At 60.0% G+C, this 115343-nt stretch carries 95 protein-coding genes, 7 tRNA genes, 1 pseudogene and 1 riboswitch (1 of these 104 running past the window's edge); of the genes and pseudogenes, 81 read left to right on the top strand and 22 right to left on the bottom strand.

What is annotated here, in order from left to right:
* Positions 1 to 42 precede the first annotated feature (42 nt).
* The 7 genes from DW112_RS02015 to DW112_RS01990 all read left to right on the top strand — a co-directional run bounded on the left by DW112_RS02015 (position 43) and on the right by DW112_RS01990 (position 10447).
* On the top strand, positions 43 to 1305 hold the full coding sequence (locus tag DW112_RS02015; protein ID WP_118328226.1) for an MFS transporter: 1263 nt from the start codon (positions 43 to 45) through the stop codon (positions 1303 to 1305).
* Positions 1306 to 1420: 115 nt separating this feature from the next.
* A complete protein-coding gene (locus tag DW112_RS02010) occupies positions 1421 to 2278 on the top strand; it encodes an HAD hydrolase family protein (protein ID WP_118328303.1) in 858 nt (285 codons plus the stop codon).
* A 156-nt stretch (positions 2279 to 2434) separates the two neighbouring features.
* Positions 2435 to 2560, top strand: coding sequence for a hypothetical protein (locus DW112_RS10120; protein WP_255413645.1), 126 nt, complete (start codon positions 2435 to 2437; stop codon positions 2558 to 2560).
* Between the two features lie 266 nt (positions 2561 to 2826).
* Positions 2827 to 3537, top strand: coding sequence for a TetR/AcrR family transcriptional regulator (locus DW112_RS02005; RefSeq protein ID WP_117637647.1), 711 nt, complete (start codon positions 2827 to 2829; stop codon positions 3535 to 3537).
* 12 nt (positions 3538 to 3549) lie between these two features.
* Entirely contained in the window at positions 3550 to 8352 is a 4803-nt protein-coding gene (locus DW112_RS02000) for a 2-hydroxyacyl-CoA dehydratase (protein WP_118328225.1), read from the top strand.
* Positions 8353 to 8767: 415 nt separating this feature from the next.
* Positions 8768 to 9727, top strand: a complete 960-nt coding sequence (locus tag DW112_RS01995) for a 3-hydroxyacyl-CoA dehydrogenase (RefSeq protein WP_117756876.1) — start codon at positions 8768 to 8770, stop codon at positions 9725 to 9727.
* Between the two features lie 369 nt (positions 9728 to 10096).
* The gene (locus DW112_RS01990) at positions 10097 to 10447 is read left to right on the top strand and encodes a hypothetical protein (protein WP_118094718.1); all 351 of its coding nucleotides are present in this window, start codon (positions 10097 to 10099) and stop codon (positions 10445 to 10447) included.
* A 125-nt stretch (positions 10448 to 10572) separates the two neighbouring features.
* On the opposite strand, the gene DW112_RS01985 is transcribed toward DW112_RS01990, so the two are convergent.
* Positions 10573 to 11712, bottom strand: coding sequence for a DUF389 domain-containing protein (locus DW112_RS01985; RefSeq protein WP_118094717.1), 1140 nt, complete (start codon positions 11710 to 11712; stop codon positions 10573 to 10575).
* Positions 11713 to 11927: 215 nt separating this feature from the next.
* Positions 11928 to 13631 carry an OPT/YSL family transporter gene (locus DW112_RS01980; RefSeq protein WP_118094716.1) on the bottom strand — a complete coding sequence of 568 codons (1704 nt, stop codon included), beginning with the start codon at positions 13629 to 13631 and terminating at the stop codon, positions 11928 to 11930.
* A 192-nt stretch (positions 13632 to 13823) separates the two neighbouring features.
* On the opposite strand from DW112_RS01980, the gene DW112_RS01975 reads away from it, so the two are divergent.
* The 11 genes from DW112_RS01975 (at position 13824) to DW112_RS01930 (ending at position 24260) form a co-directional block, all read left to right on the top strand.
* Positions 13824 to 14675: a type III pantothenate kinase gene (locus tag DW112_RS01975; protein WP_117637653.1), complete on the top strand. Its 852-nt coding sequence runs from the start codon at positions 13824 to 13826 to the stop codon at positions 14673 to 14675.
* Between the two features lie 85 nt (positions 14676 to 14760).
* On the top strand, positions 14761 to 15285 hold the full coding sequence (locus DW112_RS01970; protein ID WP_099432128.1) for a dCMP deaminase family protein: 525 nt from the start codon (positions 14761 to 14763) through the stop codon (positions 15283 to 15285).
* Positions 15286 to 15457: 172 nt separating this feature from the next.
* A complete protein-coding gene (locus tag DW112_RS01965; RefSeq protein WP_117637654.1) occupies positions 15458 to 15736 on the top strand; it encodes a NifU family protein in 279 nt (92 codons plus the stop codon).
* A gap of 109 nt (positions 15737 to 15845) precedes the next feature.
* Positions 15846 to 16667, top strand: a complete 822-nt coding sequence (lgt, locus tag DW112_RS01960) for a prolipoprotein diacylglyceryl transferase (protein WP_118094715.1) — start codon at positions 15846 to 15848, stop codon at positions 16665 to 16667.
* A 134-nt stretch (positions 16668 to 16801) separates the two neighbouring features.
* Positions 16802 to 18985, top strand: a complete 2184-nt coding sequence (locus DW112_RS01955) for a DUF6020 family protein (RefSeq protein WP_233545838.1) — start codon at positions 16802 to 16804, stop codon at positions 18983 to 18985.
* Between the two features lie 167 nt (positions 18986 to 19152).
* Positions 19153 to 19959 (top strand): YebC/PmpR family DNA-binding transcriptional regulator, encoded by an 807-nt coding sequence (locus tag DW112_RS01950; RefSeq protein ID WP_117734266.1) that lies wholly within the window; start codon positions 19153 to 19155, stop codon positions 19957 to 19959.
* A 166-nt stretch (positions 19960 to 20125) separates the two neighbouring features.
* Entirely contained in the window at positions 20126 to 20671 is a 546-nt protein-coding gene (locus tag DW112_RS10045) for an alkaline shock response membrane anchor protein AmaP (RefSeq protein ID WP_233545837.1), read from the top strand.
* A complete protein-coding gene (locus tag DW112_RS01945) occupies positions 20664 to 21041 on the top strand; it encodes a DUF2273 domain-containing protein (protein WP_040358983.1) in 378 nt (125 codons plus the stop codon). Before DW112_RS10045 ends, DW112_RS01945 begins: the two co-directional genes overlap by 8 nt.
* Positions 21042 to 21085: 44 nt before the next feature.
* Entirely contained in the window at positions 21086 to 21601 is a 516-nt protein-coding gene (locus tag DW112_RS01940; RefSeq protein ID WP_055251999.1) for an Asp23/Gls24 family envelope stress response protein, read from the top strand.
* A 206-nt stretch (positions 21602 to 21807) separates the two neighbouring features.
* The gene (locus DW112_RS01935; protein ID WP_117584120.1) at positions 21808 to 22830 is read left to right on the top strand and encodes a YitT family protein; all 1023 of its coding nucleotides are present in this window, start codon (positions 21808 to 21810) and stop codon (positions 22828 to 22830) included.
* A 149-nt stretch (positions 22831 to 22979) separates the two neighbouring features.
* The gene (locus DW112_RS01930) at positions 22980 to 24260 is read left to right on the top strand and encodes a zinc-ribbon domain-containing protein (protein WP_158571719.1); all 1281 of its coding nucleotides are present in this window, start codon (positions 22980 to 22982) and stop codon (positions 24258 to 24260) included.
* A 140-nt stretch (positions 24261 to 24400) separates the two neighbouring features.
* On the opposite strand, the gene DW112_RS01925 is transcribed toward DW112_RS01930, so the two are convergent.
* Positions 24401 to 25864, bottom strand: a complete 1464-nt coding sequence (locus DW112_RS01925) for a M20 family metallopeptidase (protein ID WP_118328221.1) — start codon at positions 25862 to 25864, stop codon at positions 24401 to 24403.
* A gap of 168 nt (positions 25865 to 26032) precedes the next feature.
* Here DW112_RS01925 and DW112_RS01920 point away from each other — a divergent pair, with 168 nt between their 5' ends.
* The 12 genes from DW112_RS01920 to DW112_RS01865 all read left to right on the top strand — a co-directional run bounded on the left by DW112_RS01920 (position 26033) and on the right by DW112_RS01865 (position 40590).
* Positions 26033 to 27670, top strand: a complete 1638-nt coding sequence (locus tag DW112_RS01920) for an amidohydrolase (RefSeq protein ID WP_233545836.1) — start codon at positions 26033 to 26035, stop codon at positions 27668 to 27670.
* 920 nt (positions 27671 to 28590) lie between these two features.
* Positions 28591 to 28884 carry a co-chaperone GroES gene (gene groES / locus DW112_RS01915; RefSeq protein WP_022094351.1) on the top strand — a complete coding sequence of 98 codons (294 nt, stop codon included), beginning with the start codon at positions 28591 to 28593 and terminating at the stop codon, positions 28882 to 28884.
* 96 nt (positions 28885 to 28980) lie between these two features.
* A complete protein-coding gene (gene groL, locus DW112_RS01910; RefSeq protein ID WP_006234938.1) occupies positions 28981 to 30618 on the top strand; it encodes a chaperonin GroEL in 1638 nt (545 codons plus the stop codon).
* A 397-nt stretch (positions 30619 to 31015) separates the two neighbouring features.
* A riboswitch (FMN riboswitch) is annotated at positions 31016 to 31208 on the top strand.
* 5 nt (positions 31209 to 31213) lie between these two features.
* On the top strand, positions 31214 to 31804 hold the full coding sequence (locus tag DW112_RS01905) for an ECF transporter S component (RefSeq protein ID WP_055252299.1): 591 nt from the start codon (positions 31214 to 31216) through the stop codon (positions 31802 to 31804).
* A complete protein-coding gene (locus DW112_RS01900; protein ID WP_118328220.1) occupies positions 31801 to 33705 on the top strand; it encodes an energy-coupling factor transporter ATPase in 1905 nt (634 codons plus the stop codon). Before DW112_RS01905 ends, DW112_RS01900 begins: the two co-directional genes overlap by 4 nt.
* Positions 33705 to 34505, top strand: coding sequence for an energy-coupling factor transporter transmembrane protein EcfT (locus DW112_RS01895; protein WP_118328219.1), 801 nt, complete (start codon positions 33705 to 33707; stop codon positions 34503 to 34505). Before DW112_RS01900 ends, DW112_RS01895 begins: the two co-directional genes overlap by 1 nt.
* Positions 34506 to 34535: 30 nt before the next feature.
* Entirely contained in the window at positions 34536 to 34982 is a 447-nt protein-coding gene (locus DW112_RS01890; protein ID WP_118094707.1) for a pyridoxamine 5'-phosphate oxidase family protein, read from the top strand.
* A 51-nt stretch (positions 34983 to 35033) separates the two neighbouring features.
* Positions 35034 to 35444 carry a pyridoxamine 5'-phosphate oxidase family protein gene (locus DW112_RS01885; RefSeq protein WP_055252303.1) on the top strand — a complete coding sequence of 137 codons (411 nt, stop codon included), beginning with the start codon at positions 35034 to 35036 and terminating at the stop codon, positions 35442 to 35444.
* Between the two features lie 257 nt (positions 35445 to 35701).
* The gene (argC, locus tag DW112_RS01880) at positions 35702 to 36772 is read left to right on the top strand and encodes an N-acetyl-gamma-glutamyl-phosphate reductase (protein WP_055252304.1); all 1071 of its coding nucleotides are present in this window, start codon (positions 35702 to 35704) and stop codon (positions 36770 to 36772) included.
* Positions 36773 to 36906: 134 nt separating this feature from the next.
* Positions 36907 to 38175 carry a bifunctional glutamate N-acetyltransferase/amino-acid acetyltransferase ArgJ gene (gene argJ, locus DW112_RS01875; RefSeq protein ID WP_089572541.1) on the top strand — a complete coding sequence of 423 codons (1269 nt, stop codon included), beginning with the start codon at positions 36907 to 36909 and terminating at the stop codon, positions 38173 to 38175.
* Positions 38176 to 38256: 81 nt separating this feature from the next.
* Complete coding sequence (argB, locus tag DW112_RS01870) at positions 38257 to 39237, top strand: acetylglutamate kinase (RefSeq protein WP_089572540.1); 981 nt, start codon at positions 38257 to 38259, stop codon at positions 39235 to 39237.
* A gap of 69 nt (positions 39238 to 39306) precedes the next feature.
* On the top strand, positions 39307 to 40590 hold the full coding sequence (locus DW112_RS01865; RefSeq protein ID WP_118094706.1) for an aminotransferase class III-fold pyridoxal phosphate-dependent enzyme: 1284 nt from the start codon (positions 39307 to 39309) through the stop codon (positions 40588 to 40590).
* A gap of 795 nt (positions 40591 to 41385) precedes the next feature.
* On the opposite strand, the gene DW112_RS01860 is transcribed toward DW112_RS01865, so the two are convergent.
* Positions 41386 to 41461: transfer RNA gene (locus DW112_RS01860), tRNA-Val, on the bottom strand.
* 187 nt (positions 41462 to 41648) lie between these two features.
* Between DW112_RS01860 and asnB the strand changes: the two genes are divergently transcribed.
* From asnB to DW112_RS01775, 17 genes are all read left to right on the top strand, one after another.
* Positions 41649 to 43529 carry an asparagine synthase (glutamine-hydrolyzing) gene (gene asnB, locus DW112_RS01855; protein ID WP_117563808.1) on the top strand — a complete coding sequence of 627 codons (1881 nt, stop codon included), beginning with the start codon at positions 41649 to 41651 and terminating at the stop codon, positions 43527 to 43529.
* A 111-nt stretch (positions 43530 to 43640) separates the two neighbouring features.
* Entirely contained in the window at positions 43641 to 45203 is a 1563-nt protein-coding gene (locus DW112_RS01850; RefSeq protein ID WP_118094801.1) for a Mur ligase family protein, read from the top strand.
* Positions 45204 to 45310: 107 nt separating this feature from the next.
* On the top strand, positions 45311 to 46222 hold the full coding sequence (locus DW112_RS01845) for an HAD family hydrolase (RefSeq protein WP_117635958.1): 912 nt from the start codon (positions 45311 to 45313) through the stop codon (positions 46220 to 46222).
* Between the two features lie 51 nt (positions 46223 to 46273).
* Positions 46274 to 47158, top strand: a complete 885-nt coding sequence (gene murI, locus DW112_RS01840; protein ID WP_117641054.1) for a glutamate racemase — start codon at positions 46274 to 46276, stop codon at positions 47156 to 47158.
* Between the two features lie 54 nt (positions 47159 to 47212).
* A complete protein-coding gene (gene rph / locus DW112_RS01835) occupies positions 47213 to 47938 on the top strand; it encodes a ribonuclease PH (protein ID WP_117641055.1) in 726 nt (241 codons plus the stop codon).
* A gap of 140 nt (positions 47939 to 48078) precedes the next feature.
* Entirely contained in the window at positions 48079 to 48720 is a 642-nt protein-coding gene (gene rdgB / locus DW112_RS01830; protein ID WP_022094898.1) for an RdgB/HAM1 family non-canonical purine NTP pyrophosphatase, read from the top strand.
* A gap of 3 nt (positions 48721 to 48723) precedes the next feature.
* Positions 48724 to 49170 carry a D-aminoacyl-tRNA deacylase gene (gene dtd, locus DW112_RS01825; RefSeq protein WP_118328218.1) on the top strand — a complete coding sequence of 149 codons (447 nt, stop codon included), beginning with the start codon at positions 48724 to 48726 and terminating at the stop codon, positions 49168 to 49170.
* A 184-nt stretch (positions 49171 to 49354) separates the two neighbouring features.
* On the top strand, positions 49355 to 49651 hold the full coding sequence (locus DW112_RS01820) for a Veg family protein (RefSeq protein ID WP_006234957.1): 297 nt from the start codon (positions 49355 to 49357) through the stop codon (positions 49649 to 49651).
* A gap of 2 nt (positions 49652 to 49653) precedes the next feature.
* A complete protein-coding gene (ispE, locus tag DW112_RS01815) occupies positions 49654 to 50550 on the top strand; it encodes a 4-(cytidine 5'-diphospho)-2-C-methyl-D-erythritol kinase (RefSeq protein ID WP_233545835.1) in 897 nt (298 codons plus the stop codon).
* Positions 50551 to 50599: 49 nt separating this feature from the next.
* Positions 50600 to 50676: transfer RNA gene (locus tag DW112_RS01810), tRNA-Pro, on the top strand.
* Between the two features lie 112 nt (positions 50677 to 50788).
* Entirely contained in the window at positions 50789 to 51064 is a 276-nt protein-coding gene (tatA, locus tag DW112_RS01805) for a twin-arginine translocase TatA/TatE family subunit (protein WP_022094895.1), read from the top strand.
* Positions 51065 to 51170: 106 nt separating this feature from the next.
* On the top strand, positions 51171 to 51641 hold the full coding sequence (gene greA / locus DW112_RS01800; RefSeq protein WP_006234960.1) for a transcription elongation factor GreA: 471 nt from the start codon (positions 51171 to 51173) through the stop codon (positions 51639 to 51641).
* Between the two features lie 79 nt (positions 51642 to 51720).
* On the top strand, positions 51721 to 53685 hold the full coding sequence (gene lysS / locus DW112_RS01795) for a lysine--tRNA ligase (RefSeq protein WP_118328217.1): 1965 nt from the start codon (positions 51721 to 51723) through the stop codon (positions 53683 to 53685).
* A gap of 320 nt (positions 53686 to 54005) precedes the next feature.
* On the top strand, positions 54006 to 55574 hold the full coding sequence (locus DW112_RS01790) for a threonine/serine exporter ThrE family protein (protein ID WP_199576948.1): 1569 nt from the start codon (positions 54006 to 54008) through the stop codon (positions 55572 to 55574).
* Between the two features lie 313 nt (positions 55575 to 55887).
* Entirely contained in the window at positions 55888 to 56481 is a 594-nt protein-coding gene (locus DW112_RS01785) for a DUF2798 domain-containing protein (RefSeq protein WP_118328216.1), read from the top strand.
* 187 nt (positions 56482 to 56668) lie between these two features.
* A complete protein-coding gene (locus DW112_RS01780; protein WP_117775887.1) occupies positions 56669 to 59311 on the top strand; it encodes an ATP-dependent Clp protease ATP-binding subunit in 2643 nt (880 codons plus the stop codon).
* Positions 59312 to 59525: 214 nt separating this feature from the next.
* Positions 59526 to 60983: an aminoacyl-histidine dipeptidase gene (locus DW112_RS01775; RefSeq protein WP_117775886.1), complete on the top strand. Its 1458-nt coding sequence runs from the start codon at positions 59526 to 59528 to the stop codon at positions 60981 to 60983.
* A gap of 125 nt (positions 60984 to 61108) precedes the next feature.
* On the opposite strand, the gene DW112_RS01770 is transcribed toward DW112_RS01775, so the two are convergent.
* The 3 genes from DW112_RS01770 to DW112_RS01760 all read right to left on the bottom strand — a co-directional run bounded on the left by DW112_RS01770 (position 61109) and on the right by DW112_RS01760 (position 63552).
* The gene (locus DW112_RS01770) at positions 61109 to 62413 is read right to left on the bottom strand and encodes a type II toxin-antitoxin system HipA family toxin (RefSeq protein WP_117816901.1); all 1305 of its coding nucleotides are present in this window, start codon (positions 62411 to 62413) and stop codon (positions 61109 to 61111) included.
* A complete protein-coding gene (locus DW112_RS01765) occupies positions 62414 to 62845 on the bottom strand; it encodes a helix-turn-helix domain-containing protein (protein ID WP_158551009.1) in 432 nt (143 codons plus the stop codon). It abuts the gene before it with no gap.
* Between the two features lie 128 nt (positions 62846 to 62973).
* Entirely contained in the window at positions 62974 to 63552 is a 579-nt protein-coding gene (locus tag DW112_RS01760; protein ID WP_117635969.1) for a manganese efflux pump MntP family protein, read from the bottom strand.
* 349 nt (positions 63553 to 63901) lie between these two features.
* Between DW112_RS01760 and disA the strand changes: the two genes are divergently transcribed.
* The 7 genes from disA (at position 63902) to DW112_RS01725 (ending at position 69705) form a co-directional block, all read left to right on the top strand.
* Positions 63902 to 64969: a DNA integrity scanning diadenylate cyclase DisA gene (disA, locus tag DW112_RS01755; RefSeq protein ID WP_089572525.1), complete on the top strand. Its 1068-nt coding sequence runs from the start codon at positions 63902 to 63904 to the stop codon at positions 64967 to 64969.
* Positions 64969 to 65697, top strand: a complete 729-nt coding sequence (ispD, locus tag DW112_RS01750) for a 2-C-methyl-D-erythritol 4-phosphate cytidylyltransferase (RefSeq protein ID WP_117799683.1) — start codon at positions 64969 to 64971, stop codon at positions 65695 to 65697. Before disA ends, ispD begins: the two co-directional genes overlap by 1 nt.
* Positions 65687 to 66181, top strand: coding sequence for a 2-C-methyl-D-erythritol 2,4-cyclodiphosphate synthase (gene ispF / locus DW112_RS01745; RefSeq protein ID WP_006234975.1), 495 nt, complete (start codon positions 65687 to 65689; stop codon positions 66179 to 66181). Before ispD ends, ispF begins: the two co-directional genes overlap by 11 nt.
* Before the next feature lie 3 nt (positions 66182 to 66184).
* Complete coding sequence (gene cysS / locus DW112_RS01740; RefSeq protein ID WP_118328215.1) at positions 66185 to 67651, top strand: cysteine--tRNA ligase; 1467 nt, start codon at positions 66185 to 66187, stop codon at positions 67649 to 67651.
* Between the two features lie 186 nt (positions 67652 to 67837).
* Positions 67838 to 68752 carry a 23S rRNA (guanosine(2251)-2'-O)-methyltransferase RlmB gene (gene rlmB, locus DW112_RS01735; protein ID WP_118328214.1) on the top strand — a complete coding sequence of 305 codons (915 nt, stop codon included), beginning with the start codon at positions 67838 to 67840 and terminating at the stop codon, positions 68750 to 68752.
* A gap of 3 nt (positions 68753 to 68755) precedes the next feature.
* The gene (locus DW112_RS01730; RefSeq protein WP_006234978.1) at positions 68756 to 69433 is read left to right on the top strand and encodes an NYN domain-containing protein; all 678 of its coding nucleotides are present in this window, start codon (positions 68756 to 68758) and stop codon (positions 69431 to 69433) included.
* A gap of 197 nt (positions 69434 to 69630) precedes the next feature.
* A tRNA-Thr gene (locus tag DW112_RS01725) sits at positions 69631 to 69705 on the top strand.
* Between the two features lie 533 nt (positions 69706 to 70238).
* On the opposite strand, the gene DW112_RS01720 is transcribed toward DW112_RS01725, so the two are convergent.
* Positions 70239 to 71639, bottom strand: a complete 1401-nt coding sequence (locus tag DW112_RS01720; protein ID WP_117646058.1) for a PTS transporter subunit EIIC — start codon at positions 71637 to 71639, stop codon at positions 70239 to 70241.
* Positions 71640 to 71648: 9 nt separating this feature from the next.
* Positions 71649 to 73067: a glycoside hydrolase family 1 protein gene (locus tag DW112_RS01715; RefSeq protein WP_117646059.1), complete on the bottom strand. Its 1419-nt coding sequence runs from the start codon at positions 73065 to 73067 to the stop codon at positions 71649 to 71651.
* A 151-nt stretch (positions 73068 to 73218) separates the two neighbouring features.
* On the opposite strand from DW112_RS01715, the gene DW112_RS01710 reads away from it, so the two are divergent.
* The 13 genes and pseudogenes from DW112_RS01710 (at position 73219) to DW112_RS01650 (ending at position 80468) form a co-directional block, all read left to right on the top strand.
* Positions 73219 to 74052 carry a MurR/RpiR family transcriptional regulator gene (locus DW112_RS01710; protein ID WP_158550121.1) on the top strand — a complete coding sequence of 278 codons (834 nt, stop codon included), beginning with the start codon at positions 73219 to 73221 and terminating at the stop codon, positions 74050 to 74052.
* 431 nt (positions 74053 to 74483) lie between these two features.
* Positions 74484 to 74565: transfer RNA gene (locus DW112_RS01705), tRNA-Tyr, on the top strand.
* A gap of 10 nt (positions 74566 to 74575) precedes the next feature.
* A tRNA-Thr gene (locus DW112_RS01700) sits at positions 74576 to 74651 on the top strand.
* Positions 74652 to 74654: 3 nt separating this feature from the next.
* Positions 74655 to 74731 (top strand) — tRNA-Met (locus DW112_RS01695).
* A 96-nt stretch (positions 74732 to 74827) separates the two neighbouring features.
* On the top strand, positions 74828 to 76018 hold the full coding sequence (tuf, locus tag DW112_RS01690; protein WP_089572520.1) for an elongation factor Tu: 1191 nt from the start codon (positions 74828 to 74830) through the stop codon (positions 76016 to 76018).
* A 278-nt stretch (positions 76019 to 76296) separates the two neighbouring features.
* On the top strand, positions 76297 to 76446 hold the full coding sequence (gene rpmG / locus DW112_RS01685; protein WP_102372646.1) for a 50S ribosomal protein L33: 150 nt from the start codon (positions 76297 to 76299) through the stop codon (positions 76444 to 76446).
* Positions 76447 to 76459: 13 nt separating this feature from the next.
* Positions 76460 to 76535 (top strand) — tRNA-Trp (locus DW112_RS01680).
* 76 nt (positions 76536 to 76611) lie between these two features.
* A complete protein-coding gene (gene secE, locus DW112_RS01675; protein WP_118328213.1) occupies positions 76612 to 76950 on the top strand; it encodes a preprotein translocase subunit SecE in 339 nt (112 codons plus the stop codon).
* A gap of 3 nt (positions 76951 to 76953) precedes the next feature.
* Positions 76954 to 77490 carry a transcription termination/antitermination protein NusG gene (nusG, locus tag DW112_RS01670; RefSeq protein ID WP_006234984.1) on the top strand — a complete coding sequence of 179 codons (537 nt, stop codon included), beginning with the start codon at positions 76954 to 76956 and terminating at the stop codon, positions 77488 to 77490.
* A gap of 120 nt (positions 77491 to 77610) precedes the next feature.
* The gene (rplK, locus tag DW112_RS01665) at positions 77611 to 78039 is read left to right on the top strand and encodes a 50S ribosomal protein L11 (RefSeq protein ID WP_022093893.1); all 429 of its coding nucleotides are present in this window, start codon (positions 77611 to 77613) and stop codon (positions 78037 to 78039) included.
* A gap of 117 nt (positions 78040 to 78156) precedes the next feature.
* On the top strand, positions 78157 to 78864 hold the full coding sequence (rplA, locus tag DW112_RS01660; RefSeq protein WP_089572518.1) for a 50S ribosomal protein L1: 708 nt from the start codon (positions 78157 to 78159) through the stop codon (positions 78862 to 78864).
* A 463-nt stretch (positions 78865 to 79327) separates the two neighbouring features.
* Positions 79328 to 79894: pseudogene (locus tag DW112_RS01655) on the top strand (hypothetical protein).
* Positions 79818 to 80468 carry an isocitrate/isopropylmalate family dehydrogenase gene (locus DW112_RS01650; RefSeq protein WP_233502585.1) on the top strand — a complete coding sequence of 217 codons (651 nt, stop codon included), beginning with the start codon at positions 79818 to 79820 and terminating at the stop codon, positions 80466 to 80468. The pseudogene DW112_RS01655 and the gene DW112_RS01650 overlap by 77 nt, the downstream one beginning before the upstream one ends.
* Before the next feature lie 351 nt (positions 80469 to 80819).
* Here DW112_RS01650 and DW112_RS01645 read toward each other — a convergent pair whose 3' ends face one another.
* The 11 genes from DW112_RS01645 to DW112_RS01595 all read right to left on the bottom strand — a co-directional run bounded on the left by DW112_RS01645 (position 80820) and on the right by DW112_RS01595 (position 92787).
* A complete protein-coding gene (locus DW112_RS01645; RefSeq protein ID WP_117635373.1) occupies positions 80820 to 81950 on the bottom strand; it encodes a DUF4179 domain-containing protein in 1131 nt (376 codons plus the stop codon).
* The gene (locus tag DW112_RS01640) at positions 81931 to 82491 is read right to left on the bottom strand and encodes an RNA polymerase sigma factor (protein ID WP_118328212.1); all 561 of its coding nucleotides are present in this window, start codon (positions 82489 to 82491) and stop codon (positions 81931 to 81933) included. The genes DW112_RS01645 and DW112_RS01640 overlap by 20 nt, the downstream gene beginning before the upstream one ends.
* A gap of 232 nt (positions 82492 to 82723) precedes the next feature.
* Positions 82724 to 83434 (bottom strand): metallophosphoesterase, encoded by a 711-nt coding sequence (locus tag DW112_RS01635; RefSeq protein ID WP_117639531.1) that lies wholly within the window; start codon positions 83432 to 83434, stop codon positions 82724 to 82726.
* Positions 83431 to 85350 (bottom strand): BMP family ABC transporter substrate-binding protein, encoded by a 1920-nt coding sequence (locus tag DW112_RS01630; RefSeq protein WP_117655045.1) that lies wholly within the window; start codon positions 85348 to 85350, stop codon positions 83431 to 83433. The genes DW112_RS01635 and DW112_RS01630 overlap by 4 nt, the downstream gene beginning before the upstream one ends.
* 94 nt (positions 85351 to 85444) lie before the next feature.
* Positions 85445 to 86212: a mechanosensitive ion channel family protein gene (locus DW112_RS01625; protein WP_117635370.1), complete on the bottom strand. Its 768-nt coding sequence runs from the start codon at positions 86210 to 86212 to the stop codon at positions 85445 to 85447.
* Positions 86213 to 86547: 335 nt separating this feature from the next.
* The gene (locus DW112_RS01620) at positions 86548 to 87342 is read right to left on the bottom strand and encodes an ABC transporter ATP-binding protein (protein WP_022093887.1); all 795 of its coding nucleotides are present in this window, start codon (positions 87340 to 87342) and stop codon (positions 86548 to 86550) included.
* A complete protein-coding gene (locus DW112_RS01615) occupies positions 87335 to 88258 on the bottom strand; it encodes an ABC transporter permease (RefSeq protein WP_117655043.1) in 924 nt (307 codons plus the stop codon). The genes DW112_RS01620 and DW112_RS01615 overlap by 8 nt, the downstream gene beginning before the upstream one ends.
* A gap of 204 nt (positions 88259 to 88462) precedes the next feature.
* Positions 88463 to 89443: an ABC transporter substrate-binding protein gene (locus tag DW112_RS01610; protein ID WP_118328211.1), complete on the bottom strand. Its 981-nt coding sequence runs from the start codon at positions 89441 to 89443 to the stop codon at positions 88463 to 88465.
* Positions 89444 to 89603: 160 nt separating this feature from the next.
* Entirely contained in the window at positions 89604 to 90389 is a 786-nt protein-coding gene (locus tag DW112_RS01605; RefSeq protein WP_089572510.1) for a hypothetical protein, read from the bottom strand.
* A 249-nt stretch (positions 90390 to 90638) separates the two neighbouring features.
* Positions 90639 to 92042, bottom strand: coding sequence for an asparagine--tRNA ligase (asnS, locus tag DW112_RS01600; protein WP_117758642.1), 1404 nt, complete (start codon positions 92040 to 92042; stop codon positions 90639 to 90641).
* Between the two features lie 181 nt (positions 92043 to 92223).
* On the bottom strand, positions 92224 to 92787 hold the full coding sequence (locus DW112_RS01595; protein ID WP_117583092.1) for a PTS glucose transporter subunit IIA: 564 nt from the start codon (positions 92785 to 92787) through the stop codon (positions 92224 to 92226).
* Positions 92788 to 93031: 244 nt separating this feature from the next.
* Between DW112_RS01595 and DW112_RS01590 the strand changes: the two genes are divergently transcribed.
* Positions 93032 to 93934 (top strand): alpha/beta hydrolase, encoded by a 903-nt coding sequence (locus tag DW112_RS01590; protein WP_117637610.1) that lies wholly within the window; start codon positions 93032 to 93034, stop codon positions 93932 to 93934.
* A 272-nt stretch (positions 93935 to 94206) separates the two neighbouring features.
* Here the strand turns inward: DW112_RS01590 and DW112_RS01585 are convergent, their stop codons facing one another.
* Positions 94207 to 94857, bottom strand: a complete 651-nt coding sequence (locus tag DW112_RS01585; RefSeq protein ID WP_117775869.1) for a GntR family transcriptional regulator — start codon at positions 94855 to 94857, stop codon at positions 94207 to 94209.
* A gap of 255 nt (positions 94858 to 95112) precedes the next feature.
* Between DW112_RS01585 and DW112_RS01580 the strand changes: the two genes are divergently transcribed.
* The 7 genes from DW112_RS01580 to DW112_RS01550 all read left to right on the top strand — a co-directional run bounded on the left by DW112_RS01580 (position 95113) and on the right by DW112_RS01550 (position 104142).
* A complete protein-coding gene (locus tag DW112_RS01580; RefSeq protein ID WP_117583089.1) occupies positions 95113 to 95889 on the top strand; it encodes a dimethylarginine dimethylaminohydrolase family protein in 777 nt (258 codons plus the stop codon).
* 109 nt (positions 95890 to 95998) lie between these two features.
* Complete coding sequence (locus DW112_RS01575; RefSeq protein ID WP_117756912.1) at positions 95999 to 97462, top strand: basic amino acid/polyamine antiporter; 1464 nt, start codon at positions 95999 to 96001, stop codon at positions 97460 to 97462.
* A 461-nt stretch (positions 97463 to 97923) separates the two neighbouring features.
* On the top strand, positions 97924 to 98244 hold the full coding sequence (locus tag DW112_RS01570) for a hypothetical protein (protein WP_117635362.1): 321 nt from the start codon (positions 97924 to 97926) through the stop codon (positions 98242 to 98244).
* A 121-nt stretch (positions 98245 to 98365) separates the two neighbouring features.
* Positions 98366 to 100726, top strand: a complete 2361-nt coding sequence (gene feoB, locus DW112_RS01565; protein ID WP_118328209.1) for a ferrous iron transport protein B — start codon at positions 98366 to 98368, stop codon at positions 100724 to 100726.
* Between the two features lie 122 nt (positions 100727 to 100848).
* Positions 100849 to 102045 (top strand): MFS transporter, encoded by a 1197-nt coding sequence (locus tag DW112_RS01560; RefSeq protein ID WP_118328208.1) that lies wholly within the window; start codon positions 100849 to 100851, stop codon positions 102043 to 102045.
* Between the two features lie 153 nt (positions 102046 to 102198).
* Positions 102199 to 103575 carry an alpha-amylase family glycosyl hydrolase gene (locus DW112_RS01555; protein ID WP_118328207.1) on the top strand — a complete coding sequence of 459 codons (1377 nt, stop codon included), beginning with the start codon at positions 102199 to 102201 and terminating at the stop codon, positions 103573 to 103575.
* 3 nt (positions 103576 to 103578) lie between these two features.
* Positions 103579 to 104142, top strand: coding sequence for a DNA-deoxyinosine glycosylase (locus tag DW112_RS01550; RefSeq protein ID WP_118328206.1), 564 nt, complete (start codon positions 103579 to 103581; stop codon positions 104140 to 104142).
* 1 nt (position 104143) lies between these two features.
* On the opposite strand, the gene DW112_RS01545 is transcribed toward DW112_RS01550, so the two are convergent.
* The gene (locus tag DW112_RS01545; protein WP_118328205.1) at positions 104144 to 104803 is read right to left on the bottom strand and encodes a hypothetical protein; all 660 of its coding nucleotides are present in this window, start codon (positions 104801 to 104803) and stop codon (positions 104144 to 104146) included.
* 93 nt (positions 104804 to 104896) lie between these two features.
* Here DW112_RS01545 and DW112_RS01540 point away from each other — a divergent pair, with 93 nt between their 5' ends.
* The 6 genes from DW112_RS01540 to DW112_RS01515 all read left to right on the top strand — a co-directional run.
* Positions 104897 to 106033 (top strand): pyridoxal phosphate-dependent aminotransferase, encoded by a 1137-nt coding sequence (locus tag DW112_RS01540; protein ID WP_118328204.1) that lies wholly within the window; start codon positions 104897 to 104899, stop codon positions 106031 to 106033.
* Positions 106034 to 106539: 506 nt separating this feature from the next.
* Complete coding sequence (gene rplJ / locus DW112_RS01535; RefSeq protein WP_089572500.1) at positions 106540 to 107061, top strand: 50S ribosomal protein L10; 522 nt, start codon at positions 106540 to 106542, stop codon at positions 107059 to 107061.
* A gap of 102 nt (positions 107062 to 107163) precedes the next feature.
* A complete protein-coding gene (gene rplL / locus DW112_RS01530; protein WP_006235005.1) occupies positions 107164 to 107541 on the top strand; it encodes a 50S ribosomal protein L7/L12 in 378 nt (125 codons plus the stop codon).
* 314 nt (positions 107542 to 107855) lie between these two features.
* Positions 107856 to 108764 (top strand): UTP--glucose-1-phosphate uridylyltransferase, encoded by a 909-nt coding sequence (locus DW112_RS01525; RefSeq protein WP_118328203.1) that lies wholly within the window; start codon positions 107856 to 107858, stop codon positions 108762 to 108764.
* Positions 108765 to 109114: 350 nt separating this feature from the next.
* On the top strand, positions 109115 to 112543 hold the full coding sequence (locus tag DW112_RS01520; RefSeq protein WP_233503781.1) for a DNA-directed RNA polymerase subunit beta: 3429 nt from the start codon (positions 109115 to 109117) through the stop codon (positions 112541 to 112543).
* Positions 112544 to 112549: 6 nt separating this feature from the next.
* Positions 112550 to 115343, top strand: partial view of a DNA-directed RNA polymerase subunit beta' gene (locus tag DW112_RS01515; RefSeq protein ID WP_199585293.1) — the 5' portion only. It continues 1685 nt past the right edge of the window; only the first 2794 of its 4479 coding nucleotides appear in the window; it begins with the start codon at positions 112550 to 112552; its stop codon lies off the right edge, out of view.

Raw genomic sequence — 115343 nt, 5'->3', positions numbered from 1 at the left:
GTCATTAAATACATACTAGTGGTATGTATAGGGGGTGGGCTTATGGCTGGGCTGAGAGACGTCGGCGTCTCGTTGAAATCAAAAACAGTGCGGTCAATCAGGCTCGCGGAACTTCTGGTTGCGCAGCTGTGCACGTATTCGATGCTGTCGGCGCTGTGCTTTGCGTATCCACTTTACTTGTTCGATTGCAGTGGATCGTCAACGTTATATGGCGCCGTCGTGGCGACGGCGTTCATACCCGGCGTACTCGCAACTCCGGCTGGTGGGATCTTAGCGGATCGGGGAAGACACCGCGAGGTCTTCGTGTCCCTCGGCATTGCTCTGATGACTGCATCACTGCTGTCTATCCCCATGAAGCGCTCGTTGCCTCTTGCGGTCGTCGTAGTAGCGATACTTTGTGTTCAATATGGTGTTCAATCGCTGCTAAAGCCAATGCTCCAAATTGAGACGGTGCGTATGGCGGGTGAAGAGAAGGTTGAGCGGGCCACTGCATTGGTTTCGCAGATGACCATGGTGAGCAATATCTTGGGTCCTGTGGTCGGGACGGCAGTCTATGGGTGCTTTGGCATCGATGCTCTTTGCACAACCGCGTCGGTGGCGTTTGCGATTTCAGCTCTCTTGTTTGGGGTCGCACTCAAGCAAAACGCCTCATCTGAAACGATGAGAGACGGCGCGACTCGCACGACATGCCGAAACGATTTTCGGGAGTCGATTCGGTATCTGTTGCAAAATGCATCATTGGTCGCTGTGATTTTGCTTGCGGCAGTTTTGAACCTTGCGTTGGTTGGGCTAACGATTGGCGCTCCCATTATTGTTACAAAGCATCTCGGCATGCAATCGTCCTGCGTTGGGATAGTTGAGGTTGCTCTGGGCCTGGGTGGTCTTACCGGCAGTGGCTTGGTCGGCATTTGGCCGCATCGTTTTTCTTTCAATGGCATATGTCGATATGTTGCGATGATCTGTTTTGGAGTCGCGCCGATTATTGTTACGCTGCTGTTCGGCGTAGATGTATGCGTGTTCACCGTGTTTGCGGTTGGTTCGGCATGGGTCATGGTGTGGGCGAGCATTACGTCGGTTGAAATCATCGCGTTTGTTCAGCGGGTAGCGCCGACTGAGCTCTGCGGAAAAGTGCTTTCGGTCGTTTACATGGTGCTTTCCTGTGCAGCGCCTATTGGCCAATTGGTTTACGGGCTCGCATACGATCGATGGACTCCGGCGATTGTATTCGCAGGCATGTTGGCGGTGCTGACATTGACGACGGTGCTGTTTTATCGGCTGAAAAGTCGCTTGTGGCGATTGTCTTAAGGCGCTGGGGCACCGTGAATGAGCGGAAGCATTGTCCCGCCGCGCCGGGATGTCATTGTTCGGGCCTGCCTCTCCTTCGTCTACAATATCGTGCAGACGAAGGAGAGGCATGCCCATGATCAAGATGTTTGCGAGTGACTTAGACGGAACGCTGCTGAACGCTCTGCACGAGGCAGATGGGACCATCCGCCGTGCCATTCGCGAGCTAACCGAGGCTGGCTTGCATGTGGTTCCCGCGACCGGACGCTCGACGCTGCCGATCGGCGAGCATGGCTTTACGGGCCTGGCGCTTGACGCCTGCTGCTCCAATGGGTCCATCGTGCGCGACAGCCATGGCGAGGTGCTCAAGACCTGGACCATCGACCCGCAGATTACCGAGGAGCTGCTCAAGGAGTTCCCGGATATCTGTTTTGACTGTTCCACGCCCGATGGTATGTTCTCGAGCGGTTCGTTCGAGATGCACCAGGCGGGTTTTAAGAAGGACGGCCCTATCAAGCGCATCGTGATGCGTGGCATGCGTGCACGTGGCGGGTACCACGAGGAGCAGTATTTCGACCAGTCGATCGGTGACATCCTGCGCCACGATGTGTGCAAGATCAACTGCCGCGTGACCTCGCCCGAGCTGGAGCGCGACCTTAAGGCATATTTGGCCGAGCGATCGGACCGCGTGGTCAACGCGCCGTTCGATCCGGTGATGTTCGAGATCACGGACGTGGCGTGCAACAAGGGCGAGAGTGTGGCCTGGCTGGCGGGCTACTACGGCATTGCCGAGGATGAGGTCGCGGTCTACGGCGACGGCGGCAACGACATCGCCATGCTCAAGCGTTTCCGCCACAGCTATGCGACCAAAAACGCTAGCGATGCAGCTAAGGCTGCTGCGAGCGCAACTATCGGCAGCTGCATGGTCCACGCCGTCCCCAAACACATGCTCGCCACCATGCATAAGCAGAGCTCCCGCACCATCATTGAATAATGTGACAAAGGGACTGTCCCTTTGTCACAGTGGGGACTAGCTTCTTTAAACACGAACATATATTCGCATATTTAACTGCGCTTTGATAGAATTGTTGCTGTTGGCGGCAGTTCCATGTGCCGGGCAGCGCCCTCCATCTGATGGGAAGTGATGCCCATGACCGATTTGATTGATTTCGTGAGGCTCCTGACCGTTTTGGCCTCGCTCCTCACGACGCTTATCGGACTTTCCGAGGCACTCAAGCAGCGTTCGAAACAACGTAAAAGGGGTCGCCGCCGCTAAGGCGTTGACCCCTTAATCCACGCAACGGCGCTGCCCAGCTTTGCAGAACTTGGGCTGCCGTCGACACCATTCTACCCACGAATGACATTTTGGACAATCGGCAATGCCACTCCAAAAAATGGATGCAACCTAGGAGGACGCCGAATGTGGCAAAGGGACAGTCCCTTTGCCACAACCCAAATATTGCCTTTACGTGTTGATGCACACGGTGTGCAATAATACTCGCACTGTGCAATAGCGCACAGGCTGAGTAACAAGGAGGACGCTTGTCCCAGCTCGAGAAATGCGACCGCCGGTCCCTTCGCTCGCAGCGTGCCCTTCGCCAGGCACTTGCCAGCGAGCTTGCCGAAAGCGGCGACCTTTCGCGCATTAATGTCGCGTCGCTCACCGAGCGCGCTGGCCTTACGCGCCGCACGTTCTATTCGCATTACCGCGATATCCCCGACTTTATCAATCAAATCGAGGACGGCTTGCTGGCCGAGATCCGTGAGCGCATTGAGCTCATCACCGCAGCTCAGCTGCCCGATCTCTACCACAACATCGATGAGCTCGAGCCGGCGCCCGGTTCGGTTGATCTGCTGCGTTATCTTGCGGCCAACCGCGACTTAATCGGTGCGCTGCTGGGTCCGGGCGGCGACCAGGCCTTTATTAAAAGGATTATCGACACCGCGCGTGAGGCTGTGGTGCCGCGTGCGCAGACGGGCATTTTGGGCCTAGCGCTGGGTACGTTCTTTGACTACTACGTCACCTACGTTGTGAGTGCCGAGGTCGGCATGATTCAGCGCTGGTTTGAGCGTGGGCTCACCGAATCGCCCGAGGCCATGGCACGCATTATGACGGTTATCGCCTTTGTGCGTCCCGGCGACTTGTATGGCCAACCCATCGATATCAACGTGCCGGAATACGGCATGAAGCTATTGAACTTGCAGCTCGAAGACGCGGTCGACACCGCCGTGTCCGTTGAGTCCCATAACTAAGAGGAGAGACAGATGAGCAAACTCGTCGAGGGCATTAAGGACCGTATGGTCGCTGCCGCGCGTGAGGCCGCGCCCGCCGTGGCGGATGCCGCGCAGAAGGCGGCGACCGCTGCTGCCGAGATAGTCACTGAGAAAGTCGCCGAGGCTAAGAGCGCGGCGGGGGAGGCATTCGTTGCCGGCGCAACGACTGACGCAACCGCGGCCAACGCTGCAGATCCCGTAGCCGCTACCGCTGTCCACGCCCCCGAAGGCGCGATCTTCAACCCCGAGGCCGCCCGCGGCAACCTGCACCTGGGCATCGACGTGGGCTCCACCACCGTTAAGCTCGCTGTGCTCAACGACGACAACCAGATTGTCTACGCCAAGTACCAGCGTCACCACACCGACGTCCGCGCTTGCGCCCGCGACCTGTTCGAGGGTGCTGCGACCGTGCTGCCGACGGCCCAGATGACCTGCGCCATTACCGGCTCGGGCGGCCTGCTGCTGTCCCAGTGGCTCGACCTGGAGTTTGTCCAGGAGGTCATCGCCAGCAAGCGTGCCGTCGAGACCCTCATTCCGGCCACCGATGTCGCCATCGAGCTGGGCGGCGAGGACGCCAAGATCATCTACTTTGACAACGGCATCGAGCAGCGCATGAACGGCACCTGCGCCGGCGGTACGGGCGCGTTCATCGACCAGATGGCAACCCTGCTGCACACCGACGCGAGCGGCCTCAACGAGCTCGCGGCCAACGCCACCACCATCTATCCCATCGCTAGCCGTTGCGGCGTCTTTGCCAAGACCGATGTGCAGCCGCTCCTCAACGAGGGCGCCCGCCCCGAAGACGTGGCCGCCTCCATCTTCCAGGCCGTTGTGACCCAGACCATCTCGGGCCTGGCGTGCGGCCGTCCCATTCGCGGCAACGTCGCCTTCCTGGGCGGCCCGCTGCGGTATCTCTCCGAGCTGCGCCACCGCTTCTACCTCACGCTCAACCTGGACGAGGAGCATCGTATCGTGCCCCAAAACGCCCACCTGTTTGTGGCGAGCGGCGCCGCCATGGCGCACGAGTCCAACAAGCTCAGCACGTTCCCGCAGCTCATCGAGGCTATCGACAGCTTAGGCGACACGCAGGGTGCCGAGGTCGAGCGCCTGGATCCGCTCTTTGCCACCGACGAGGACTTTGCTGAGTTCAAAACCCGCCACGACCAGGAAGTCGTCCCCAAGGGCAAGCTCGACGGCTACACCGGCCGCGTGTTCATTGGCATCGACGCCGGTTCCACCACCATGAAGGCCGCACTCGTGGGCGAGGACGGTCAGCTGCTGCACACCTGGTACGGCAACAACAACGGCGACATCCTAGGCACGGCCAAGGTCATCATGGCCGATTTCTACAACCACATCCCTGCCGGCTGCACCATCGGCCACGTGACTACCACGGGCTACGGCGAGGCGCTGCTCATCGAGGCCCTCAAGGCCGATTCCGGCGAGATCGAGACCGTTGCGCACCTGCGCGGCGCCAAGGCATTCCTGCCCGGCGTCGAGTTTATCCTGGACATCGGCGGCCAGGACATGAAGTGCCTGCGCGTCAAGGACGGTGTCATCGAGCACATCATGCTCAACGAGGCCTGCTCGTCGGGCTGCGGCAGCTTTATCGAGAGTTTCGCTGTCTCCATGAACATGGACGTGCGCGCGTTCGCCGACGCCGCCATCCATGCCAAGGCCCCCGTCGACCTGGGCAGCCGCTGCACGGTCTTTATGAACTCGCGCGTCAAGCAGGCGCAAAAGGAAGGCGCCACGGTGGGTGACATCGCGGCCGGCCTGTCCTATTCCGTCATCAAGAATGCCCTGTTCAAGGTCATTAAGCTGCGCGACCCCAAGGAGATCGGCAGTCAGGTGATCGTCCAGGGCGGCACCTTTATGTCCGATGCCACGCTGCGTGCGTTTGAGCAGCTCACCGGCGTTCACGCCGTGCGCCCCGACATCGCCGGCTGCATGGGCGCCTACGGTGCGGCCCTGCTCGCCCGCGATCGCGCCGGCGCCGATGGCATTTCGACCATTCTTTCTGCCGAGGACATCGCGCACCTCACCGTGACGCAAAAGCATGTCCGCTGCGGCCGTTGCTCCAACAACTGCCAGCTCACCGTCAACGACTTTGGCGGCGGCAGGCGCTTCATTACCGGTAACCGCTGCGAGAAGGGTGCCGGCCACAAAAAGCAAAAGACCGAAGCCCCCAACCTCTTCAAAAAGAAAAACGAGCTGCTGTTTAACCGCGAGGTGCTGAGCCCCGACGAGGCCCCGCGCGGCACCGTGGGTATCCCGCGCGCACTCAACATGTACGAGAACTACCCCTTCTGGCACGCGTTCTTTACGCGCCTGGGCTTTAGCGTGCAGCTGTCCGACCAGTCGAGCAAGAAGACCTACCAGGCGGGCATCGAGTCCATGCCGTCCGAGAGCGTGTGCTATCCGGCCAAGATGAGCCACGGCCACGTGATGAATCTCATCGACCGTGACGTCGACTTCATCTGGATGCCGTGCGTGCGCTGGGAGCGCAAGGAGGATCCGACGGCCGGCAACTGTTACAACTGCCCCATCGTCATGAGCTACCCCACGGCGCTGGCGCTCAACGTCGACGAGATTCGTGAGCAGAACATCGAGTTCCTGTACCCGTTTGTGCCCTATCACGATAAGACCGAGCTCAAGCGCCGCCTGTACCAGGTGCTCGCCGTCGACCGTGTGGCCGATTCGCAAGCCGGTCGGGGTCGCGTACGCGGTCCCAAGATCACGCGCTCCGAGGTCGATGCCGCTGTCAACGCTGCCTTTGAGGCCGATGCGCGTTTCCACGAGGACATCCAGACCATGGGCGAGGAGGCTCTTAAGTGGGTCGAGGACCACGGTGGCCACGGCATTGTGCTCGCCGGTCGTCCCTACCACAACGATCCCGAGATCAACCACGCCCTGCCCGAGCTTATCTCGAGCTTTGGCTTTGCGGTCTTTACCGAGGATTCGCTCGCGCATCTCGTGAAGCCCGAGCGGCCCATCCGCGTCGTCGATCAGTGGATGTACCACAGCCGCTTGTATGCCGTCGCCCGCTTTGTGACGATGCGCAACGACCTGGACTTGATCCAGCTCAACTCCTTCGGCTGCGGTCTGGATGCTCTGACCACCGACCAGGTGCAGGAGATTCTGGAGGCCAGCGGCAAGATCTACACCGTGCTCAAGATCGATGAGGTATCCAACCTAGGTGCCGCGCGCATCCGCATCCGCTCGCTCATGGCCGCGCTTAAGGACCAGGAGGCCGAGCGCTTGGCCGAGGCTACGGCAGCGGGCGAGGCCTACGAGCAGGGCGACGCCGCGCCGGTGGCACCCTCCATGGATGCTCCCGCATTCGCGAGCCGCAAGTACACGTTCGAGGCGCAGCGTGAGAGCGCCTCGACCGCATGGCCCAAGGTGCCCTTTACCGAGCAGATGCGCGAGGAGGGTTACACCATCCTGTGCCCGCAGATGGCGCCGATCCACTTTGACCTGGTCAAAGAGGTGTTCCGCGGTGCCGGCTACAACCTGGAGCTGCTGCCCTCGACTGACCACGATGCCGTCGAGGCCGGTCTGCGCTATGTGAACAACGACATCTGCTATCCGTCGATCCTGGTGACGGGTCAGATCATGGAGGCCATCGAGAGCGGTCGGTACGACCTGTCCAAGACAGCCGTGGTCATCAGCCAGACCGGCGGTGGCTGCCGTGCCACCAACTACATCGCGCTTATCCGCAAGGCCCTGCGCGAGAGCGGCCACCCCGAGATTCCGGTGATCTCGCTTTCGGCCGTGGCGCTGGGCGAGGACAACCCCGGCTTTAAGATTACGCCGGCGCTGCTTAAGCAGGCAGTCTACGCGGTGCTCTTTGGCGACGTGATGATGCAGATGCTCTATCGTTGCCGCCCGTACGAGGCAACGCCCGGTGCGGCGAACGCACTCTACGAGGAGTACATGGCGCGCGCCCGCAAGCTGGCGCCCAAGTTCAACAGGCATAACTACACCAAGCTGTGCCGCGAGGCCATCCGCGCGTTCGATACCATGCCGCTTGTGGGCGAGGGCACCAAGCCGCGCGTGGGCGTGGTCGGCGAGATCTTGGTCAAGTTCCATCCCACGGCCAACAACCACGTGGTCGACGTCATCGAGCGCGAGGGTTGCGAGGCTGTGGTGCCGGGCCTGCTCGACTTCTTCCTCTACTCCATGAGTAACGCCGAACTGCAGAAGGACGAGCTGGGCAGCTCCGCCACGACGCGTGCGGGCATGCAAGCGCTCATCAAGCTCGTGGACTGGATGCGTACGCCGGTGGAAGAGATGCTCGAGAAGTCCCGTCGCTTTGAGGCGCCCGAGCGCATCGGTGCCATGGCCGACAAGGCCCGCACGGTGCTTTCGGTGTGCAACAACATGGGCGAGGGCTGGTTGCTCACGGCCGAGATGCTCGACCTGATCGACCATGGTGCGCCCAACATCATCTGCACGCAGCCCTTTGCGTGCCTGCCCAACCACGTGGTGGGCAAGGCCGTGATCAAGGAGCTGCGCCGCCAGCATCCCGAGAGCAACATCGTCGCTGTGGACTACGATCCCGGTGCGTCCGAGGTCAACCAGCTCAACCGCATTAAACTCATGATCAGCGTGGCCAAGGAGAACATGCGCGCCGGTAAGGGCTTTAAGCTCGAGAAGGTGGCGCCGCTCGCGATGGACGAGGTCACTGGCCAGATGCGTGCCCACGACGGCTGCGCGAGCTGCGGACCGGCCAGCGAGGAAGCCGTTGCGTCGGTCGCCGAGCGTCTGGGACGCGGCATTAAGAAGTAACTGGCCTGCTATGGGCTAGATATGAGACAAACGGGCGGTAGCGTATCGACTACCACCCGTTTTTGCTGGACATATGTTGCGTAAATGCCCCAACTATCACCCTTTGCGAACTTAGATTTCGGAAGTATGCGGCAAAATCTGAATAGGCCGAGCACACCGGATATGTCCAAGCTCTGTACCTGCGGTTTTATTGGCGAAAAACCAGGATGTGCTCAAGAGTTCCGGAATTTGCCGCATACTTCCAAAAACGACGTCTCGGTGGCACCAAAAACTGTCCTCGGAACCCTGAGATAATGAACATATGTAGCCGTTTGCCGCGAAATACCGCCCGTTTATAGAACCCACCCCCAGCGTGCGTCATCCTTACGGTTGAATAAATACACATCTATGGAATTACGTAAGAGAGGACCGTTCCATGAGCTACAAGACCGTTTGTGTTGCCGGCGGCGGCGTGTTGGGAAGCCAGATTGCCTTTCAGGCTGCCTACTGCGGCTTTGATGTAACGATTTGGCTGCGCAGCGAGGGCAGCATCGGCCGCACCCAGCCCAAGATCGATCGCGTGCGCAAGGAGTACATCGCGGCAATCGAGGGCATGGCGGACGGTACGGGCGAGTGGTGCGCCGGTATCGCCGATGGCACCCAGCCCTTCGACAAGGAAGCGGCGCTCGCCGCCGTCGAGCGTGCCTACTCCACACTCAAGCTGGAGCTCGATCTTGCCAAGGCCGTGGCCGACGCCGACCTGGTCATCGAGTCTATGGCCGAGGACACCCAGGCAAAGATCGACTTCTACAAGAAGCTCGCCCCGGTTCTGCCGCAAAAGACCGTCATCGTGACCAACTCATCCACGCTGCTGCCGAGCACCTTTGCCAAGTACACCGGCCGTCCCGAGAAGTACCTGTCGCTGCACTTTGCCAACTCTATCTGGAAGAACAACATGACCGAGGTCATGGCACAGGACCAAACCGACAAGCGCTACTTCGACGAGCTCGTCGACTTCGCCAACGACATCCGCATGCTTGCCCTGCCCGTCAACAAGGAAAAGAACGGCTACCTGCTCAACTCCATGCTGGTACCGTGGTTGCTTTCGGGTCTTGACCTGTACGTTTCGGGCGTGAGCGACCCCAAGAGCATTGACCTCGCATGGACGCGTGGCACCGGCGCTCCCAAGGGCCCGTTCCGCGTATTCGACACGGTGGGTATCCAGACGGCCTACAACATCGTCATGCAGTATCAGAAGGTGCCGGGCTTGGTGAGCCCGCTGCTCAAGAAGATGATGATGCCCTACAACTTTAAGGCTATGGCGTCCGTCCTCAAGAAGATGCTCGACGAAGGTAAGCTGGGCGAAAGCTCGGGCGAGGGCTTCTTTACGTACTAAAAATGATCTCTTGGGGGCGGAAGCGTTGGGGATCTACGGTAGTATGCGACAAGATCTGAATAGGTCGAGCAAGAGCCGTAGCGCGCGTTGACGTTTGGCCAATAGAACGCAAAAATGCACCGTTCGCCGATACTCCTCTCGCGAGTGGTTGCCATATGGTTTGATGTTGTAAACATATGATTGCCGGCAGGCCGTAGGTGACATTCGCCATGATATCGGAGGTACCAAGTATGTTTCGTGCTCCGTTAAACAAGTATCGGGCTGGTTAATATGGGCCGCCGTACTATCTCGATAACCCTTGCAGTGGTTTGCCTAGCTGTGCTCCTGGGCGCTATAGGGCAGTTCGCTATAAGTCGAGAAACATCCTATATGCAGGAATGTGCTTCCGAAGGCTTTGCCATTGACGGTTACTATCGGGATGACGAAACAAGTCGGGAAACCCTGGCTTTTCTTGAGGAGGACAACTGTCGATGGCAGCTGGTCGACCAAGACGGAATCTGCACAGACGGGCAGTTTAAGCGTACGGATGACCCCAACATCCTGATATTAAAGAAGGAAAACGGCGAAGAATTCGGTACGGTCCACGTGGCGTATATTTCGCGCCGACGCGATCAGGGCTTGCTCTACCTATTTAGAGATACCAAGGTGACCCGTTTTTATCTGGTGAGCACCGATCCGGCGTTTATGGTGGAGTCAGGCGATGTCGATGTGGACAGTTGATTCACGGCAATAAATCAGCGAGCGGGGCGCGGCCATGGACCGCGCCCCGCTATTTGCTCGTGGCCCGCGTCACGTCTGCGCCATGTCGTGACTCGCGGCTGCGCGCATCCATCCCACGTCGCGTATTACTGCACATCAAACTCCACGCGATCGAGCTCGGGCACATTGAGGTCGATGAGCTTGCGGGCTACACGGCGGTCGTGTGCCCCAAGCGCCTCGCTTGTCGTCACATGGGCGACAACCTCGCGCTCGACAAGGCCCTCCTCCTCGCCTTCGGTGGCCGAGGTCTCGACGGCAACGTTGTAATCCTTAAAGCCCGGCAGCACCGCGGCAAGCTCGCGCGTGGTTTCGGTGACGCCGTAACCGTCCTGCACGCCGGCCTGCGCCGAGCCAATAGACCCCGCCGTCATAACGATGCAGGGGATGGCAAAGATCACCGTGCCCACGATGATGCGGCGGCGCACCTTGTGTGACAGCTCATCGACCTCGGCGTTTTCCTCGGCGGTCACAATGCCGTCGCCGTTGAGGTCACGCTTGAGCGGCACGCGCAAAAGAAGCAGCACGGCTTCGGCAGCCAGTGCGATAAAGACCACGTTGATGCCAAACTCGTAGAGGGCTGAAAGAAACAGCGACCCGCTCGCGATGGCGATGCCATAGCCCGCCGCGCACAGGGGCGGCATGAGCGCGGTCGCCACGGCCACGCCGGCGATGAGCGTGGCGGGTTCCTGGTCGCGCGAGTTGCCCAGTCCGCCCGCAAAGCCGCCCGCGAGCGCGACGGCAAGGTCCCACACAGTCGGTGTCGAGTTGTCGATGATGGCGGCCGTGGTGGTGCCAAGGGGCGAGAGCTTAAAGTACAGCGTGGACGTGATTAGACAAAAGACCATCTGCAGCGCGAGGCCGGCAATTGCCTCGACGGCAATCTCGCGGTCGAGCGTGGCGATGCCGTATGCCATGGCAAGGACCGAGCCCATGAGCGGACAGATGAGCATGGCGCCCACGATGGCAATGTCCGAGTCGATATCGAGGCCGATGCTCGCGATCAACATGGCAATGATCAGGATGCATAAGTGCGAGCCAGTCAGGCGCGCCCCGTTTACAAAGCGCTTGCGAATCACGTGATAGGGCGCGCGTCCCTCGCGAATGTTGAACGCCTGCTTAAGGAAACGGGTAGCATTCTCCATGGCCTCGCTGTGTGCAGGGCGTATACCGTGACGACGATGATGACGCTCGCGCAGCCGCTTGATCTGTTGTTTGTCGAGTTCCATGCTTACCTCGTTTAGCTTCTGAGCCGCTTCTTGCGTCTGCCGTCTTTACTCTACACCGCGTTAGGCGAGGTGTCAGACAAGGTTTGTTGACCTGGAAGTCAGGACAATCGACATGGCTAAAACGCCGTGAGGATCATAAGAGTCAAATAGACAAAAAAGCGCGGGGCCGGTTTGATTCCGACCCCGCGCTCTGCGCTGGTGCGTTGTTGTTCGGTCTACCCCAGCAGGCTCAGACCAACAGAGACAAACGCCAGGATAACGCCGACGATGGACTCGCCGCCGAGCAGGCCGCTGGCGACGACCAGGCCCTGCTCCTGGAAGGCGGCATCCTTGGAGGCCTTCTCCTCGTCCGAAAGACCGGCAGCGGCGTCGCGGTGAGCGGCCCACTTGTCGTAGGCGAGCTTGACGCAGGAGCCCAGGAAGGCCGTGAGCGACATGTAGAACGGCAGGTACACGCCCAGGCCGATCATCATGGCCGGAATGCCGAGCCAGTACATGACGATGCCGGCGATAAAGCCGCCTGCGAACCACGGCACGCTCGGGATGCCCGAGACCATGGTGGCGACGACGCTTGCCTGCGCGGCCACAAAGCTCTTGTCGGGGCCGAAAGCATCCGGACCATAGGCGGTGACGAGCGCGACCATGACGGCAGCGGCGACCAGGGCGCCCACGATGCCGCCGATGGCCTGGCCGATCCACTGCGCACGCGGGTTGGTGCCCAGCACGGCGCCGGCCTTAAAGTCGTTCATGACGTCGCCCGCAAGGCCGCATGCCACGGCCACGATGCCGGCGATAAAGAACAGCTTGACCTGGGCGATCTGTGCGAAGGCAGCCACGATGAGCATGACGATGAGGCCGAAGATCTCCATGGGGTCGATGCCCGTCTGGCCGCAGCTCTGCGCGCTCATGATGGTGGTGACAAAGGTGAACAGCGTGACGATGACGGCCGGGACGGGGCCAAGGTCGAGCGCGATGGCGACGATCACGGCGATGGCGGCAGTACCCAGGCCGATGATGCCGGCGTCGAGCTTAAGCGAGCCCGAGATGAGCGACTGCTCGTCGGTGTCGCTGGAGCTGTCGGCGGCGAGGCCGCGGGCGATGCCGGCGACCTGCGGCAGGATGTCCTTGAGGACGACGGCGACGCCAAAGCCCATCATGAGGCCCATGCCCAGGGACTTGACGATGCCCTGCGCGGTCACAATATCGAACAGACCGGCAGCGGTGCCGCCCACGATGATGCCAAAGTTGCCCAGCAGGGCGCCGGCAAACCAGAAGGCGACCGGGGCGAAGCCCACGAGGAAGCCGACGGAGAGCAGCATGGGCGAGTTGTAGATGCCAAAGGTCACGCCGGGGATGTTGAGCGTGCATAGCATGCTGGGCACCACGCCCAGAGCGTCGCGAAGCACGCTGTAGATGCCTGCGATGGCCATAGAGCCAAAGAGCTGCTTGCCGGTCTTGCCGCCGGCCTCGGTGGCGCGCAGGGTCTGAGCTGCGGCGTTGCCGGTGGGGAACTCCAACGCGGCGTCTACGATAAAGTGGCGGTGGATGAGTGCCGTGGCCAACAGGCCCAGGATAGTGCCGGCGAGTGCCACGATAAACATGTCGAGCCAGCTGATCTGGTTGGCATAGCCCAGCATCCAGGCGCCCGGGATGGTAAACGCCAGACCGCCGGCGACCATGGCGCCTGCGGACATGATGGTGTGGGTGACGTTTGCCTCGTTGAGGCTGGCGTTGCCCATGAGCTTAAGGAAGAACAGCGAGATGACGGCAGCGAAGACGATTGGCCAGGGGAGTGCGCCCATCTTGAGGGCGGTGTAGGCCGAGCTTGCCGTGATGATCACGCAGCCAAGGACGCCGATGACGACGCCGCGCAGCGTGAGTTGCCCGCGCATCGAAGCGCGGTTCGAGGGATTGCTCATATAAAACTCCTTTGCGTATATCCGCTTCCCCCGGGAGCGCCGTTACGGATACGGCGCGGGAAGTCGGGTTACCAAGGGCCGCCGCGTGAGCTCGCAAACGACCGCGCACCAGTATAGCCGCAAGCTAGTCATTTTGGGATGACTGGTTTAGGTAGGCGATATACTGCTGGACAGACGAAAGGAGTGCCGACGATGCTTAATGGGTGCGCATATATATTGACGGTCGACGTGGGCAACACGTTCATTCGCTTTGGCCTGTTTGCCGAGGATTCGGCCGCGGCACAGGAATGCCCGCTTGCGACGTGCGAGATCACGACGCCGTCGAGCATTACGGCCGACGAAGCGCGTATGCGTCTCGCTCAAGTCATGGCCGCGCTGGCGGCCGATGCGGGCATGCCCGGCGCGCTCGTTCCCGCAGCTGCAGTCCTGAGTTGCGTGGTGCCGGCGCTCGAGCGTCCGTGGAAGGCGGCACTTTTTCGCACCTGCACGGGGCGCGTGCTCACCGTGGGGCCGGGCCTCAAGACCGGCATGCCCGTCCGCTACGACGACCCGGCCGAGATCGGCCCCGACCGCATTGCCGACGCCGTGGCGGCCCGTGCCGTCTACGGCTCTCCGTGCATCGTGATCGACTTGGGTACCACGACCAATATCGAGGTCATCGACGCGCGCGGCACCTTTGTGGGCGGCGTCATCGCGCCGGGTCTGGCGCTTGGCGCCCGCTCGCTTTCGGCTGCTGCGGCGCGTCTGCCGCAGGTCGAGCCCTCGGCACCCACGCATGTGATCGGCCGCAACACGCGCGAGGCCATGCGTTCGGGCGTGGTTCTGGGCGAGGTGGCCCGCATCGACGGCATGCTCGACATGGTGCTCGCCGAGATGCGCGCGACCAAGGCCGCGGGGGAGGGCGACGTGCCCATCGTCATTACCGGCGACGATGCCGAGGCGCTCGCGTCGCTGGTCGGCCACAGCCTGACGGTAGACGACGCGCTGACGTTGCGAGGACTCGCCGAGCTCTACCGCATCAACCAAAAGCCCCGCCGCGTGTAAAAGTGAGGGCGCCGGTGGGACAAACGCCCCCCACCTTTCACCTGCTACAATGGGTCAAACTATTGCGATTACGGAGGTGTCTGCCATGTCGGACGATCTTCATCAAACTTCGTCAGGCAAGCGCCTGGACGTCATTAGCTGGGACGAGTTCTTTATGAGCGTGGCCATCGCCGCACAGCGCCGCAGCAAGGACCCCAACACGCAGGTGGGTGCGTGCATCGCCAGCACCAACCACCGTATCCTTTCGGTGGGCTACAACGGTACGCCCTCGGCGCTCAACGACGACTTTTTCCCGTGGGGTACGAGCGACGACCCGCTGCAGGACAAGCACAACTACGTGGTCCATGCCGAGGCCAACGCCGTGCTCAACTACCGTGGCTCGCTCAAGGACCTCGAGGGTTCCACGGTCTACGTCACGCTGTTCCCGTGCCACGACTGCGCCAAGATTTTGGCGCAGGTGGGTGTGGGCGAGGTTGTCTACCTGGACAACAAGTACGCCGACACCGACGACGGCCGCATCAGCCGCCGCATTCTCGACTCCTGCGGTATTAGCTACCGCCAGGTTATCGTCGATGTTCACATCGGTACCGAGGGGCAGGCTCAGCAGTAGCGCGTGACAATGCCAGCTGGTAACAACAGGCAGCTAAAAGATCCCCGTCCCAAATTGACTGCTCGTGAAAGTCGTGTCCGCGCGCATGGATGGCTCGTGAGCGGGTACATGGCTGTAGTAACATAGCCCCTGTCCGCGGGCGTGCCCGCGTTATTGTGAGAAAGGAGCCCCTGTGGCTGTTAACGAAGAGCTGCTTAAGAAGGTTCTTGAAGAGATTCGCCCCAACCTGCAGGCCGACGGCGGCGATATGGAGTATGTGGGTGTTGACGACGAGGGCGTCGTCAAACTGGAGCTGCAGGGTGCCTGCGCCGGCTGCCCTATGAGCGCGCTGACCCTGTCCATGGGTATCGAGCGTATCCTCAAGGAGCATGTGCCCGGCGTTACCCGTGTCGAGCAGGTTAATGCCTCCGGCGAGACCGACGACCTGTACGACGAGTACGCGCCGTTCTAAGATGCGAAAGCTGCGGACGGTACGCTTCGCATAGACGTTACGCCCAAATATGCGGCTGCGAGCGTAAGGCCCGCGGCCGCATTTGTATGTAGGGAGCAGGGGGATCGATATGCTCAACGACCTCTACCATATGCTTGATCCCGTCGCGATCTCGGCGGGCCCCATCACCATCTACTGGTACGGCCTGGCCTACGTGGTCGGTGCTCTGCTCACGGCGGTCGTTATGTACCGCACGCAGCGTCGTTGGGGCTTCAACATTACGATTGATGACCTGACGAGCGTCGTGGTCGGCGCGGTCTTTGGCCTCATCATCGGCGCGCGCCTGTTTTACGTCGTCTTTTACGGCGATGGCTACTATTGGACCCACCCGCTCGAGATCTTTGCCACCAACGAGGGCGGCATGAGCTTCCACGGTGGCCTAGTCGGCGGCATCTTGGGCGGCATCATCGTGTGCCGCATGTATAAGCTCGATGCGTGGACTTTGGCCGATCTTGCCGTCATTGGCGCGCCACTGGCCTTGTGCCTGGGGCGCTGTGCCAACTTTGTCAACGGCGAGCTGTGGGGTAAGCCGACCGATCTGCCCTGGGGTGTGGTCTTTGGCGGCACCGCGGGCGATATGCCGCGCCATCCCTCCCAGCTCTACGAGGCGTTTCTAGAGGGCATTGTGCTCTTTTGCATCCTGCAGGTGCTCAGTCGCAAAAAACCGCTGCTGCCCCAGGGTACGTTTATGGGCGTCTTTGTGATGGGCTACGGCATCGTTCGCTTTTTGATTGAGTTTGTGCGCGTGCCCGATGCCCAGCTGGGCTATCTGCTTGGCGGCGTCATCACCATGGGCCAGCTGCTGAGCTTACCGCTTGTGATCGCCGGTCTGGCGCTCATCATCTTCGCCCGACGCCGCAATCGCCCCCAGCGCATCTACCTGGACGCCTAACCACCATAAAGGGGACAGATACCTTTGTGGTGGTTCGCTGGGCAACGATGACAAAACCGTAACGTTTCCCCAGATAAAACCTGCCAAAATAAACCTGTCCCTTTTTGGCAGGTTTCTAGAAAGGCTTTCGGACTGTGAAGGATTCCGACCTCTCCACAACGGCTGCGCGCGACGCTGCCCGCATCGTTTGGTTTAAGCGCTACCCCGCCAAGCAGACGCTCATCGCATTTTTGCTCGCGCTGTTGGCGACCACGGCGTTTTCCATCGATCCCGCGCCGGTCTCGAGCAACGCAGTCTTGGCGATTGACCCCAAAGCCTCGGGCATGCTGTACGTGTGCTACGAGGTGCTTCTCTCGTTTGCCGGCCATACCGACGCGGTCATGCTGCTTGCGCTTGCCTGCCTGCTCACGCTGCCGTTTCGCTACGTGTTCTTTGGCCGTGGCGACACCTGGCGCCCATCGATTATTCTGCCGTCGCTGTTTTTCGCCATCTGCATGGTGTTCGGCCGCAGCTACGACCTTATCGACTCGGCCGAGATTGTTCTTGGCGACAAGGCCCGCATCATCTGCGCCTGGATTGGCGGCGCGGGCTGGATGCTCCTAGCGATCGTGGCCTTCTATCTGGCTTTTGAGTGCCTGGATTGGCTGAGCTCTCGGCGCATTCCGTTTTCCGAAGCGCACTTTGGCCGCGTATGGCGTGTGGCTCACGCCGTGCTCTCGGTCCATCCCTTTGCCGGGCCCTTCCTGGTGCTTATGATCGCCTGGGCGCCCACGCTCATCGCTTCGCTGCCCGGCCTTTTTATGGGAGATACGGGTGCGCAGATTCGCCAGTGGTTCAACTACCCCAACGGCACGAGTGACTACCTGCGTCTGCTCAATCCCAATGTGTTGCTCAACGGACATCACCCCGTGGTGCACACGGCTATCATCGGTTCGTGCGTCCAGCTGGGGCTTTCACTGTTCAACAGTGCCAACGCAGGTCTTGCCATCTACACCTGCGCTCAGTTCGTCATTACGGCCGCCTGCATGGCCTATTCCATCTCGTCGCTGCGCAAGCTGGGCGTGAGCTTGCCGATCCGCGGCGTGATCTTGCTGTTCTTTGTGTTTATGCCCATGTTCTCCAACTACGCGGCCCTGCTTACCAAAGATGTGCTGTTTGCCGACGCGTTTTTGGTGCTGTTGGTGCAGACCGTGAAGCTCGTGGCCTGCGGCCTGCCCCGTCGCGATGCCAATGCCGAGCGTGCGGGCGAACAGAGGCCCGTGCTCTTTGCGCGCCATGACTGGCTGCTGCTCGCTCTGGGTGCCATGGGTTCCACGTTTCTGCGCAACGGCGGCCTGGTCTTTCCGTTGGCGGCCTGCGTGATTGCGGCGGCGTTTTGCGCATGGGATGTACATGTCGCCCGTCGTGCGGCTAAGCAGACGGGCACCGCGGTCTCATGCGCCACGCCGCGCTTCCGCTGGGTTGGCGTCCTCGCGGTGCTCGCACTCTGCCTTGCCTCTAATATGTACTTCACCAAGGTCTTTATGCCGGCGCACGACATCACGCCTGGTTCCAAGCGCGAAATCCTCTCGATTCCGTTCCAACAGACGGCTCGTTTCGTCCAAAAGCACGACGGCCTCAACTCGGGCGTCAACCCCACGGTAAAGGAGGACGGCACCATCGTGGAGGCTCCTTGCGACGGTTTGGTGACCGACGAGGAGCGCGCCGTGATCGACCGGGTGCTCAAGTACGAGAATCTGGGCCGCCGTTACAACCCGGATAAGTCGGACTCCGTCAAAAATTGCTTTAACGAGTACGCCTCGCAGGAGGACATCAAGGCCTATTTTGAGGTCTGGGCGCAGATGTTCAAAAAGGATCCCGAGTGCTATATCTCGGCGCTCATCAATAACTATTACGGCTACTTTTATCCGAGCGCGCGCGATGCCTGGGTCTACAGCACGGCGCGTAGTGCCGAGATCATGGCGCGTCCCGACAACCTCAAGTACTTCGACTTCCATCCGGTTGACAGCAACGTGGTGCGCTGGTGCGACCACCTGATCAATCTGTACCGTGTGGCGGTGCAGCGCATCCCGTTTATTTCGCTCACCATGAGCTCGGCCACCTATGTGTGGATTATGATCGCCGTGGTGGTCTACCTGCTGCGTCGTCATTCATGGCGTGCGCTGGCGATCTGGGTGCCGCTGTTGGGCGTGCTCGCCGTGTGCCTGATTGGTCCGTGCAACGGCTCGACCTACATGCGCTACCTGTATCCGGTCATCGCCTGCATGCCCTTCGCCATCGGCGCCACCGTCACCCGCAGTGACTTCCTCTGGTTCTAACCTGGTGCATTGGGGTCAGGTTTCTTTGCTGCACCAAAGGGGCCATCATCACGACGCCTTCATTTTGGGGTTTATCTTGCAGGCCAGTAGGTATATCATAACGACGTTTGTTTATATTGCCCGAGCATCTGCGCTGGGCTTTAGGTCGAAACCGATAGGAGACACGTATGTCCGGACACTCTAAGTGGGCCACAACCAAGCATCGTAAGGGCGCGCAGGACGCCAAGCGTTCCGCCCTCTTCTCCAAGCTCAGCCGCAACATCACCGTTGCTGCCCGTCTCGGCGGTGACCCGCTGCCCGAGAACAACGCCAGCCTCGCCGCTGCCGTTGCCAAGGCCAAGGCTCAGTCCATGCCTAAGGACAAGATCAAGTCCGCTATCGACAAGGCTTTTGGTTCGGGTGCTGACGCCGCCGTCTACGAGAACATCGTGTACGAGGGCTACGGTCCCGCCGGTGTCGCCGTCTACGTCGACTGCCTGACCGACAACCGCAACCGTACCGCCGCTGATGTCCGTTCCGCCTTCTCCCACGCTGGTGGCAACCTGGGCACCTCCGGCTCCGTCGCCTTCCAGTTTGAGCGCAAGGGCCAGATCGTCGTCGCCAAGGAGATCCTGGACGAGAACGCCAAGAAGGAGACCATGATCGCCAACGGTGCTGCCGGTGACGAGGATGAGTTCATGATGGCCATCGCCGAGGCCGGTGGCGAGGACTACGAGGATGCCGGCGAGGAGTGGATCGTCTGGACTGCTGCCAACGACGTCATGGCTGTCTCCAAGGCGCTCGAGGAGCAGGGCGTCCAGGTCAAGGGTTCCGAGACCACCATGGTCCCGACCACCCCGACCGAGGTTTCCGGCGCCGACGCCAAGAAGGTCCAGCGCCTCATCGACCGTCTTGAGGAGCTCGACGACGTCCAGGATGTTTACAGCACCATGGACATGACCGACGAGGTCATCGCTGCCCTCGAGGAGGAGTAGCGCTCGCACGGGTTAAGCCGTGCATATCTGGGCATAATGAAGCGAGCATGCAAGCCTCGTGGAATAGATGAGCCGGATCCGCGTGCGTAGAGCACCGGACCCGGCTCTTTTATAATGATGCGAACCGTTTTGCATTTCGAGAGCCGAGATTTGAAGGGAGCGCCGCGTGCGCGTACTCAAACGAGCCCTAGCGATCGTGTATCTTGCCGCCACCATCGTGGCGCTGGGTACGCTTGTCTGCCAGTTTTGGGGGCCGTATACGTATCGCTTTATGCTGCTGATGCGCGACCCCATGCCGCGCATCGTCGTCACGGCGTGCGCCGGCGTCGTGGCGATCGGCGTGCTGGTAAGCTTTTTCCGCCTGATGTTCGCCCGTCGCGAACCGTCCTGCGTGCATCCGGCGGGGGAGCGCAATATCGAGGTTACCCTTGCGGCGCTTTCTTCGTGCGCCAGGGCTGCTGCCGAGCGTGACGACCGCGTGATGGTCGAGCATGTCGAGGCCCGCGTCCAAGGCCCCGACGATTCGCACGTCCGTTTTAAGGTCGAGGCCATCGCGCTCGATGATAAGGACGTTGCCGCTCTTGCCACCTCGATGCAGCAGCGCATCGAGAAGGCCTGCGACACCATGCTCGGCACGCCGGGTACGACCGCGCGTGTCCGTTTTTTGCCGTCCAAGACTACCGTCCAGACCGTGGAGGTTTCCGGTGAGTGATACCAATCAAGATAAGACCGCTCGTACGCCGCGCCTGACGATTGACCAGAGCGCCACGCCGGCGAGCGAACCTGTTGACTCCAAAGCGGAGGCAACCGAGTTACAAGACGCGGCAGCCGCGGATTTTGACGAGGCTATGGGTCTCATCAAGGGTACGGGCGCTGCCATCTGGAGCTATGCTGTGCGTCATCCCAACACCACGCTCGGCGCCGTCGCCGGCTTTATCCTCGCCGTGTTGGTGCTCACGTTGGGTCTGTGGGACACGCTCGTCATTGCATTCTTCGTGCTGATCGGCGCTGTGATCGGCCAAATTCGCGACGGCGAGAACGGGATCGTCAACTTCTTCGGCCGTCTGTTTAGCGGCCGCTAATATGTATTCGACTGTCGCATCCGCGGCAGGCATAAGGAGGAACCATGGCTTTTAATACGAAGGTCGATGTAGCCGATACCGAGCTCGAGGAGAACGAGGCAGTCGTCGCCGAAGCTGAGGATGTGACGCTCGAGGACGAGGCTCTCGTCGAGGCCGAGTCCGATACGGATGAGGACGACGAGGAAGCAGACGAGTCCGAGGACTCGCTGACCTATTCCAACGGCGTGATCGAGAAGATCGTTGCCATGGCCACTCGCGAGGTTCCGCACGTTCTGGGCATGAAGGGTAACCTCATGCACTTTGTGCAGGAGCAGTTTGGTGCCGAGAATCTGACCAAGGGCGTGACGGTCGAGGTTACCGATGACAATCGCGTGGTCGTCAACATCTCCGTCATCATCGAGTACGGCGCCTATGCGCCCGCGATCTTCGACGATGTCAAGGCACGTGTCACCGAGCGCCTTGCCGCGATGACCGGCCTTGAGGTGGCGGGCGTCAACCTGCGCATCGAGGATGTCATCACCCCCGAGGAGTACGAGCACCGCACCAGCCAGCACGAATAACCTTCCAAAAAGGGACAGGTTTGTTTTGGCAGGTTTTATCTGCGAAAACATTAAACGGCCGACCGCGCAAGCAAAAGCGTGGCCGGCCGTTTTTGTACGCTCCCGATGTAGTCATACCGCTCGTCTAACTAAGGGTTGCAATCCCCACGTTCCGCGTTACTCTAATGGGCGCAATGTTTCCAAATTGTTAACGAGGGGTTGCCGTAATGGCCGACGAGCACGAAACAGAAAGCAAGGCATGGGCAATTGAGGCCGCTGCGGCAGAGGCGGCGTCGCGTGCTGCCGAGGAGGTGCATCGTCCTCCCGTAGTGCCGATGGAACGCGTGGTCGATCGCGATGTTATCGAGCGGGGCGAGCGCGCTGGTCGCAAGCGCAGCCAGGAGCCGGGCTTTCCGCGCTTTTTTGCCGAGCTCAATTTGGGCCTGATCCTCACGGCCTTTGCCATCGTCGCGTTTAAAACCCCTAATCACTTTGCTTTTGGCGGCACCTCGGGCGTGTCGGTCATTCTGTCCACGCTGTTCCCGACCCTGCCCGTCGGCGTCTTTATGTGGATTATCAATGCGGTCCTGGTCGTTCTGGGCTTTATCTTTTTGGAGCGCAAGGCAATCCTGTGGAGTGTCTTTGCCTCGTTTGCGCTGTCCGCCTATGTTTCGCTGTTTGAGCTCTTTATTCCGACCGATGTCTCGATGACGGGCGATATGTGGCTCGACCTGTGCTTTGCCGTGATTCTGCCGGCGCTCGGCAGCGCCATCGTCTTTGATATTGGTGCCTCGACGGGCGGCACGGACATCCTCGCCATGATTCTCAAACGCCGCACGACGCTTGAGATCGGCCGTGCGCTGCTGCTGGTCGATATCGGCATCGTGACCATCGCGGCCTTCTTGTACGGCCCGCGCGTCGGTCTGTATTGCGTGCTCGGCCTGTTTGCCAAGACGCTTGTGGTCGACAAAGCCATCGAGAGCATCCACCTGCGTAAAGTCTGCACGGTCATTTGCTCCGAGCCCCTTAAGGTCGAGGAGTTTATCGTCAAGCATCTCAACCGTACGGCGACTATCAGCCGCGGCTACGGTGCCTTTTCGGGCAAGTGCGTGACGGTGATCATGAGCGTGCTAAGCCGTCGCGAGGCCGTGCAACTGCGCCGCTATGCGCGCGAAGTCGATCCGGGTGCCTTTATCACGATTGTCGACAGCTCCGAGATCGTCGGCAAGGGTTTCCGCGGAACGAACTAACGCGGTCGAGCTCATCAAACAATCGAATAGCGCCCTGCGCATTGCAAATGCGTCATGTTGGAGTATTTGTCCCCACATTGGGTGATAATGATGCCAAAGACATCGTTTGCGATCCAGATGATTCGTTCAAGATACGAAGGGATGATTCTATGTTCTGCTCGCAGTGTGGCGCCCCCATGGGCGATAACGACAAGTTCTGCGGCACGTGTGGTGCCCCCAATGCCGGTGCCGCAGCCTCTGCCCCTCAGGGTCAGCCCCAGCAGTTTGTTCCGCAACCGCCCGTGGCGAATGCGTCCAAGGGCTGTGTGGCTCAGGCGTTTGAGGATATGACCAAGACTCCGGGCGTGCTGCAGCGCGTGTGCCAGATTGCCTTTTTACCGGCGCTGATTTGTGTTGTGTCGGTACTCGTGCTGTTTATTCCCGTTATTGGCGGCATTGCGGCTGCCATCGGCTTTTTGGCAGCTTGCATTGCGAGCGTGTGTGGTTCCGGCTTTGGTATTGAGTGGGGTCGCGATCTGTCGCTCAAGGTTGATGGCGGTATGGATCGTCCACTCATGCGTTCCACGTCGTTTGGCCTCGGAGTCTTTTCGAGCGTTATCTCGGTCGTGCTCGAGGCTATCGCTGCCATTCCCGTTATCGGTGTAGTGCTTTCGCTGGTGGAGAGCGTGGTAATTGGCGCCGCGGGCTCGTATTCGTATTACGGCTCCTATGCACTCGAGGCAGCGCTGTTTGGCTCGCTTGGCCTGCTTGTCCTGGCTATGATTGCCACGGCGGTCTTGGGGGTCTTCTTTAAGATGTTCGCCGACATTGCCGTGATGCACTTTGCGGTGACCGGTCGTGTCGAGAGCGCGTTTTCGCTCGACAAGGTCTGGGCGGCGTTTAAGCACAACAAGACCAAGCTGTTCTGCGCTTCGTTCCTTCCCGAGTTTTTGACGGGTCTGGTCGCCAACGTTGTCACATGGATCCTGACGCTCGTCTTCGGCGCCATTGCCTCTGTCGGTATGTATAACTACTACTACCGTCCTTCGGCTATTGAGGCGCTTGTTACCGGCGGTGGCATCACGCTCGTATTGTTCTTGGTGCTGACGGCGTTTGTCACGGTATTCCTTACGGTCTTTGGCAAGATGCTCAAGCATCGTGCCGTTGGCTATTGGGTTGCGCGCTACGCAAGCGAGTGGGCCGACGAGGACAAGGACGACGTCCTGACTTTTGTGCTGCCGTTTGAGAAGAAGTCTGCTCCGGCTGGTTTTAGCGCCGACGCAGCGCCCGTATCCGATTCCGCTGCGGCGCCGGCGCCTGCGCCCGAGCCCGAGCCCGAGCCTGAGTCTGAGCCTGAGCCTGAGCCTGAGCCTGAGCCTGAGCCCGCGCCCGTGCCCGTGCCTGAGCCCGAGCCTGCGCCAAGCTCCGACGAGGACCCGCAGGACGAGTAACCCTGCCACCTGCCATTTGGGGACGGGGTAGAAACGGTAGAAATAGCGCTTGACAAATGAGCGGGGGAGGACGTGTCGAAACGTCCGCCCCCGCTTTGATATCGCGATGTGGCTATGACTGCGAGATGGCCGCGAATCGACTACTCGCCGCGCTTCTCCTCGCGGCGAGCGGCGGCACGTGCATCGTGGATGCCCTTGATCGCGGCATGGCGTGCCGTGCGGGCGTCATGGATGGCGTCGCGAGCCTCGGCGGTCGTTGCCTTGGCAGAGCGCAACTTGGCGGCCAGGTCGGGGTTGGTTTCGGCGACCGCGGTGATCGCGGGGCCGTCGAGCTCCTCTTGTGTGGGCTCGGCCAAAAAGTCGATGGCATACTGGGCGGCCACCATGGAGCCCTTTGCCAGCACAGTCTCGTCGATCTTGTAGAAGCAGGAATGTTGGGCGTACGTGGCGCCAATCTTGGGGTTGCGCGTACCTACAAAGGCGAGCACGCCCGGTACGCGGCGCAGGTACTCCGAAAAATCCTCGCCCGAAAGCGTGCCGCGGTAATGGCCTTGGCCGGTGGGGCCCAAGCATTTGATTACTGCCTGGCGGCAGCGCTCGCTCGAGGCGGCATCGTTTTCGACCTTGTAGTTGGCGATGGTGTAGTCGGTGAGCTTTGCCTCGGCGCCCAAGGCGGCCGCGGTATGCTCCACGATGCGGCGCATGAGCTCCGGCATTTCCTCGTGGGTCGAATCGCCGTAGGTGCGCACCGTGCCGGCGAGGTAAGCCGTGCCGGCGATAACGTTGCGCGCGGTTCCGCCGTGCAGCTCGCCGACGGTAATGACGGCCGGCTCGTAGGGACTGATCTCGCGCGAAACGATGGTCTGCAGAGCGTTGACGATCTCGGCGGCAACCATAACGGCGTCGTGACCGCGCTGGGGCATGGCACCGTGGCACGAGGTGCCGCGGACGTCGATGCGGAACCAGTCGGTATTGGCCATGCGCGGTCCGGGCTCGCAGCTCACGGTGCCGGCGTCGACCTCACTCCAGATGTGCGCGGCGTAGGCGCCATCGACGCCGTCGAGCACGCCCGTGCCGATCATGAGCTTGGCGCCCTGGCCGTTTTCCTCGCTGGGTTGGAAGACGATGCGGACTTCGCCGTGGATGTCGTCGGTCATATGGCGCAGGATTTGCAGCGTGCCGAGCATCATGGCGATGTGGCAGTCGTGGCCGCAGGCGTGCATGCAGCCCTCGTTGACGCTGGCAAACTCCTCGCCGGTCTGCTCGGTGACGGGCAGGGCGTCGATATCCGCGCGCAGCAGGATACGGCGGCGCGGCGTGCCGTCCTCGTGGTAGGCATCCGACGCGGTACCGCGAAGCGTTGCCACCAAGCCGGTCTTGAGCGGACGCTCGTAGGGGATATTCATGGCGTCGAGCTGGTTGGCGATGTCGGAGGTCGTGCGCTCCTCGGCAAGGCTCAGCTCCGGGTGCTTATGGAAGTGCCGGCGCTGCTTGATGATATAGGGTTCAAACTCGGTAGCGATATCTTTGATGGCTGCGGTGACGTCGTCAGCCGCGCGAGCCTCGGTCGCCGCCATAATCTGCTGTGCCTTGGTCTTCGTCATGGTCGATTTGCTCCTTGCTGGGTTGATCGCAAAATCGTACAGGCTCTCTCCAGTATGCCACCTGCCGCTAGGGCTGGTAAAGTTGCCGTTTGCCGCTTGGGGTTTTGTTGCAAGGGCGGGGGAGTACACTCGGGGGTGTTGAATTTCCTGCCAGAGATGGGGATGCCCATGCAACATATCGATCGGATTATCCGCTCCAAGAACGTCTTTACCGCGCAAGACGGCATCGATACTGCCCGCGAGCTGGCGATTGCCATCGCAGGCGACCGTATCGTCGCAGTCGGTGCGCCCGATGACGTGATTGCCGCCGCGCCTGCCGCCACGCCGGTTATCGACTACGGCGAGCAGTTTGTCTGCCCCGGTTTCCATGACGCGCACCTGCACTTTTTCCATACCTCGGTCGGCTCCTCGCCGTACATGCTCATGGATATGGGCACGTCAGAGGCGGCACTGGTGCAGCATGCGCGCGAGTTTTCCCAGGACCTGCCCGATGACGCTTGGGTTGTGACGCAGGGCTGGCGCGACTACCGTTGGGACCCGCCCGAGCATCCTAGCAAGGCGTCGCTCGATGTGGCATTCCCCGATCGTCCCTGCGTTATGTATTCGGGCGACGGGCACACGCTTTGGCTCAACAGCCGTGCACTCGAGGCGCTCGGCGTCACGCGCGACAGCGAGCCGCCAGCGGGCGGCAGCTACGACAAGGACGCAAACGGCGAGCTCACGGGCATTGCTCACGAGGCAGCTGCTATGCAGCTGCTACCGCGCTGCCTTGAGTGGCTGGGCGAGGATCGCATCGCAAGCGCTTACGCCGATCAAATGAGGCGGATGGCCGAGCAGGGCATCACCTCGATATGCGATATGTCGCTCATGCCCATGCCGGGCTGCGATTTTATCCGCGATGACGTCTACGACAAACTGCAGGCAGCTGGCAAACTGGGCATCCGTGCCCATCTGTTCCCCACGTTGCTGGATGACCAATCGCGCTTAGAAGAACTGCAGACCCGCTACGCGAACAACGCGCTGCTCTCGGCGCCTGGTTTTAAGCAGTTCTTCGACGGCGTCTCGAGCGAACACACGGCCTATCTCACCGATCCCTATACCAACCCGCGCTTCCCGGGCGATCAAGGTCGCCTGACGGTTCCCGTCGAGCGCATGCGCAAGCTGGTCCTGGCGGCAGCCGAGCGCGGCCACACCGTGCGCATCCACGTTATCGGCGACGGCGCCATCCATGCCGCACTCGATATCTTTGAGGAGGCGGCAGAGCTCTACGGCTTGCCCCAGCACGGCCATAATACGCTTGAGCATTTGGAGAATCTGCTGCCCGAGGACATCGATCGTCTGCGCAAACTCAACGTCATTGCCTCGAGCCAGCCCTGTCATATCACACTCGACCCGGGTGGTCCGGAGCGCGACCTGGGCTTGGAGCGTAGCCGCATCATGTGGCCGTTTGCGACCTATAAGCAGCGCGGCATCCGCCAAGCCTTCGGCACCGATAGCCCCATCACAGCCGTTACCAGCATGAACGTGCTCTACACGGCTATCACCCGCCAAGACCCCCGCAGCCACTGGCCCGAGGGCGGTTGGCTGCCGAGCGAGCGTATCGATGCGGCAACGGCTCTGCGCAACTACACCCTGGGCAGCGCCTATGCAGCGGGCGACGAGCAAAACCTCGGCAGCCTAGAACCCGGCAAATACGCCGACCTGGTAGTCCTGGACCAAAACCCACTCACCATCGACCCCCAAGAACTCCAAGCCACCAAAGTCCAAGCCACCTACCTAGCCGGCAACCTGATCTACGAGCGCTAAGTATTCATGTCTTACCGTTAAACGCGGCTCGGGCAGCTTATTTTGGGATGGCGCTCGAGCCGCGTTTGTTTGCAAATGGGGGGTTCGTTAGGAGCGTCCCCGCCCTGCTTGATTTGGGCGCGGGGCGGAGGCGCCGCCGCCCCGCGCCCAATTTGGACAGCAGCAATGCTATCTCTAGGTGTTTTGCATACTTTCCATTACGAATTGCATAAAAAGGCTGGGATGTTCTTCCGGATCCTGATGTACCCCCGTCCGCGCCGTGCAAAAAACGGAGTATTCAGCACCGCGAGCTCTGCCTGTGCCGCTGCGGCTGAGTAACGTTGCAGAGATTGACGTCATTTTGTGCTCCGGTGCGGCGTGAGGCATGCCTTTCTGTCCTGACGGGGTTTGCCTGCCGACCAAAATCGCCGGCCGAAGGCGTCCTTGGGACCAATATGGTGTGTCCGGCACGTATGCAGCCGTCCTAGTCTGCTGAATACTCCCAAAAATGCACGGTGCTCCCCAGGGGACCCGTGCGCGCAGCGAAAACCATGCACATGTCGCTATCCGCATCGCCATTTTGCTGCACTGACTTTTCTGAATGCCGGGCCCGAATTAGTTAACCTGCCTCCCGTGTGGCTCCGGAGGGGCGGGGCATAAGGTTTATCGCGAGTTCCGCACGAGCCGAAGGCCACTTAATGTGGCCTTCGTGCGAGCAGGACTGCCCGAGCAGGAAACCTTATGCCCCGCCCCTCCGGAGCCACACGGGAGGCATCGCTAAGTTATCCCCCGGCATTCAGAAAATCTAAGTGCCAAAAAATAAGATTTTTTGACTCCGTGTTGTATAACCCGCCATTCGTGGGTACCATTCAACGCGTACGCAAACAAAAAGGGTTAATTCGCGCGGCATAACCGCGCGGCCCAAAAAGGAGGAAACAAGCATGTCGTCTTTGAAGCCGCTTGCAGATCGTGTTCTGGTCAAGCCCGACGAGGCCGAGCAGAAGACCGCTTCTGGTCTGTATATCGCCAGCAACGCCCAGGAGAAGCCGCAGCGCGGCACCATCGTTGCCGTTGGCGCCGGCAAGGTCAACGACAAGGGTGAGCGCATCCCCATGGACGTCAAGGTCGGTGACGTTGTCATCTATGGTAAGTTCGGTGGCAACGAGGTCAAGGTCGACGGCGAGAAGTATCTGCTGATGCGCGCCGACGACATCTACGCTGTCGTCGAGGCCTAGTCTCGTCAGAATCTCTGATTCGTCTTTGAACGCGCCCGCCGCATAGGACTCGGAAGCGGCGACGCGAGTCACATTTCTTTTGGAGGATTACCTACCATGGCAAAGAACATTACGTTCAACACCGATGCCCGCGCTAAGCTTGCCAAGGGCGTCAACACTCTGGCCGACGCCGTTACCGTCACCATGGGCCCCAAGGGCCGCTACGTTGCGCTGCAGCGCACGTTCGGTGCTCCGACCATCACCAACGACGGCGTTTCTGTCGCCAAGGAGATCGAGCTCGAGGACAACATCGAGAACATGGGCGCTCAGCTGGTGAAGGAGGTCGCCACCAAGACCAACGACACCGTGGGTGACGGCACCACCACCGCAACCCTGCTCGCTCAAGCCATCGTCAACGACGGTCTGCGCAACGTCGCCGCTGGCGCCAACCCGCTGGCCATCCGTCGCGGCATCGACAAGGCCGTCAACGCCGCCGTCGCCGAGATGAAGAAGCAGGCCAAGCCGGTCGAGACCAAGGAGCAGATTGCTTCCGTCGGTACCATCTCCGCCGGTGACCCCGAGGTCGGCGAGAAGATCGCCGAGGCCATGGAGGTCGTGGGCAAGGATGGCGTCATCACCGTCGAGGATTCCCAGACGTTCGACATCACCATCGACACCGTCGAGGGCATGCAGTTCGACAAGGGCTATGTCTCCGCTTACTTCGTCACGGATAACGACCGCATGGAGGCCGTGATGAAGGATCCGTACATCCTCATCACCGACCAGAAGATCTCCAGCGTCCAGGACATCATGCCTGTTCTCGAGGCTGTCCAGCGCGCTGGCCGTGGCCTGCTCATCATCGCTGAGGACATCGATGGCGAGGCTCTGCCGACCCTCGTCCTCAACAAGATCCGTGGCGCCCTCAACGTCTGCGCCGTCAAGGCCCCGGGCTACGGCGATCGCCGCAAGCGCATCCTGGAGGACATCGCCGTCCTCACCGGTGGCCAGGCTGCTCTGGACGAGCTGGGCGTGAAGGTCGCTGACATCACCGCTGATATGCTCGGTACCGCTAAGTCCGTCACCATCTCCAAGGACAACACCGTCGTCGTCGGCGGCGCTGGCTCCAAGGAGGCCATCGACGCCCGCATCGCTCAGATCAAGGGCGAGATGGAGAACACCACCTCTGACTTCGACCGTGAGAAGCTCCAGGAGCGCCTGGCCAAGCTCTCCGGTGGCGTTGCCGTCATCAAGGTCGGCGCTGCTACCGAGTCCGAGCTCAAGGAGATCAAGCACCGCGTTGAGGATGCCCTGCAGGCTACCCGCGCTGCTGTCGAGGAGGGCATCGTCGCCGGCGGTGGCGTCGCCTTCATGGACGCTGCTCCTGCGCTCGATGCTGTCGAGATCGACGACCCCGAGGAGAAGATTGGCGTCGATATCGTCAAGAAGGCTCTGACCGCTCCGGTCGCCACCATCGCCAAGAACGCTGGCTTTGAGGGCGCTGTCGTGGTCGACAAGGTTGCCGAGCTGCCCGCCGGCCAGGGTCTCAACTCTGCCAACGGCGAGTGGGGCGACATGATCGAGATGGGCGTCCTCGACCCCGTCAAGGTCAGCCGCGTCACCCTGCAGAACGCTGCTTCTGTCGCCAGCCTGATCCTCATCACCGAGGCTACCGTCTCCGATGTGCCCAAGAACACTCAGCTTGAGGACGCTATCGCTGCTGCTACCGCTGGTCAGCAGGGCGGCGGTATGTACTAAGGCCGACAAGGTCTAGAACTCCCACCGGGAATCCGGGGGCGTGACGGGGTCTTCTCTCCGGAACGTCCTCGGACATGCAAAGAGGCTCCGCATCGCGCTTCGCGCTGCGGAGCCTCTTTGCGTCCTTTGCGGAATGTTCCGGAGAGAAGCCCCCGTCACGCCCCCGGATTCCCTGCGTTTACGGCCTTGAGGTCGGCGGGCGGAGGAGGACGTGGTTGAGGGGGATGCGTGTCCCGGTCGCTGTTTCGCGGCTCTGCCGCGGAAGGCGCGCTACTTTGGGGCGGATGGAGGACGTGGTTGTTGCGCTAACTTGTCCCTACCGCATTTCTGGAGCGTTTCCCACCACAAATTACCCTTGGCATACTTGCGCGAACGATTGCTCGTGCTACACTTGCAATTGCTGTTTCAGGGCGGGGTGGAATTCCCCACTGGCGGTAAGTCGGGCGGTGTCAAAGGGACGCCGTGGCGCAGGCGAGGTGTCTGCGACCGAGCCGATGAGTCCGCGACCCGTGCGTGTGTTGGTTCGCATGCCGGCTGAACTGGTGAGATCCCAGTACCAACGGTTAAAGTCCGGATGAAAGAGGCAGGTGATCTTATGTCTGAACAGTCGCAGCATATCCATTTTGAGAACACGAATAGGTGGAGCACCAAACAGCTCGTTACCATGGCGCTGATGTGCGCCTTGGGTGCCCTGTTTATGTATGTGCAGCTGCCCATTCTTCCCTCGGCGCCGTTTTTGACGTATGACCCGTCGCTGGTGCCGGCGATGGTGTGCGGGTTTGCGTATGGTCCCGGCGCCGGTACCGCTGTTGCCGCTATGGCTATCGTTATCCATGCGCTCACCACGGGTGACTGGGTCGGCGCGCTTATGAACTTGGTTGCTACGCTGGGTTATATTCTGCCCGCGGCTATCGTCTACCAGAAGATGCATACCTATAAGGGTGCCGTGATTGGTCTGGTGCTCGGCGTTATTGCCGCTACGGCGTTGTCTATGGTCGCAAACCTTACCATTGGCGTATGGTTCTGGTATGGCTCGGTTGATGTGATCGCCCCGCTCATGATTCCTGCCGTGCTGCCGTTCAACCTCATCAAGACCGTGCTCAACTCGGTATTAACGCTGGCGGTGTACAAGGCGGTCTCTAATCTCATCACGCCCAAAAAGGACCAGGTAAAAGGTCGCGCATGATTGAGTGCCGAGGTGTTTCCTTTAGCTATGACGGTGCCGTACCGGCACTCGACGGCGTCGATCTGAACATTGAGGACGGGGAGTTTTTCTGCATCCTCGGTGGCAATGGGTCGGGCAAGTCGACGTTTGCCAAGCATCTGAATGCACTGTTGCAGCCCGATGCGGGCACGGTACGCATCAACGGCATGGACGCGTCCGATCCCGAGCTGGTCTACGACATCCGCTCGACTGCGGGCATGGTATTCCAGAATCCCGGCGACCAGCTGGTGGCAACGCTTGTCGAAGATGACATTGCGTTTGGTCCCGAAAACCTTGGCGTGCCATCGGCACAAATAGCACAGCGTGTACGCGAGGCGCTGAAGGGCGTGGGCCTGGTGGGCTTTGAGCGCCACGAGACCCACGCGCTCTCGGGTGGCCAAAAGCAGCGCGTGGCGCTTGCCGGTGTGCTCGCCATGGAACCGCGCGTGCTCATCTTGGACGAGGCTTCTTCGATGCTCGATCCGCGTGGACGCAAGGGCCTCATGAAGGCTTGCCACGCGTTGCACGATCGCGGCATGACCATCGTGATGATTACGCACTTTATGGAAGAGGCCGCCGAGGCCGATCGTGTCGCGGTATTTCGGGCGGGGCGCGTTGCCATGCTCGGTACGCCCGAGGAGATTCTGACGCGGGCAGATGAGCTCGCGGAGCTCAACCTGGATATGCCGGCGTCGTGCTGCTTGGGCACGGCGCTTCGTGCGAAGGGCGTGCCCGTTCATGCGCAGGTGCGCGAGGCGGATATGGTCGCCGAGATTGCGCAGGTATATGCCGACCGGAGTGGGGAAGACACCGCAGGGCGGCCTTCCGCGTCCCAGTTGGAAATCGCTGACGGCACTGTTCCGGTAGACAACGAGGGCAACGCGTCGGAGCCCGTCATCGAGCTATCCCATGTTTCGTACAGTTATTCGCTCAGTCCGCGCGAGCGTCGCCGCTGGCATAAGCGCTCGGCCGTTGCGGGCAAATCGAGCAAACAGGCTCTCTGGGGAAACGACCCCAGCAGCCCGTGGGCGCTGCGCGATGTATCGCTGACGGTGCGTCGCGGCGAGTTCCTGGGCTTAGCAGGTCATACCGGTTCGGGTAAGTCGACGCTGGTCCAGCATCTCAACGGTTTGATTCGCCCCCAGGAGGGTTCCGTTTACGCGTTGGGGCTCGACCTGGCAAACAAGAAAGATGCCGCCGCGGTTAAGGCCAAGGTCGGCGTGGTGTTTCAATATCCCGAGCGTCAGCTGTTTGCCGAAACCGTGACGCAGGACGTGGCGTTTGGCCCGCACAACCTTGGCTTGTCGCAGGCCGAGGTCGCGCGCCGCGTTGAGTCATCGCTCGCGCGCGTGGGCCTCGACTTGGCCACGGTGGGCGACAAGAGTCCCTTTGAGCTTTCGGGTGGCCAACAGCGGCGCGTGGCGTTTGCCGGCGTGCTTGCCATGGAGCCCGAGGTCTTGGTACTCGATGAGCCCATGGCGGGGCTCGATCCGGCGGCGCGCAGTGATTTCCTGGAGCTCATCGATCGACTTCACCATGGGGGCCTGACCGTCGTCATGGTCTCACACAGTATGGATGACCTTGCCAATTGCTGCGATCGTATTGTCGTGATGAACGAGGGCGCGGTGTTTGCTGAGGGCACGCCCGCTCAGGTTTTTGCGCATGCGGATGAGCTTAAATCAATCGGCTTGGGTGTTCCCGCTGCCCAGCGCATGGCGTTGGCGCTCGCGGAAGCGGGCGTGCCGCTGCGTCGCGGCGGGCTCTATACGGTTGAGTCGTTGGCCGACGAGTTGGCAGATTTGCCGATCGGTCGCTCAGACGGTCCTTCTAACGTCGCGGACATTGCTAAATCCAAGACGGTCGCGCGAGAGGAGGGCTGCTAATGGAGGCGTTTTCGTTTGGCAGCTACTATCCCGGCGATAGTGCGATCCACCGCCTGGACCCGCGAACTAAGTTGCTCTTGGGCTTTGTGTTTCTGATCACGACGCTCACGGTCAGCAGCTTCCGCGGACTGGCCCCGGTCGCAATCTTCGTTGTCCTGATCTATACCGTGTCCCGGGTGCCGTTGCGCCGGGTCCTATCATCGATGGCACCATTGCTGGCGATTGTCGTGGTGGTCGCGGTGCTCAACTTGTTTACCGATCAGAGTGGGCGCATCCTGTGGCAGCTCGGCTTTCTGCGGATAAGCGAGGGCTCGCTGCATTCCGCCGCCTTTATGGCGTGCCGCCTGACCTTGATGATGGCCGGTATGAGCGCCATCACGCTCACCACACCGACGCTCGACCTCACCGCGGGCTTCGAGCGCCTGCTCGCGCCGTTTGCGCGTGTGGGGCTCCCTGCGCACGAGCTCGGCATGATCATGGGCATCGCGCTGCGCTTTATGCCGCAGTTTGCCACCGAGATGAAGCAGACGGCCGATGCGCAGGCAAGCCGTGGTGCACGCGTAACGGGTGGCCCGCTCGGCGGCGTGCGTATGCTCGGCAGTGTGGCGATTCCACTGTTCACGGGCGTGTTCCGTCATGCCGAGACGTTGTCTGCTGCCATGGATGCACGCTGCTATCACGGCGAACAGGGCCGCACGCGTCTGCATGCGCTTGCATTTGGCCGCGGCGATGCGTTGGCGGCGGTGGTGACAGCGCTGCTGCTCATCTGCGTCATCGTCATCAATCTTCAACTTGTTTAGGCGCGATTCGAGCGCAGGAAAGGGATTCCCATGACCGACAACGACCGCACGGCGCAGCTCGAGCGCGCCTGTTCGTATCTTAGGCGTATTCCGGCGTGGTATCTCGCCACGATCGACGTGACGGACGGACATCAGCCGCGCGTGAGGCCGTTCTCGTTTGCCATGGTCGATGATGACAAGCTGTGGTTTTGCACCTCGCGCGATAAGGATGTGTGGGCCGAGCTCAGCGCGAACCCCAAGTTCGAGCTTTCGGGCTGGAAGCCGGGGGAGTGCTGGATCGTATTGTCCGGCGAGGCCGCGCTCGAGGACGATGCGGTGGTGAGCGACCGCGTTCGCGAAGCAGGCTTTAAGCACATGGTGGGCATTGGCGAGAAGCATGAGAGCGCCAACGACGGTCGTCTTGCGTTTTTCTCGGTCCGCAATATCGCCGCCCGCTTCTGCGATATCGACGGCAGCGAAGAGCATCTGGAGCTCTAGCGCGTCTCAAATTAACTACCCGTTCCAAATTGGCTAGTGGCAGGAGGACGCATGGACGGATTGAATACGGTTTTGGAGTATCTGACGTCGGTGCCGGCGTGGTACTTGGCGACGAGCGTGGACGGGCAGCCACATGTACGTCCATTTTCGTTTGCTCAGATCCAGGATGGCAAGCTGTGGTTTGTAACAGCGCGCACCAAAGATGTGTGGCAAGAGCTGCTGCAAAACCAGCGCTTTGAGGCCACGAGTTGGTGGCCGGGCCATGGCTGGCTCATCTTGCGCGGGCGTGCCGGCTTGGATGACCGGGCTTTAGGCGAAATGCGCGAAGCCGGGTGGAAGCATCTAGAGCACCTGGGCGAGCACTATGAGGGGCCTAACGACCCCACGCTCGTCTTCTTTAGCGTCGAGGATCCCGAGGCTTTTATCTGCAATCACGACGAATGGGTGCCGGTCGAGCTCTAGCCAGCTGGCTCATCCTAACAACTTGGTTTTCGCATGGGCGGGCCCCGTATTGCCCGGCGCCGTTAGGAGCGCCGGTCAATACGGGGCCCGCTCCATTTGTCAATTCCTTCAAGCGAATGTGTCGGGAATGTTTCAATGCATGAATATGCAAGCCATTTACGTATTCATGCATCTTTTGGTGCTAAAGTTTCAACCCACTTCATAACGACCGCTGCGAAATGCGCATCGGTGCATAAATCGCAGACAAGGAGTCTGATATGTCTTTGAAGGTTGGAATCGTCGGCGCGGCTGGATATGCCGGAGCCGAGCTCATTCGCCTCGTCCTCGGTCATCCCGAGTTTGAACTTGCTGCCATTACGTCCAACGCCGATGCCGGCCAGCCGTTGTCTGCGGTGTACCCGAGCTTCACCGGCGTAAGCGATCTTGTCTTTACGACGCATGATGCCCCCGAGCTCAAGAACTGCGACGCGGTCTTTTTGGCCGTGCCGCACACGGCTGCCATGGCACAGGTGCCCGCGCTGCTTGCATCGGGCGTCTCCTGCTTTGATCTTTCGGCCGACTACCGTCTGAACGACGCGTCCGTTTTTGAGGCTTGGTATGCCGCCGAGCATACGAGCCCCGAGCTGCTCAAGACCCGTGCCTTCGGTCTGCCCGAGCTGTTCTGCCAGGACTTGGAGACCGCCGCATCCGACCATGCCGACGGCAAACCCGTGCTGGTCGCCTGCGCCGGTTGCTATCCCACCGCAACGAGCCTTGCCGCCGCGCCCGCCGTGCGCGCGGGCTGGGTGGCCGAGAACGGTCCCGTGATTGTCGATGCCATTAGCGGCGTGACGGGCGCCGGTAAGTCCTGCAACGCCCGCACCCATTTTTGCAGCGCCGACGAGAACTTGGAGGCCTACGGCGTGGGCAAGCATCGCCACACGCCCGAGATTGAGCAAATCCTTGGCCTGACCGATCGCGTCGTCTTTACCCCGCACCTGGCACCGCTCAAGCGCGGTCTGCTCTCCACGGTGACGCTGCCGCTCGCGCCGCAGGCTCTCGACACGCTGGCTCTTGAGGATGTCGTCGACCATTACAAGCAGTTCTACGCCGGTCGCACCTTTGTGCGCGTGCTCGATGCCGGCCAGCAGCCCAAGACGGCTTCGGTCGTCGGCACCAACGCTGCCCAGATTGGCCTCGCGCTCAACAAGCGCGCGGGCGTGCTGGTGGCGACGGGCGCCATCGACAATCTGTGCAAGGGCGCTGCGGGCCAAGCAGTCCAGTGCGCCAATATCGTCTTTGGCTTTGACGAGCGACGAGGCTTGCCTACAGTGGCGTGCCCGGTGTAGCACATTCGATTGTTAACGATTTGGTAGTCGGGCATCGAATGGGGCGCCACTCTTAAGCTGGTCTCATGATCACGACTGGCATGGCGCACCAACCGATGCCCATTTTTTGTTTGACATAAGGAGTCGTAAAGACGATGAATGCTGAGCAGTTCGATATCAAGATTCGTGCCGTAGAGGGCGGCGTAACGGCGGCGGCCGGCTTTAAGGCGGCGGGCATCCATGCCGGATTCCGCAAGAATCCCGAGCGCCTGGATTACGCGCTCGTCGTGCCCGATAAGCCTTGCCCCGGGGCCGGTGTGTTTACGACTAACCGCTTTTGTGCGGCGCCCGTGCAGGTGAGCCGTGCCAACTTGGGCGGCGCCGACAAGGGCTACGGCGTCATTGCCGGCGTTTCGGTCAACTCTGGCAATGCCAACGCCGCCACGGGTGAGACCGGCCTTGCCTGCGCGCGCGAGACCTGCAACATCGCCTCGCAGGTCATCGGCTGCGAGCCCCAGCAGATTCTGGTCGCCTCCACGGGCGTAATTGGCCAGATTCTGCCGATCGACACGTTTGAGACCGCCATTCCTGCTGCCTACGAGGCGCTCTCCGCCCACGGTGGCGCCGATGCCGCTCGCGCCATCATGACGACCGACACGCACTCCAAGGAGTACGCCGTGTCCTACGTCAGTGAGGCTGCGGGTCATGCGGGCAATGTCTATACGGTAGGCGGAATGTGCAAGGGCTCGGGCATGATCATGCCCAACATGGCCACCATGATCGCAGTTATCACCACCGATGTCCCCGTCGAGCCTGCGGCACTTCATGCCCTGCTGCTCTCGACCGTCAAGCAGACCTTTAACAAGGTAACGGTCGATTCCGACACCTCGACCAACGACACCTGCATCATGCTTGCCTCCGGCGCCGCTGCCGCAGATGCCGAGCCTATCGTCGAGGGCTCCGATGCCTTTGACGAGTTGGCATTTGCCGTGCACGAGGTGTGCGAGAGCCTGGCGCGCAATATCGCCGCCGATGGTGAGGGCGCATCCAAGCTTGTTACGGTCAACGTTACCGGCGCCGCCAACGACGAGGAGGCCGATATCGCCGCCCGTGCCGTTGCCAACTCGCCGCTCGTTAAGACCTGCATCGCCGGCCACGACTGCAACTGGGGCCGCGTTGCTATGGCGCTTGGCAAGTGCGGCGTGAAGTTTAATCAGGAAGACGTTTCCATCGACATGATGGGCATGCCTGTCTGTCGCGACGGTCTGACTGTTCCCTTTGACGAGGACGAGGCTCTGCGACGTTTTGAGGCGCCCGAGATTGTGATCTCGGCAGACCTGGGCGCGGGCGACGCGGCGACCACCGTGTGGACTTGCGACCTCACGCACGAGTACATCTCCATTAACGGCGACTACCGTTCCTAGATTCCAGGCACGCTGCGTATCTTGCCGCGATTGCGGACAGCGGAGCACGGCGCGATAACGATACGAAAGACGAGGCAGATTATGAAATTCGCACGCGATTGTCGTTCGAGCGAATCCAACGAAGCAACCGCGCAGCTGCTGTTCGAAGCGCTGCCGTGGATTAAGAACCTGACCGGCAAGACGGTTGTTATCAAATATGGCGGAGCCGCCATGGTTGATGAGCAGCTGCGCCGCGACGTGATGAGCGACATCGTCCTGCTTAAGATCATCGGCATGCGCCCCGTCATCGTGCATGGCGGCGGCAAGGCTATCAACGAGGCGCTTAGCCACTACGACATCCCCGTCGAGTTTATGAACGGCCAGCGCGTGACCACGCCGGCGACCATGGATATCGTGCGCGAGGTGCTGGGCGGCAAGGTCAACCAGGAGCTGGTCGCGGCGCTCAACCATCACGGCAACCTGGCCGTGGGCGTTTCGGGCAGCGATGCCGGTACGCTCATCGCCGAGCCGCTCGACCCCGAACTCGGCCGCGTAGGCAAGGTCACGCACGTCAACACCGACTATATCGAGCGCCTGCTCGATAGCGAGTACATCCCCGTCATCGCTACCGTCGCGGCGGGGGAGGACGGCGGTTTCTTCAACATCAACGCCGATACCGCCGCCGGTGCCGTTGCGGCGGCGCTGCATGCGCATAAGGCGATCTTTTTGACCGACGTCGACGGCCTGTACAAGGACTTTAGCGATAAAGACTCACTCATCTCCAACCTAACGCTCGACGAGGTTAACGAAATGCTCTACGGCGGCGAGGTCGATAAGGGCATGATTCCCAAGCTGCGTGCGGCCGTCGATGCGCTTGCCGGCGGCGTATTTCGCGCTCACATCATCAACGGCACCACGCCGCATTCGCTGCTGCTGGAGCTGCTGACCGATGCCGGCGTCGGCACCGTGATCCATTCCACCGAGACGGCTTACGAGTTCGATACGCATCCGCATCCGCTTTCGACGTTTGCTGCGCGTCTGACCGAGAACCTCGACGAGGTCGAGAAGCTTCAGACAGTCTAACTGACCCGCAGCCGCCCCATTTCTGCACCCATAGGCCTGCGCCGTCCGGCGCTCAACGAAAGGCATCCCATGTCACTTGCAGCTCAGCAATCGCTTGAATCCCATTACGTTATGCATACCTTTGGCCGCTCTCCGGTCGAGTTTGTCGAGGGTCACGGCATGAAGCTCACCGGCGACGATGGTCGTGAGTACCTCGACTTTCTTGCCGGCATCGGCGTGTGCAGCCTAGGTCATGGCGACCCGGCTGTGCTCTCGGCGCTCGAGGCACAGACCAAAAAGCTCATGCATGTCTCCAATTACTTCTACATCGAGCAGCGTGGACAGGTCGCGGCGCTGCTGTCCAAGCTTGCCAACGACGACTTAGATGGTGCACGCGTGCTTGCCGATGCCATTGCCGCCGGCGATGAGACCACGGCAGCTGCTCTTGGTGCCCCGGCTGCGGATGAGCAGGTTTGGGAGACCTTCTTTGCCAACTCCGGCGCCGAGGCCAATGAGGGCTCGATGAAGCTTGCGCGCCTGTACGCCAAGCGTGCCGGTAACGGCGGCAACACTATCGTGTGCATGCGCGGCGGCTTCCACGGCCGTACGCTCGAGACCATTGCCGCCACCATGCAGGATTGGCTGCAGGATAGTTTCCGCCCGCTGCCGGGTGGCTTTGTGGCCTGTACGCCCAACGATATCGATGAACTGCGTGCGATCTTTAAGCAGCTGGGGAGCGAAATATGTGCCGTGATGCTCGAGCCGATCCAGGGTGAGAGTGGCGTGCACCCCATGACCGAGGAGTTTATGGCGGCAGCGCGCGACCTGGCACACGAAGTGGGCGCCGTGCTTATAGCCGACGAGGTCCAGTGCGGCATCTTCCGCTCCGGCAAGCCGTTTGCATTCCAAACCTATGGCGTGGAACCCGACATCATGAGCCTTGCCAAGGGCATTGCCGATGGCGTGCCCATGGGTGCCGTCGTAGCAAAGAAGGAGATTGCCGACGTGTTTAAGCCGGGCGACCACGGCTCGACCTTTGGCGGTAGCTGCTTGGCTGTCGCGGCGTGCGCCGCGACGCTCTCCGCGCTCGTGCGCGGCGATTATGCCGACCATGCTGCCAAGGTAGGCGCCTATATGGAGGCAAAGCTCGCCAAGCTGCCGAACGTGACCGAGGTGCGTGGCCGCGGCTTGATGCTCGGCTGTGATTTGGATGATGCCGCGGGCGACGCGCATGATATTGTTGCCCGCGCGCTGGCCGCCGGTGCCGTGATTAACGCTACGGGTGCCCATACGCTGCGTTTCCTGCCGCCGCTCGTCTGCGAGGAATCCGACGTGGACAGTCTGATCGAGATTCTGTCGGGTGTCTTGGGCTAACGCGGCGCAATAACTCAATTTGAACCGGGTTCCGGACTGTGGACGTGCCATATGCGGCACGATTCAGCGGTCTGGAGCCCGTTTTGCCTTAGATTTGCTAAGGCGGGGAGACCTGCTGGTCAAAAAACATCAAATATGAGTACTGTTACCAGCTGAATCTCATATGAAACCGACTATCTAGGATTAGTTAGACCACACATGTTCAGTTATGTTAATGGGGAAACAGCTAGCAAAGGCTTCAAATCGCTGATTCAGGGCTAGATTTACCCAGCGAAACCCAAAAATCGCTGCTACAAAATTAGTAACAGTACTCATTTTTGCCATTTTCTGGCCACGGCCTTTGTGACAGTCGTGCTGGCGGGTTCGAATCCCATGAAATGGGCCCAAAAAAGAAAGGCTCCCATTGCTGGGAGCCTATCAAATCAGTGGTGGGCGATGAGGGATGTCGCGTGCGGCTGACGCCGCCCGCTCTCGCTTCGTCGCTCCGCTTCTCGCGTGCTGCGCTGGAAAACGCTTCGCGTTTCCTCAGCTCCGCACCCTTGCGGGTTCGAATCCCCCCGCGATGGGCCCAAAAAAGAAAGGCCCCCATAGCTGGGAGCCTATCAAATCAGTGGTGGGCGATGAGGGATGTCGCGTGCGGCTGACGCCGCCCGCTTTCGCTTCGGGCCTGCGGCCCTCGCGTGCTGCGCTGGAAAACGCTTCGCGTTTCCTCAGCTTCGCACCCTGTCGGGTTCGAATCCCATGCGCTGGGCCCAAACAAAAACGGTCCCCTTGCGAGGACCGTTTCCAATTCAATGGTGGGCGATGAGGGATTCGAACCCCCAGCCTTGTGCGTGTAAAGCACCTGCGCTAACCGTTGCGCCAATCGCCCGTGCGGAGAGAGTATAGCAAAACAATCGCCTCATTCATCTCATATCCATTAAAGGTAACCGGCGCGTGTCGGCGCGGAGCTGATTCAGTTGAGATTGCCTGAACATTCCGCCCCTCTTTACGCCCTCGGGTATACTCAAAAGCTACTGATTCGATTTGATACCCAGCAACAGCAGAGGGGATAGTATATGTGCGGTTTTGTCGGTTTTGTCGGTGGGACGGATAACCAATCCGAGGTGCTCACCAAGATGATGGACCGCATCGTCCATCGTGGTCCCGACATGGGCGGCCAGTTTATCGACGGCCGCGTTGCCCTCGGCTTCCGCCGCTTGTCGATCCTCGACCTGACCGAGGCCGGCGCTCAGCCCATGGCCAATGAGGACGGTAGCGTCGTCATTGTCTTCAACGGCGAGATCTACAACTTCCAAGAGCTCCGTTCCGAGCTCGAGGCCAAGGGCTACAAGTTCCACTGCGGCGCCGACACCGAGAGCCTCCTGCACGGCTATGAGGAGTGGGGCGAGGCAGTACTCGATCGCTTGCGCGGTATGTACGCCTTCGTCATCTGGGACAAGAAGAAGAATAAGCTTTTTGGCGCCCGCGATATCTTTGGCATCAAGCCGCTCTACTACTATCCCATGGCCGATGCGGGCGACGGCGCTCCGGGCGTGCTCTTCGGTTCCGAGATCAAGAGCTTCCTGGACTACCCGCACTTCCACAAGGCGGTCAACAAAAAGGCCCTGCGTCCGTACATGACGCTGCAGTATTCGGCAACCGAGGAGACCTTCTTCGAGGGTGTCTACAAGCTGCCGCCGGCGCACTACTTTACCGTCGATATCCCGACCGGCAAGATGAACATCGAGCGCTACTGGGATTGCGATTACTCTGCCGTCGAGAAGCCGTTCGAGGAGTACGTCGACGAGCTGGACGAGGTCGTGCACGAGAGCGTCGAGGCCCATCGCATCGCCGACGTCAAGGTCGCGTCGTTCCTCTCCGGCGGCGTCGACTCCAGCTACATCGCCGCTTGCCTCATGCCCGACAAGACCTTCTCGGTGGGCTTCGATTACAAGAATTTCAACGAGACTAACTACGCCAAGGAACTTTCCGACAAGCTTGGCGTCGAGAATGTTCGCAAGATGATCACCGCCGACGAGTTCTTTGGCGCACTCGAGGACATTCAGTATCACATGGACGAGCCACAGTCCAACCTGTCGTCTGTGCCGTTGTGGTTCTTGGCCGAGATGGCGCGCAAGGACGTCACCGTCGTGCTTTCGGGCGAAGGCGCCGACGAGCTCTTTGGCGGCTACGCCTACTACGAGGACACGGTTCCGGTGCGCAAGTACAAAAAGATGGTGCCGCTGCCCATCCGTCGCGCGCTCGGTAACCTGGCGTTGCATATGCCGTACTTCAAGGGACATAACTTCCTGGTCAAGGGTGCCGAGATCCCCGAGAAGTCGTTCCTGGGACAGGCTCTGGTATGGCCGGAGCGCGAGGTCGACGGCGTGCTCAAGCCCGAGTACAACACCGGCGATGGCGCCTTCGAGCTTGCCGCCCCCATCTATGCGCGCGTGAAGGGTCAGCCCGAGTTGGTCAAGAAGCAGTACCTGGATATGAACATGTGGCTCCCGGGCGACATTCTGCTCAAGGCCGACAAGATGTGCATGGCGCACTCGCTGGAGCTGCGCGTGCCCTTCCTGGACCGCAAAGTCATGGAGTTCGCCGAGCACATTCCCGATCGCTACCGCATCAACGAGAACGGCAACAAACAGGTACTCCGCCACGCTGCCAACAAGTCGCTGCCCGATGAGTGGGCCACCCGTCCCAAGGTGGGCTTCCCGGTGCCGATTGTCTACTGGCTGCGCGAGCAAAAGTGGTACGACTATGTCAAGGAGTACTTCACCGCGCCGTGGGCAAGCGAGTTCTTCGATACCGACGAGCTCATGCACCTGCTCGATCTGCACTTTGCGGGCAAGGGCGATTTCCAGCGCAAGATCTATACGCCGCTCGTGTTCCTGGTGTGGTACAAGCGCTTCTTTATCGACGAGGACCAGCCCGCTGTTCAGGCTGCCTAGCCTCGGCTTACGAACGCCTGCGCGTAACGGCTCCTCCGGGAGCCGTTTTTGCGTGGTGCGTTTCAGTTACTATAAAAACCGTCCCTGCCAAATGGCTGAGAAAGGTGAAAGATGCACCATTCGGATTCCGCGACCGTGACCACGGTCGATACGCTTGCCAAGCTTCTCGATGTGTGCGGCGAGCTGCGCGCGTCAGAGCAGGTTGACGAGCGTGCCGTGACCGGCTGCTCGTTTGATTCGCGTACGGTCTCGGCGGGTGACGTGTTCTTTTGCAAAGGCACTGCCTTTAAGCCCGCGTTTTTGAGCATGGCGCTCGATGCGGGCGCCGTCGCATTTGTGTGCGAGGAGTCGCTGGTCGAGTCTCTGGAGCCGCTGGCGCAGGAGAGCGGTGCTGCGATGCTGGTTGTTGATGGCGTTCGCACGGCCATGGCCCTGTTGCCGCCGGAGGTCTACGACCGTCCCGACCACGACGTCAAGATCGTGGGTATCACCGGTACCAAGGGAAAGACCACGACCGCTTTTATGCTCCAGTCCATCATCAAAGCGGCGGGCGAGTCCTGCGGCATGATCGGCTCGGTGAGTACCGACGATGGCATCGAGTGCTACGAGAGCACCAATACTACGCCCGAGGCCCCCGAGGTCTGGCGCCATATCGCCAACTGCCGCACGTCAGGTCGCCAATCCATGGTCATGGAGGTCTCGAGCCAGGCGCTCAAGTACCAACGCGTCGAGAATCTGCCGTTTGACGTGGCGTGCTTCCTCAACATCGGCCGTGACCACATCTCACCGATCGAACACCCCACGTTTGAGGATTATTTTGAGAGCAAACTCAGGATCTTTGACCAGGCAAAGACCGCCGTGGTGAATCTGGGCACCGAAGAGGTTGACCGTGTGTTGGAGGCAGCGTCGACGGCCGAGCGCTTGGTGACCGTTGGCGTCGAGCATCCCGAGGCAAGCCTGTGGGCGAGCGATGTGCGCATGGTCGGCTTTAACATCGAGTTTAACCTGCATGGCCTGTGTGCCGACGAGTCCGAGGCGGGGGAGAAGGTCCTGCTGGGCATCGCGGGCGACTTTAACGTGGAAAACGCGCTGGTCGCTATCGCCGCTGCGCGCGAGATCGGCATCGGTATCGAGGCTATCAAGAAGGGCCTCTCCAAACTGCGTGTGCCGGGCCGTATGGAGGTCGTGGAGTCGAAGGACGGCCGCGTGATCTGCGTCGTTGACTATGCGCACAACCAGCTTTCGTTCCGTTCGCTTTTCTCGTCGGTCAAGCGCGCGTTTCCCGCTAGTCCAGTCATTGCAGTGTTTGGCGCTGCCGGCGGCAAGGCGCAGGAGCGCCGCGAGCAGCTTCCGCGCGAGGCCGCACCATATTCCGACCTGATGATTTTTGCCAACGAGGACCCGGCTCACGAGGACCCGATGAAGGTCTGTCGCGAGCTTGCCGAGCATGTTCCCGACGATACGCCGAACAAGATCATCCTCGACCGCGAAGCCGCTGTGCATGCGGCGTTCAAGGCGGCGCGCGAGGAGTACGTCAACCCCGATGCTCCCACCATTGTCTTGCTGCTGGCAAAGGGTGACGAGGAGCTCATGCACGTGGGCGACGAGTTCGTGCCCATCGAGAGCGACCTTTCGCTGGCCAATCGCCTGATCGATGTTACCCAGTTTGACTAATGAACCATGATGGCGGCGGCGCCCTGAGTGCGCTGTCGCCATAAGCGTGTTCCCTCAATCAAAACATGCCGTCCAAGTCCAAACCCTTCTACGTAAACGGAGTAACCATGTCCCACAACACCCTGCCGACCGTTGCCGAGCTTTCGGGCGAGATGCGCGAGCGCTTGGCCAAGGTCAAGTACGTCTTTACCGACCTGGATGCCACGATGCTCGCGCCCGGCTCGTGCGTGCTGCGCGACAACGACGGTAACCCCTCGACCAAACTCGTCGAGGCCGTCGTGGCACTTGCCCGCGCTGGTATTCAGGTGGTTCCCACCTCGGGCCGCAACCGTACCATGATCCACGAGGATGCGCGCGTGCTCGGCCTCAACTCCTACATCGGTGAGATGGGCGGCCTGGTCATGTACGACCTCAAAGCCAACGATTGGGAGTATCTGACTGGCGACATGCCTTACGACCCCGCCTGCGGCCTTACTCCGCACCAGGTGATCGAGCAGACCGGCGTGTGCGAGAAGATTCTTGCCCGCTGGCCGCACAAGATCGAGTATCACAACGACATGTCGACCGGCTACAAGTACCGCGAGGTCACCGTCGGCATGCGCGGCGATGTGCCCGACAATGAGGTCCAGGCCATCCTGGACGAGGCCGGCTGCGGCCTGGTGTGGGCCTGTAACGGTCACCTGACGCATCTGTCCAAGCCGACGACGCTCGAGCTCGATCGCGTCGAGGACGGTCGCGCGTTTAACATCAATCCCGCCGGCCTCAACAAGGGCGTTGCCATCGCGCGCTTCTGCGAGCACCTGGGGATTGAGCGCGAGGAGACGCTCGCGCTCGGCGATTCCGAGTCCGACTTCTACATGGCCGATCACGTGGGCACGTTCTGCCTGGTCGAGAATGGCCTGACGAGCGCCGGCGCGCCCGAGTTCCTGGCTGCTTGCGAGAACGCTTTCGTTACGCGCGGCAAAATTGTCGACGGTTGGGCGGCGACGGCAGAGCTGCTGGTCGCGGCGCGTTCGTAGCGCGGCGTCGCCGCACTTGGACATGTCTTTTCGAGAGAGACTGGTGAGGTAATGTCCGATATCGAGAATCCGACAGGCGACACGCGCCCGATTGGCGTGTTCGATTCTGGTTTGGGCGGTCTGACGGTTGCGCGCGCCATCGCGACGGTGCTGCCGCACGAGTCCGTCTACTACTTCGGCGACACCAAACGCTGCCCCTACGGCACGCGCACCGAGGATGAGGTGCGCTCGTTTGCGTTGCAGGCGGGCCGTTGGCTGTCGAAGCACGACGTCAAGATTATGGTCATCGCCTGCAACACGGCGACAGCTGCGGCCTTGCGTCTGGCCCAGCAGGTGCTCGACGTTCCCGTGATCGGCGTGATCGCGCCGGGTGCCCGTGCGGCAATCAACAGCACCCGTTCGCGTCGCGTGGGCGTGCTCGCCACCAACCTCACCATTCGCTCGGGCGCCTACACGCGCGCCATTCAGGATCTAGATGCCGGCGTCGATGTATACGGTTGTCCTGCCTCGAGCTTTGTCGAGGTTGTCGAACACGAGCTCGCCTCGGGTGCACATCTGCAGGAACAGTGGCTCGAGAACGAGGACATCTTCGATACGCCTGCCGTGCGTGCGCTGGTGGGTGCCACGGTTGAGCCGCTGCGCGACCACGGTATCGATACCGTGGTGCTCGGCTGTACGCATTTTCCGCTGTTGGTGGGACCTATCCGGCATGCGCTGGGGCCTGGGGTGCGCGTCGTAAGTTCCGCCGAGGAGACCACGCGCGAGCTGACCGATATCCTCACGCGCCGCGAGCAGCTGGCGGGCGACGCCGCCGAGCCGCAGCATCGTTTTGCCACGACGGCCGATAACATTGCCGAGTTTGCGGTGGCGGGCAGCTTTATCTTTGGTCAGCCGCTCAAGAGCATCGAACATATCGATATCGATGAGCTGAAATAGATGTAAGGCAGCCGCCAAAGCCTTCGCCACATCTTTTGCCGAAAGGATATTCCTATGGAGTACATGCAGGTTAACCGCGCCAACGGCCGCGCCGTCGATGAGCTGCGCCCCATCAAGCTTACTCGCGGCGTTATGAAGCACGCCCACGGTTCGTGCCTGGCCGAGTTTGGCGATACGCGCGTGCTGTGCGCTGCCACCATCGAGGAGGGCGTGCCGGGCTGGCGCAAGGGCGCCAAGGCCGGTTGGGTAACGGCGGAGTACGCCATGCTGCCGGCATCGACCGGCAAGCGCTGCAAGCGCGAGCACGCCAACCGCAAAGGCCGCTCCATGGAGATCGAGCGCCTCATTGGTCGCAGCCTGCGTACCGTCGTCAACATGAAGGCGCTCGGCGAGTACACCGTCACCGTCGACTGCGACGTGATCCAGGCCGATGGCGGTACGCGTACGGCGAGCATTACCGGCGCCTGGGTGGCGCTGCACGACGCCCTCGCCATGTGGGTCGAGGCAGGCAAGATCGAGCGCATCCCGCTTACCGGCCAGGTGGCTGCCATCTCTATGGGCGTTGTCGACGGCAATACGCTGCTTGACCTCGATTATTCCGAGGACAGCCACGCCGAAGTCGACATGAACCTCGTCGCCACCGACACCGGCGAGATGATCGAACTTCAGGGTACCGGCGAGCAGGCGCCCTTCGACCGTAAGCGTCTCAACGCCCTACTCGACCTGGGCGACAAGGGCGTTGCCGAGCTCATCGAGCTTCAGCGCCAAGCCCTCGCCTAACCTGCCAAAAAGGGATGTTAATTTTGGTAGGTTTTATCTGGGAAAACGTCGAAGTATAAGGTTTCTGTCGCCAGGGAGGGGAGAGGGCTCGAGGCCAGTTTCCCTTGGGCGGCATTGCTATAGAGACAAGGAAGCCAGTCATGGCACTAGAGAAGATCGATATCGACACCCTCGACCCGGCGGCGACCATCGTCGTGGCAACGGGCAATGCCCATAAGCTCACCGAGATCGAGGCCATTTTGGGCAAGGTCATGCCCGAGGTTCGCTTTGTGGCGTTGGGTCAGCTGGGTGATTTTGAGGACCCCGAGGAAAACGGCACGACGTTTTTGGAGAACGCCATCATCAAGGCGCAGGCTGCCGTCGAAGAGACGGGGCTCATGGCCATTGCCGACGATTCGGGCCTGGTCGTCGACGCGCTGGACGGTGAGCCCGGTGTGTATAGCGCGCGCTACGCGGGCGTTCACGGCGACGATGCCGCCAACAATGCCAAGCTGCTCGTGAATCTGGAAGGCGTGGCAGACGAGGACCGCACCGCGCGCTTTATGAGCGTCGTTGCGCTCATCGATACGGACGGCCTGGTCACCTATGGCGAGGGCGCCTGTGAGGGCGTTATCGCGCACGAGGGCCGCGGCGATCACGGCTTTGGCTACGACCCGCTGTTCCTGCCGGTCGATACGCCGGGCAAGACTATGGCCGAGCTCACGGCGGACGAGAAGAACGCCATCAGCCATCGATTCCATGCGCTCGAGCACCTATCCGCCAAACTGACGGGCGAGGAGTAAGCCGTGCGTGCGGTGGTGCAGCGCGTACTCAATGCCGGCGTGACAGTCGACGGCGAGTGCGTGGGTAAAATTGGGCGCGGCTATCTGGTGCTGCTGGGCGTGGGCCACGGCGACACGCGTGCCGAGGCCGACAAGCTGTGGGGCAAGCTCCGCGGGCTGCGTATCAACGAGGACGAGAACGGCAAGACCAATCTGGCGCTTGCCGATGTCGACGGCGAGATGCTCGTGGTGTCGCAGTTCACGCTGTTCGCTGACTGCCGCCACGGTCGCCGTCCGTCGTTTACCGATGCAGGCGCGCCCGATGTTGCCAACGAGCTCTACGAGTACTTCCTGACGCTCGTTCGCAAAGATGTCGAACACGTGGCGCACGGCATCTTTGGCGCCGATATGAAAGTCGACTTGGTCAACGACGGCCCATTCACCATCGTCTTGGACACGGACAACCTTTAGGTTACGCGGTTTTACCAAACCGCGTAACAACTGGTCATGCGAGGTTGTCGTCTGGTACGTATTTGGGATGGGGCTTTTTTAGCTACTTGCGTATGGCGGCAGCAGGGTGCTATAGTATTAGAGTTTTGTCTATCTTAGGGGTATTATCCCCTTTTTTGAATTGCACCTTCTGGAGGCCCTGTTCATGGAAGAGATGGAAGTCAATCACGTCGACGACATCCACGAGAAGCTGACCGATATGGTGGGCGATCGCGTCAAGGTGAAGGCCAACATGGGCCGCACCCGCGTCGTCGAGCGCATGGGCACCATCAAGAGCGTCCACCCCGCCGTCTTTATCGTCGAGGTTGACGAACGTCGCGGCCGCAAGTCGCGTCAGTCCTACCAGTATATCGATGTCCTCACCGGGCAGGTCGAGCTGTTCGACCCCGAGAGCGGTGAGCACATTTTTACCCCGCTCGGCAATCAGCTCGAGGAGCACTAACGGTGACCGATCGGTCCCTGGCTCTTTCCGCGCCGGCAAAGATTAACCTCTATCTGGGGGTTCATACCGAGCGTGACGACCGCGGCTACCATAAGGTCGATTCCCTGATGGCAGCCGTCGGTCTTGTCGATACCGTGACGGTTACGCCGGCACAGGCGCTGACCGTCCAGACGATTCCGACATCCGACTTTCCCATGCAAAAGAATACGGCGTATCGTGCTGCGCTCGCTATGGCCGAGCATTATGGTCGTGAAGCCAACGTCTGCATCACGATCGAGAAGTGCATCCCGTTGTGTGCCGGCCTGGGCGGTCCTTCGACGGATGCCGCGGCGGTCATTGTCGCCTTGGCAGAGCTGTGGGGTATCGACCGTGCCGATCCCGCGCTGGACAACATCGCGCGCGGCATTGGCGCCGACGTTCCCTTCTTTTTGCATGCCAGCCCTGCATTTTACGTGGGTGGGGGAGACGTGCTGGCAACCGAGTACCCCGCACTTCCCGCGACACCCGTCGTGCTGGTTAAGCCGCGCGAGGCAAGCGTTTCAACAATTGAAGCCTATCGACGTGTTGACGAGACCCCAGCGCCTGCGGACAAGCCCGGAGCGATCGCATCTGCCCTTCGCTCGGGAGACGCAGAGGCGGCCTACGCGCTCGTCCACAACAACCTGGGTGTCATTTCCGCGCAGATGGAGCCGCGGATTCAAACGGTGCTCGACTGGCTTCGTTCACAGGACGGTACCATTGCCACAAACGTGTGCGGTTCGGGTGCCTGCTCGTTTGCTCTCTGCGATAGCGCCGCCACGGCAGCCAATCTTGCGGCGACGGCTCAACAAAACGGCTGGTGGGCTTATGCAACGGAGCTCGTTTCCGACACGGTTCGCATTGAAGCGCCAAAGAAATAAAAATTTATCTAGCACGCGGCGAAAATCTTTGTTACTATAGTCGAGCTAACGGGTTGTGGCTCAGTTTGGTAGAGCACTGCGTTCGGGACGCAGGGGTCGCTGGTTCAAATCCAGTCAACCCGACCAGAGCATGAGGAGGGACCGCTTCTTGCGGTCCCTTTTTTTAGCTATTGTTGTGATACCGCGATACCCGCGGTATACTCATTCGAGCTTGTCTCGCTGTATTGTGGAGGTCTACATGTTTGGACTGAGGGCTCCTGAGCTCATCATTATTCTCGTCGTTGTCCTGATTATCTTCGGGCCCAAGAACCTGCCGAAGCTCGGCAAGTCCCTCGGCTCTACCGTCAAGAATATCCGTGAGGGTATGGAGGGCGACGATAAGGCCGAGACCAAGCAGGCCGAGGAGGTCGTGGTCGAGCAGTCCGAGGAGGACAAGGAGATCGCTGAGCTCGAGGCCAAGCTCGCTGCTGCCAAGAAGAAGCAGGCAGAGGACAGCGACGCGGACGCAGAGTAGTCCCATCCCTTTGGGGTGAGCACCTGACCGGCTTGCCCGCAGGCTAGCCGGTCTTTTTCGTTTTGTTGACAGTTGATTGTTTGATCAGAGTTGGGGAGATATCCGTATGGACGCAAGCCAGATCGTACTGACCGCTGAGGGCCGCCAGAAGCTCGTCGAGGAGCTCGCTTGGCGTGAGGGCGATTACGCCAAGGAGATCGTCGAGGACATCAAGGAAGCCCGCGCGTTCGGCGACCTTTCGGAGAACTCCGAGTACGACGCCGCTAAGGACAAGCAGGCCCAGAACGCCGCTCGTATTGCCGAGATCCAGGCCATCCTCGCCAACGCTCAGGTTGCTGCCACCACGGGCGATCTGACCGTCTCCATCGGTTCCACCGTTTCTCTGATTGATCCCAACGGTGAGGTCATGGAAGTCACGCTTGTCGGTACCACCGAGACCAACTCGCTCGAGCACAAGATTTCCAACGAGTCTCCGGTCGGCCACGCCATCATCGGTCACGGCGAGGGCGACTCCGTCGAGGTCGTTACGCCTTCCGGCAAGACTCGCGTCTACACCATCGCCAAGATTGCACGCTAGACCACGGTCCCGCGTAAAGGTATGTTTTCGCTCCCTGGGACCGAATCCTGGGGAGCGTTTTAGTTTGAGGAGCTAACTTATGGCAGAGAACCAGAACGCCGCAGATCAGGCATCGACGCTCAACGACGAGCGCGCCACCCGCCTGGCCAAGCGCGCCGCCCTGTTCGAGGCGGGCCAGAACCCCTATCCCGAGCACTCTGAGCTTGAGGACTACGTTGCCGATATCGAGGCTAAGTACGCCGAGCTTGCCGATGGCGAGGACACCGAGGACGTCGTGAAGATCGCCGGCCGTGTGGTCGCCAAGCGCGGTCAGGGTAAGATCATGTTCATCGTCGTGCGCGATGCGACCGGCGAGATTCAGCTGTTCTGCCGCATCAATGACATGGACGAGGCTGCCTGGAATACGCTCAAGTCCCTCGACCTGGGCGACATCCTGGGCGTGACCGGCGTGGTCGTGCGCACCCAGCGCGGCCAGCTTTCCGTTGCCCCTAAGAGCGCGACCCTGCTTGCCAAGGCCGTTCGTCCGCTGCCCGAGAAGTTCCATGGTCTTTCCGACAAGGAGACCCGCTATCGCCAGCGCTATGTCGACCTGATCGCCAACGACGACGTTCGCGAGACCTTCCGTAAGCGTTCGCAGATTCTTTCCACCTTCCGTCGCTTTATGGAGTCCGACGGCTACATGGAGGTCGAAACCCCCATCCTGCAGACCATCCAGGGCGGCGCTACTGCCAAGCCGTTCATCACGCACTTCAACGCGCTCGATCAGGAGTGCTACCTGCGTATTGCTACCGAGTTGCACCTCAAGCGCTGCATCGTCGGCGGTTTTGAGCGCGTGTTCGAGATCGGCCGTATCTTCCGTAACGAGGGCATGGACCTTACCCACAATCCCGAGTTCACCACGATGGAGGCCTACCGTGCCTTCTCCGACCTCGAGGGTATGAAGGCGCTCGCCCAGGGTGTCATTAAGGCGGCTAACAAGGCCATCGGCAACCCCGAGGTCATCGAGTACCAGGGCCAGACCATCGACCTTTCTGGTGAGTGGGCCAGCCGTCCCATGACCGACATCGTCTCCGACGTGCTCGGCAAGCAGGTCACCATTGACACGCCGGTCGAGGAGCTTGCTGCCGCCGCGCGCGAGAAGGGCCTGGAGATTAAGCCCGAGTGGACCGCCGGCAAGATTATCGCCGAGATTTACGATGAGCTGGGCGAGGACACCATCGTCAACCCCACGTTCGTGTGCGATTACCCCATCGAGGTCAGCCCGCTTGCCAAGCGCTTTGAGGACGACCCGCGTCTGACGCACCGCTTTGAGCTGGTTATTGCCGGTCACGAGTACGCCAACGCGTTCTCCGAGCTCAACGACCCGGTCGACCAGGCTGAGCGCTTTGCTGCCCAGATGGCCGAGAAGGCCGGCGGCGACGACGAGGCCATGGAGTATGACGAGGACTACGTGCGCGCCCTCGAGTACGGTATGCCTCCCGCGGGCGGCATCGGCATCGGCATCGACCGCGTGGTCATGCTGCTCACCAACCAGGCTTCCATCCGCGACGTGCTGCTGTTCCCGCACATGAAGCCCGAGAAGGGTTTCCAGTCCGGTGCCGCTGCCGCCAAGGCTGCCGAGGCCGGCAACGCCGCGAGCCCCTTCGTCAAGCCGCTCAAGCCCACGGTTGATTATTCCAAGATTGCCGTCGAGCCGCTGTTTGAGGAGTTCGTCGACTTTGATACCTTCTCCAAGAGCGACTTCCGCGCCGTGAAGGTCAAGGCATGCGAGGCCGTCAAGAAGTCCAAGAAGCTGCTGAACTTTACGCTCGACGACGGCACCGGCACCGACCGTACCATCCTCTCCGGCATTCACGGTTATTATGAGCCCGAGGACCTGGTCGGCAAGACCTTGCTCGCCATCACCAATCTGCCGCCGCGCAAGATGATGGGCATTCCCAGCTGCGGCATGCTCATCAGCGCTATCCACGAGGAGGAGGGCGAGGAGCGTCTCAATCTGATCCAGCTCGACGCTTCCATCCCCGCCGGCGCAAAGATGTACTAACTAGTTACGCGGTTCTACGAACCGCGTAACGGCTCGACGCTGCGCGGGCCGCATTTGGACAATCTGACGTTCAACTTCAAGGGCGCGACCAGAAGGTCAGCGCCCTTTCGTTTCACGTCACCTTGTCTCAAATGCGGCCCGCTCGCTGACGTTGCCAATACATCGGCGTTGCCTTGGCCGTCAATAGTCATTGGGGACGTTCTTAAACGACTACCCAACGGCTATTGAGCACATGGCTCGCATGGCAGCCGTCTCTTTTATGTTTCCTTTAGCCGTCGCTGCCTAGGATGGGGGTTAGTCGGTAGGAAGGGAGCGTCTATATGGACGACGCGAGCGAGCGTGCAATCGAAGAGGACATGCTCGATCAGTTCAATTACTTTGACGATGAGGATGAGGAGCTAATCGATCGTCGCGAGCCGGCATCGCTTGACTCATTTGATCTGGTCGATGAAGAGACTGATGAGGTTGAGGACGAATCAACGGAGCCCCCACAGTCTTCGCGTCTTGACTCGCTGCTTTCGAGAGCCCCCATGCACCACGGTGTTCGTGCCGGCGCACTCCATATGAAAACAGACTGGCACCAGATCGTGACGGCAGGCGATGAGCTTGCCGTCGATGCGCCGCTCACCGATAAGTCATCCATCATCTGCCGCACCGGTATGCTTATGCTCGCGAGCGGAACGGGTGCCTGGCGTGTACGCGATACCATGAATCGCGTTGCCGCCGTACTCGGTGTCACCGTCCACGTTGACTTAAGTCTTCTGTCGTTTGAGTGCACCTGCATCGAAGATGGCCACTGCTTTAACGAGGTTGTCAGCCTGCCCACAACGGGAGTCAATACCCATCGCATTTGGATGATGGAGAGCTTCCTAAAGGAAATCGAGACGTATGGGCGCCGGTTTACCGTGCACGAATACCACGAGATGCTCAAGACCGTTGAGAGTTCAAAACCCGATTACTCTCCCTGGCAACAGGGCCTTGCGGCAGCTTGTGCTTGCGGCGCCTTCGTCTTTTTGCTCGGCGGCGGCCCTATCGAGATGGCCTGCGCATTCGTAGGCGCTGGTGTCGGCAACTTTGCTCGCTCTCATATTCTCAAGCAGGGTCTTGGCCAGTTTAGCGCGCTGACGATTGGCGTTGCGCTCGCTTGCGTTTCGTATCTGCTGGCATTGCTCGGCCTTGGCCAGGTCGTACCGGGGGCAATGTCGCACCAAGAAGGCTATATCGGCGCCATGCTCTTTGTGATTCCCGGCTTTCCCCTCATTACGGCAGGCCTCGACATCGCTAAGCTCGATATGCGAAGCGGCATTGAGCGTCTTTCGTATGCCGTGTCGATTATTGTGATGGCGACCCTTGTGGGCTGGATGGTTGCCGAGTGTGTGGGGCTGGCACCGGATGACTTTGTCCCGCTCGGGCTCTCACCGTTGGCTCTTACACTCTTGCGTGTGGTGATGAGCTTCGTCGGTGTATTTGGCTTCTCGGTTATGTTCAACAGCCCGGTAAAGATGGCCGCGGCAGCTGGGCTGATCGGCGCCGTGTCCAATACCTTGCGCCTTACGCTCGTCGATGCGCCGACGCTGTTTCCCTTTCTGGGCCTGAGCGTAGGTATGCCTCCCGAGGCGGCAGCGTTTATTGGCGCGCTGGTATCGGGGCTGCTCGCGAGCTTAGCCGAAATCAAGCTCACCTACCCACGTATCGCCCTCACGGTGCCATCGATTGTCATTATGGTGCCGGGCTTGTATCTGTATCGCTCGATGTATTACATGTGCACCTTCGACACGGTCAATATGCTCGGCTGGTTTGTGCGTGCAGTGCTCATTGTGGCGTTTCTGCCCGTTGGCCTGGGCGTGGCGAGAACCCTCACCGACTCTCGCTGGCGCCACACCAGCTAATTGGTGCAAGGGGGACAGGTTGCTTTGCACCAAATGAGTTGCGGTGAAATAGGGACTGAATTGCTGCTTAAAGGGTCAAAACAGTCCGTATTCCACTGCAACTTATGGGGTCGGGGGATTATTGGTGCCCCGCATCTTCACAAACTCAACGCTTACGAAGCGCGGGGTTTTCGTGCTAGGCTGGTTCCACCACATAAGTAGTCGCAGACGCACGTATCACGGGCGGGCGAGATGAAGTCCCAACAGCTCCATCTCGTCCGCCCGTTTTTGTTGCGTGGTGCCGCGGCGTAACACAGAAAGGATTTTGCCCTTTATGCCTATCAACAAACGAGAGAGCCTGCTGTTCACCTTTATCATGTGCTTTTGCATGGTGCTCTGGATGAGCATCTACAACGTTGCCCTGCAGCATGGGGCCATTAACGGCGAGGTTGTTGCCGCCGCGTGGCTCGGCTTCCCCGTTGCCTACGTTTTTGCCATGTGCTGCGACTGGTTTGTCGCCAGCCCGCTCGCCAAGGGTTTCGCCTTTAAATTCCTGGTCACGCCGGGCAAGAGTTCGCCGCTTGCCATGACGCTCGCCGTCAGCTCCTGCATGGTCGTTCCTATGGTCATCATCATGTCGCTCTACGGTGCGTGCGAGGGCCTGTTCCACATGCCCGGCGGCCCGCTCGCCAACCTGCAGCTGCTGCCGATGATGTGGCTCGTTAACATTCCGCGCAACTTTATCATGGCTCTACCTTGGAACCTGCTGGTGGCCGGTCCGGTTGCTCGCTTTGTCTTCCGCCGCGCCTTCCCCATGGGCACGGTCTTTGCCGAGCCGCACATGGAGCTCGTGCGCATGCCGGGCGCTCCCGTTGCCGATGCCGTCAATGACGTTACCGAGGACATGGGCGCCGAGCCCGCCTGCTAGACAGCAGCTCAAAACCAAACCGCCAAACGGACCCGAGCAATTCCTTTTTTGTAGACGTTGTCGTATGGCTGCATGCGGAAAAGGTCCCAACGGTTAACATATACTCCATATGGGTAAAGAGACCAAAGCGCTGCCGCGGGGCGGCGCTTTGCGTTTGAAAAAACTAGCTCGTCTAAGAGGAACTAGCATGTTAGACCGTTTTACCGATCGCGCGCGTAAGGTCATGTCCATGGCCAAGCAAGAAGCGCTCGATCTTCACTCAAATAAGGTGGGTACCGAGCACCTGCTGCTCGCACTCGCCAAGGAGGACGAGGGCATTGCCGCCGAGGCTCTGCGTTCGCTCGACATCTCCTACGATGACATCATGGACACGCTCAAAGAGGTCCAGACCACGGTTCCCGAGCCCAGTGAGGAGACCGAGGCGGCCAAGCTCGCCTTTACGCCGCTCGTCATTAGCGTGATGGAGCGTTCATTCCGCGTGGCGCGTGAGAACAACCAGACCTACGTGTCGACCGAGCACTTGCTGATCGGCATCGTCGAAGAGGGCAACGGCATGGCCATGGACATCCTCATGCGCCTGGGCGTGTCGTCCGCCTCCATCAAAAAGGCTATCGAGAAACTCACTGCCAAGGACCAGGACAAGAAGCGTCCGCTCGCCGGTGCCGGTGCTGGTCGTCCCGGTGCGGGCCTGCCGTTCTTTAGCGGCTCGGATGCCTCTCAGCAAAAGGGGAGTGGTACCGATACGCTTAAGCAGTTCGCGACCAACCTTACGCAGAAGGCCCGCGACGGTGAGCTCGACCCCGTGATTGGTCGCGAAAAGGAAGTCCAGCGTATGATGGAGATCCTTTCGCGCCGCACCAAGAACAACCCGCTCATCCTGGGCGATCCCGGCGTGGGCAAGACGGCCATCGTCGAGGGTCTGGCCCAACAGATCGCCGCCGGCAACGTGCCCGAGAACCTCATGAACCAGAATATCTGGACGCTCGACCTGCCGGGTCTCGTTGCGGGCGCCAAGTATCGCGGTGAGTTCGAGGAGCGCCTCAAGAACGTGATCCAGGAGGCAACCGAGGCCGACGACGTCATCCTGTTTATCGATGAGATGCACACCATCATCGGTGCCGGTTCCGCCGAGGGCTCCATCGACGCGAGCTCCATGCTCAAGCCGGTGCTCGCGCGCGGCGCCTTCCAGATTATCGGTGCCACCACGGCCGAGGAGTTCCGCAAGTACCTCACCAAGGACCCGGCCTTCGAGCGTCGTTTCCAGACCATCGATGTCGAGGAGCCGAGCGTCGAGGATACAGTCAAGATCTTGACCGCGCTCAAGCCGCGCTACGAGGAGCACCACCACGTGCGCTATACACAGGGTGCCATCGAGGCCGCCGCGAACCTCTCCAACCGCTACATCCAGGATCGCTTCCTGCCCGATAAGGCAATCGACCTCATCGACGAGGCCGGTGCCCGCGCTCGCATCGCCGCCAACCGCGCGCCCGAGCCGGTGCGCGAGGCCGAGCATCGCATAGAGGAGCTCAAGGCCGCCGCGCAGGAGGCCACCGAGAGCGACGACATGAACAAGGCCGCCGAGATCACCGAGCAGCAGAAGGCTGCCGAGATTGAACTCGCCGAGGCCAAGGCTGCCTGGACCGCCGAGCTCGACGCCAGCCCGCTCACCATCGACGTGAGTCAGATTGCCGACATCGTGTCCGTGACCTCTGGCGTGCCGGTTTCCTCGCTCACCGAGAGCGAGAGCCGTCGCCTGCTGCAGACCGAAAGCGTGCTCAAGACCCGCATTATCGGCCAGGACGAGGCCGTCGAGGCCGTCGCCAAGGCCGTGCGCCGCAGCCGCTCGCCGCTCAAGGACCCGCGTCGTCCCGGCGGCAGCTTTATCTTCCTGGGTCCCACCGGCACGGGCAAGACCGAGCTCGCCAAGACGCTCGCCGAGTATCTCTTTGGCAGCAAAGACGCGCTCATCAGCTTCGACATGTCCGAGTTCGGTAGCGAGTTCGAGGTCTCCAAGCTCATCGGTAGCCCTCCGGGCTACGTCGGTCACGACGAGGGCGGCCAGCTCACCAAGGCCGTTCGTCGCCACCCGTACTCGGTCGTGCTGTTCGACGAGATCGAGAAGGCGCACCCCGATATCTTCAACATCTTGCTGCAGGTGCTGGAGGAGGGCCGCCTGACCGATAGCCAGGGCAAGACGGTCGACTTCCGCAACACCGTGATCATCATGACGTCCAATGTGGGCGCCCGCGAGATTGCGCAGGATGCGAGCGTGGGCTTTGGCACCACCGGCGAGCAGGGTCTCACGTCGAGTGAGATCCGTGGTCGCGCGATGGGCGAGCTCAAGCGCCTGTTCCGCCCCGAGCTGCTCAACCGTATCGACGACATTGTTGTGTTCCAGAAGCTCTCGGGCGAGAATCTCACCAAGATCGCGCACCTGCTGGTGGACGACCTGCGCCAGCGTCTGATTGCCAACGGCATGAACATCAAGCTCACCGATGCGGCCTATGACAAGATCGTGGCCGAGGGCACCGACCTCACCAACGGTGCGCGTCCGCTGCGCCGTGCTATTCAAAAGCTCATCGAGGACCCGCTGTCCGAGGAACTTCTGGCCGGCGAGTGGGGCGAGGGCGATACCGTCCTGTGCGACGTGGCCGATGGCAAGTTTGTCTTTAGCCACGGCACGGGCGAGATTCCGGCACCGCGTCCGGCAGGTACGCTCGGTGGCGATACCACCCCGGCGGCACCGCACACTGGCAGCGCCGCGCCCGTGAGCGGCGGCGTGACCTCGGGCCCCGGCGGCATGATGCAAGCCGGTTCCGGCGCGCTGTAAGGCGTGGCGACAATTTGATACGCGCAATCGAGGCGCTCCGGAAAGGGCGCCTCGATTTGTAGAGCTGCGGAAGTTGTGACCGTTACGCTATACGGTCCACCGTTAGCCGATGATGCGAGGGCGCTCGGCGTTTTCGACTGGTTTATGCACGCAAAGTCTGGGAATATACAAGGCGCATGTCTTACTGTCTAACCAGTTGCGCCAAGGAGGCACCATGGATTACAAGATCACCGGCTACGAGCCCGCCCAGCTGTTCCATTTCTTTGAGGAGGTCAGCGCGATCCCCCGTGGGTCTGGCAACGAGAAGGGCATCAGCGATTTCCTGGTTGCGTTTGCCAAGGAGCGCGGCCTCGATGTGTACCAGGACGAGGTCTACAACGTCATCATTCGCAAGCCGGCTTCTGCCGGCGCCGAGAATGCCCCGACTGTGATGCTGCAGGGCCACATCGATATGGTGTGCGACAAGTTGGGCTCTGTTGAGCACGACTTTACGACCGACGGTATCGACCTGGTCGTGAAGGACGGCGTCCTCACCGCTAACGGCACCACCCTGGGCGCCGACAACGGTATTGCTGTCGCTCTGATGCTTACTGTGCTCAACGACGATTCGATCGTTCACCCCGCCCTCGAGTGCGTATTCACCACCGACGAGGAGACTGGCCTGGTCGGCGCCGAGACGCTCGACAAGTCCCAGATTAGCGCCCGCACCATGATTAACCTTGACTCCGAGGAAGAGGGCGTTGCCACCGTCAGCTGCGCTGGCGGCGTCGTTGTTACCTACACCTGCCCCATCGTGCGCGAGCACAAGACCGGCAGCACCCTCACGCTCGACATCTCCGGCCTACTGGGTGGTCATTCCGGCAACGATATCAACCTGGAGCGCGGCAACGGCAACCTCATCATGGCCCGCATCATCGACCGCCTGATGGTCGCCGGCGAGCCCGCCATCGTTAGCTTTAACGGCGGCACTAAGGACAACGCCATCAACCGTGAGTGCAAGGCCGAGCTGGTTTACGCCGACCACGCTGCCGCCGAGGCCGCGGCCCAGATCGCAAAGGACATCATCGCCGACGTCACTGCCGAGCTCGAGGTCTTCGACCCCGGCTTTACCTGCACCGTCGAGATTGCTGACGACGCCGAGGTCGAGGCCATGGATCAGAAGTCCGCGCTTGCCCTCATCCGCGCCCTGCGTCTTGCCCCTAACGGCGTGATTCGCCGCAACGTCGCCACTGACGGCTCCGTCGAGGTTTCCTCCAACATCGGCGTGGTCGCCACTTCCGACGACCAGGTCAAGATCATGCTGTCCCCGCGCTCCTCGATCACCTCGCTGCAGAACGAGTTCAAGGACCGCCTGCAGACGCTGGCCGATGTCTTGGGCTTCGACGCCAAGTTCGAGTTCGAGTATCCCGGCTGGAGCTATGCCGAGCATTCGCCGGTCCGCGACGTTTTTGTCGAGAGCTATCGCGAGCTCTTTGGCTCCGAGCTGCGCATCGAGTCCATTCACGCTGGCCTTGAGTGCGGCCTGTTTGCTGAGGCCCTGCACGGCCTGGACGCCATCGCCGTGGGCCCGACGCTCTCCGATGTCCACACCCCGGACGAGAGCATGGAGCTCGCTTCTGCCGAGCGCTTCTACGAGCTGCTCATCGACGTCCTCAAGCGCCTTGCCGCGTAAGGGTCGCGCTAGCAGCAGTTCGAGCCACGTGCTAGCGGATTGCAAATGACATTACGAGAGGGGGCATCCGAACTTTTGCGACGGGTGCCCCCCTCTTCTTTTAAGAAATGTGGATTGATTGGCGCCTAGCCCATATCCGCCTTGATGAGGTCGAGGGTGCGCTGGCAGTTTTCGCGGACGGGGCCGAGCATGTGCTCGCGCAGGTCCGCCATGCCGGGCAGGTCGGCGTATTCGTCCATGATCTCTTCCATGCAAATGGGCACCTCGTAGGCGAGGTCCATCATGGTCGCAAAGCAAAACTTCTCGGATAGCCCGGCATCGGTGAGCGCCGCCTCCAGCGCGGGGTCGCCCATACCGTGGTATCGGCGGATAGCGCCTGGACCGATGCGCCCCACTCGATTTTCGCCGCCAACGCTCATGGCAAGGCGCGCCCGGCGGCGCATACGCTCGTACGCCAAGCCCGATGCGACATCGTACATGGGTGCGAGCGCTGCGTTTGTGCCTTTACCTAGGATGAGCGAGTAGTTTTTAGCGTGTGCGTCAGGCGCTCCGATAATGGCGTTATAGAACAACATATAGGTAAAAAGCACAAGATTCATGTGGTGGGGGACTGTGTTAATCAGTCGTTCTTGGATGTCTCGTGTGGTTGGTCCTCCGTCGGCGGTGTATTTCTGGCTTGGCAATACACCGAGCGCCTGGCAAAAGTCCTCCTGATGCAGCCTTTCGATATTTCCGCTGCTATTGACAATTCTGTCGTACCGTTCAACGACGAGCGCGGCTTCGTCTTCAAATGTGCAATAGGAGACGTTGGCAGTTGGAATGCCAACACGCCGAGCCGTTTTCATGCAGACGAATTCGTTTAAGGCCTGATGTTTGAACCCAACGACACCATTTTTGAAGATATGGGTAGTGGGGGATGACCCTAGACATTCGCACCATTGGCCATCATGCCAAGCTAGTGCAAATTTGCCTTGGTTGCCGCCCAGGGACCAGCTTTCGTTGGAGCCCATCCATGTCTCTCTTTCGTCATCGCGAATTGCTTTGAGCTTGTGAGCGATTTGAGAATTGGTAAGCGGGCGGTATGCCGAGACCCTGCCGCGGGCGGCGCCTAATTGATCGGTTCGACAAAACTGAACGGCCCCTGCGCAGTCAAGACCGATATGGCACAAGAGGGCGACGGGGTTGTTGGATGCAACGTCATGCTCGGCGGCAATAGCGCGACGCTGCTCTTGGCTGTCGGGCAAAAGGCCAAATAGGAACGGGCGGACGATGTTATGGCCATACGTGCGATTGGAAAGCGGCATTGTAAGCGATAGTGGTGCTCCGCGATAGGTTGGGGCGTATACAAAGCTGCAGAGTCCATGCTCGTCTTGCCGGAGAGTGCCTGCGATTTCGCCACAAATGAGGGTCGCAAGCTCCATCTCTGCCATTTATTTCACAACCTTACAGTCAAAGGAGAGGTCTGAAGTGTCGGAAAGGCCTTGCTCGGCTGCGATTTGGGCCAGCAAGGCACCATAGGAAGATGGCGTTCCCTGTCGAGCGGGTCGTCTGCCTACGCTTGGCTTTGGCAGGGCATTCGAGTTCGCGATAGGGAGGTCCGCTTTCGTCGTCGGATGTTCGGAGGGCGATGCGATGGAGTCGTTATCGCTTTGCGCAAAGAGACCTATGCCGAGTGCGTTAAAGACGGACAGCAACTTGTCGAGTCGAATGCCGGTGGCGTCTCCTAGCTCGAGCGATGCGAGCAGGCGCTCTGAAACACTGGCCGTTTTGGCGAGGGCGGCACGGGTGAGACCCTGAGCCTCGCGTGCCTGGCGCACGTAGATGCCAGCTTGGCGCGGTGTGGTGATGGGAAGGGTATTCACGGCGATCTCCTAACGTGCAGACTTTTGCATATCAGTATGACATGCAAAAGTCTGCACGAAAAGGCCTCATGCAAAACTTTGCATGAGGCCTTGTACTGGCGTTGAGTTTTGAGCGATTGTGTTTGGCGTTACAGCGCCAAAATCCCCAGATGCTCAAGCAAGATCTTAAGTCCGATGAGGATGAGCACGATGCCGCCCACGATGGTGGCAGGTTTTTCGTAGCGCGCGCCAAAGGTGTGGCCGATCGCTACGCCGGCGACGGAGAAGATAAACGTTGTGACGCCGATAAGCGATACAGCGGGAACGATGTCGACCGAAAGCGCGGCGAACGAGATGCCCACGGCCAGGGCGTCGATTGAAGTGGCGATGGCGAGGATCAGGTACTCGCTCAGTTCAATCTTTTCGGCATTCTTGCCGTCGCCTTCATCCTCGTCCTCGGTAAAAGCCTCCCACAGCATTTTGCCGCCGATGAAGGCCAAAAGGATAAAGGCAATCCAATGGTCGATGGGGCCGATGATGCCCATAAACTGGCTGCCAAGCGCCCATCCGATCACGGGCATGCCGGCCTGGAAGCCGCCAAAGAACAGGCCGAGCACTACGGCGACCTTAAGGTTGATCTTCTTCATGCCAAGGCCCTTGCAGATGGATACGGCAAAGGCGTCCATCGAAAGGCCAATGGCGAGCAGCACGAGCTCTACGAGTCCCATGGTTTGGCTCCCTCCTTGCGGGCGAACCCGCGTGTACTTCTGACAGGGGAGCAACAAAAAAGACCCGTGGCGTACGCGCCGCGCGTACAACCACGAGTCTCGTTCATTAAGGCAAGCCAGACCGTGTCGGCCAGTATGTTGACTTGCCGCGCCACCGGAGGCGAACCCGGTCACGCGACTACTCCCTCATTCATGTGAATCCCGATGCTACCACATGAACAGCTCATTTGGGTTGAGGCTCTCAGCGGTGTTCGCTCATTCTGTAAGCATCGGATTTCGCGAGCGCCGCGGGGACAAACCGTGAGAAACTATTTAGCGTTTATGGAGCGTATGCGATGGGAGCGATGCCTTGGATAAGAACGAGCTGCAAAAGCGTATGGAACAGGCCATCCGCCTGACGGCACCTGGTCAGCCGATCCGCACCGCCCTCGACATGATCATCGCCGGTCACCTGGGTGCCCTTATCTGCGTCGGCGACACCGAAAACGTGCTCGCTGCCGGTAACGACGGCTTCCCACTCAACATTTCGTTCACCTCGAACCGCCTGTTCGAGCTCTCCAAGATGGACGGTGCCATCGTTATCGACGGCGACCTCACCCAGATCCTGCGCGCCAACTTCCACCTCAATCCCGATCCCTCGCTTGCCACGAGCGAGACGGGCATGCGTCACCGCACTGCCGCTCGCATGTCGGTGCTCACCGATGCCATCGTGATCTCGGTCTCGGCCCGTCGTGCCGTCGTCAACGTGTACGTTCACGGCAAGAGCTATGAGATCCAGCCCGTCACCACCATCATGAGCTCGGTCAACCAGCTCGTCGCCACGCTTCAGACCACCCGTCAGTCGCTCGACCGCTCCCTGCTGCGTCTGACGGCCCTCGAGCTCGATGACTACGTTACGCTCGCCGATATCACCGGGATTTTCTCGAGCTTCGAGATCATGCAGCAGGCAAAGACTGAGCTTAAGGATTGCATTGTCAAGCTGGGCAACCAGGGCAAGCTCGTGCAGATGCAGCTCGAGCAGCTCGCCGGCTCCAGCATGGATACCGAGTACGACCTGATGATTCGCGACTATGCGAGTGATTCCTCCGAGGCCAATGCCGAAAAGATCCGCGCCAACCTGAGCCGTATGACGCCTAAGGACCTGTCCGACCCACAGCATGTGGCGGCGGTTCTGGGTTACGACGACCTGGACGAGGACTCCGTCATGACGCCGCTGGGCCTGCGCACGCTTTCGCGCGTGTCCGTCGTGCGCGACGGCGTGGCCGAGAAGATCGTCGACGAGTACGGCTCGCTGCAGGAGCTCATGGATGACATCAGCGAGGATCCGGAGCGCCTGGGCGACTTTGGCGTCAACAACCCTGCCATTCTTGCGGACTCCCTGTACCGCATGAAGGGTACCAAACAGGGGAACGCATAATGGCGCCCGTATGCGCCGTGGTCGTTGCCGGCGGCAGCGGCCAGCGCTTTGGAAATCCCGGCGGCAAGCAGCTCGTTAACGTGGCGGGCCGTCCGCTCATGAGCTGGTCCATCCGCGCGTTCGATCGTAGCAACAAGGTCGGCCACATCGTGGTGGTGTGCCCTGCCGAGCGCCGTGCCGAGATGCGCCGCCTGGCCATCGACCCGTTTGACTATGACACGCCCATCAGTTTTGCCGATGCCGGCGACACCCGCCAGGACTCCACCCGTGCCGGCGTGCATGCGGTACCGGCGGGTTTCGAATATGTCGCCATCCACGACGGCGCCCGTCCGCTCATCACGACCGAGGCCATCGATCATGCGGTCGACGTGCTCGTGAGCGACCGTGCTCTCGACGGTATCGTGTGCGGTCAGCCCGCGATCGACACGCTCAAGATCGTCGATGGCGACAACATCGTCGAGACGCCGCCGCGCGAGCTGTACTGGGCCGCGCAGACGCCGCAGATCTTTAGCGTCGACGCCATGAAGCGCGCTCACGCCGCTGCTATCGCCGAGGGCTTTATCGGTACCGACGATTCATCGCTGGTCGAGCGCATGGGCGGGCGCGTCCGCTGTGTCCAGAGCCCGCGCGATAACCTTAAGGTGACGGTACCCGAGGACCTGCGTCCCGTAACCGCGATTCTGCTTGGCCGCATGGCCGAGGGAGAGGACCTTCCCCATGTTCAGTAACCTGCGCATTGGCCATGGCTACGACGTTCACCGTCTGGTGGAGGGGCGTCGATGTATCATCGGCGGTGTCGACATTCCCTACGAGCGCGGCCTGCTGGGCCACTCGGATGCCGATGTGCTCGCGCACGCCTTGGCCGACGCCATTCTGGGCGCCTGCCGCGGGGGAGATATCGGCAAGCTATTCCCCGACACCGATCCCGCCTACGAGGGTGCCGATTCGATGGTGCTGCTCGCCCGCGTGATGGACTATGCGCGCGAGCTGGGCTTTGAGTTTGTCGATGCCGATTGCACCATTGCCTGTCAGCAACCCAAGATCACTCCGCACCGCGATGCCATGCGCGCCAACCTTGCCCATGCCCTGGGCGTCGACGTGGAAAACGTGGGCGTCGCCGCCACCACGACCGAAAAGCTCGGTTGGGAAGGCCAAGGCGAGGGAATTGGCGCCTGGGCCGTCTGCCTGCTACAGAAAACCGTTAAGGAGTAACGAATGCGTATCTACAACAGCGCTACCCATAAAAAGGAAGAGTTCCAGCCCATCGAGTCCGGCAAGGTTCGCATGTACGTGTGCGGCCCCACGGTCTACGACAACATCCATATCGGCAACGCCCGCACGTTCATCAGCTTTGACGTGATTCGCCGCTGGCTCATCGCGAGCGGTTACGAGGTCACGTTCGCCCAGAACCTCACCGATGTCGACGACAAGATCATCAAGCGCGCCAACGAGCAGGGCCGTACGGCCGCCGAGGTCGCGACGGAGTTCTCCGACAAGTTCATCGGCGTCATGCGCGCCGCCAACGTGCTCGATCCCGATGTGCGCCCCCGCGCCACCAAGGAGATCGGCCCCATGATCGCTATGATCAAGACGCTTATCGAGCAGGGCCACGCTTACGCAGCCGATAACGGCGATGTGTACTTTGCCGTGCGCAGCGATCCCAACTATGGTCAGGTCTCGGGCCGCAACATCGACGACCTTATGGTTGGCGCGCGCATCGAGGAGAACGAGGACAAGAACGACCCGCTCGACTTTGCCCTGTGGAAGGCCGCTAAGCCCGGCGAACCCAGCTGGCCGAGCCCCTGGGGCGAAGGCCGTCCCGGTTGGCACACCGAGTGCGCCGCCATGGTGCATCGCTACCTGGGCACCCCGATCGACATCCACGGCGGCGGCTCCGACCTTGCCTTCCCGCATCACGAGAACGAGTGCGCCCAGGCCACCTGCGCCTGGCACCAGGGCTTCTCCAACACCTGGATGCACACGGGCATGCTGCTGGTAGACGGCGAGAAGATGTCCAAGTCGCTCGGCAACTTCTTTACGCTGGCCGAGGTCCTCGAGCAGCACTCCGCTGCTGCTCTGCGTCTGCTGATGCTGCAGACGAGCTATCGCTCGCCGCTCGATTTTTCTTGGGAGCGCCTGGAGGGTGCCGAGAACTCGCTTACGCGTATCGCCGGTACGGTCGAGAACCTGCGCTGGGCCGCGAACCATGCGGCGGCCGATGCCGATGAGGCAGCATCTGAGGCGTTTGCCGCCAAGGCCGCCGAGACCTGTGCCACCTTTAAGGAGTGCATGGACGACGACTTTAATACCGCTGGTGCCATGGGTGCTGTCTTTGGCTTTGTGACCGAGTGCAACCAGTACCTGGAGCAGGCGGGCGATGCTGCCGACAAGGCCGCTGCGCTTGCTGCTGCCGATACGCTGGTCGAGCTGCTCGATACGTTTGGCGTCGAGCTCCCCGAGCCCAAGGTCGAGTTGCCGCTGGGCCTGCTGGGCGTTGCCGCCGGCCTGGTCGCCTACACGGGTGACGACGTGGACGAGGCCGCTGCCAAGATTCTCGAGGCCCGTGCCGAGGCCCGTGCCGCCAAGAACTGGGATCTGGCCGACGCCATCCGCGACCAGCTCAAGGACCTGGGCCTCACCATTGAGGATACCGCCGCCGGCACCCGTATTAAATCTCTCTAATCCCCGCGGGTTTCCCAAGCAACCGACCTTGCCGTTCAAACCGTCGCTCGCGTACTCAAGTACGCGTCGCTCCTCTTTCACGGCAATCTCGGGCACTTGGAAAACCCGTACCGACCGCTTGAGCTATTCGTCTTAAGCGGTCGCTTCTTTTGTCCTGTTTGAAAATTTTTTAAAGGAGGCCGTTTTATGGCCGACAATCGCAAGCGTGCGCCTCGTGGCGGCAAGCAGACTGCTTCTGGCTCGCGTCCGATTCGCCGCAACGACCGCGCTGCCGCTCTCAAGGGCCAGCGCGATCGCGCCCAGGCCGCACGTCCGCAACGCGATCGTAACCGCGACGCTGTCCAGGTTCCCAAGGGCGAGTTTATCGAAGGTCGTCGTGCTGCCGCCGAGGCGCTGCGCACCGGTTTTCCCATCAAGTGCGCGCTCATCGCCGAGGGCGGGGAGCGCGATGCCGCTCTGTCGCGCCTGGTCGATGACCTCAACGCCACGGGCGTCCGCATTAAGTATGTGCCGCGCGCGCAGCTCGATGCGCTGTCGAGCCATGGCGCTCACCAGGGCATTGCGCTCGAGGTGGGCAACTTCCCTTACGCCGATGTCGCCGACATCCTCGACCGCGCAGGCGAGGGCCCGGCGCTTGTCGTGGTGCTCGACCATGTGACCGACGACGGTAACTTTGGCGCCATCGTGCGCTCTGCCGAGGTTGTGGGCGCAGCGGGCGTCATCATCGCCAACAAGCGTGCCGCCGGCGTGACCGTGGGCAGCTACAAGACCTCCGCCGGCGCCGTCATGCATCTGCCTATCGCGCAGGTGCCCAATATCGCCCGTGCGCTCGATGACCTCAAGGCCGCCGGCTTTTGGGTGGGTGGCGCTTCCGAGCATGCCGAGGGCAGCTGCTGGGATGCTCCCTTCGAGGGCCGCGTGGCGCTCGTCATGGGCTCCGAGGGCGACGGCATCTCGCGTCTGGTGCTCGAGAAATGTGACTTTTTGACCAAGCTTCCCCAGCGCGGCATGACCGAGAGTCTCAACGTGGCCCAGGCGACCACCGCGCTGTGCTTTGAGTGGCTGCGCCGCAATGCCGGCGAGCTCATGGGGGAGGAGTAGCGCATGTCCAAGAAGAACCGCGCCAAGTCCAAGGCCAAGCGCTTTGGCGAAGGCTCGGCCAAGCCGATTGTTTCGGCCGCGACCTATGGCGTGGGCGGCAATGCGTTTGCGCAGGCCATCGCCGACCCGGTCTCGACGGTGCACTCCAATAAGCCCGAGCTGCTGGTGGTCGACGGCTACAACGTGATCCACTGCACGCCGCGCTACGAAAAGCTCGTCTACGACCATTCCGATGATCCGTATTCCAGCGACGTTCACGATATGGCGCGCACGGCACTCATCAACGATGTTGCCGCGTTTGCCCAGGGCCGCTACGAGGCCGTAATCGTGTTTGACGGCGCGGGCAATATCTCCAGCGAGCGCCCCAACCTGCCCGCCCGCGGCGTGCGCATCGAGTTTTCGCCGACGGGCGTGTCGGCCGACACCGTGGTGCAGAAGCTCTGCATCGAGGCGCGCGAGGAAGGCCGCGCGTGCTCCGTGGTGTCGAGCGACGGCACGATCCAGGCCGTCGTCATGGGTAAGGGCGTTACGCGCATCTCGAGCCGCATGCTGGTGGACGAGATCAAACAGATCGACAACGACGTGCACGAGGCCGAGGAAGCCCCGCAGATCAAGATGACCCTGGGCAGCCGCCTGAGCCCCGATGCCCTGGCCAAGCTCAAGGCCCTTCGCGGGAGGTAGGGGATTATCCATAGAGACCCGTTTCCCAATTGGCCAGCCCGTTGCCGTCGCCAAAACGAATAGTTTTTGGTTTTGGCGAACAGATAAAACTATTCGTTCTGGCGAATAGTTTTGAGATGTGGTCGGTCGAAGGGTCTGTTGCGCCTCGTCCGCAATTCATTTATTCTTAATTGGCTTCGCGCGAAAGCGCCAAGTGTGCCAGTGTGGCGCAACGGTAGCGCAACTGATTTGTAATCAGTGGGTTGCAGGTTCGATTCCTGTCACTGGCTCCATGAGAGTTTCGGGCTCTGTCTCCAAGAGGGACAGAGCCCGTTTCTATTTAGGTGGTGCGCCATCGGGTTAGCGCCCATCCCGTTTTTGGTTTGTCTCGTCCTCCAGTTTGTCTAAATCTGTAACACCAAGACCGATATTCGGCATCTAACTGTTACAGATTGAGATGAAACTTAGGGTGTTTTAGGAATATCTTGATCTGTAACATGTAGAAGCGGAATAGGCCTCTTGCTGTTACAGATCGAGACAAGGGCGGGCGCGGATCTGGATGTCCTGCTCGAGCGTGGATTTCTGGATACGCGAGCTAAGAAAATCTCCCGACCGGAGAACGAGCGTGGATAATTAACTTGGATAGGGAGCTAAGGTAAACACCGATTGTCTATCGACGGCTTTAGAAACAACGACCCCGATTTCATTGTGGAATCGGGGTCGTTTGTGCCTCAGGAATCCGAATGGATTAATCGAGCTCCTAAGGAACTTTTTGGGTTCTTGCTAATGGTCTGCCGAGGATGTCCCCAATGTAAACAGCGGGCATCTACTCAATATAGCTGGGGTTCTTCTTGATGATCACGCGTGCAGCGATGAAGGAGACGACGATGGCGATGATGGCGACAACGCATGCCAGCACGAAGTTACCCATGGACCCATCGGGAGCGATAAAGATGAGTGCCGAAAGAAGGCCGGGGCATGCTCCCGCAACATACTCTTTCAGAACAAAGATGCCTGCAGGGAGTCCAGCGCAGAGCGCGCCGATTGCCGTGCCGACAAGCAGGCGGGGACGCTCGATGAGGCAACCGTAGAACGCGGGCTCGGTTACGCCACAGAGTGCGGTGACGGCAACCGTGGTGACCATACCCCTCTTCTCTTTGTTTCCCTTCATGGCAGTTGCCAGGGCGAGGCTCGTGCCGCCAATGCAGAGGTTCGAGATGAATCCAAAGATAATGGGTGCCCAACCGAGCTGCGCCAGGCTCGTAACTTCGATTGCGATGTAAGCCTTATCGAGACCGAGCATGACGAAATAGGGGTTAAGGGCTGCCAGGATCGGAGTAGCGATAAATGCCACGTTGTCCATAAGCCACGTGACGGCATCGCTCAGCGCGTAGCCCATCATGCTGCCGGCGGGGCCAAGGATAATAAGCTCGACGGGCACGACGATGATCATGGTGAGCAGCGGCTTCAAGAACAGTTTGGTAACGTCGGGAATGATCTTCTGAAGGCCGCGGTCGACAAAGTACATGAATACAACGCCCAGTACGATGGGCACTACCGTACTCGAATAGTCGTTCGTCGGGATGGGAATACCAAGAAAGTCGAGACCCTCGGCACCGCTAATGGACGAGCTGATCATGATCGCGCCCAGCAATGCGCCCATGATGGGCTGCATCTTCATGACGGCCGCGAGCTGATAACCAAGATAAACGGGTAAGAAGCTAAACGAAGCGCTAAAGATCGCCAACAGGACCTGGGCGGTTCCGCTATCGGTGCTCAATCCGCAATAATTGACCAGGAGATTCTTGATCGAAAGAATGAGTCCGCCAACGATGAGCGCCGGGACGATGGGCATGAATACCTGTGCAGAGACGTTCCCGAATTTCTCAATCAAGCCCATGGCGGTGTTACCGCTTTTAATGCCTTCTGCAAGGTCTTTGGCGGTTTGGGCATCGTCGGCAACCGTGCCACCGCCGACTTCGATTCCCGCGAAGTCGAGGAAGTCGTTGTAAGCCTCGGTGACGTTGGGGCCGATGATCACCTGAAGCTGGCCACCGCTGACTACTGCCCCGAGCGCCTGATCGGCCGATTTGGCGAGCTGGAGATCGATGATCGAGGTGTCTCGTGCGTCGATGCGAAGGCGCGTCGCACAATGAGTTACCGATGTAATGTTCTCTTTGCCGCCAACAGCCTTTAGGACTGTTTCGGACATTGCCTGATATTTCATCTCTTTCTCCTAACCTTCCTGCTCCTGATACTTCGAGATAAGGTCTCGGTACCAATACCAGCTCTTTTTGGGGGTGCGCTCCAGATTGTTCTCGAAGTCGATATGGACAAGTCCGTATCGTTTTTCGTAGCCGTTGATCCAGCTATACAGATCCATCGTCGACCAGAGGTAGTAGCCCTCAACGCGCGCGCCGTCGCGCTTAGCCCTCATCATGTGCTCGATGAACTGGCCCAGAAGCTCGATGCGGTCATCATCGTGGATCATTCCGTCTGCGTCTGGTTGCTCATAGGCGCCATGTCCGTTTTCCGTAATAAAGATGCGGGGCGCGTCATAGCGCTCGTGGACATCCATGATGGTTGAATACATGCAACCTGGGAGTATTTCGCGGCCCCATTTATTGCGGGGAACATTGCTGTCGCGGGCGCTTTCAAACAAGGGCGCAATGCATTTTCCTTCGACCTTTTTGCTCGAACCGCCCTTATTGTTCGCCGAAACGGCAAGCTCTCCACCGTGCCAGTCGGTTACATACTCTCGGCAATACACGTTGAGTCCAATAAAATCGACTTTACCGTCTCTGAATTCTTCTACGTCATTTGGGGATCGATAGAGCGAGACGCCAAGTTTTTCAAGGATTTCGTCCATTTCTGGCGGCAGTTGACCCTGAAGCGCTGGTGCCAGAATCATGCGATTGGCGAAAAAGTCTGCGTATCGAAATACGTCATCAGGGTGCTCGGTTGCCGGGTCGAGTTCGACAACGCCGCCATCGTGGACGGCGCCGATGATGCCGTCGTAGCCCATTTGACGATATGTTCGGACTGCGAGTGCGCTCGCGCGCATCAGGTTGTACTGAAACTGCATGTACGACTGAACGTCGAGCGATCGATTGGGGGGATAGTTGCCCAACATGTTTACGCAGTAGCTGTAGAAATGCGGCTCGTTAACGGTAGCCCAGATTTTGACGCGGTCTCCAAAGCGCTCAAAGCAAATCTTGGCGTATTTGCAGAACCACTCTGCCATGTCGTTGTTCAGCCATCCGCCTTTGCAAGCAAGCGTGAATGGTAGATCGTAATGGAACAGCGTAACGTTGGGCTCTATGCCATTTTCGAGGCAACAATCAATGACCCGATTATAAAAATCGATACCCTCTTCATTCACTTCGCCGATACCCGTGGGGATGATTCGACTCCATGAAAGAGAGAAGCGATAAGTGTTTTGTCCGCCTTCTTTCATCATGCGGATATCTTCTTCATAGCGATGGTAGAAGTCGCAAGATACATCACCGTCAACATGGTTGATGTTCTTATTGCTTGTGTGGCTAAAGAAATCCCACTCGCCAAGGCCTTTGCCGTCTTCGTTCCAGGCACCCTCGCACTGATAAGACGCCGTGGCGGAACCCCAGAGAAACGGCATGTTGTTCACGTTGTCCATGAATCCCCTTTCCATCATTCAACACGGTGGATACGTGTGGCGGAATTACGATTAAGATGACGTCAACTGATTTGAATCATAGGAGAACGACCAAAGCTGTTTGATTCAATAAATGAACCATGATTTCGAGGAGAGCGGAAAGAGGGATCACGTGAATATCAATGACTTCGATGTGCTCAATCGCATTAGCTCAATCATCAACAGCGAGTTTGGGTCAAACGATGCCGCCATCGCTCGATATCTCATCGCTCACATTAGGCGTTCGAGCGAAATCAATGTTGCCGCAATAACCCGCGATGCATTCGTGACCCGTTCCGCTGTTCGTCGTTTCTGCAATCGATTGGGCTACCAGTCTCTTAGCGATTTGAAAGAATCATTTACTCAATCAGTCTTTCCAAGCGACTTAAGCCATCGAGAGGAGGAATTTGGCTACGAGGAGTACAGGGCAGAGCTCGACGTTCGCATGATCGAGATGTTCGCTGAGGTTGAAAGCGGCGTGTCCGATATCGCTATTAAGCACCTTGCCGACGAAATTGATGGCCATAAAAACGTTGAAATCTGGTGCACCAATAATGTGAGCGCCAATCTCGTACGATTTCAGCAGGAAATGTTTTATGCGGGCAAGATAGTTCGCATAGTTGCTGGGGCTAACGTCGCGGAATTGAAAAACATGGGAGACGTTTCGCAGTCATTGATAATTCTCGTATCGGTCTCCGGGCTATTTGCGTCACAGGCACGTGAGTATCTTGATTGCCGTTCGGGCAGGAAGATTCTAATTACTGCGTTTAGCAACGATGACAAATCGAGGTCTTTTGACCGTGTATATCGTCTTGGTAATGCGGGAAACGGAATTGACCGACTCGGCGTTTATTCGAAATATGCCATGACTTATTTCTTCGACTTGCTATCGTCGTGTTACTTGAGTCGCTACCCCTGCACCAAGGGGGAGCCGCTCTATGGGTCTACTTTGGCCTGGCCCGAGTAGTTCGGCTCTATAGTTCTCCCGCCTAGAGAATGAGCGTGGATAATCTGCCACTTTGGCCTCAGAAACACGCCAAAAGTGGGAGATTATCCACGCTCGATGTCAAACGGGAGAAAATCCACGCTGAATTGTGCCGGTGAAGGCCGATCACGACCTATGTAATAAGCGCAAGGGATCCGTTATCGAGGGTCGAGACTGCAGACATACTCCATCACGCCAAAGTGTGCCCTTGGGAAATGACGCCAGCATTGCCAAATTCATCACTCCACATAATCAAACTCAGCAAAACCGCAGGTCACGGCTATATAGATACGCCCGGAACCGTGTATCTAGAGGTTTTCGTTGACAGCCCCCAAGGTTGCATCGTATTATCTTTTTCGTTCGCGGGGGCGGCGGTCCAAAAGACCAAAGGACCTGCGGATACTTGAACGATTGGGAGTTTGCCCGAGTGGTTAATGGGGACGGGCTGTAAACCCGTTGGCTCTGCCTACATAGGTTCGAATCCTATAGCTCCCACCCGTCAAGTGCCTGTATAGCTCAGTCGGTAGAGCACTTCGTTGGTAACGAAGAGGTCACCAGTTCAAGTCTGGTTGCAGGCTCCATCCGGCGGTGTAGCTCAGTTGGTTAGAGCACACGGTTCATACCCGTGGCGTCACTGGTTCGAATCCAGTCACCGCTACCATAGGTAACACGGTGGCTTCTCAATAGTATGTTGAGAGGCCACTATGGTATAAAGGCAAAGTCCCGTCCGGGGACGACCTGTTAAGAGGAGGGCTTTATGGCCAAAGAGAAGTTTGAGCGCACTAAGCCGCATGTTAACATCGGCACCATTGGTCACGTCGACCACGGCAAGACCACGCTGACCGCTGCCATCACCAAGGTTCTCTCCGAGACCGAGGGCTGCAAGGCTGACTTCACTGCGTTCGAGAACATCGACAAGGCTCCCGAGGAGCGCGAGCGCGGCATTACGATCTCCGTCTCCCACGTCGAGTACGAGACCGCTTCCCGTCACTATGCTCACGTTGACTGCCCGGGCCACGCTGACTACGTCAAGAACATGATCTCCGGCGCTGCTCAGATGGACGGCGCTATCCTGGTCATCGCTGCTACCGACGGCCCCATGGCTCAGACTCGCGAGCACATCCTGCTCGCCCGTCAGGTCGGCGTTCCCTACATCGTCGTCTTCCTGAACAAGTGCGACATGGTCGACGATGACGAGCTTATCGACCTCGTCGAGATGGAGACCCGTGAGCTCCTCTCCGAGTACGATTTCCCCGGCGACGACATCCCCGTCATCCGTGGTTCCGCTCTGGGCGCTCTCGAGGGCGACGCCAAGTGGATGGACGCTATCCGCGAGCTCATGAACGCCGTCGACGAGTACATCCCGACGCCTGCTCGTAACAACGACCTCCCGTTCCTGATGGCCGTTGAGGACGTTATGACCATCTCCGGCCGTGGTACCGTTGCTACCGGCCGTGTCGAGCGCGGTGAGCTCAAGCTCAACGAGCCCGTCGAGATCGTCGGCATCAAGGATACCCAGAACACCGTCGTTACCGGTATCGAGATGTTCCGTAAGTCCATGGACTTCTGCGAGGCTGGCGACAACGTCGGTCTGCTGCTCCGCGGCATCAAGCGCGAGGACATCGAGCGCGGCCAGGTTCTCTGCAAGCCCGGTTCGGTTACCCCGCACACCAAGTTCACCGGTGAGATCTACGTTCTGACCAAGGAGGAGGGCGGCCGTCATACCCCGTTCTTCGATGGTTATCGTCCTCAGTTCTACTTCCGTACCACCGACGTTACCGGTACGGTCAAGCTCCCCGAGGGCACCGAGATGGCTATGCCTGGTGACCACATCACCATCGAGGGCGACCTCATCCACCCGATCGCCATGGAGGAGGGCCTGCGCTTCGCTATCCGCGAGGGTGGCCACACCGTCGGTTCGGGCATCGTCTCCACGATCATTGAGTAAATTAGCTCTCTGATATAGCTGACTTAGAGAACCCGGCACTTATTTGGGTGCCGGGTTCTTTTCTACGCGGGGCTTATTCCCTGCCGATTGCGCTTAGCTCGCCCATAAGCCAAGCGCGAGGGATTGATTAGATCTCGCTGGCTTCATTGATGTGTTCCAAATATGAATGGATTCAGCGAGAACCAATTGATTCGAGGTTTTCATTGACAGCACTTACATAGAGCTGATAAAGTACCATCTCGTGCCCGTACGGGGCGGATATGAAAGGTTCAGGATACATGCGTACTCTAGTTACTCTTGCGTGCACTGAGTGCAAGCGCCGCAACTATACGACCACCAAGAATAAGGCGAACATGCCTGATCGTATGGAGATCAAGAAGTATTGCCCCTGGTGCCGTCACCACACGCTGCACAAAGAGACTCGCTAGTCTTTAGTCATATACGCCAGTAGTTCAATTGGTAGAGCATCGGTCTCCAAAACCGAGTGTTGAGGGTTCGAGTCCTTCCTGGCGTGCCAGTCATTATTCCGTAAGCTCCCAATTGGGGGCTTACGGTTTACTCATGTATAAGCGCATTGCGCGGAGGTAACCCAAATGGCCAACAAGAAGAACAAGAAGAAGGCTCAGCAGCCGGCACCTGCCAATAACGCTGCCGCCAACTCCAAGGTTGAGGCCAAGAAGGCCGTTGCCAAGAAGAACGAGAGGGCTGCGAAGCCCAAGAAGAACGAGAAGCCTGGTTTCTTCGCCCGCACCAAGAAGTATTTCGCTTCGGTCAAGTCCGAGATGAAGCGTGTCACGTGGCCTGATAAGAAGGAGCTCGTGAACTACTCGGTCGTCGTTTGCGCTTCTCTGGTCGTCGTCGGCGTCGTCATCGCTCTGCTCGATGCTGGCTTTGGCGAGGCTCTTGCTCTGTTCTCTGGATTGAGGGGCTAAACCATGTCTAAGCGTTGGTACGTCGTTCACACTTACTCCGGATACGAGAACCGCGTAAAGTCCGATCTCGAGCATCGTATCGAGACCATGGGCATGCAGGACCGTATCTTTGATATCGAGATTCCTATGGAGCGCGTCACCGAGATCAAAGAGGGTGGCAAGCGCGAGACCAAGGATTCCAAGATCTTTCCGGGTTATGTCCTGGTTCGCATGGAGATGGATGACGATGCGTGGACGTGTGTTCGCAACACGCCCGGCGTCACCGGTTTCCTAGGCGGCAACGGCAAGCCCGCTCCGCTTTCCCGCGACGAGTACAACAAGATGACTCGTCGTCCCGGTAAGGGCGATTCGCCCAAGCGCACCTCGGTTGATATTCAGGTCGGCACGTCCGTCCGCGTCACCGATGGCCCGCTTACCGACTTTGATGGCAAGGTCTCCGAGGTTAACACCGAGGCTGGCAAGCTCAAGGTCACGCTGATGATCTTTGGCCGCGAGACGCCGGTCGAGCTCGACTTTAACCAGGTCGCTGTCATCGCTTAAGTTTTCGTCCGTTCGCGCGAGCGTGCTTCTTCTGTGACTGCTCATCTCAGGAGTGCTTCTAACACGTGCGTGCTTACGATATAGCAAGTACTTCACACTCGTGATTCGAAAGGAATGACCATGGCTGAGAAGAAGGTTGCCAACGTCATTAAGCTCCAGATTCCTGCTGGTGCAGCTAACCCCGCTCCTCCCGTCGGCCCCGCTCTGGGCGCTGCTGGCGTGAACATCATGCAGTTCTGCCAGGCCTTTAACGCCGAGACGCAGGACAAGAAGGGCGACATCATCCCCGTTGAGATCTCTGTCTACGAGGATAAGTCCTTCTCCTTCATCACCAAGACCCCGCCGGCGGCTCACCTCATCAAGAAGGAGCTGAACCTCAAGTCTGGTTCCGCTAAGCCCCAGGCCGACAAGGTTGGTCAGCTCTCCCAGGAGCAGCTCACCAAGATCGCCGAGATCAAGATGCCGGACCTCAATGCCAACGACATTGACGCCGCCAAGAAGATCATCGCCGGTACCGCCCGTTCCATGGGCGTCACCATCGCTGAGTAGCGATTTCTTATGGTAACGACGGGTGCTCCGACCTGGGCGCCCGTTAAATGTGTGCAATAGGGCACACGATACGATGTGGGAGGGCTCACGCCCGTTTAACCACAGGAGGTAATGCACATGGCTAAGCATGGTAAGAGCTATAACGCCGCTGCCGAGAAGATCGATCGCGCCACGCTCTACACCCCCCTTCAGGCTGCCAAGCTCATTAAGGAGCTCGACACCGCCAAGTTCGACGAGACCGTCGAGGCCCACTTCCGTCTGGGCATCGATACTCGTAAGGCTGACCAGAACATCCGTGGTTCCATCTCCCTGCCCCACGGCACCGGCAAGACCGTTCGTGTTGCCGTCTTCGCCGAGGGCGAGAAGGCCCGCGAGGCTGAGGCTGCCGGCGCCGACATCATCGGTTCCGACGAGCTTGTCGCCCAGATTCAGAAGGGCGAGATCAACTTCGACGCCGCTATCGCTACGCCGAACATGATGGCCAAGGTTGGCCGCATCGGTAAGATCCTTGGTCCCCGTGGCCTCATGCCGAACCCCAAGCTCGGCACCGTGACCATGGACGTCGCCAAGATGGTCTCCGAGCTCAAGGCTGGCCGCGTTGAGTACCGCGCCGACCGCTACGGCATCTGCCACGTGCCCCTGGGCAAGAAGTCCTTCTCTGAGCAGCAGCTCGTCGAGAACTACGCTGCCCTGTACACCGAGATCCTGCGCGTCAAGCCCTCTTCTGCTAAGGGCAAGTACGTCAAGTCCATCTCCGTGTCTTCCACCATGGGCCCTGGCGTCAAGGTCGATCCCGCTATCCAGCGCGACTTCCTGGCTGAGTAACTAACAGTTACTGCCTGAGCAAAGCAAGCATTGCTAAAGAGACCCGGTTCTGCCTCGTGCAGGACCGGGTCTCTTGCTTTTGAGTCAACGAAACCACCACGAAGGGGACAGGCACCCTTGTGGTGGTTTTACTTGTGTTGTACTTTAGCGCGATGTAGTACTACCCGAGGCCGAAGGGAGCCCAACATGTTTAAGAACACGCAACAGCTCCTAGGCCTAGCGCTACTAGATTGGATAGCGCGCTAGGGTTGTAATCTCGCTATAACGATTTGTTGTACCCGGGTGCGCTATCGTCTGCCGCTTTCAGGCGTGATGAGCGACACGGGTATTTTTCTATCTCTAGGCCTTCTCTCTCCTGAAAGCCATCTGTCATAAAACGGTCAATCAGGAGGAACATATAAGCCGCAAAATCACAATCTTTGACGCCACCCTGTGCGACGGTGAGCAGTCGCCGGGCGCCAGCATGAATACCGAGGAAAAGCTCTTCATCGCCCGCCAGCTGGTGCGCATGAACGTGGACGTTATCGAGGCGGGCTTTCCCATCTCGAGTCCTGGTGACTTTCGCTCCGTACAGGAGATTGGCAAGATTGCGGGCGACCGATGCACGGTATGCGGCCTGACGCGCGCTGTCGACAGGGATATCGAAGTGGCTGCAGAGGCGCTCAAAACGGCCCAGAGGCCCCGTATCCATACAGGGCTGGGTGTGAGCACCAGTCACCTGCGCGACAAGCTCCATATGACTGAGGAAAGGGCAATTGAGTGAGCGATCCATGCCGTCAAACATGCTCGCAAGTTCGTTGACGATGTTGAGTTTTATGCCGAGGATGCCGGCCGCTCCGATCAGGAGTTTCTGGTGCGCATTATCGAGGCGGCCGTAAAGGCCGGTGCCACGGTCGTGAACATCCCCGATACGATGGGCTACAACATGCCGTGGGACTTTGGCGCCCGCATCCGTGACCTGCGCGGGCGCTGCGGGTGCGGCCGGTCAGCGTGCGGTCGACGTGATGGAGTATCGCGAGTACGAGATTGAGCGCATTGCGCGCCAGGCATTTGAGGCGGCGCGCAAACGTCGCGGCAAGGTGACGAGCGTTGATAAGCGCAACGTGCTGGAGACGAGCCGCATGTGGCGCGAGATCGTGCATCGCGTGCAAGACGAGGAGTACTCCGACGTGGAGCTTGAGGACCTGCTCGTCGACAACGCCGCCATGCAGCTCATCAGTCGACCGGCAGACTTTGACGTCGTGGTGACGGAGAACATGTTCGGCGACATCCTGTCCGATGAGGCGGCTCAGATTACCGGATCGCTCGGTATGCTTGCCTCTGCCTCGCTGGATGATGGCGTATCGCTGTTTGGGCCGAGCGCTGGCAGCGCTCCTGACATCGCGGGGCTCGGCGTGGCCAATCCGCTGGCTCAAATCTTGTCGGTGGCGATGCTGCTGACCTACGCGCTCGACATGGGCGAGCAAGCCGCGTGGATCGAGAGCGCCGTGGCGCGCGTGCTCGACGAGGGCTGGCGCACCCGTGACATCGCCGATGTCAACACCCCGGCAGATAAGATCCTCGGCACCACGACGATGGGCGACAAGGTCGTCGCCGCGCTGTAGGCGATGCCGATTCAAGCTGTCAAATATCTCAATCTGTAACATCTAAGGGGCAAAATCGTTCCTACCTGTTACAGATTGAGATTTTCGGCTGAGCATCCGTGGTCTGTCTCGATCTGTAACAGCTAACCGATTATTTGGGCCCTACCTGTTACAGATTGAGACAAACCGTTGGGACAGGTCGGACGAGTCAGCAAAACCACCACAAAGGTGCCGGTCCCCTTCGTGGTGGTTTTTAGCGCAACGAGGTGTTCCCAGCCGACCATACGGGCGGCCTTGCGCTCACGCTGCTCGATGACAGCGCATATTTAGACGCGAAGTGCGGAACCGGGTGCATATACGAGCCGCGTAGCGTTACGAATTCATGGGAATGACCGTATCGCCAATTTGTACGCTTGCAATCTTGTCTGTGTCACAAACTTGCGAGAACGGCCAGGTCTTGTGGACATCAGTGGTGCCGTTATCCAGTTTATTTGCGAAATAGCCGCTGTGGCTGGTTGCGTCCTCAACATGACCGTCTTTGAACGTCACGATGAGGGGTATGTTGCCAACGGCATCCATAGACTCCTCCATGTTTTGAGACATCTTGCCGCTGTTGTTGTCGTGTTCGATGGAACGATCTATGTTGTAGCGGACTGAAACGCCAACGCAGGATACGGTGGCCTCTTGAATCGTCGCCTTGGTGCCGTTAAAGTTGACCGATTTGGGCGCGGGAATCGTAACGGATGTATCTTCGTAATTCAGCTGGAACTTAAGATCCCATGGGCCCGTAAGTATTTTCTTATACTCGGGAAGCTCTTTGCCAGCACGTGGCACAACGAGAGAGTTGATATGCGTGCGGACGGTCCTGCCCATAAGGCCGGGTGATTCAACGCTGAACTGTGCAAAGTATTGAATGCTGGAGTCATTGGGGTTCTTGTCAATGAGCCATGATTGGCCTTGGCCGCCATGCTCGCCATCAACGTATACGTTTCCATCGACACTTCCGGCGATAGTTCCGTTCTCGCCCGGCTCGGAAAGCTTTTTCAGGGCAGCGGGATCGTCGAACGTAAGCGTATAGGCGATGGTAACCATATCCTTGTCGCCCATGATGGCGTCGGCGGTCACGGTGACTCCGTTGTTGGAGCAGCTAGCACCGACGGGCCGGCCAATACGGTCGATGATCTCGGTTTGAGAAGCAGGTCCGTCAAAGATGTCGGAAAGCATGTCAGAAGGAAGCGGCAGGACGCCTGTTGCCATAGCCGTGCCAGCGCCTCCAATGACGATAGCGAGGACTGCCGTTACAGCGGCAATGCGAGCGACTGTTCTTACGGGATGGCGGGCGATGCGCGGCTTGCGTCGCGTGCCATTAAAGTTGCTTTGAGCGGTCGCCGCATCGCTCGAGGCGACGGACTGAGCAATCGAGTTTGCCATGTGCTGCTTCGCATTATCGGTAAACGAAATGTGCTCCAGGGCGTGGCGATAGTCATTCGAATTCGTAGTCATTGTGGTCTCCTTTCAAGGAAAGCCGAAGTGACGCACGTCCGCGGCTAAGGTGCTGGGCGGTTGCAGCTGGCGTCGCGTGAACGGCGCCTGCGATTTCCCTGATGCTCATGCCTGCGTAGTAGTGCAAAAAGATGGCGATGCGCTGTGCTTGAGGCAGGGCCGTGACAGCGGAAAGAATGGCGCAGTCGCGTTGCGCGAATTCTTGCTCGGTATGTGTTACGGGTGCGCAGAAATCGGGGAGCGAATCGAGGTCGACAACCGGGTGATTCGCGTGCGTACGGCCGATATCGCGACATGCGTTCAGTGCGACTCGGATCACCCAAGCACGTTCGTGTTCGAGCGAGTCGAACGGTTGAGTGCGTTGGAGAATCTTGATCAGCGTGTCCTGGCAGATGTCTTGAGCGTCGTCAGCGGATCCAAGGGCCGAATAGCACAATCGAAGGATGAGGTCGGAATACGTGTCGACCAAGCGCTTTGCTTCCCGCTCGATCTGATCGGCATCGCATCGGAGCGTGCTATTGCGGTTACGGCGTGCAGGCATAGTGTCACCTCCAATTGGTCGTGGTGGATATAGGGAAGGCGTCTCGCGAGGTCCCTCTACATACAACACGGTCGAGACTGCATAAGTTGACAAAAAAAGACGGCACGTGAGCGCCGTCCTTACAAAACAATGAGTGTTCTCGTTAATTACACAAGCACCGTGATGGACAGGTCGGACGAGTCAGCAAAACCACCATAAAGGTGCCTATCCCCTTCGTGGTGGTTGTTGGCAGTTACCAGGGGGTTCTGGCGGTTGAAGACTCGATTGCTTCGTGGCGTTTGAGCTCGCGGCGCATGGTTTGCGAGTTGAGCCAAGCGGCCTTCCAACCGCGCGTGGGGTAGCGCGCCTCGTCAATTTCGATCTTGGTATAGCCGCAGGCGTTGACAATCTTCGTTCCGCATGGGTGTTGGCGCTCGCGTTGAAAGTTGGGGCCGTAGCTTTGGTGCACATGCCCGTGAATCATATAGTCGGGACCCCAAGACTCAAGAGCCGCATTAAAGCACTCGAATCCTCGATGCGGCAGGTCGTCCAGGTCGCCCATGCCTGCGACGGGTGCATGGGTAAGTAGAATATCGCATCCGTCTACCAGTGCGATTTTTCGCGATAGCTTGCGCATGCGTTTTGCCATCTCGCGCTCGGTATACATGTTCGCGCCGTCGCGGTAGCGCATGGAACCGCCCAGACCCGCAATGCGAATACCTCGGTACACATATACGCTGTCCTCAACACAAATGCACCCGCCCGGTGCATGGCGCGCGTAGCGGTCGTCGTGGTTGCCACGAACGTACACAAGCGGTTTGTTGATGACAGTGACCAAAAACTCAAGATAGTCCGGATCCAGGTCGCCTGCGGATAGAATCAGGTCAACGTCCTCAAAGCGCTCCTTGCGAAAACATTCCCACAGGCAGCGCTCCTCTACATCGGCAATGGCTAGGATATTCATAGGGCACGGACCTCCGGCTCGTTATCGAGCTGCGGAATCGAGCCTATAACGTTGTCAGCCAGCCAGTTCATCTCGACAATCTGCGTACTCGGCAGGGGAGGGAAGCCCTCAATCTGAACCACGCCGTCCTGGCTGTGGAGCTCGCCGCCAAATGGGTTGATGGAGCCCTCGACAATGCCGTTGCGAAGCAGCTGCACAAGTTTACGCGTCTGATAGGGTAGGCCCGGAGCGTAGCGAATATCGATGACGCCGGAGCTCATACCGTACCAGTAATTGACGGCGCGCACCTGCTGGTCATCGGCGGTCTCGTCCCATGTGCCGTGCAGTAGGCTGCGTACGATGAGTTCGTAGTAACGGCCCCAGTTCCATACCGGCATAGCAATACCGGTAACTTCCTTGCCGTTTACCAGACGGTGAAGCCCGTAGGCGGTGGGGTCCTCGAGAGACTTGGACATATCGGCGCCGGTCATGACGCTCACGCCTTCGCGGCACATGGCCTCGGCAAGGCCTCCGGCGGGCACATCGCCCCAGGTCAGGATAATTTGCGCACGGGGGTCGAGCAGCGAGGCGCCAATCGCAAAGGCGTTGATCTCGCTGAGTGCGCCCGAGGCGAAGACTGACGCGTGATAACCGATGCGGTGGTTGTCCGCCATGCTGGCGGCAAGGGCGCCCAGGAGAAACTTGGCCTCGTACATCTTGCCAAAGTACGATCGGACGCTTTGGTGGGGAAGGCCGATAGAGCAGTTAAGGAACCGAACCTGGGGATACTCAACCGCAGCCCTGAGCGTGTATTCCATCAGGCGGTGCGAGGTCGAGAAGATGACGTTTGCTCCATGTTTGACAGCCGTTTCCACGGCGGCGTAGAACACGTCCGGATCGTGACAGTCCTCGAACGCCTCGGTGCGCACGATACCGCCAAAGTGCTCATCGAGATACTGACGTCCTTGGTCGTGCAGGCTGTCCCAGCTCGACGTCGCACAGGGGAACTCATGGATAAAGGCGATGCGCAGGGGGTTGGCCGCCGAATAGACGGTCTTGCCCATAAAGAAGTTGAGCACGCCGGAGGTGGACTTGGCGGGTGTCTCTTGCTCATCGACGCTCGGCGCTTCGACAAGATCGACCTTGTCCTCGTCATTTTTGCCGGCAATGACCAGCTCGCGCCAAATCTTGCACAGGCGGTTTACGACGATGTCCGTCGGCGTATCCAGTAGACGGTCTTGGTTGTACACGTTGAGGTAGACGAGCATGGCGTCGGCGGGCGTAATGTCCAGGTGGTCGCCGCCTGCGCGAAGATAGGCGCGCTTAAAGAGCAGGAAGGTGTGACGTAGGTAGTCGACCTTCTTTTGAGGCCATTTTTCGACAAGATCTTGGCCGAGCATTTTGGCAAGCATCTCGTAGCTGCCCTCGCGCGAAAACTCAATCTCGTACAGGGGGCATACGTACCAAAAGGCGCAAAACTCACCGTACAGGCGGCTCTCGACGGAATCCCACTTACCGGGGTACAGACGCGTCACCTTGGCCGAGACCGTCGGAGCGTCAAGGAATTTGAGGACGCTGACACGCTTGTTGCCCTCTTGGACGTAAAAGCGGTGCATGAACTCGGTGACGATGATGGGGTCGCGGTAGCCCTCGGAGATTTGGATATCGTAGAGGTTGGACCATTTGCGGGCGAATTCGGTATTCCAGGGGAGCAGCGGCATAAAGTTACACGAAAAGGCGGACTGGCGACCTTTGGTAACCGTGCCGACGACCATTTCGAGCGGAATGTCCCGCAGGCCGATGTTCTCGCGCTGCCCGCAGGGAAGCTGGGCGACCAAGCTGTCGAGGTCCGTAAGATATGGATGCTCGCTTTGGCTGATGGCGCGACGGCGTTCCTGTTCGCCGCGCTTGCGCGCTTGACGATAGGCCTCTTCCATGGTGTCTACTCCCTTAGTCGTTTAAACAACGATATGAACCATGGTACCACGATGCGAAACCACCACAAAGGTGCCTGTCCCCTTTGCGGTGGTTTTAGGCGATGATGGGGGCGATGGCGCGGATGCAGGCGTCGGCTGCCGTAAAGGTGGTGCTGTCGTCACTGACGATAAAGATGATCTTACCCTTAATGCCAAAGTCGCCGATCTCGCTAAAGAGCACGTAGGGTTCCTTGTCAAAGCCCGAGATGGGTGAAACGGCGACCTTGGTGGCACAGGCGAGCTCGTCTGCCAGCGCATCGAGCGAGTCCCACTTTGACGTGTCCTTCACCGCGACGGGAACGACAACGCGTCCAAAGGGCATGAGGTGCACGAGTGTGTTCTTGGAGATGTTGGAGTTGGGGACGATGATGGTCTGTCCGCAGGCGTCCTCGATGGTCGTGTGGCGCCAAGTGATGTCCTGGACCACGCCCGACACGCCGCCGACCTCGATATTGTCGCCGGGCTTGATGATGCCCATAAAGGTCACTTGCATGCCGCCGATAAGGTTTGATAGCGTGTCCTGAAAGCCGAGCGAGATGGCGATGCCGCCGACGCCAAGAGCGGCGACGAGCGCGTTTGCGTTAATGCCAAAGCAGTTGTCGAGGATAAAGCTGCCGCCGATCATCCAAATGACGGCACGCGCGATGTTGATGAAGATGCTCGATGCGGGAAGCGGGTTGTCGTCTCGGTTGAGTAGGTGGCGCAGGGTCTTGGATGCCACCTTGGCGGCGATGGCGGTGACTATTACCAAGATGACGGCCCAGATGATGTTGTGGACCCAGCGCTGCTCAAAGAAATGAAGAATCGGTTCAAACAATTCCATGTAGGGAAAACCTCCTAATGATCATTCAACCATGATACCCACCAAAAAGCCCGTCCGATCACATCGGACGGGCCGATAACTTGAGATGGGGTGGCCGCGGTGGCGTAAGCTGGGCCGCCGGCGAGCACGCCGGCAAGGAGTGCGGCGGTCAAGCAAGACGGGGAAGGAGTCTTCTCATGGCAGTTTCCTTAGTTCTTAACCAGTGGTTCCTGCTGACGCTGGATTATCGACATGATATGCGAAAACCGTCGCAAAGGTATCTGTTCCTTTGCGGCGGTTTTGACGTTTGCGCAGATAAAACCTGCCAAAATAAACCTGTCCCTTATTGGCAGGTTTTAGCTCAGCAGCATGCGGTCGTTGGCGAGCTCGCCGCCCGAGACCTCCTCGAACTTCTGCAGCAGGTCGGCGACGGTGAGCGACTTCTTCTCGTCGCCCGCCACGTCGTAGATAACGTGGCCCTCGTGCATCATGATCAGGCGATTGCCCAGACGGATGGCGTCATTCATGTTGTGCGTGACCATGAGCGTGGTCAGGTGGTTCTCGTCGACAATCTCCTCGGTCAGATTGAGCACCTTAGAGGCGGTCTTGGGGTCGAGTGCCGCGGTGTGCTCGTCGAGCAGCAGCAAGCGCGGCTTGGTGAGCGTGGCCATGAGCAGCGTGAGTGCCTGGCGCTGGCCACCCGAAAGCAGGCCGACCTTGGCGTTGAGGCGCGTGTCCAGGCCAAGGTCCAGGCGCTTGAGCAACTCAACGTACTCGTCCTTCTCGGCCTTGGTGACGCCCCACGAAAGGCCGCGACGCTGGCCGCGACGCTTGGCGAGGGCCAAGTTCTCGGCAATCTGCATGTCGGCTGCGGTGCCGCGCATGGGATCCTGGAACACGCGGCCCAGGTACTTGGCGCGCTGCGACTCGCTCAGGCGCGAGATGTCGGTGCCGTCGAGCTCGATAACGCCCGAATCGAGCGGATATACGCCGGCAATCATGTTGAGCAGCGTGGATTTGCCGGCGCCGTTGCCGCCGATCACAGTTACAAAGTCGCCGTCGTTGAGGGTAAGGTCGACGCCGGTGAGCGCGCGCTTCTCGGTGACGGTGCCCTTGTTAAAGGTCTTCTTGACGTGCGAGAGCTTAAGCATCTGCCTCATCTCCCTTCGTGTAGGAGCTGCGGAGCTTATAGCGCTCCCAAACCACGGGAACGCACAGGGCCACGGCGACGATCACGGCGGAGAGCAGCTTCATGTCGTTGGCGTCCATGCCCAGTTGCAGCACGATGGCGCGGATGAGGAAGTACACCACGGAGCCAAAGACGGCGGAGGCCAGACGGACGGAGAACTGCGTGAGACCGCCGGGCAGCAGGCGGCCGAGCACCTCGCCGATGACGATGGCGGCAAGACCGATAACGATGGCGCCGGTACCCATGCCAATGTCGGCATACTTCTGGCTCTGGCAGATGAGCGCACCCGAAAGGCCAATGAGGGCGTTGGAGAGCACGAGGGCGATCATTTTGGTGGAGTTGGTGTTGACGCCTAGGGCGCGGATCATGTACTCGTTGTTGCCGGTGGCACGCAGCGCCGAGCCGATCTCGGTGCCAAAGAACCAGTACAGGATGGCGACGATGGCCACGGCCAGCACAATGCCTAGGATAATGGCAACAGTGGACTGCGGCAGGCCCGTCATGTTGCTGACGGATGAGAAGATAGTGCCCTTGGCAAGGATGGGCGTGTTGGACTTGCCCATGATGCGCAGGTTGATGGACCACAGACTGATCTGCGTAAGGATTCCGGCGAGGATTGCGGGAATCTCAAAGACGGTGGTCAAGATGCCCGTGACGGCGCCCGCGATGGCGCCGGCGCACATGCCGGCCAGCACGGCGAGCAAGGGGTCGACGTTATTGTTGACGATGAGTACGGCGCAGACACAGCCGCCGAGGGCAAAGCTGCCGTCGCAGGTCATATCGGGGATGTCGAGCAGGCGGAACGTGATAAACACGCCAAGCACCATAATGCCCCAGAGGACGCCCTGCGAAACGGCGCCCTGCAATGCAATGAGCATGCTTCATACCTCCTAGGATAGGGTGGACACGTGATTTTCCATAATAGCGGTACCAATGCATAAAAGAGCTGCGGACGGATGTTTTGTCTCATCCGAAACAAGCAGGGCGAACGCCGGTCTTTGGCGTTCGCCCCTGTGGCTCAGATATTGAATAACACGGCAACGGCGCGAGTATGGGCCCTAGGCACATCGCCGCGCATACTGCTACTCGTCCAGAGCGGAGAGGTCGATGCCCAAAGCCTCGGCCATCTCGTCATTCTTGACGACGACCAGGTTCTTGCTCGAGAGGTGCTTGATCGGCATATCCTCGGCCTTGGCCTCGCCCTTCAGGATCTTAACGGCCATCTCGCCCGCGGCGTAGCCCAGGTCCTCATAGTTGATAGAGAGGGTGAACAGGCCGCCGGCCATGCACATACCCTCCTCGCCGGTCACGAAGGGAAGCTTGTTCTCCTTGCAGATCTGACCGACCTGCGAAGCGCCCGCGGCGATGGTGTTGTCAGTGGGGGAGTACAGCGCGTCGACCTTGCCCACGGAGGACTCGACGACGGACTGGATTTCATTGGAGCTCGAGACGGTGTAATCGGTGTACTCCAGGCCCAGCTTGTCGAGCTCCTTCTTGGCAGCCTTGATCTGGACGTCGGAGTTGGACTCGGCGGTGCAGTAGAGCAAGCCGACCTTCTTAACGTCGGGCAGGACCTTCTGCATCATCTCGAGCTGCTCGGCGACCGGGGTGAGGTCGGAGGCGCCCGTGACGTTGGTGCCGGGCTTGTCGTTGTCCTGGACCAGGCCGGAAGCGGCGTAGTCAGTGATGGCGCAGCCAACGATGGGGATATCAGCGGTGGCGCCGGCGGCAGCCTGCGCGGCGGGCGTAGCGATGGCATAGATCAGGTCGACGCCATCGCCCACGAACTTGTCGGCGATGGACTTACACGTGGACTGGTCGTTCTGGGCGTTCTTCTGGTCGATCTTGACCTTAAGGCCGCTCTCCTTGATGGCCTTGACAAAGCCGTCGTTGGCGGCATCGAGTGCGGAGTGCTCGGTGAGTTGCAGAACGCCGATGGTGTAGTCGGAACCGGCGGCAGCAGAGCCGGAACCAGAGTTGCCGCCGCATCCGGCGAGCGGGGCGAGCGCGAGCAGACCGGCGGAGACCAGAAGGCTCCTGCGGCTGATGGTGATGTCCTTCATATCATTACCCCCAGTATAAAAATGGCTGGAAACACTGCACTGGGACAAAGTGCAAGTGGAACTATAGTAGCGCTGATGTCCATTTTTACAACAGCCTGGCGGGTTTTTTAATACAGAATCGGATGGGCGGTACGGGTAGTCGAATGGGCGGCGGAGGGTCTTATGCGGCGGAGGAGGCATCGTCCTCGTCCAGGACGGCGAAGAGCTTCTTGCCGTCAAGGAGACGTGTGGTGACGTTTCTCATGCGGCCGATCTCAACGGTACGCAGCGTGTCGTCGGCGCCTCGCGCGTCATAGACCGTTCCCAGCAAATACGAGATGCCGTCTCGTTGCTTGATGGCAAAGGGCCGGAGTGTCATCCGCGCCACTTCGACCTCTCCGCGTGCCGTGACACTCGAAATATCAAAACTCACCGTGGTTCCGTGGTCGATGGCCTGCTCGATGAGCTCGCAGGCATCGATGCGCTTGACGGGCGTGCGTGTGGCCTTGGTGGATTTGTCGCCTGCGCTTGGAGCAGGCTCGGGTGCATCGAGGTAGCCGCGAACGTCGGCACTCGCCATGGCGACCAGGTGCTGCGCTATGCTCTTTCGAATGGCGATGGGCGTGGAGCGGTTGCGCATGACCATGCCGTGGAGCCGGATGATCTCTTCGTCGGTGAGCGGACGGGTCAAGAGTCGATAGCCAACGCCGCGCTTGTACTCAATTTCGTATCCGGCATGGCGAAGTGCGGAGATGGCGGTGTAGATGCTGCGCCGCGCCGCCGAGATGGGCATGCGGGCGGGGTCGTCGGGATGGGCGAGACGCCGGATCAACTCATCGGAAAGCATGGCCTTGTCCTCGCCGGTGTTTTCGCTTAATAGTTGCAGGATGCGAACGGCGCGATAGGCTGCCATCGAGGCGGCGCCCCTCGTCGTGGTCTCGTAAGTTTCAACAGCGGTTTCGGTCATGGCGTCCACGTCCTTTCCGTTTTGGGTGGCGACGGTATGGAGCCTAGGGCGCGGGGCTTTCCCAGGGGTGCAGGACGCTCCGGGCGGTCGGTAGTCGTCGGCAAGCGGCGGGTCGAGTTTTCAACAGCCCTGCTCAACTGACCAAAATCTTGCCAAAAGCTTGACGGATACTGTTGAAAAAAGCGCCCCTCGGCTTGCCGAGAGGCGCTGGCGTGATGCGCTGGAACGCGTTTGGTGGCGCTGTGGCGATTAGAAGTCGGCGTTGCCCACGGTGCGCGGGTGCGGCAGGACGTCGCGGATGTTGCCCACGCCGGTCAGATACATGACCAGGCGCTCGAAGCCCAGACCGTAGCCGGCGTGCTTGCAGGAACCGTAGCGGCGCAGGTCAAGGTAGTACTTGTACTGCTCGGGATTCATGCCCAGGTCCTTGATGCGGGCCTCGAGCAGATCCAGGCGCTCCTCGCGCTGGGAGCCGCCGATAATCTCGCCGATACCGGGAACCAGGCAGTCGGCGGCGGCGACGGTCTTGCCGTCCTCGTTCATGCGCATGTAGAACGCCTTGATCTCGGCCGGGTAGTCGGTTACGAAGGTCGGTCGCTTAAAGTGCTCCTCGGTCAGGAAACGCTCGTGCTCGGTCTGCAGGTCGATGCCCCAGCTCACGGGATAGTCAAACTTGTGACCGGCGGCGACTGCCTGCTCCAGGATTTCGACAGCCTCGGTGTAGGTAACGCGGGCAAAGTCGGAGTTTGCCACATGGTCCAGGCGCTCGATCAGGCCCTTGTCCACAAACTTGTTGAGCATATTGAGCTCGTCGGGGCAGGTGGCCATAACGTCCTTAAGGACGTACTTGAGCATGGCCTCGGCGTTATCCATGTAGTCGTTCAGGTCGGCAAAGGCCATCTCGGGCTCGATCATCCAAAACTCGGCGGCGTGGCGCGTGGTGTTGGAGTTTTCGGCGCGGAAGGTGGGGCCAAAGGTGTACACGTCGCCAAAGGCCATGGCAAAGTTCTCGGCATTGAGCTGGCCGGACACGGTAAGGCTCGCGTGCTTGCCAAAGAAGTCCTGGCTCCAGTCGACCTCGCCGGACTCGGTGAGGGGCGGATTTTTGGGGTCGAGCGTGGTCACGCGGAACATCTCGCCGGCGCCCTCGCAGTCACTCGTGGTGATGATGGGGGTGTTGACGTAGACAAAGCCCTGCTCCTGGAAGAAGCGGTGGATGGCGGCAGCCGCGACAGAACGGATGCGGAACACGGCGCGGAACAGGTTGGTGCGCGGGCGCAGGTGCTGCTGGGTGCGCAGGAACTCGACGGTTGCGCGCTTCTTCTGCAGCGGGTAATCCGGGGCGCTGACGCCCTCGACCTCGATGGAGGTGGCAGAAAGCTCGAAAGGCTGGGGCGCATCGGGGGTCAGCTTGACGGTGCCGGTGCAAATGAGTGCGGCCGAGACGTTTTGATGGGCGATCTCGTCGTAGTTGTCGAGTGCCTCGCGGTTCATGACGACTTGCAGGTCGCGGAAGCAGCTGCCGTCGTTGAGCGTGACAAAGCCAAAGTTCTTCATGTCGCGGACGGACTTGACCCAGCCGGCGACGGTGACGGTCTGGCCGCCGAGCGACTCGGCATCGGCATAGAGCTGCGCGATTTTGGTGCGGTTCACGTATCCTCCCATAACGGTTGAATGATAGTTATCCATACAGTTCGATATTCTAGCAGCTCGGCTCATTTGGGCTATACAGATAAGGCATTGGCGGGATGGTTTTTCAAACGAAAAGCGCCCGCGGCCAAATGGTCGCGGGCGCTTGACGAGGTGCCTTTTGGCTGTGTGGCGCGGGGCCTGGCTACTTGGTCTTGGCAACCAGCAGCGGATCGCCAAGCTTGACGAGCGGATTGCCGCCGATAAGCGTGCCAGACTCGCCGACGTGGTCGATGCTCTTGAGGCGGTCGAGCTCAGAGATGATGACGGTCACGATGTCCTCGTGACCGGCGGCCTTGATAGCGTCGCGGTCGAAGCTGATGAGCGGCTGGCCGGCCTTGACCGTGTCGCCCATCTCGACAAAGCGGGCAAAACCCTTGCCGTTCATTTCCACGGTGCCCAGGCCAACATGGATGAACACGCGAAGACCGTCCTCGGTGATCATGCCGATGGAGTGGTTGGTGACGGTGGTGGCGCCGATACGGCCGTTAGCGGGGGCGTAAATGGTGCCGGTAATGGGCTCGATGCCGTAGCCCTGGCCGAGCATGCCCGAGGCGATGGTCTCATCGGGAACCTCACTCAGATTGACGAGCACGCCGTTGACAGGAGCGTAGATGACGCCTTCGCGGGTGGCGAAGCTTGCTGCGGGCGGAACGGACGCCTCGCCCGACGAAGTGAACGTGGACTTGAGCGAATCGAGCAGACCCATAGTTGCCTCCAACTTAAATAGGCGCATATCGCGCGTTTGGTTTGCCGGAAACGTTTCATATCTGTTTCGCGGCTTGGTCAACACCCCCTATTCTACGCTGCTCAGCGATACCTCTGAGCTGGGATTATGTGATATATCAGTTGAAGGGAAACTTATTGCTGGCGTGTTTCTGCGTCACGGGTTCAAGTGGGGTACGCTTGAAGGCGAAAAACAAGGGCGCATAATTTGCGCGAAAGGAGCACATATGATTGTCGAGAACCATGCGCTGTGGGGCGAGGAGCCGACCGAGGAATATCCGGCGACGTTTACGTATTTGGGTGCCGAGCCGCTGCCCGATAAACCGAATGGTCGCCGCCCTGCCGTGATTATCTGCGGCGGAGGTGCGTTTACGCATATCGCTCCGCATGAGCAGGATCCCGTGGCGTTTGCGTTTTTGGATCACGGTTACCAGGCCTTTGTGCTCAACTATGTCACGAGTTCTACGGGTGACGTGAGCTTTCCGCGCCCCCAGGCGGATCTTGCCAAGATGGTCGCCACGGTGCGCGCCAACGCCGACGAGTGGCATGTCGATCCTAAGCGCGTGTGCGTCGTGGGATTCTCGGCGGGCGGTATGATCTGCGCTTCGCTGGCAACGCAATGGAAGACTGGTCCCTTCGCGGGCTTGGCAGGGGCGCGCGCGGACGACATTCGTCCCGATGCCGTGGTGCTAGGTTATCCATTGCTCGACTTTGCCTATGTGCGCGACATGCAGACGCGCGATCCGCGCATTGACTTGCGTGTGCCCAAGACGGGCGGCAAGACGGGGCGCGATCTTCTCAACGACTACCTGTCGATGGTGACGGGTGGCGAGGCAACTGACGAGCATTTGGCTGATATCTGCCCCACCACGCATGTTTCGCGTCAGATGCCGCCGACCTTTGTGTGGGGCGTGTCCGACGACAAGACGGCGCCGATCGCGCAGGTCTATCCGTTTGCGCAGCGCATGGCCGAGGAGGGCGTCGCTTGCGAGATGCACGTCTTTGACCAGGGCGGTCACGGCCTTTCGCTCGGCAACGCCAACACCGCGGTCGACAACGAGGACAAACAAGTGGCGGTCCGTCCCTGGATCCGCCTAGCCTTCCGTTTCCTGGAGCGCCACGGCTTCTAGTTACGCGGTTTTACCAAACCGCGTAACAACTCGACGCTGCAAGCCCGCCGGAGCAGCAATCTGCCTTTCAACTTCGGCGGCATGACCAGAAGGTCAATGCCGCCTCGTTTCAAGGCACCTTGCTCGCTCTGACGGGCTTTCGCTGTCTGCGCCAAAACATCGGCGTTGTCTTGGCTGCCAAAAGAATGATCCTTCGGGGACGGAGGAAAACGGATCAGTTTGGGCGGTGCTGGCGCCAAGGTTTAAGACCGACGTCGTCCCTTGTTGCTTTCCTACCAGACGGTGAACTGGGCGTTTTCTGTGTTCCAATGGACATCGCGAACGTAGTCGCGCACGCCCGTCGCATCTCGTGCTTCGAACAACTCAAGAATATGAGCATGTTCGTTGTTGGCTTTATTGAGCAGTTTGCAAGCCGTCTCTTGGTCGACAGTCTCGTAATCGCGCTTGATAAAGCAACGCTCGAGCTGCGAGATCATATCGCGCAGACGGTCGTTGCCGCAGCGGTTGAAGTACGTAAGGTGAAAGTCTCGCTGAATATCGTCGTACTTACGGATGAGGCCGCCTTGGATCGCAAGGTCCATGGAGCCGACGAGAAATTTAAGCTGCGTAATGTCATCGTCGGTTAGGTTCGGACAGGCGAGATATGCGGCCTGCCCGTCGAGCGGCCCCATAATCTCAAAGACTTCAACGGCGTTTTGCTGATCGAACCCACGGACGCGGAATCCGCGGCGGGGGAGATTGTCCAGATAGCCGTCGCTTGCGAGCTGGATGAGCGCTTCGCGGACCGGCGTGCGCGACACGCCCATGGCATCGCAGATCGCTTGCTCGCTCAGCCGGTCGCCGGCCGAAAGCTCGCCGGCGTCAATACGGCTCGAAATATAGTCGTATACGTGGTCCTTCAGGGGCCTTCTGAGCGTTTCCATGAGCTTATGTTCCTTAACGGTATATTTCTAAAATTAAATACGTTTCGCTTGAATAGCTCAGTTGAATTATAGAACGACCAGCTAAATCGTGCTACTTTGCGCCGATAAGCAGGAATACGCTTACCGAGGAATATCTACCGTTCGGGATTGTATACAATATACAAAACAAGAAAACCGCCCTAAGATAAAGCCATCGAAAGGAAGGCGGGCGCAAAGAAGTCCCGCTCTCTGCCAAGAGATCCAAGGAGGATCATCATGACCAAGTTCAGCCACGTCATCATCCGCCGCCCCGGCAAGTCCCTGAGCAATGGCATCACGAGCGCCCCCGAGCTTGGCCAGCCCATCTACGAGCGCGCCATCGAGGAGCACTACGATTACGAGCATGCGCTCGAGCAGTGCGGCGTGGACGTCTCGGTGCTGCCGGCACTCGAGCAGTATCCTGACAGCTGCTTCGTCGAAGATCCGGCCGTTATCACTCGCTGCGGCGCCATCATTACCAACCCCGGCGCCGATAGCCGCAACGGCGAGAAGGACGAGATCGAGCCGGCCGTCCGTCGCTTCTTTGACGACGAGCATGTCAAGCACATCGTTTCTCCGGGCACGCTCGACGGCGGCGATGTCATGATGGTCGGCGACCATTTCTACGTCGGTCGCTCCGCTCGCACCAACGAAGAGGGCATCCGCCAGTTCTGCGAGATTCTCGAGGGCTGGGGCCTCGAGGGTTCCGAGGTTCCGCTGGAGGAGGTCCTGCACCTCAAGACGGGCGTCAACTACATCGAGGACAACAACATGCTCGTCTCTGGTGAGTTCATCGATAAGCCCGACTTTGCCCAGTACAACAAGATCGTCGTGCCCGAGGACGAGGCGTACGGCGCAAACTGCATCTGGGTCAACGGTACGGTCATCGTTGCCGAGGGCTATCCGACTGTGCTCAAGGCCGTGCAGGATCTGGGCTACAAGACACTCGTCGTTGACACCTCCGAGTATCGCAAGGTCGACGGCGGCCTTTCTTGCCTGTCGCTGCGCTTCTAACGCGATAGCTGTAACAGTCTGATGATCGCTTGACCGATGGCCCGGCACCCGATTCGGGACGTCCGGGCCATCTTTCGTTCGATCACATGATGAAGGGGGTGCACATACAATGGCCTCTAAAGCTCAAAATGAAGAGATTATCGACCCTAATGGCCTCGATCTCTTTCGTCTGACCATGATGGTTATTACCGCCAGTATTTGTGGCGGCATCTTTTCGCTTGCCGGCGATATGGCAGCAGGCGGGGCAAATACCGGTGCGGTTATCGTCTCGTGGGGAATTTGCTTTATTGGCGTCTTTGCGCTGATGATGGTGTTCAACGGTTTGTCTCAGGCCCGTCCCGACCTGACCGGCGGCATCTATGCATACGCTGCGGCCGGTTTTGGCGATTACATTGGATTCAACTCCGCTTGGGGCTACTGGATCAGCGCATGTCTTTCCAACGTGAGCTTTGCGCTCTTGCTGTTTAGCGCGCTGGGCTATTTCTTCCCCGCGTTTGGCGCGGGTAACAACCTGCTTTCTATCGTCTGCGCCAGCGTGTTTTTGTGGTTCCTTACCGCCCTTGTGCTTCGTGGCGTTAAGGAGGCTGCGGGCATTAACACAATCGTCACGTTGGCGAAGCTGGTGCCGTTGGGGCTCTTTGTGCTGAGTATCGTGCTCCTGGGTAAGTTCAACGTCGATATCTTTATGGACAACTTCTGGGGAGAGCCGGCTGGTCCTGGCTTTGGCGAGCAGGTTGTCTCGACCATGATTGCCCTTGTCTGGGTCTTCACGGGCATCGAGGGCGCTGTCGTTATCTCGGGCCGTGCTAAGTACGTGCGTGACGTCGGCCGCTCGACGGCGCTCGGATTTGCGGCTGTATTCACGCTGTATCTGATCATCTCGATGCTGTCGCTCGGCATTATGCCGCGCGAGGAGATGGCACAGCTTGCAACGCCCTCCATGGCGGGAATTCTCGAGTGCGCAATCGGTCCGGTTGGTGCTGCCATCGTAAACCTTGGCGTTATCCTTTCGTTGGTCGGCGCGCTGCTGGGCTATGTCATCATTGCGTCCGAGACGCCGTTCGAGGCGGCGCGCCAGGGATCCTTCCCTCTGGCGTTTGCCAAGACGAACAAGCACGACGCCCCGGTGGTAACGGTTCTCGTGAGCTCCGGCATTACGCAGCTCTTCTTGATCGTGTCGTATGTGGCGGCGAGCACCTACCAGTTCTTCTATAGCTGCGCAGTCAACACGATTCTGGTTCCGTATGTCTGCTCGGCTGCCTATTACATGGTGATTGGTTGGAAGAAGGAGCATCTGGACGGACCGCATGCGCCAAGCGTCGGCAAGGCGCGATTCTTCGGCACGCTCGGCTTCATTTACACATTGTTCCTTGTGTGGTCGACGGGCCTCCAGGGCGTCATGATCACGACGATCCTTTTTGCTCCGGCCATTCCCGTTTATATGCTGGGCGAGCGAGGTCGCGGTAAGCCGGTACTTCCGCACCTGCACGACAAGCTGATCGCAGCGGTGGTCATTGTCGTGGCGGTCATCTCGCTGTATCTGCACTTTGCCGGCATTGCGCCGATAGTCTAAGACTGCGGCAAGCTTCATCGCTTGGTAAGCCGACGGAGGCGTCGCGTGCCGGTGCCGTTCGGTAATCCATAACTGACGTGGGCCTCTGTAACGTGCCTTTGTGAGCGCCCACCAAGCCCGCGCAGGTGACATTTGTTGCCAGCGCGGGCTTTTGCTGTTGCGGCGAAATAGTTCCTGTTTTTGCTGGTTAAAGCATCAAACAGGAACTATTCCACCGCAACTTGTTTTGATTCGCTGGGGGACGGAGGAAGCGGCGATCCGGAATCCACCTGCACAGTCGCTCCGCATCCCGTCCGTTGGCGCAAGTGGTGCCAAATGTAATCTGCCCCCCTTGCACGCTTGTCCTCCTTGCAGCAATCTGTTGGTTGAACGTCGTTATGTGCTTGCAGTTTCTGGGCAAGCCGTCTCGCAGCAAAGTAGACTAGATGGCCATTTCAAAAAGCCTACTCAGAGGAGGAACCATGCTTGAGGGTACGTATGTGGTTTTGGCCCAGACGCCGGTGGGGAGCAAGCGCGGCGAGGTGACGTTTTCACATGGGGTGAACGGCGCGCTCAGGGCAGTACTAAACGTCAGGGGTCTCAATATCGCTCTCTCGAGTGCCCGTGCTGAGGGCGATTTCTTTGAGCTCTTGGGTACTATCTCCCACGTCTTGATGGGCAAGGCGCCCTTTACATGCACGGGGTCGGTCGAGGGTGATCGACTCACTGCTACCGCGCGGTCGGGTTCCGTTTCGATCTCGCTGAGCGGTATGCGTAAAGAGCCTTCGGGGCGCACCGCATAAAGTTTGCGCAGGTAAACATCGGTATTTGACTTTATATAATAGTTCAGAGCGCTATCATTTGTCGTTACGAGTTGGTTAGCCCCGGTAAACGGTTAACCGCGTCTAACGAAAGGATGAGCGCGTGAAGCTCGATACACTCGAGATTGGAAAGGACGCCGTTGTCGCATCGGTGGCATCGGACGATCAGGCACTCCGACAGCATATTTTGGACATGGGCCTAACGCCGGGCACCGAAGTCACCATGATGAAGTACGCTCCTATGGGCGACCCGCTCGAGATTCGCCTGCGTGGCTACGAGTTGACGCTGCGCAAGGACGATGCTGCTCGCATCGAGCTCGTGGGTGTTCACGACACAGACACGGGTCCGCGCACTAACGCCGCAATCGGCACGACGGAGCACCCGGCACTTGGCGAGGGGACGTATTCGCCCCGTGCGGCAAAAACGGCCGTGCCCGAGGGTGCGCCGCTGCATTTCGCCCTCGCCGGCAACCAAAACTGCGGTAAGACCACGCTGTTCAACCAGCTTACGGGCTCCAACCAGCACGTCGGTAACTTTCCCGGCGTGACGGTCGACCGCAAGGACGGCACCATCCGTAACCATCCCGAGGCAAGCGTTACCGACCTGCCCGGCATCTATTCGCTGTCTCCGTACACGGGCGAAGAGATCGTCAGTCGCCAATTTATCCTGGACGAAAACCCCGACGCCATCATCGACATCATCGACGCTACTAATATCGAACGCAACCTGTACCTGACGCTGCAGCTTATGGAGCTCGATCGCCCCATGGTCATCGCGCTCAACATGATGGACGAGGTGACGGCCAACGGCGGCGCCGTGGACGTCAACCTGCTCGAGAGCCTGTTGGGCGTGCCTGTTGTCCCCATTAGCGCTGCCCGCAACGAGGGCATCGGCGAGTTGGTGGATCATGCCTTGCACGTGGCGCGGTTCCGCGAGCGCCCCGGTCGCCTGGACTTCTGCGCGCCCGATGGCCCGGACGGCGGCGCGCTGCATCGCTGCATCCACGGCATCGCCAACCTTATCGAGGACCATGCCGCGACGGCGCATATTCCGGTGCGTTTTGCAGCGACCAAGCTGGTTGAGGGCGACGAGCTGGTGACAAAGGCGCTTCACCTGGACCGCAACGAACTCGACGCCATCGAGCACATCATTACCCAGATGGAGGGCGAGGCGGGCACCGACCGCCTGTCCGCGTTGGCCGACATGCGCTTTACCTTTATCGGCGACGTGTGCGGACGCTGCGTGGTGAAGCCCCACGAGAGCCGCGAGCACGTGCGCTCTGTCAAAATCGACCGCATCCTGACGGGTCGCTACACGGCCATTCCGGCGTTCCTGCTGATCATGGGCCTCGTATTTTGGCTGACGTTTGGTGTGATCGGCGCGGCGTTGCAGGGCCTCATGGAGGACGGCATCGCTGCCATCATTGCTTCGGCCGACGCGGGCCTCAAGGCTTTTGGCACCAACGACGTGGTGCGCTCGCTGGCTGTCGACGGCGTGCTTACGGGCGTGGGCAGCGTGCTGACCTTCCTGCCGATTATCGTCGTGCTCTTCTTGTTCCTCTCCATTCTGGAAGACTCCGGATACATGGCGCGCGTGGCCTTTGTCATGGATAAGGTGCTGCGTCGCTTTGGCCTGTCGGGCCGCAGCTTCGTGCCCATGCTCGTCGGTTTTGGCTGCACCGTGCCGGCTATCATGTCGACCCGTACGCTCCCATCCGAGCACGACCGCAAGATGACGGTCATGCTCACGCCGTTCATGAGCTGCTCGGCCAAGTTGCCGGTCTACGGTCTGCTGTGCGGGGCGTTTTTCCCGCAGGCGACAGTTCCCGCCATGGTCTCGCTCTATCTGATTGGCATTGCGGTTGGTTGCATCGCGGCTTTGGTGCTCAACCGTACGGCATTTAAGGGCGACCCGGTGCCGTTTATCATGGAGCTCCCCAATTACCGCCTGCCGAGCGTCAAGACGACGGTGATGCTGGCATGGGATAAGGCCAAGGACTTTATTACCAAGGCCTTTACCATTATCTTTGCCGCTACGGTGGTCATCTGGTTCCTGCAGACGTTCGATATCCGCTTTAACGTGGTCGCCGACCAGTCGCAAAGCCTGCTTGCCGGTCTGGGTAGCATCATCGCGCCGGTGTTGGCCCCGCTCGGTTTTGGCGACTGGCGCGCCTCGACGGCACTCGTCACGGGACTTATTGCCAAGGAGAGCGTCATATCGACACTCACGGTGCTTTTGGGCGCGACCTCGCCTGCGGCACTGTCGACCATGTTTTCGCCGTTTACCGCCTACGTGTTCCTGGTCTTTACGCTGCTGTACCCGCCCTGCGTGGCGTCCATCGGCGCCGTCAAGAGCGAGTTGGGCGCGCGCTATGCCGTTGCCGTGTTCGCGTTTCAGGTGACGGTCGCCTGGATCGTGGCGTTTGTCGTGCATTCGGCGGGCATATTGCTGGGGCTGGCTTAGTTATTTATTGACGGCGCAACCTCTGTGTATTGAGTTGATTGCGGCCCTGCATCTGTACTGACGGATGCGGGGCCGTTGCTATATAATCGCCCACCGCTCAAGACAATCGGAGAGGTTTCTACATGGCTCAGGCAAGACAAGATGGCATCTCACTCAAGCAGTGGCTCCCGCTTATCGGGCTCGCCTGCTGCGCGTTCGTGTTCAACACGTCGGAGTTCATGCCCATCGGCCTTCTGACTGATATCGCCGCGTCGTTCTCGCTCACCGAGGCCCAGGCAGGCATCATGATCTCGGTCTATGCCTGGGGCGTCATGCTGCTGTCGCTGCCGCTTATGGTGTTTGCCTCGCGCTTTGAGTTCAAGCGGATGCTGCTGGGCGTTTTGGCCGTGTTTTCGCTCGGCCAGTTCCTGTCCGCTGTGGCACCGACATATCCCATTTTGGTTTGCGCGCGTCTGGTGGTCGCCTGCGCGCATGCCGTGTTCTGGTCAGTCGCCTCGATCATGGCCTCGCGCCTGGTCGACGCCCGCCACGGGGCGCTCGCCATTAGCATGATCGCCACGGGATCGTCTGTCGCACAAATCTTTGGCCTGCCGATCGGTCGCGCCATCGGCCTTGCCGTGGGTTGGCGCATGACGTTCGCCGCGGTCGGTGCCCTTTCTGCCGCCGCGGTGGTGTACCAGGCCGCGGTGTTTCCGGCCATGCCGGCGGGTGAGCGCTTTACCGTCAAGCAACTGCCGGAGCTCCTCAAGAACCCGTTCCTCATCGCGCTCTACGCGGTCACGGTCTTTATGGCGACCGGCTACTACGCAGGCTACAGCTATATCGAGCCCTTCCTGGCGCAGGTCGCGCACGTCGACGCAAGCGCTATTACCATGACGCTGACGGCGTTCGGCTGCTCCGGCCTGGTGGGCAGCTGGCTGTTCGGCCGACTGTTTGATGGGCACCGGTTCCCGTTCTTGGCTATTACGCTCTCCGGCGTGCCGGTGGCTCTGCTGCTCATGGGTCCGGTTGCACCGTCGCTCGTCGCCGTTCTCGCTGTTTGCGCGCTATGGGGCTGCTGCTCCACGGCCTTTAACGTGGCGTTTCAGGCCGAGCTCATCAAGTACACGCCGGCGGATTCGTCGGCTGTCGCCATGTCGATCTTCTCGGGCCTGTTCAATCTGGGTATCGGCACGGGTACCGCAATCGGCGGCGCCGTGGTTTCGGGTCCCGGTATCGCTTGGATTGGCTTCGTGGGCGGGGCGATTACCGTCGTGGGCGTCATCCTCGCCATCACGGTGCTGTTCCCGGCCATTCGCCGCGCAAAGCCTGTCGCCTAATCACGTTCCCTCATCAGTTGCGGTGGAAGAGTTCCTGTTTAAGGCCTCTAGGGGCTCAAAACGGAACTATTCCACCGCAACTTATTTAGGGGGAGGGGATACACACCGGGCATACAATGGATGTCGTTGTGTTGAGCTTACCGGGAGGTTGCTATGTGGGCATACGAGACGACGTTCTATCAGATCTATCCGCTGGGCTTTTGCGGAGCTCCGCGCGAAAACGCCGCGCCCGTTGCCGAGGATGAGCTCGTCCAGGCTGCCAACGCCGCGCCCAACCCCGATGCGCCCATCATGAAGATCGCCCAATGGGCCGACTACCTGCAAAAACTCGGTATTGGCGCTGTGCTGATCAACCCGCCGCTCGAGTCCGATAGCCATGGCTACGACACGCGCAGCCTGCGCCATATCGACCGTCGCTTGGGTGGGGATGCCGACTTTGCCGCCGTATGCGACACGCTGCATGCCCACGGCATCCGCGTGGTGCTCGACGCCGTCTTCAACCACGTCGGTCGTGGCTTTTGGGCCTTCCGCGATGTGCAAGAGCGTAAGTGGGACTCGCCGTACAAGGACTGGTTCCACATTAGCTTTGACGGTGATTCCTGCTATGGCGACGGCTTTTGGTACGAGGGCTGGGAAGGCCATTTTGAGCTTGTGAAGCTCAACCTGCAAAATCCCGCCGTGGTCGATTACCTGCTCGAGTCCGTGCGCCGTTGGGCCGATGACTTTGGTGTCGATGGCCTGCGCTTGGATGTTGCCTATATGCTCGACCGCGACTTCATGCGTCGTTTGCATAGCTTTGCCCGTGAGCTCAAGCCCGGCTTTGTGCTCATTGGCGAGACGCTCCACGGCGACTATAACCAGATCGTCAACGACGAGATGCTCGACTCCTGCACCAACTACGAGTGCTACAAGGGCCTGTACTCCAGCTTTAACTCGGTCAATATGTTCGAGATCGCGCACTCGCTGCACCGTCAGTTTGGCGGTGACCCCTGGTGCATCTACCGCGGCAAGCACCTGCTGTCGTTTGTCGACAACCACGACGTGCCGCGCCTGGCAAGCATCCTCACCGACAAGTCGTGCCTGCGTCCCGCCTATGGCATGCTCTTTGGCATGCCGGGCATCCCGTGCGTCTACTATGGCAGCGAGTGGGGAATTGCTGGCGAAAAGGGCGGCCCCGATGGCGACTGGGCGCTGCGCCCTGCGCTCGATGAGCCTGCGCCCAACGAGCTGACGGCGTTCATCACGCAGCTTGCGCACCTTCGCTCGGCCGACGACGCGGCGGCACGCGCTCTCAGCTACGGCGCGTACCGCAACGTGGTGATACAGAACAAGCAGCTGCTGTTCGAGCGCGCCTGTGACGACGCGACGGTGCTCGTGGCGGTGAACGCCGTGGGCGAGCCTTACACCTTTGCCGCCGGCGAGCTCAACGGGTCCTTTGTCGACCTGCTTGCCGACGATGCGCCCAATGTCGAGCTGACGGGTACCCTTGAGCTTGCACCCTACGAGGTGCGCTATCTGTTGAGAGCCTAGCCCATGGCCGTGTCTGACGAGGACTATCAACATATTGAGCATGGGTTTGAGCCCGTGTTCGACCAGCACTCGCGCGTTTTGGTGCTCGGGTCGTTTCCCTCGGTGCTTTCGCGCGCCAATGCCTTTTATTACGGCAACCCTCAGAATCGCTTTTGGCGTGTGATGGCCACGTGCCTCGGTATGCCTGTGCCGCCCAACGAGGGCGATCTTTTGGCAAGCGGTGAGCCCGCGACGCTTGATGCCTCCATTGCCGCCAAGCGATCCATGCTGTTGAACGGTGGCGTGGCCCTGTGGGATGTGATTGAGAGCTGCGACATTAAGGGCTCGAGCGACGCGAGCATCAAAAACGTCGTTCCGGCGCATACCGAGCGCATTACCGGCGCAGCTCCTATCGAGGTCGTTGTCTGTAACGGCGGTACGGCAGGGCGACTCTACAAACGCTATCTACAAGAACGCACCGGGCTGCCCGCCATCGTCCTGCCCTCGACAAGTCCTGCCAATGCGGCTTGGCGTCTGGAGCGCCTTGTCGAGCGCTGGCGCGAGGCAGTTGACTGGGCTGCTCTCTAATTTAGATATTTGATTGAGCATGGGCGCCGAGGCGTTTGATGATGGTGCGCCAGATCGGCGCGGGCAGCGCGGGCTCGACGCGCACCATGCCGTCGACATCGACGCCACCGGCATTGCCACCGCCAAGCAACTGCGCATACTCAATGGAGCAGCCCATGCGCACAGCGCCCACAAGCTTATCCATCGCTTCCGAAAAAGGCCGGCGCAAGAGGCCCATGCGCGGGGAGCGACGAAGCGCCGCAATGCCGCTGCCGGCGCAGATGACAACGCCGCCGCACCACGTTAGTTTACGGAGCTCGCAAGCTTCCCGCAGGCGCTTGACGGGCATGTGCGTCCCCTCGGTGCTTCTGTGGGCAACCTGCACGACGACATAGACGCACGCCTCTGTATTTCCAAGGCGATCGAGTATCTGCTCGACAGCGATCATAGCCTCATCGTCAAATGCATCATCAACAGCGAGCACCATGCCATCGACTGCACCGGCATCATCCGCCTTCAAGTCAACCGGGTGGGGAAGTACGGTGTCGGAAAGCCGGGCATAGGCCGCGATGGCATCTTGCAGGTCCCAGAGCAAAAACTCAAGATCGGAGCTATTGGGAATGCTGATATACGCAATGGTTTGCAGCGTTTTTGGTACATCGCCGCGTGCGGTCGTCTCCACGCCGCCTCCTTTCCGGTTCGTTTCCGTTTAGGTTACACCGTCTGGTGGCGCGCGGGCGCGCTATCCTAGTGCAACCCTTACGAAAGGAACGCCATGCGTCTGCCCATGAATACCTCGCTTGCCACGCTCAAGCCCTCCGGCATCCGTCGGATAAACGCGCTCGCTGCCCAGCACCCGGGGTGCATCGCGCTTGCGCTCGGCGAGCCCGATTTTCCCACGCCCGATGTGATTAGCGCCGAGGTGACCGCCGCGCTGGACCGCGGTGACACGCACTATCCGCCCAACAACGGTCGCCCCGCCCTGCGTGATGCACTGTCCAAATATATGGATGACGCGGGCCTGGCGTTTTCCGCCGACGAGGTCATCCTGACCGACGGCGCGACCGAGGCCCTGTCGGCAACATTCATGGCTATGCTCAACCCCGGCGACGAGGTCATTATCCCCACGCCGGCCTTTGGCCTGTACGAGAGCATCGTCGTGGCCAACCACGCCAAAGCAGTCTTTTTGGATACGGAGCCCGCGCAATTCCAGATCGATGAGGAAGCGCTTCGTGCTTGCGTGACGCCGGCGACCAAGGCCATCGTCATCTGCTCGCCCAACAATCCTACGGGCTGTATCCTCAACGCGGCTTCGCTCGACGCCGTGGCGCACGTGGCGGAGCAGGCGGGCATCTACGTGGTCTGCGACGACGTATACAACCGCCTGGTTTATGTGGATGGCTACGAGCGCTTTGCCCAGCGTCACCCGGAGCTGCGTGAGCAGACGGTCGTCATCGAGAGCTTCTCCAAGCCCTGGGCTATGACCGGCTGGCGCCTGGGTTGGCTCGCGGCAGCGGCACCCGTCATCGCCGAGATCGCAAAAGCTCACCAATACCTAGTATCGAGCGCCGTCTCCTTCGAGATGGACGCCGCAGCCCGAGCCCTCACCGTCGACCCAACCCCCATGCTCAAAGTCTACCGAGCCCGCCGCGAGCGCGTACTCGCAGCCTTAGACGCCATGGATCTCGACGTAGTGGAGCCAGCCGGCGCCTTCTACGCCTTCCCCAGCATTAAACAGTACGGCCTGACAAGCGAAGACTTCTGCATCAAAGCCATCAAAGAGGCCAACGTAGCCCTAGTCCCCGGAAACTGCTTCGGCACCGAAGGCTACATCCGCCTCAGCTACTGCGTCTCCGACAAAGATCTGGACGAAGGCCTCCGCCGCCTGTCCACCTTCGTTTCAACTCTGTAGCCCAACGGGACCCAAAATCATCAGCCCACCGACTTAAGGCTTATGAGTGGGGGTGCCGGCCAACGGGAAACCGGGCTGCCCCAAAGTCACCGCAGGCCGCGCCGCCGAAGGCCAGGCGCAAGGTTTTCGTAGATTCCGCACGAGCCGAAGAGCACTTAATGTGCTCTTCGTGCGAGCCCAGGACCTGACCGAGCGAAAACCTTGCGCCTGGCCTTCGGCGGCGCGGCCGGATGGTGGAATTGTGTGCAGCCCGGTTTCCCGTTGACCGACGCCGGGGTCCCCGACATAATACTTTCGGTTCACGCACGAATCCGCTGCCAGAGACAGCCGGTGCAAACGGGCATTGCCCGCGAGCTTAATGGGACATCCCGCCAGCCGAGGTGGTCGAGTAGATATGTCTTCTCGCCCCCGTCGCTCATGCAGCGCGGGGGCTTTCTTTTTGGACATGCCCCCGTCACGTCCTTGTGGCGGACCGTGCCCGGAAAGAATTCGAGGAGGTGTAATTCATGCCCCAGCAGTACAAAATCGACAAGGTTGCAGAGATCGAGTCCCGTATCGCCGAGAACGCCGGTCTGTTCGTTGTCAACTACAACGGTCTGACGGTTAAGCAGGCTCAGGAGCTGCGTCATCAGCTTCGCGAGTGCGGCGCCGAGATGAAGGTCTACAAGAACAACCTGGTCAAGATCGCTCTCAAGAACCAGGAGCAGCCCGAGCTCGACGAGATTCTCGCCGGCCCCGTCGCTTATGTGTTCTACGAGACCGAGCCGGTCGAGGCCGCTAAGGCCCTTAAGGACTTCTCTGCTAAGTCCAAGGGCGTCCTTGAGATCAAGGGCGGTATCTCCGACGGCAAGGCCGTTTCCGCCGATGATGTTAAGGCTATCGCCGAGCTGCCCACCAAGGACCAGCTTCTCGGCCAGATCGCCGGTCTCATCTCCGGTTTCGCTCGCGACATCGCTGTCTGCGTCAACGGCGTTTCCTCTGGTCTCGCTCGTTCGATTCAGCAGGTCTCCGAGCAGAAGGCAGCCTAGTCGCTGTTTTCACCCGCGGCGGCAACGCCGCACCCCTGGCGCTTTCGCGCCGTGTTTTAACTGATCTCCGTGCAAAGACACGGAAACCGAAAGGACTTAGAAATGGCTAAGCTTACCACCGATGAGATCATCGATGCTCTTAAGGAAATGACCCTTCTCGAGGCTTCCGAGCTCGTTAAGGCTATCGAGGACACCTTCGGCGTTTCCGCCGCTGCTCCTGCCGCTGTTGTCGCCGCTCCCGCTGCTGGCGCTGCTGAGGCCGAGGAGAAGACCGAGTTTGACGTCGTGCTCGAGGGCTTCGGCGACAACAAGATCCAGGTCATCAAGGCCGTCCGTGAGCTCACCAACCTTGGCCTGAAGGAGGCCAAGGAGGTCGTCGAGGGCGCTCCCAAGGCTGTTCTCGAGGGTGCCAAGAAGGAGGACGCCGAGGCTGCCAAGGAGAAGCTCGAGGCTGCTGGCGCTGCTGTCACCCTCAAGTAATCAGGCTTTCTCGCCAGATTTCTTTGCAGACGGGGTTCGCATTGCGAGCCCCGTCTTTTTTGTTTTTCGGTCCCTCGGCATCGGTTGCTCAAACTGCCATGTTCTGTGATTTGCGTCGTATCGGGTGCCCTGCCGTTGGGCAATAAAATTGCACCATTCGAGCAATAATTTGCGTTGACCTGCTGAAGAATTGTCTCTGTCTTGTAGCGACATATAGTTCCAGCGGTAAGATGCTTGGGTATCGCAATTTGGTCTGCGGCTGTGTGCCGCACGCATGGGGCGCTTTTGCGCCTGCGAAAGGATCTTTGAATAACATGAAGGCAATCATCCCCGCCGCCGGTCTTGGCGCGCGTTTTCTGCCTGGCACCAAGTGCACGCCCAAAGAGATGCTGCCGGTGCTCGACAAGCCCGTCATTCAGTACGTCGTCGAGGAGGCACTCGACCCCGAGGAGGTCGACGACGCCATCATCGTTACTTCTCCCGGCAAGCCCGAGCTGCTGAACTACTTCCAGCCCGACCGTTCGCTCGAGAACCTGCTGCGCGAGCGCGGCAAGAACGCCTATGCCGATGCTGTCGCCCACGCTGGCGGTATGCCGGTCGACTTCCGTTATCAGTACGAGCCCAAGGGCCTCGGCCATGCTATTCGCTCTGCTGCCGACGCCGTGGCAGGGGAGAACTTTCTGGTTCTTCTGGGCGACTACGTTGTGCCTAACCGCGATATCTGCGACAAGATGCTCGCCGTTTCCAAGGAGCACGGTGGCGCTTCGGTTATCGCCGTCGCTGCTTGCTCGCCCGAGGAAGTCAGCCGCTACGGCGTTATCGCCGGCGAGCGCGTCGGTTCGCTCGAGGGCGCCGAGGGCGTTGCCGATGCCGAGCCGGGCGCTGTCTGGCGCATCGGCGGTCTGGTCGAGAAGCCCGCTCCCGAGGCGGCTCCGTCCAACCTGTACATCGTCGGTCGCTACCTGCTGAGCCCGCTGGTCATGGACTTGCTGGCAGATCAGCAGGCCGGCAAGGGCGGCGAGATCCAGCTCACCGACGCCATGGCCCGTTCGCTCGACCGCGAGGCCATGTACGCCGTCGTCATCGACCCGCTGTCGGGCTACGACACCGGCACTCCCTCTGGTTGGATGGCCACTAACGCCCTCATGGCTGCAAACGACCCCCGCTTTGCCGACGCCTTCTGGGACGCCATCGACGAGCGCGGCGGATTGATACGCAAGTAAGCCTTCGGGCACCGACATTTACGGGCGTGGACCTCGGTTCGCGCCCGTTTTTTATAAGAGCTGCGATTGCCGGCTCTCTGTTCACAGAAAATATATGAACAGATGTTCGATACACATGCATCTACCTGCGTGTTTTCTGTCGAAAAACTTTGCTACTCCAAAAACTCAATCGCGTCAAGGCTTTTCTTGCCCAACGGTCGGTACCTGATAAACTATTAGGTTGCGATAACTGGCGAAGCTATGCCTCGCCAACCCACCGAGCATTTCCGTGAAGGAGGAAAAACCTGGTGACCTACGCATACACTGCCACTGAGCGCAAGCGCGTCAGCTTCGGGAAAATCCCGGAGGCCATGGAGCTCCCCAACCTTATCTCTGTTCAAAGGGAATCCTTTGAGCGTTTTAAGGACGAGGGCCTTCGTGAGGCGTTCAAGGAATCCAGCCCCATCCAGAGCCAGAACCATGTTCTCGAGGTTACCTTCGGCGAGCATCAGTTCGGCGACCCCGCGCACACCGTCGAGGAGTGCCGCGAGAAGGATATGACCTATCAGGCTCCGCTTCTGACCGACGTCCGTCTCACCAACAAGGAGACCGGCGAGATCAAGGAGCAGCTCGTCTTCATGGGCGACTTCCCCATGATGACCGATCAGGGTACCTTCATCATCAACGGTACCGAGCGTATCGTCGTCTCGCAGCTCGTCCGCTCCCCGGGCGTGTACTACAGCTCCGAGATGGATTCGGGCAAGCAGATCTACAAGGCCCAGATTATCCCGTCCCGCGGTGCCTGGCTTGAGTTTGAGGTCGACAAGCGCGACCAGCTCATGGTCTCCATCGACCGTAAGCGCAAGCAGAGCGCCACGATGTTCCTGCGCGCCCTTGGCATCGCCGTCACCAACGACGACATCATCGAGCTGCTCGGCAACTCCGATGTGATCAAGCGCACCCTGGAGCGCGACACCGCCCTTACCCGCGAGGATGCTCTCATCGAGATCTACCGTCGTCTGCGCCCGGGCGAGCCTCCCACCGTGGACGCTTCCCGCAGCCTGCTCGAGGGTCTGCTCTTCAACCCGCAGCGCTACGATCTGGCCCGCGTCGGTCGCTACAAGGTCAACAAGAAGCTCAACCTCACCACCGAGGAAGAGGTCACGGTGCTCACCGACGAGGATATCGTCGCGACGCTGCGCTACCTGCTGTCCCTCGCTGCCGGCGAGCAGGGCTTCAAGGTCGACGACATCGACCACTTTGGCAACCGCCGCATCCGCACCGTCGGCGAGCTCGTCGCCAACCAGTTCCGTATCGGCATGAGCCGTATGGAGCGCGTCGTCCGTGAGCGCATGAGCTCCCAGGACATCGACGAGATCACCCCGCAGTCGCTTATCAACATCCGTCCGATCGTGGCCTCCATCAAGGAGTTCTTCGGTTCCTCGCAGCTCTCGCAGTTCATGGACCAGGCGAACCCCCTGACCGGTCTGACCCACAAGCGCCGTCTGTCCGCACTCGGCCCTGGCGGTCTTGCCGGCCACAAGTCGGGCTCCAGCCGCCGCACCAACGTGCCGACGGCCGTCCGCGACGTTCACAACTCGCACTACAGCCGCATGTGCCCGATCGAGACCCCCGAAGGCCCCAACATCGGCCTGATCGGCTCGCTCGCCCTCTACGCCCGCGTCAACGAGTACGGCTTCATCGAGGCCCCGTTCCGTCGCGTCGAGAACGGCGTTGCCACCGACCAGATCGACTGGATGACCGCTGACGAGGAAGAGAAGCACGTCATCGCGCCGGCCAACACGCCGCTCGATCCCAAGACCAACGAGTTCATCACGACCGATGCCGAGGGCAAGATCGTCCGTCCGCACACCGTGATCGCCCGTACCCGCGACTTCGACGGCTCCTTCGGCGCTCCCGCCGACGTGCCTGTCGAGGACGTCGACTACATGGACGTCTCGCCGCGCCAGATGCTCTCCGTCGCAGCCACGCTGATCCCGTTCCTTGAGCACGACGACGCCAAGCGTACGCTGATGGGCGCTAACATGCAGCGTCAGGCCGTGCCGCTGGTTCACCCCGCCGCTCCCTATGTCGGTACCGGCATGGAGCGTCGCGCCGCTCTGGACTCCGGCGAGGTCACCCTGGCCAAGAATGCCGGCGAGGTCATCTTTGCCGACGCCGCCAAGATCATCGTCAAGCATGCCGGCGGCATGGACGAGTATCACCTGGCCAAGTACCAGCGCTCCAACCAGTCCACCTGCATCAACCACCGTCCGCTCGTGCGCGTCGGTGACACCGTTGAGCAGGGCGAGCCTCTGGCTGACGGTCCTTCGACCGATCACGGCGAGCTCGCACTGGGCCAGAACCTCACCGTGGCCTACATGCCGTGGGAAGGCTTTAACTACGAGGACGGTATCGTCGTGTCCGAGCGCCTGGTGGCCGAGGACCTGCTGACGACCATCAACATCACCCGTCACGAGATCGACGCCCGCGACACCAAGCTCGGCCCCGAGGAGATCACCCGCGAGATCCCGAACCTCTCCGAGGACATGCTTGCCAACCTCGACGAGGACGGCATCATCCGCATCGGCGCCGAGGTCGGCCCTGGCGACATCCTGGTCGGTAAGGTCACGCCTAAGGGCGAGAGCGCTCTGACCGCCGAGGAGCGCCTGCTGCGCGCCATCTTCGGTGCCAAGGCCCACGATGTCCGCGACACCTCCCTTAAGATGCCTCACGGCGCTTACGGCCGCGTCATCGACGTCGTCCGCTTTAGCCGCGAGAACGGCGACGACCTGGCCCCCGGCGTCAACGAGCAGGTGCGCGTCTACGTCGCCCAGCGTCGTAAGATCCAGCAGGGCGATAAGATCGCCGGCCGCCACGGCAACAAGGGTGTTATCTGTAACGTTCTGCCGGTCGAGGACATGCCCTACATGGCTGACGGTACCCCGATCGACGTTATCCTCAACCCGCTGGGCGTTCCTTCGCGTATGAACGTCGGCCAGCTGCTCGAGTGCCACCTTGGCTGGGCTGCTGCCTGCGGTTGGGATACCGAGCAGGCCGACTCCGACAAGTACGTCCCCGGTCCGTTCTTCACCGCCACGCCCGTCTTCGACGGCGCCAAGGAGGACGAGATCGCCGAGGTCATCCGTCGCGCCAACAAGAACATGCTCAACAAGGCCACCGCTGCCTTTGGCGATCACATGCGCCCCGAGTTCGTCACCCAGCTTGACGAGCGCGGCAAGACTCGTCTGTTCGACGGCCGCACCGGCGAGGAGTTCCGCGAGCCCATTACCGTGGGTACGTCCTACATCCTCAAGCTCGGCCACATGGTCGACGACAAGATCCACGCCCGTTCGACCGGCCCTTACAGCCTGGTTACCCAGCAGCCTCTGGGCGGCAAGGCCCAGTTCGGCGGCCAGCGCTTCGGCGAGATGGAAGTTTGGGCACTGTACGCATACGGTGCTTCCAACGTCCTGCAGGAGATCCTGACCGTCAAGTCCGACGATACCGTGGGCCGCGTCAAGACCTACGAGTCCATCGTCAAGGGCGAGAACGTTCCTGTCCCGGGTATCCCCGAGTCCTTCAAGGTTCTCGTCAAGGAGATCCGCTCCCTCGCGCTGGACATCGAGCCCATGCACGATGCCGACGAGGACGCCTCCGCCCCTGTGACCGCCGAGGAGACCTCTGCTCTCGACGACCTGGCTGCGCTCGCCGGCGTTGACACCGACGTCGAGGCCGAGGATGCCGAGACCGCCGAGGCACCCGAGGCTGTCGCCGCCACGACCACTGATAAGGAGTAGTTGACTGTGGCAGATTTCGAAGCTACTGATTTTGACTCGGTAAAGATCTCCCTTGCCTCCGCCGACCAGATCCGTTCCTGGTCGCACGGTGAGGTCAAGAAGCCGGAGACCATCAATTACCGTACCCTCAAGCCCGAGAAGGACGGCCTGTTCTGCGAGAAGATCTTCGGTCCCGCCAAGGACTGGGAGTGCTCCTGCGGCAAGTACAAGGGCATCCGCTTTAAGGGCATCGTCTGCGAGCGCTGCGGCGTCGAGGTCACCTCGGCCAAGGTGCGTCGCGACCGCATGGGCCACATCGAGCTCGCCGCTCCCGTGTCCCACATCTGGTACTTCAAGAGCCCCACGAGCTTCCCGATGAGCCGTATGCTCGACATCAAGTCCAAGGACCTCGAGAAGGTTCTGTACTTTGCCAGCTACATCATCACCGAGGTCGACTACGAGGCTCGCGAGGCCGACGCTGACGACCTGCGCGAGGAGCTCGCCGCCGATCTGGAAGAGATCGATGCCGAGTGCGCCCGCCAGATCGAGTCCCTCAAGGAGCAGGGCAACCCCGAGAACTTTGACGAGTTCTCCGACGAGGAGCCGCTGACCCCCGAGGAGATCGCTTCTGGCATCGTCGACATCGAGGAAGAGTGCAAGGACGAGAAGCAGCTCCGCACGGACGCCTTCAACGCCTTCATGAAGCTCACCGAGCGCGACCTCATCTCCGATGAGCCGCTGTTCCGTGAGATGACCCGTTACTACTCCATGTACTTCAAGGGTGGTATGGGTGCCGAGGCCGTCCGCGACCTGCTCGCTGCCATCGACCTCCCCTCTGAGGCCGAGAAGCTCAAGGCCATCATCGCCGACGAGGACTCCCAGAAGCAGAAGCGCGAGAAGGCCGTCAAGCGCCTCGAGGTCGTTGACGCCTTCCTGAAGGGCGGCAACAGCCCCGCGAACATGATCCTGGACGTCATCCCGGTCATTCCGCCCGATCTGCGCCCGATGGTCCAGCTCGACGGCGGCCGCTTCGCCGCGTCCGACCTCAACGATCTGTATCGTCGCGTGATCAACCGTAACAACCGACTCAAGCGCCTGCTCGACCTGGACGCCCCTGCGATCATCGTGAACAACGAGAAGCGCATGCTCCAGGAGTCCGTGGACGCCCTGTTCGACAACGGCCGTCGTGGTCGCCCGGTCTCTGGCCGTGGCGGTCGCCCGCTCAAGTCGCTCGCCGAGGCCCTCAAGGGCAAGCAGGGCCGTTTCCGTCAGAACCTGCTGGGCAAGCGTGTCGACTACTCCGGCCGTTCGGTAATCGTTACCGACCCCAAGCTGCTGCTGCACCAGTGCGGTCTGCCCAAGACCATGGCGCTGGAGCTCTTCAAGCCCTTCGTCATGAAGCGCCTGGTCGAGCTTGGCAAGGTCGAGAACATCAAGGGCGCCAAGCGCGCTATCGACCGCGGTGCCACCTTTGTGTGGGATATCCTCGAAGAGGTCATCGACGGCCGCGTCGTGCTGCTCAACCGCGCACCGACCCTGCACCGTCTGTCCATTCAGGCCTTTGAGCCGGTGCTGGTCGAGGGCAAGGCTATCCACCTGCACCCGCTGGTCTGCTCGCCCTTCAACGCCGACTTCGACGGCGACCAGATGTCTGTCCACGTGCCGCTGTCCAGCCAGGCTCAGGCCGAGGCTCGCGTGCTTATGCTCTCTGCGAACAACCTGCGCTCGCCGGCATCCGGCAAGCCGGTCAACATCCCCTCACAGGACATGATCATCGGTGTGTACTACCTCACCCAGGTCCGCGACGGTCTGCCGGGCGAGAACCACGTGTTCGCCAGCTTCGACGACGCGCTGCACGCCTATGACTGCCGCTCCGAGGTCGACATGCAGGCCAAGATTCAGGTCCGCGTGTCCGCTGCCGACGCCAATGTCATCAACGAGGACGGCACCCGTATCTTCCGCGTCAAGAACGGCAAGAATGAGTTCGTCGACTACGACGTCACCGGCAACAAGACCGCGCGCTTCGAGACCTCCATCGGCCGCATCATCTTCAACCGCCAGTGCCTGCCCGAAGACTACGAGTTCATGAACTACAAGATGGTCAAGGGCGATGTGGCCAAGCTGGTTGCGGACTGCTGCGATCGCTATCCCGAGGCCAAGGTCGGTCCGATCCTCGACGCCATCAAGTACTCCGGCTTCCACTACGCTACCCGCGCCGGCCTCACCATCTCGGTGTGGGACGCTCTCATCCCTGCCGAGAAGCAGGAGCTGCTCGACCGCGCCCAGACCAACGTCGACCAGATCAACGAGTACTTCGAGGAGGGCTTCATCAACGAGACGGAGCGCCACATCGAAGTCGTTAACGAGTGGACCGCTTGTACCGACAAGGTCGCAGCGCTCATGCTCGACTTGTTCGACGAGGAGAACCCGCTCTACATGATGGCCGACTCCGGCGCCCGTGGTTCTAAGACCCAGCTGCGTCAGCTCGGCGGCATGCGTGGCCTGATGGCAGACATGTCCGGCGAGACGATCGACCTTCCCATTAAGGCGAACTTCCGCGAGGGCCTGCTGCCGCTCGAGTACTTCATTTCGACCTACGGCGCCCGTAAGGGCCTGGTCGATACCGCATCCCACACCTCGGACTCTGGTTACCTGACCCGTCGTCTGGTCGACGTGGCCCAGGACGTCATCGTCCGCGAGGAGGACTGCGGTACGCACGAGGGCGTCACCTACAACCTCATCATCCCCGGCACCACCGACCTCAACACCGACCTCGTCGGCCGTTGCTTCATCGAGGACGTCGTGGCTCCCGATGGCACCG

The sequence above is a fragment of the Collinsella sp. AM09-41 genome (assembly GCF_003473245.1).
In the GTDB taxonomy this organism is placed as follows: Bacteria; Actinomycetota; Coriobacteriia; order Coriobacteriales; family Coriobacteriaceae; genus Collinsella.
Note: the sequence above shows the minus strand (reverse complement) of the source record. Positions and strands in the feature narration are given on the sequence as shown.

Coding starts and splice junctions, on each gene's coding strand:
- rpmG (WP_102372646.1), top strand. CDS start 76,297: ATGCGTACTCTAGTTACTCTTGCGTGCACTGAGTGCAAGCGCCGCAAC.
- DW112_RS02010 (WP_118328303.1), top strand. CDS start 1,421: ATGATCAAGATGTTTGCGAGTGACTTAGACGGAACGCTGCTGAACGCT.
- DW112_RS02015 (WP_118328226.1), top strand. CDS start 43: ATGGCTGGGCTGAGAGACGTCGGCGTCTCGTTGAAATCAAAAACAGTG.
- DW112_RS01970 (WP_099432128.1), top strand. CDS start 14,761: ATGTCGGACGATCTTCATCAAACTTCGTCAGGCAAGCGCCTGGACGTC.
- DW112_RS01985 (WP_118094717.1), bottom strand. CDS start 11,712: ATGGAACTCGACAAACAACAGATCAAGCGGCTGCGCGAGCGTCATCAT.
- DW112_RS01595 (WP_117583092.1), bottom strand. CDS start 92,787: ATGGGTCTGCTCGATTCGCTCAAGTCCACGTTCACTTCGTCGGGCGAG.
- DW112_RS01715 (WP_117646059.1), bottom strand. CDS start 73,067: ATGGACAACGTGAACAACATGCCGTTTCTCTGGGGTTCCGCCACGGCG.
- DW112_RS01975 (WP_117637653.1), top strand. CDS start 13,824: ATGCTTAATGGGTGCGCATATATATTGACGGTCGACGTGGGCAACACG.
- DW112_RS01925 (WP_118328221.1), bottom strand. CDS start 25,864: ATGACGAAGACCAAGGCACAGCAGATTATGGCGGCGACCGAGGCTCGC.
- DW112_RS01730 (WP_006234978.1), top strand. CDS start 68,756: ATGTCCAAGAAGAACCGCGCCAAGTCCAAGGCCAAGCGCTTTGGCGAA.
- DW112_RS01820 (WP_006234957.1), top strand. CDS start 49,355: ATGGAAGAGATGGAAGTCAATCACGTCGACGACATCCACGAGAAGCTG.
- tatA (WP_022094895.1), top strand. CDS start 50,789: ATGTTTGGACTGAGGGCTCCTGAGCTCATCATTATTCTCGTCGTTGTC.
- DW112_RS01760 (WP_117635969.1), bottom strand. CDS start 63,552: ATGGGACTCGTAGAGCTCGTGCTGCTCGCCATTGGCCTTTCGATGGAC.
- rph (WP_117641055.1), top strand. CDS start 47,213: ATGGAGTACATGCAGGTTAACCGCGCCAACGGCCGCGCCGTCGATGAG.
- DW112_RS01720 (WP_117646058.1), bottom strand. CDS start 71,639: ATGAAATATCAGGCAATGTCCGAAACAGTCCTAAAGGCTGTTGGCGGC.
- rlmB (WP_118328214.1), top strand. CDS start 67,838: ATGGCCGACAATCGCAAGCGTGCGCCTCGTGGCGGCAAGCAGACTGCT.
- DW112_RS01900 (WP_118328220.1), top strand. CDS start 31,801: ATGATTGAGTGCCGAGGTGTTTCCTTTAGCTATGACGGTGCCGTACCG.
- DW112_RS01770 (WP_117816901.1), bottom strand. CDS start 62,413: ATGGCAGAGATGGAGCTTGCGACCCTCATTTGTGGCGAAATCGCAGGC.
- DW112_RS01935 (WP_117584120.1), top strand. CDS start 21,808: ATGGCCGACGAGCACGAAACAGAAAGCAAGGCATGGGCAATTGAGGCC.
- DW112_RS01980 (WP_118094716.1), bottom strand. CDS start 13,631: ATGAGCAATCCCTCGAACCGCGCTTCGATGCGCGGGCAACTCACGCTG.
- DW112_RS02000 (WP_118328225.1), top strand. CDS start 3,550: ATGAGCAAACTCGTCGAGGGCATTAAGGACCGTATGGTCGCTGCCGCG.
- cysS (WP_118328215.1), top strand. CDS start 66,185: ATGCGTATCTACAACAGCGCTACCCATAAAAAGGAAGAGTTCCAGCCC.
- DW112_RS01930 (WP_158571719.1), top strand. CDS start 22,980: ATGTTCTGCTCGCAGTGTGGCGCCCCCATGGGCGATAACGACAAGTTC.
- DW112_RS01625 (WP_117635370.1), bottom strand. CDS start 86,212: ATGGAATTGTTTGAACCGATTCTTCATTTCTTTGAGCAGCGCTGGGTC.
- tuf (WP_089572520.1), top strand. CDS start 74,828: ATGGCCAAAGAGAAGTTTGAGCGCACTAAGCCGCATGTTAACATCGGC.
- DW112_RS01865 (WP_118094706.1), top strand. CDS start 39,307: ATGTCACTTGCAGCTCAGCAATCGCTTGAATCCCATTACGTTATGCAT.
- DW112_RS01615 (WP_117655043.1), bottom strand. CDS start 88,258: ATGCTCATTGCATTGCAGGGCGCCGTTTCGCAGGGCGTCCTCTGGGGC.
- rplJ (WP_089572500.1), top strand. CDS start 106,540: ATGCCCCAGCAGTACAAAATCGACAAGGTTGCAGAGATCGAGTCCCGT.
- DW112_RS01990 (WP_118094718.1), top strand. CDS start 10,097: ATGCAGGAATGTGCTTCCGAAGGCTTTGCCATTGACGGTTACTATCGG.
- ispF (WP_006234975.1), top strand. CDS start 65,687: ATGTTCAGTAACCTGCGCATTGGCCATGGCTACGACGTTCACCGTCTG.
- DW112_RS01550 (WP_118328206.1), top strand. CDS start 103,579: ATGGCCGTGTCTGACGAGGACTATCAACATATTGAGCATGGGTTTGAG.
- DW112_RS01775 (WP_117775886.1), top strand. CDS start 59,526: ATGGATTACAAGATCACCGGCTACGAGCCCGCCCAGCTGTTCCATTTC.
- lysS (WP_118328217.1), top strand. CDS start 51,721: ATGGCAGAGAACCAGAACGCCGCAGATCAGGCATCGACGCTCAACGAC.
- DW112_RS10120 (WP_255413645.1), top strand. CDS start 2,435: ATGACCGATTTGATTGATTTCGTGAGGCTCCTGACCGTTTTGGCCTCG.
- DW112_RS01885 (WP_055252303.1), top strand. CDS start 35,034: ATGGACGGATTGAATACGGTTTTGGAGTATCTGACGTCGGTGCCGGCG.
- DW112_RS01950 (WP_117734266.1), top strand. CDS start 19,153: ATGTCCGGACACTCTAAGTGGGCCACAACCAAGCATCGTAAGGGCGCG.
- rplL (WP_006235005.1), top strand. CDS start 107,164: ATGGCTAAGCTTACCACCGATGAGATCATCGATGCTCTTAAGGAAATG.
- nusG (WP_006234984.1), top strand. CDS start 76,954: ATGTCTAAGCGTTGGTACGTCGTTCACACTTACTCCGGATACGAGAAC.
- DW112_RS01630 (WP_117655045.1), bottom strand. CDS start 85,350: ATGGAAGAGGCCTATCGTCAAGCGCGCAAGCGCGGCGAACAGGAACGC.
- groES (WP_022094351.1), top strand. CDS start 28,591: ATGTCGTCTTTGAAGCCGCTTGCAGATCGTGTTCTGGTCAAGCCCGAC.
- DW112_RS01570 (WP_117635362.1), top strand. CDS start 97,924: ATGCTTGAGGGTACGTATGTGGTTTTGGCCCAGACGCCGGTGGGGAGC.
- DW112_RS01605 (WP_089572510.1), bottom strand. CDS start 90,389: ATGACCGAAACCGCTGTTGAAACTTACGAGACCACGACGAGGGGCGCC.
- secE (WP_118328213.1), top strand. CDS start 76,612: ATGGCCAACAAGAAGAACAAGAAGAAGGCTCAGCAGCCGGCACCTGCC.
- DW112_RS01905 (WP_055252299.1), top strand. CDS start 31,214: ATGTCTGAACAGTCGCAGCATATCCATTTTGAGAACACGAATAGGTGG.
- DW112_RS01540 (WP_118328204.1), top strand. CDS start 104,897: ATGCGTCTGCCCATGAATACCTCGCTTGCCACGCTCAAGCCCTCCGGC.
- DW112_RS01640 (WP_118328212.1), bottom strand. CDS start 82,491: ATGCCTGCACGCCGTAACCGCAATAGCACGCTCCGATGCGATGCCGAT.
- rplK (WP_022093893.1), top strand. CDS start 77,611: ATGGCTGAGAAGAAGGTTGCCAACGTCATTAAGCTCCAGATTCCTGCT.
- DW112_RS01785 (WP_118328216.1), top strand. CDS start 55,888: ATGCCTATCAACAAACGAGAGAGCCTGCTGTTCACCTTTATCATGTGC.
- DW112_RS01920 (WP_233545836.1), top strand. CDS start 26,033: ATGCAACATATCGATCGGATTATCCGCTCCAAGAACGTCTTTACCGCG.
- DW112_RS01620 (WP_022093887.1), bottom strand. CDS start 87,342: ATGCTTAAGCTCTCGCACGTCAAGAAGACCTTTAACAAGGGCACCGTC.
- DW112_RS01845 (WP_117635958.1), top strand. CDS start 45,311: ATGTCCCACAACACCCTGCCGACCGTTGCCGAGCTTTCGGGCGAGATG.
- ispD (WP_117799683.1), top strand. CDS start 64,969: ATGGCGCCCGTATGCGCCGTGGTCGTTGCCGGCGGCAGCGGCCAGCGC.
- rdgB (WP_022094898.1), top strand. CDS start 48,079: ATGGCACTAGAGAAGATCGATATCGACACCCTCGACCCGGCGGCGACC.
- DW112_RS01585 (WP_117775869.1), bottom strand. CDS start 94,857: ATGGAAACGCTCAGAAGGCCCCTGAAGGACCACGTATACGACTATATT.
- argC (WP_055252304.1), top strand. CDS start 35,702: ATGTCTTTGAAGGTTGGAATCGTCGGCGCGGCTGGATATGCCGGAGCC.
- DW112_RS01645 (WP_117635373.1), bottom strand. CDS start 81,950: ATGACTACGAATTCGAATGACTATCGCCACGCCCTGGAGCACATTTCG.
- lgt (WP_118094715.1), top strand. CDS start 15,846: ATGCTCAACGACCTCTACCATATGCTTGATCCCGTCGCGATCTCGGCG.
- greA (WP_006234960.1), top strand. CDS start 51,171: ATGGACGCAAGCCAGATCGTACTGACCGCTGAGGGCCGCCAGAAGCTC.
- DW112_RS01560 (WP_118328208.1), top strand. CDS start 100,849: ATGGCTCAGGCAAGACAAGATGGCATCTCACTCAAGCAGTGGCTCCCG.
- DW112_RS01555 (WP_118328207.1), top strand. CDS start 102,199: ATGTGGGCATACGAGACGACGTTCTATCAGATCTATCCGCTGGGCTTT.
- DW112_RS01995 (WP_117756876.1), top strand. CDS start 8,768: ATGAGCTACAAGACCGTTTGTGTTGCCGGCGGCGGCGTGTTGGGAAGC.
- DW112_RS01610 (WP_118328211.1), bottom strand. CDS start 89,443: ATGAAGGACATCACCATCAGCCGCAGGAGCCTTCTGGTCTCCGCCGGT.
- DW112_RS01575 (WP_117756912.1), top strand. CDS start 95,999: ATGGCCTCTAAAGCTCAAAATGAAGAGATTATCGACCCTAATGGCCTC.
- DW112_RS01635 (WP_117639531.1), bottom strand. CDS start 83,434: ATGAATATCCTAGCCATTGCCGATGTAGAGGAGCGCTGCCTGTGGGAA.
- DW112_RS01890 (WP_118094707.1), top strand. CDS start 34,536: ATGACCGACAACGACCGCACGGCGCAGCTCGAGCGCGCCTGTTCGTAT.
- murI (WP_117641054.1), top strand. CDS start 46,274: ATGTCCGATATCGAGAATCCGACAGGCGACACGCGCCCGATTGGCGTG.
- DW112_RS01580 (WP_117583089.1), top strand. CDS start 95,113: ATGACCAAGTTCAGCCACGTCATCATCCGCCGCCCCGGCAAGTCCCTG.
- argB (WP_089572540.1), top strand. CDS start 38,257: ATGAAATTCGCACGCGATTGTCGTTCGAGCGAATCCAACGAAGCAACC.
- DW112_RS01790 (WP_199576948.1), top strand. CDS start 54,006: ATGGACGACGCGAGCGAGCGTGCAATCGAAGAGGACATGCTCGATCAG.
- DW112_RS01780 (WP_117775887.1), top strand. CDS start 56,669: ATGTTAGACCGTTTTACCGATCGCGCGCGTAAGGTCATGTCCATGGCC.
- DW112_RS01520 (WP_233503781.1), top strand. CDS start 109,115: ATGGAGCTCCCCAACCTTATCTCTGTTCAAAGGGAATCCTTTGAGCGT.
- DW112_RS01525 (WP_118328203.1), top strand. CDS start 107,856: ATGAAGGCAATCATCCCCGCCGCCGGTCTTGGCGCGCGTTTTCTGCCT.
- DW112_RS01850 (WP_118094801.1), top strand. CDS start 43,641: ATGCACCATTCGGATTCCGCGACCGTGACCACGGTCGATACGCTTGCC.
- asnB (WP_117563808.1), top strand. CDS start 41,649: ATGTGCGGTTTTGTCGGTTTTGTCGGTGGGACGGATAACCAATCCGAG.
- rplA (WP_089572518.1), top strand. CDS start 78,157: ATGGCTAAGCATGGTAAGAGCTATAACGCCGCTGCCGAGAAGATCGAT.
- DW112_RS01895 (WP_118328219.1), top strand. CDS start 33,705: ATGGAGGCGTTTTCGTTTGGCAGCTACTATCCCGGCGATAGTGCGATC.
- argJ (WP_089572541.1), top strand. CDS start 36,907: ATGAATGCTGAGCAGTTCGATATCAAGATTCGTGCCGTAGAGGGCGGC.
- DW112_RS01590 (WP_117637610.1), top strand. CDS start 93,032: ATGATTGTCGAGAACCATGCGCTGTGGGGCGAGGAGCCGACCGAGGAA.
- DW112_RS01940 (WP_055251999.1), top strand. CDS start 21,086: ATGGCTTTTAATACGAAGGTCGATGTAGCCGATACCGAGCTCGAGGAG.
- groL (WP_006234938.1), top strand. CDS start 28,981: ATGGCAAAGAACATTACGTTCAACACCGATGCCCGCGCTAAGCTTGCC.